The organism is Sarcina sp. DSM 11001, assembly GCF_900101015.1.
Taxonomy (GTDB): Bacteria; Bacillota; Clostridia; order Lachnospirales; family Lachnospiraceae; genus CAG-791.
Window position 1 is genome coordinate 1 of record NZ_FNFZ01000013.1, and the last position, 112,447, is coordinate 112,447.

Annotated in this window: 88 protein-coding genes, 2 tRNA genes and 1 riboswitch; of the genes, 61 read left to right on the forward strand and 29 right to left on the reverse strand. The window is 51.6% G+C overall.

All coding sequences use genetic code 11. The features are described 5' to 3' along the window. Positions 1–349 precede the first annotated feature (349 nt). From BLT02_RS08295 to BLT02_RS08310, 4 genes are all read left to right on the forward strand, one after another. Positions 350–1,570 carry a hypothetical protein gene (locus tag BLT02_RS08295; RefSeq protein ID WP_092993654.1) on the forward strand — a complete coding sequence of 407 codons (1,221 nt, stop codon included), beginning with the start codon at positions 350–352 and terminating at the stop codon, positions 1,568–1,570. Between the two features lie 116 nt (positions 1,571–1,686). Further along, entirely contained in the window at positions 1,687–2,856 is a 1,170-nt protein-coding gene (locus BLT02_RS08300) for a Gfo/Idh/MocA family protein (RefSeq protein WP_092993657.1), read from the forward strand. Between the two features lie 228 nt (positions 2,857–3,084). Then, a complete protein-coding gene (locus tag BLT02_RS08305; protein WP_092993660.1) occupies positions 3,085–4,011 on the forward strand; it encodes an alpha/beta hydrolase family protein in 927 nt (308 codons plus the stop codon). A 156-nt stretch (positions 4,012–4,167) separates the two neighbouring features. Next, positions 4,168–4,959, forward strand: a complete 792-nt coding sequence (locus BLT02_RS08310) for a class I SAM-dependent methyltransferase (protein ID WP_092993663.1) — start codon at positions 4,168–4,170, stop codon at positions 4,957–4,959. A 463-nt stretch (positions 4,960–5,422) separates the two neighbouring features. Here BLT02_RS08310 and BLT02_RS17135 read toward each other — a convergent pair whose 3' ends face one another. Together BLT02_RS17135 and BLT02_RS08325 are read right to left on the reverse strand one after the other, a co-directional pair. Further along, complete coding sequence (locus BLT02_RS17135) at positions 5,423–6,529, reverse strand: hypothetical protein (RefSeq protein WP_175453751.1); 1,107 nt, start codon at positions 6,527–6,529, stop codon at positions 5,423–5,425. Between the two features lie 176 nt (positions 6,530–6,705). Continuing rightward, complete coding sequence (locus tag BLT02_RS08325; RefSeq protein WP_092993672.1) at positions 6,706–7,761, reverse strand: tetratricopeptide repeat protein; 1,056 nt, start codon at positions 7,759–7,761, stop codon at positions 6,706–6,708. Positions 7,762–8,124: 363 nt separating this feature from the next. Between BLT02_RS08325 and BLT02_RS08330 the strand changes: the two genes are divergently transcribed. After that, the gene (locus BLT02_RS08330) at positions 8,125–8,670 is read left to right on the forward strand and encodes an AAA family ATPase (protein WP_092993675.1); all 546 of its coding nucleotides are present in this window, start codon (positions 8,125–8,127) and stop codon (positions 8,668–8,670) included. Between the two features lie 308 nt (positions 8,671–8,978). Here BLT02_RS08330 and BLT02_RS08340 read toward each other — a convergent pair whose 3' ends face one another. Further along, the gene (locus tag BLT02_RS08340) at positions 8,979–12,305 is read right to left on the reverse strand and encodes an insulinase family protein (protein ID WP_175453752.1); all 3,327 of its coding nucleotides are present in this window, start codon (positions 12,303–12,305) and stop codon (positions 8,979–8,981) included. A gap of 493 nt (positions 12,306–12,798) precedes the next feature. On the opposite strand from BLT02_RS08340, the gene BLT02_RS08345 reads away from it, so the two are divergent. The 5 genes from BLT02_RS08345 to BLT02_RS08365 all read left to right on the forward strand — a co-directional run bounded on the left by BLT02_RS08345 (position 12,799) and on the right by BLT02_RS08365 (position 16,732). Then, the gene (locus BLT02_RS08345) at positions 12,799–13,590 is read left to right on the forward strand and encodes a DUF1295 domain-containing protein (RefSeq protein WP_092993684.1); all 792 of its coding nucleotides are present in this window, start codon (positions 12,799–12,801) and stop codon (positions 13,588–13,590) included. 155 nt (positions 13,591–13,745) lie between these two features. Then, complete coding sequence (locus tag BLT02_RS08350) at positions 13,746–14,225, forward strand: hypothetical protein (RefSeq protein ID WP_092993687.1); 480 nt, start codon at positions 13,746–13,748, stop codon at positions 14,223–14,225. A gap of 163 nt (positions 14,226–14,388) precedes the next feature. After that, entirely contained in the window at positions 14,389–15,378 is a 990-nt protein-coding gene (locus BLT02_RS17140) for a YpsA SLOG family protein (protein WP_175453753.1), read from the forward strand. 89 nt (positions 15,379–15,467) lie between these two features. Next, the gene (locus BLT02_RS08360; protein WP_092993690.1) at positions 15,468–15,668 is read left to right on the forward strand and encodes a hypothetical protein; all 201 of its coding nucleotides are present in this window, start codon (positions 15,468–15,470) and stop codon (positions 15,666–15,668) included. A gap of 53 nt (positions 15,669–15,721) precedes the next feature. Further along, positions 15,722–16,732, forward strand: coding sequence for an asparaginase (locus BLT02_RS08365; protein ID WP_092993887.1), 1,011 nt, complete (start codon positions 15,722–15,724; stop codon positions 16,730–16,732). Between the two features lie 263 nt (positions 16,733–16,995). Here BLT02_RS08365 and BLT02_RS08370 read toward each other — a convergent pair whose 3' ends face one another. Together BLT02_RS08370 and BLT02_RS08375 are read right to left on the reverse strand one after the other, a co-directional pair. Then, positions 16,996–18,204: a midas domain-containing protein gene (locus BLT02_RS08370; protein WP_139187491.1), complete on the reverse strand. Its 1,209-nt coding sequence runs from the start codon at positions 18,202–18,204 to the stop codon at positions 16,996–16,998. Between the two features lie 125 nt (positions 18,205–18,329). After that, positions 18,330–21,224, reverse strand: coding sequence for a glycoside hydrolase family 88 protein (locus tag BLT02_RS08375; protein ID WP_092993696.1), 2,895 nt, complete (start codon positions 21,222–21,224; stop codon positions 18,330–18,332). Positions 21,225–21,706: 482 nt separating this feature from the next. Between BLT02_RS08375 and BLT02_RS08380 the strand changes: the two genes are divergently transcribed. The 3 genes from BLT02_RS08380 to BLT02_RS08390 all read left to right on the forward strand — a co-directional run bounded on the left by BLT02_RS08380 (position 21,707) and on the right by BLT02_RS08390 (position 26,171). After that, positions 21,707–22,999, forward strand: coding sequence for a CaiB/BaiF CoA transferase family protein (locus tag BLT02_RS08380; protein ID WP_175453754.1), 1,293 nt, complete (start codon positions 21,707–21,709; stop codon positions 22,997–22,999). Positions 23,000–23,176: 177 nt separating this feature from the next. Next, positions 23,177–24,289 (forward strand): P1 family peptidase, encoded by a 1,113-nt coding sequence (locus BLT02_RS08385; RefSeq protein WP_092993890.1) that lies wholly within the window; start codon positions 23,177–23,179, stop codon positions 24,287–24,289. Between the two features lie 61 nt (positions 24,290–24,350). Beyond that, the gene (locus tag BLT02_RS08390) at positions 24,351–26,171 is read left to right on the forward strand and encodes a glycoside hydrolase family 13 protein (protein ID WP_207649394.1); all 1,821 of its coding nucleotides are present in this window, start codon (positions 24,351–24,353) and stop codon (positions 26,169–26,171) included. A gap of 152 nt (positions 26,172–26,323) precedes the next feature. Here BLT02_RS08390 and BLT02_RS08395 read toward each other — a convergent pair whose 3' ends face one another. Both BLT02_RS08395 and BLT02_RS08400 read right to left on the reverse strand, forming a co-directional pair. Continuing rightward, the gene (locus BLT02_RS08395) at positions 26,324–28,243 is read right to left on the reverse strand and encodes a PP2C family protein-serine/threonine phosphatase (RefSeq protein WP_092993702.1); all 1,920 of its coding nucleotides are present in this window, start codon (positions 28,241–28,243) and stop codon (positions 26,324–26,326) included. After that, positions 28,240–29,934, reverse strand: a complete 1,695-nt coding sequence (locus tag BLT02_RS08400; RefSeq protein ID WP_139187493.1) for a type 2 periplasmic-binding domain-containing protein — start codon at positions 29,932–29,934, stop codon at positions 28,240–28,242. Before BLT02_RS08400 ends, BLT02_RS08395 begins: the two co-directional genes overlap by 4 nt. Before the next feature lie 127 nt (positions 29,935–30,061). Between BLT02_RS08400 and BLT02_RS16795 the strand changes: the two genes are divergently transcribed. The 6 genes from BLT02_RS16795 to BLT02_RS08425 all read left to right on the forward strand — a co-directional run bounded on the left by BLT02_RS16795 (position 30,062) and on the right by BLT02_RS08425 (position 34,442). Then, positions 30,062–30,358 carry a hypothetical protein gene (locus BLT02_RS16795; protein ID WP_139187495.1) on the forward strand — a complete coding sequence of 99 codons (297 nt, stop codon included), beginning with the start codon at positions 30,062–30,064 and terminating at the stop codon, positions 30,356–30,358. A 217-nt stretch (positions 30,359–30,575) separates the two neighbouring features. Next, complete coding sequence (locus tag BLT02_RS08405; protein ID WP_139187497.1) at positions 30,576–31,010, forward strand: hypothetical protein; 435 nt, start codon at positions 30,576–30,578, stop codon at positions 31,008–31,010. Positions 31,011–31,082: 72 nt separating this feature from the next. Next, entirely contained in the window at positions 31,083–31,589 is a 507-nt protein-coding gene (locus BLT02_RS08410; protein ID WP_092993712.1) for a leucine-rich repeat domain-containing protein, read from the forward strand. Between the two features lie 98 nt (positions 31,590–31,687). Beyond that, positions 31,688–32,539 carry a class II fructose-bisphosphate aldolase gene (locus tag BLT02_RS08415; protein WP_092993715.1) on the forward strand — a complete coding sequence of 284 codons (852 nt, stop codon included), beginning with the start codon at positions 31,688–31,690 and terminating at the stop codon, positions 32,537–32,539. 1 nt (position 32,540) lies between these two features. After that, complete coding sequence (locus tag BLT02_RS08420) at positions 32,541–33,587, forward strand: PHP domain-containing protein (protein WP_092993718.1); 1,047 nt, start codon at positions 32,541–32,543, stop codon at positions 33,585–33,587. A gap of 228 nt (positions 33,588–33,815) precedes the next feature. After that, a complete protein-coding gene (locus BLT02_RS08425) occupies positions 33,816–34,442 on the forward strand; it encodes an MBL fold metallo-hydrolase (protein ID WP_092993721.1) in 627 nt (208 codons plus the stop codon). Between the two features lie 726 nt (positions 34,443–35,168). Here the strand turns inward: BLT02_RS08425 and BLT02_RS08435 are convergent. Further along, complete coding sequence (locus BLT02_RS08435) at positions 35,169–35,453, reverse strand: putative quinol monooxygenase (protein WP_092993727.1); 285 nt, start codon at positions 35,451–35,453, stop codon at positions 35,169–35,171. A 200-nt stretch (positions 35,454–35,653) separates the two neighbouring features. Beyond that, positions 35,654–35,920 carry a hypothetical protein gene (locus BLT02_RS08445; protein ID WP_092993733.1) on the reverse strand — a complete coding sequence of 89 codons (267 nt, stop codon included), beginning with the start codon at positions 35,918–35,920 and terminating at the stop codon, positions 35,654–35,656. 246 nt (positions 35,921–36,166) lie between these two features. Between BLT02_RS08445 and BLT02_RS18225 the strand changes: the two genes are divergently transcribed. From BLT02_RS18225 to BLT02_RS08465, 4 genes are all read left to right on the forward strand, one after another. After that, positions 36,167–37,489 carry an ATP-binding cassette domain-containing protein gene (locus BLT02_RS18225; RefSeq protein ID WP_092993736.1) on the forward strand — a complete coding sequence of 441 codons (1,323 nt, stop codon included), beginning with the start codon at positions 36,167–36,169 and terminating at the stop codon, positions 37,487–37,489. A 107-nt stretch (positions 37,490–37,596) separates the two neighbouring features. Then, a complete protein-coding gene (locus BLT02_RS08455) occupies positions 37,597–38,064 on the forward strand; it encodes a 2-thiouracil desulfurase family protein (protein ID WP_347474922.1) in 468 nt (155 codons plus the stop codon). Between the two features lie 542 nt (positions 38,065–38,606). Continuing rightward, positions 38,607–40,004: a radical SAM/SPASM domain-containing protein gene (locus BLT02_RS08460; protein ID WP_242869743.1), complete on the forward strand. Its 1,398-nt coding sequence runs from the start codon at positions 38,607–38,609 to the stop codon at positions 40,002–40,004. Further along, a complete protein-coding gene (locus tag BLT02_RS08465; RefSeq protein WP_092993739.1) occupies positions 40,004–41,404 on the forward strand; it encodes a hypothetical protein in 1,401 nt (466 codons plus the stop codon). The genes BLT02_RS08460 and BLT02_RS08465 overlap by 1 nt, the downstream gene beginning before the upstream one ends. Before the next feature lie 59 nt (positions 41,405–41,463). Here BLT02_RS08465 and BLT02_RS08470 read toward each other — a convergent pair whose 3' ends face one another. Together BLT02_RS08470 and BLT02_RS08475 are read right to left on the reverse strand one after the other, a co-directional pair. Continuing rightward, positions 41,464–41,901: a MarR family winged helix-turn-helix transcriptional regulator gene (locus BLT02_RS08470; protein ID WP_092993742.1), complete on the reverse strand. Its 438-nt coding sequence runs from the start codon at positions 41,899–41,901 to the stop codon at positions 41,464–41,466. Between the two features lie 18 nt (positions 41,902–41,919). Beyond that, on the reverse strand, positions 41,920–42,759 hold the full coding sequence (locus tag BLT02_RS08475) for a DegV family protein (RefSeq protein WP_092993745.1): 840 nt from the start codon (positions 42,757–42,759) through the stop codon (positions 41,920–41,922). Between the two features lie 310 nt (positions 42,760–43,069). On the opposite strand from BLT02_RS08475, the gene BLT02_RS08480 reads away from it, so the two are divergent. Further along, on the forward strand, positions 43,070–43,450 hold the full coding sequence (locus tag BLT02_RS08480) for a DUF4298 domain-containing protein (protein ID WP_139187499.1): 381 nt from the start codon (positions 43,070–43,072) through the stop codon (positions 43,448–43,450). 287 nt (positions 43,451–43,737) lie between these two features. On the opposite strand, the gene BLT02_RS08485 is transcribed toward BLT02_RS08480, so the two are convergent. Next, positions 43,738–44,325, reverse strand: a complete 588-nt coding sequence (locus BLT02_RS08485; protein WP_092993748.1) for a biotin transporter BioY — start codon at positions 44,323–44,325, stop codon at positions 43,738–43,740. 602 nt (positions 44,326–44,927) lie between these two features. Here BLT02_RS08485 and BLT02_RS08490 point away from each other — a divergent pair. The 3 genes from BLT02_RS08490 (at position 44,928) to BLT02_RS08500 (ending at position 48,266) form a co-directional block, all read left to right on the forward strand. Next, positions 44,928–45,938 carry a dipeptidase gene (locus BLT02_RS08490; RefSeq protein WP_242869744.1) on the forward strand — a complete coding sequence of 337 codons (1,011 nt, stop codon included), beginning with the start codon at positions 44,928–44,930 and terminating at the stop codon, positions 45,936–45,938. Between the two features lie 31 nt (positions 45,939–45,969). Beyond that, positions 45,970–46,617, forward strand: coding sequence for a YoaK family protein (locus tag BLT02_RS08495; RefSeq protein WP_092993751.1), 648 nt, complete (start codon positions 45,970–45,972; stop codon positions 46,615–46,617). 434 nt (positions 46,618–47,051) lie between these two features. Next, positions 47,052–48,266 carry an MFS transporter gene (locus tag BLT02_RS08500; protein WP_092993754.1) on the forward strand — a complete coding sequence of 405 codons (1,215 nt, stop codon included), beginning with the start codon at positions 47,052–47,054 and terminating at the stop codon, positions 48,264–48,266. A gap of 191 nt (positions 48,267–48,457) precedes the next feature. Here the strand turns inward: BLT02_RS08500 and BLT02_RS08505 are convergent, their stop codons facing one another. Then, on the reverse strand, positions 48,458–49,675 hold the full coding sequence (locus BLT02_RS08505) for an ATP-grasp domain-containing protein (protein ID WP_092993757.1): 1,218 nt from the start codon (positions 49,673–49,675) through the stop codon (positions 48,458–48,460). Positions 49,676–50,297: 622 nt separating this feature from the next. Between BLT02_RS08505 and BLT02_RS08510 the strand changes: the two genes are divergently transcribed. Further along, positions 50,298–51,065, forward strand: coding sequence for a zinc ribbon domain-containing protein (locus BLT02_RS08510; RefSeq protein ID WP_092993760.1), 768 nt, complete (start codon positions 50,298–50,300; stop codon positions 51,063–51,065). A gap of 306 nt (positions 51,066–51,371) precedes the next feature. After that, positions 51,372–52,214 carry a ketose-bisphosphate aldolase gene (locus BLT02_RS08515; RefSeq protein WP_092993763.1) on the forward strand — a complete coding sequence of 281 codons (843 nt, stop codon included), beginning with the start codon at positions 51,372–51,374 and terminating at the stop codon, positions 52,212–52,214. A 149-nt stretch (positions 52,215–52,363) separates the two neighbouring features. Here the strand turns inward: BLT02_RS08515 and BLT02_RS08520 are convergent, their stop codons facing one another. Both BLT02_RS08520 and BLT02_RS08525 read right to left on the reverse strand, forming a co-directional pair. Then, complete coding sequence (locus tag BLT02_RS08520; RefSeq protein WP_092993766.1) at positions 52,364–53,905, reverse strand: L-lactate permease; 1,542 nt, start codon at positions 53,903–53,905, stop codon at positions 52,364–52,366. A gap of 183 nt (positions 53,906–54,088) precedes the next feature. Then, positions 54,089–55,048, reverse strand: coding sequence for an L-lactate dehydrogenase (locus BLT02_RS08525; protein ID WP_092993769.1), 960 nt, complete (start codon positions 55,046–55,048; stop codon positions 54,089–54,091). A 549-nt stretch (positions 55,049–55,597) separates the two neighbouring features. Between BLT02_RS08525 and BLT02_RS08530 the strand changes: the two genes are divergently transcribed. After that, positions 55,598–56,332: a sulfite exporter TauE/SafE family protein gene (locus tag BLT02_RS08530; RefSeq protein WP_092993772.1), complete on the forward strand. Its 735-nt coding sequence runs from the start codon at positions 55,598–55,600 to the stop codon at positions 56,330–56,332. 70 nt (positions 56,333–56,402) lie between these two features. On the opposite strand, the gene BLT02_RS08535 is transcribed toward BLT02_RS08530, so the two are convergent. From BLT02_RS08535 to BLT02_RS08555, 5 genes are all read right to left on the reverse strand, one after another. Then, positions 56,403–57,179 (reverse strand): LamB/YcsF family protein, encoded by a 777-nt coding sequence (locus BLT02_RS08535; protein WP_092993775.1) that lies wholly within the window; start codon positions 57,177–57,179, stop codon positions 56,403–56,405. Positions 57,180–57,233: 54 nt separating this feature from the next. Then, on the reverse strand, positions 57,234–58,025 hold the full coding sequence (locus BLT02_RS08540) for a putative hydro-lyase (protein ID WP_092993778.1): 792 nt from the start codon (positions 58,023–58,025) through the stop codon (positions 57,234–57,236). Next, positions 58,022–59,155: a 5-oxoprolinase subunit C family protein gene (locus tag BLT02_RS08545; RefSeq protein ID WP_092993781.1), complete on the reverse strand. Its 1,134-nt coding sequence runs from the start codon at positions 59,153–59,155 to the stop codon at positions 58,022–58,024. Before BLT02_RS08545 ends, BLT02_RS08540 begins: the two co-directional genes overlap by 4 nt. A gap of 8 nt (positions 59,156–59,163) precedes the next feature. Further along, entirely contained in the window at positions 59,164–59,889 is a 726-nt protein-coding gene (pxpB, locus tag BLT02_RS08550) for a 5-oxoprolinase subunit PxpB (protein WP_092993784.1), read from the reverse strand. A gap of 63 nt (positions 59,890–59,952) precedes the next feature. Continuing rightward, a complete protein-coding gene (locus BLT02_RS08555) occupies positions 59,953–61,221 on the reverse strand; it encodes an Nramp family divalent metal transporter (protein WP_092993787.1) in 1,269 nt (422 codons plus the stop codon). A 380-nt stretch (positions 61,222–61,601) separates the two neighbouring features. On the opposite strand from BLT02_RS08555, the gene BLT02_RS08560 reads away from it, so the two are divergent. After that, entirely contained in the window at positions 61,602–62,846 is a 1,245-nt protein-coding gene (locus BLT02_RS08560; RefSeq protein ID WP_207649395.1) for a M20 metallopeptidase family protein, read from the forward strand. 30 nt (positions 62,847–62,876) lie between these two features. On the opposite strand, the gene BLT02_RS16800 is transcribed toward BLT02_RS08560, so the two are convergent. Then, a complete protein-coding gene (locus BLT02_RS16800; RefSeq protein WP_139187501.1) occupies positions 62,877–63,137 on the reverse strand; it encodes a hypothetical protein in 261 nt (86 codons plus the stop codon). Between the two features lie 167 nt (positions 63,138–63,304). Between BLT02_RS16800 and BLT02_RS08565 the strand changes: the two genes are divergently transcribed. The 5 genes from BLT02_RS08565 (at position 63,305) to BLT02_RS08585 (ending at position 68,268) form a co-directional block, all read left to right on the forward strand. Beyond that, complete coding sequence (locus BLT02_RS08565) at positions 63,305–63,883, forward strand: DJ-1/PfpI family protein (protein ID WP_092993790.1); 579 nt, start codon at positions 63,305–63,307, stop codon at positions 63,881–63,883. A 241-nt stretch (positions 63,884–64,124) separates the two neighbouring features. Beyond that, positions 64,125–65,051: a DMT family transporter gene (locus BLT02_RS08570; protein ID WP_092993793.1), complete on the forward strand. Its 927-nt coding sequence runs from the start codon at positions 64,125–64,127 to the stop codon at positions 65,049–65,051. 80 nt (positions 65,052–65,131) lie between these two features. Next, positions 65,132–65,605: a GAF domain-containing protein gene (locus tag BLT02_RS08575; RefSeq protein ID WP_092993796.1), complete on the forward strand. Its 474-nt coding sequence runs from the start codon at positions 65,132–65,134 to the stop codon at positions 65,603–65,605. 138 nt (positions 65,606–65,743) lie between these two features. Continuing rightward, positions 65,744–66,379, forward strand: coding sequence for an HdeD family acid-resistance protein (locus BLT02_RS08580; protein WP_092993799.1), 636 nt, complete (start codon positions 65,744–65,746; stop codon positions 66,377–66,379). Between the two features lie 599 nt (positions 66,380–66,978). Continuing rightward, positions 66,979–68,268 carry a MaoC family dehydratase gene (locus tag BLT02_RS08585; RefSeq protein ID WP_175453755.1) on the forward strand — a complete coding sequence of 430 codons (1,290 nt, stop codon included), beginning with the start codon at positions 66,979–66,981 and terminating at the stop codon, positions 68,266–68,268. 197 nt (positions 68,269–68,465) lie between these two features. Here the strand turns inward: BLT02_RS08585 and BLT02_RS08590 are convergent, their stop codons facing one another. Further along, complete coding sequence (locus tag BLT02_RS08590; RefSeq protein ID WP_092993805.1) at positions 68,466–69,575, reverse strand: VWA domain-containing protein; 1,110 nt, start codon at positions 69,573–69,575, stop codon at positions 68,466–68,468. 259 nt (positions 69,576–69,834) lie between these two features. Beyond that, complete coding sequence (locus tag BLT02_RS08595; protein WP_092993808.1) at positions 69,835–70,650, reverse strand: AAA family ATPase; 816 nt, start codon at positions 70,648–70,650, stop codon at positions 69,835–69,837. 520 nt (positions 70,651–71,170) lie between these two features. Between BLT02_RS08595 and nrdG the strand changes: the two genes are divergently transcribed. Further along, complete coding sequence (gene nrdG, locus BLT02_RS18230) at positions 71,171–72,862, forward strand: anaerobic ribonucleoside-triphosphate reductase activating protein (RefSeq protein ID WP_139187505.1); 1,692 nt, start codon at positions 71,171–71,173, stop codon at positions 72,860–72,862. Between the two features lie 367 nt (positions 72,863–73,229). After that, on the forward strand, positions 73,230–75,716 hold the full coding sequence (locus BLT02_RS08620; protein WP_092993915.1) for a ribonucleoside triphosphate reductase: 2,487 nt from the start codon (positions 73,230–73,232) through the stop codon (positions 75,714–75,716). Positions 75,717–76,021: 305 nt separating this feature from the next. Here BLT02_RS08620 and BLT02_RS08625 read toward each other — a convergent pair whose 3' ends face one another. Next, a complete protein-coding gene (locus BLT02_RS08625; protein WP_092993814.1) occupies positions 76,022–76,831 on the reverse strand; it encodes an HAD family hydrolase in 810 nt (269 codons plus the stop codon). 243 nt (positions 76,832–77,074) lie between these two features. Then, positions 77,075–78,043 carry a hypothetical protein gene (locus BLT02_RS08630; RefSeq protein ID WP_092993817.1) on the reverse strand — a complete coding sequence of 323 codons (969 nt, stop codon included), beginning with the start codon at positions 78,041–78,043 and terminating at the stop codon, positions 77,075–77,077. Between the two features lie 725 nt (positions 78,044–78,768). Between BLT02_RS08630 and BLT02_RS08635 the strand changes: the two genes are divergently transcribed. The 8 genes from BLT02_RS08635 to BLT02_RS08670 all read left to right on the forward strand — a co-directional run bounded on the left by BLT02_RS08635 (position 78,769) and on the right by BLT02_RS08670 (position 88,245). Next, entirely contained in the window at positions 78,769–79,317 is a 549-nt protein-coding gene (locus BLT02_RS08635) for a LutC/YkgG family protein (protein WP_092993820.1), read from the forward strand. 97 nt (positions 79,318–79,414) lie between these two features. After that, positions 79,415–81,571, forward strand: a complete 2,157-nt coding sequence (gene ldhH, locus BLT02_RS08640; RefSeq protein WP_092993823.1) for an L-lactate dehydrogenase (quinone) large subunit LdhH — start codon at positions 79,415–79,417, stop codon at positions 81,569–81,571. A gap of 91 nt (positions 81,572–81,662) precedes the next feature. Continuing rightward, on the forward strand, positions 81,663–82,670 hold the full coding sequence (locus BLT02_RS08645; protein ID WP_207649396.1) for a prenyltransferase: 1,008 nt from the start codon (positions 81,663–81,665) through the stop codon (positions 82,668–82,670). 55 nt (positions 82,671–82,725) lie between these two features. Continuing rightward, the gene (locus BLT02_RS08650) at positions 82,726–83,436 is read left to right on the forward strand and encodes a ubiquinone/menaquinone biosynthesis methyltransferase (RefSeq protein ID WP_092993825.1); all 711 of its coding nucleotides are present in this window, start codon (positions 82,726–82,728) and stop codon (positions 83,434–83,436) included. A 75-nt stretch (positions 83,437–83,511) separates the two neighbouring features. Further along, a complete protein-coding gene (locus tag BLT02_RS08655) occupies positions 83,512–84,807 on the forward strand; it encodes an FAD-dependent oxidoreductase (protein WP_092993828.1) in 1,296 nt (431 codons plus the stop codon). A gap of 68 nt (positions 84,808–84,875) precedes the next feature. Next, positions 84,876–85,160, forward strand: a complete 285-nt coding sequence (locus tag BLT02_RS08660) for a ferredoxin family protein (RefSeq protein ID WP_092993831.1) — start codon at positions 84,876–84,878, stop codon at positions 85,158–85,160. A 445-nt stretch (positions 85,161–85,605) separates the two neighbouring features. Beyond that, positions 85,606–86,781, forward strand: coding sequence for an ArsA family ATPase (locus tag BLT02_RS08665; protein ID WP_092993834.1), 1,176 nt, complete (start codon positions 85,606–85,608; stop codon positions 86,779–86,781). Between the two features lie 282 nt (positions 86,782–87,063). Further along, the gene (locus BLT02_RS08670; protein WP_092993838.1) at positions 87,064–88,245 is read left to right on the forward strand and encodes an ArsA family ATPase; all 1,182 of its coding nucleotides are present in this window, start codon (positions 87,064–87,066) and stop codon (positions 88,243–88,245) included. Positions 88,246–88,538: 293 nt separating this feature from the next. On the opposite strand, the gene BLT02_RS08675 is transcribed toward BLT02_RS08670, so the two are convergent. After that, a complete protein-coding gene (locus tag BLT02_RS08675) occupies positions 88,539–90,080 on the reverse strand; it encodes a sodium:solute symporter family transporter (RefSeq protein WP_092993841.1) in 1,542 nt (513 codons plus the stop codon). A 426-nt stretch (positions 90,081–90,506) separates the two neighbouring features. Here BLT02_RS08675 and BLT02_RS08680 point away from each other — a divergent pair, with 426 nt between their 5' ends. The 6 genes from BLT02_RS08680 (at position 90,507) to scfB (ending at position 97,225) form a co-directional block, all read left to right on the forward strand. Further along, a complete protein-coding gene (locus tag BLT02_RS08680; RefSeq protein ID WP_092993844.1) occupies positions 90,507–91,976 on the forward strand; it encodes an LCP family protein in 1,470 nt (489 codons plus the stop codon). A gap of 276 nt (positions 91,977–92,252) precedes the next feature. Further along, positions 92,253–92,612 carry an Hpt domain-containing protein gene (locus BLT02_RS08685; protein WP_092993847.1) on the forward strand — a complete coding sequence of 120 codons (360 nt, stop codon included), beginning with the start codon at positions 92,253–92,255 and terminating at the stop codon, positions 92,610–92,612. Positions 92,613–92,845: 233 nt separating this feature from the next. Beyond that, the gene (gene mscL / locus BLT02_RS08690) at positions 92,846–93,316 is read left to right on the forward strand and encodes a large conductance mechanosensitive channel protein MscL (RefSeq protein WP_092993921.1); all 471 of its coding nucleotides are present in this window, start codon (positions 92,846–92,848) and stop codon (positions 93,314–93,316) included. A 331-nt stretch (positions 93,317–93,647) separates the two neighbouring features. Beyond that, positions 93,648–95,288: an aminotransferase class I/II-fold pyridoxal phosphate-dependent enzyme gene (locus BLT02_RS08700; protein ID WP_092993852.1), complete on the forward strand. Its 1,641-nt coding sequence runs from the start codon at positions 93,648–93,650 to the stop codon at positions 95,286–95,288. A gap of 250 nt (positions 95,289–95,538) precedes the next feature. After that, positions 95,539–95,688 (forward strand): six-cysteine ranthipeptide SCIFF, encoded by a 150-nt coding sequence (scfA, locus tag BLT02_RS08705; protein WP_092993855.1) that lies wholly within the window; start codon positions 95,539–95,541, stop codon positions 95,686–95,688. Between the two features lie 142 nt (positions 95,689–95,830). Beyond that, positions 95,831–97,225, forward strand: coding sequence for a thioether cross-link-forming SCIFF peptide maturase (scfB, locus tag BLT02_RS08710; protein WP_092993858.1), 1,395 nt, complete (start codon positions 95,831–95,833; stop codon positions 97,223–97,225). Positions 97,226–97,428: 203 nt separating this feature from the next. Here scfB and BLT02_RS08715 read toward each other — a convergent pair whose 3' ends face one another. Continuing rightward, positions 97,429–97,689, reverse strand: coding sequence for a helix-turn-helix domain-containing protein (locus tag BLT02_RS08715; protein WP_092993861.1), 261 nt, complete (start codon positions 97,687–97,689; stop codon positions 97,429–97,431). Between the two features lie 167 nt (positions 97,690–97,856). Here BLT02_RS08715 and BLT02_RS08720 point away from each other — a divergent pair, with 167 nt between their 5' ends. From BLT02_RS08720 to BLT02_RS08745, 6 genes are all read left to right on the forward strand, one after another. Then, positions 97,857–98,645, forward strand: coding sequence for a YlmH/Sll1252 family protein (locus BLT02_RS08720; protein ID WP_092993864.1), 789 nt, complete (start codon positions 97,857–97,859; stop codon positions 98,643–98,645). A gap of 154 nt (positions 98,646–98,799) precedes the next feature. Continuing rightward, a complete protein-coding gene (locus BLT02_RS08725; RefSeq protein WP_092993867.1) occupies positions 98,800–100,029 on the forward strand; it encodes a UTP--glucose-1-phosphate uridylyltransferase in 1,230 nt (409 codons plus the stop codon). Positions 100,030–100,293: 264 nt separating this feature from the next. Further along, positions 100,294–100,572 (forward strand): hypothetical protein, encoded by a 279-nt coding sequence (locus BLT02_RS08730; RefSeq protein WP_092993869.1) that lies wholly within the window; start codon positions 100,294–100,296, stop codon positions 100,570–100,572. Positions 100,573–100,693: 121 nt separating this feature from the next. Beyond that, positions 100,694–102,778 (forward strand): S1C family serine protease, encoded by a 2,085-nt coding sequence (locus tag BLT02_RS08735; RefSeq protein ID WP_092993872.1) that lies wholly within the window; start codon positions 100,694–100,696, stop codon positions 102,776–102,778. Between the two features lie 361 nt (positions 102,779–103,139). Continuing rightward, the gene (gene clpX, locus BLT02_RS08740) at positions 103,140–104,891 is read left to right on the forward strand and encodes an ATP-dependent Clp protease ATP-binding subunit ClpX (RefSeq protein WP_242869745.1); all 1,752 of its coding nucleotides are present in this window, start codon (positions 103,140–103,142) and stop codon (positions 104,889–104,891) included. After that, entirely contained in the window at positions 104,869–108,144 is a 3,276-nt protein-coding gene (locus tag BLT02_RS08745) for a S8 family serine peptidase (protein ID WP_175453756.1), read from the forward strand. Before clpX ends, BLT02_RS08745 begins: the two co-directional genes overlap by 23 nt. Before the next feature lie 28 nt (positions 108,145–108,172). Here BLT02_RS08745 and BLT02_RS08750 read toward each other — a convergent pair whose 3' ends face one another. Together BLT02_RS08750 and BLT02_RS08755 are read right to left on the reverse strand one after the other, a co-directional pair. Further along, positions 108,173–108,892 carry a DUF975 family protein gene (locus BLT02_RS08750; RefSeq protein WP_092993878.1) on the reverse strand — a complete coding sequence of 240 codons (720 nt, stop codon included), beginning with the start codon at positions 108,890–108,892 and terminating at the stop codon, positions 108,173–108,175. Positions 108,893–108,977: 85 nt separating this feature from the next. Next, entirely contained in the window at positions 108,978–109,361 is a 384-nt protein-coding gene (locus tag BLT02_RS08755; RefSeq protein ID WP_139187507.1) for a hypothetical protein, read from the reverse strand. A 460-nt stretch (positions 109,362–109,821) separates the two neighbouring features. Next, positions 109,822–109,957: riboswitch (SAM riboswitch) on the forward strand. 342 nt (positions 109,958–110,299) lie between these two features. Here BLT02_RS08755 and metK point away from each other — a divergent pair. The 3 genes from metK (at position 110,300) to BLT02_RS08770 (ending at position 112,146) form a co-directional block, all read left to right on the forward strand. Beyond that, positions 110,300–111,484, forward strand: a complete 1,185-nt coding sequence (gene metK, locus BLT02_RS08760) for a methionine adenosyltransferase (RefSeq protein ID WP_092993884.1) — start codon at positions 110,300–110,302, stop codon at positions 111,482–111,484. Positions 111,485–111,913: 429 nt separating this feature from the next. Beyond that, positions 111,914–111,999, forward strand: a tRNA-Ser gene (locus BLT02_RS08765). Between the two features lie 58 nt (positions 112,000–112,057). Then, positions 112,058–112,146: transfer RNA gene (locus BLT02_RS08770), tRNA-Ser, on the forward strand. Positions 112,147–112,447: the final 301 nt, after the last annotated feature.

A 112,447-nucleotide genomic window follows, 5' to 3' on the forward strand; every position in this document is an offset into this window, starting at 1 on the left:
TACAATGGGATAGAGGGTGCGCGTTACACCCGGCTGTGGTAAATGTGGTGTGATCTCCATTGAACAGTGAAGGATACATATTATATTAAAATATTTGTATATAGTTTAATGATTTATATGTATTTCATGACGTAGTTAGTATCATTAGAAAAGATCCTTGGTGTTATCCCTTTCGAATGAACAAGGGGACGGAAACAAAAGGACCGTCCCCATGTTTGTGCCATGTTTCATTGAGCAAGTGGACAGATACAAAAGGACCGTCCCCATGTTTGACCCCCATGTTTGAGGCTGCATTGTACTTCAGGGGAAATGTCAGGAAATAAACTATTTTTGAAGGAAAAAGGTGGATATGGGTAAAACAATAAAGGTGAAAAGACTGACTGCTGCGCAATTTCGAAAAGAACTGCGAAGTTATACGAGAGAAGATCTCTCATCCCTTCTGGAGGGTGTGTATACTACTTCCCCGGAAGCTGCCAATTATTTCAATATCCGAATAAAAGGCACAGACTTTGAATCAGCCCTTCTGAAAGAAGTAAAAGAGAACCTTCGAGATTGCTTCTACACAAAAAGGGGGAAAGCAAAGTTGAACCTGCCGCGCGCAAAAGAAGTGATCAGTGATTTTGAAAAGGCTGGACCGAGTTTACAGGGCATTATAGATCTGAGGCTCTGCTGCCTGGAATATGGGATAGATATCATCAACAATTACACCCGCCTTCCCAGCTCTTTGTTCAGTAGTACCGACCGCATGCTCCAATCTATTGGCAAAGTTTTCCAGAATATTGATGATTCTGAGGAAGGAACCCTGCTTGCGGATCAGTTCCGCGGCCGTTTGGAAAATGCAGTGAAAGGCTATAATCTGGAAGAGCAATGGTTTTTTGACCAGCTGGAAAAAGAATTGAGGGAAATGCGCTGGCTTTCTGCATCTTCTGCCGGTAGTGAAGAGGCTGTTTCCTCTTCTGTGAAAGAATATGCGGATAGTGTACTGGCGCCTCTGACCGATTCTGCGCCAGTTCTGCCGGAGGAGGACGTCACACTCTATTATGATCTGTGGTTTCCCCTGCTTGATTTTGTAAATGAAAGATGTCATATTAACGAGCTCCGTGATCTGCACCAGCAGCCGGAACTGGATCCTGCAGAGGTTAAGGATATTGCCGATGCACTCTGGGCTGATGTCACTCTCATTGATGAGTATCTGGCAGGTCCCGGTGCGGGACTTTCCCCGGAACACAAGAGTATTGTTTCCGGATGGAAGAACTGCGTCTCCGGGCGATTTGTTCTTGAAAGACACCTGAAAAAGGGATCGATCCTGATTTCCATTGAAGATAATACCGTTTATCAGGTTCGAGGCATCAAGTCCAGCTGGGAAGAAATGTTCTTCTACATGCAGCCCCCTATCATGATTGTTGCCACACTCCTGCCCTATCGAGGGATCATCATTTCCGACGGGCTGGTCTCGTCAATGCCGCTTTCGTTTGGAGGCGGTATCAAAAAAACGTTCAGGGATCAATATAATTCGGCAAAAACGCGAAAACAGATCATCACTTCCCTTCCATCTGCAGCAGGGTGTTGAAGAACTGCCATAAGACCGCTGGAGATGTGACTGCACCTGCGGCGGTGTGAACGGCTATGGCGAGGCTGGCAGCAAGACAGCTATTAACTTAAAAGTAGAGAGAGGAAATATTACTGATGAAAGCATTGCGAATCGGAGTGATCGGTCTGGGAGATATTGCCCACGCTTATTTATCAAACCTGCAGAAGTATCCGGACGCCGTGGAGTTGTACGCCTGTGCCTGCCGCACGCCGGCGAAGGCACAGGCCAAAAAGGAAGAGTACGGCTTCCGAAAAGCTTATGCGACCGGTGACGAACTCCTGCAGGATCCTGAGGTGGATCTCGTATTGAATCTCACGACTCCGGCGGCGCATTATTCCTACAATATTACCGCCCTGCGCGCCGGAAAGCATGTTTATTCTGAGAAGCCGCTCGCCGCGACGTTTGCGGAAGGGCAGGAGATCATGAAAGCAGCAGCGGAAAAGGGCTTGTATGTGGGCTGTGCGCCGGACACTTTTATGGGTGCCCGCCTGCAGACCTTCCGCAGACTGATGGATGAAGGCGTCACCGGCCAGATCGTTGCGGGAACTGCTAACTGTGTTTCGCATGGCTGGGAGTGGTATCACCCGAGCCCGGCCTTCTTTTATCAGAAGGGTGCCGGTCCTGTGCTGGATATCGGCCCTTATTATATGACAGCCCTTCTCTCCCTGCTGGGGCCGGTCGAATCTGTCTGTGCCATGGGCGTCCAGCCGCAAAGGGAGCGTATGATCTATTCCGAGCCCATGAAAGGACAGATGCTGCAGGTGGATCAGGATATTATGACCTCCCTGTCCGCAGTCCTGAAATTCAGGAGCGGCGCGGTCATCAGCTATAATATGATCTGGGATGCCTGGGATTCGGTCATGCCGCGCCTGGAGCTCTATGGTACAAAGGCAACGCTGGTCATGGCTGACGAGGACCCTAACCAGGGCCCCAATATTTTCGGCGGAGATACTCTGGTAAAGAATGCGGAGACCTACCGCTGGAAAAACATGCCGCGGCATGAAGGCGACGAGGACATTCCCTGGGAGATCGCCGAGGTAAAGCATGACTTTGCTGCGACCAGCTTCGTTACAAATGACCGCGGGATCGGTCTGATCGACATCGTGCATGCGATCGAGGAGGGCCGTCCCTGCCGCGCGAGCGGAGCCATGGCCCTGCACATGCTCGAGGTCAGCGAAGCTATCCTGATCTCAGCAAAGGAAAAACGGTACGTACAAGTGAATACTACATTTGAACGCCCCGAGGCAATGCCGCAGAGAGACTGACCTCCCTGAAAACAAGGTGAAAACAAGGGACGGTCCTTTTGTTTCTGTCCCCATGTTTCCGCATCGAGGAAGTACTCGTCAGCCCTTGACATTTGCGGGTGTAGGAAAAACTGTAATAGATGTCTTTGATTACAAGCGTTTCAAACAGGCGAATAAGTTAGGCCAGACTTTTTTATTATGAAGGGGAAGCATCTGACAGGAATTCCGGAAGTCATCTGGAGGTGATCGATGTATAGTGAAAAAATAACCGTCGGGGCGGGAACAGACTATCCCCTGAAAGGCCTTCTGACGCTTCCGGATGATCTTTCAGGGCCGGTGCCGGCTGTCGTAATGGTTCATGGTTCCGGTGCCAGCAACATGGACGAAAAGGTGATGAAGCTGAAACCCTTTAAGGATCTTGCGGAAGGTCTCGCGGGGCACGGTGTCGCTTCCCTCCGCTACGATAAGCGCACCTATGCGCATGGGTTCAAACTGATCCGTCAGAAAAACTTCACGGTCACAGTAAAGGAAGAGACGATTGAAGATGCGCTTCTGGCCATTAATATGTTAAAGAACGACCCCAGGATCGACTGCAATCGTATTTTCATTCTCGGCCACAGCATGGGCGCCATGCTGGCACCCAGGATCGACGCGGAGGGCGCGGACGTAAAGGGCCTTATCATGATTGCCGGGACACCTTATCGTCTGGAAGATATTGTGCTCAGGCAGCTGAAACAGGCCGGGCGCGGAAGATCGATCCTGAAACGGATCATCAGGATGGAATACAGGTTTTACCGCAAAAAATTCCGGGGACTCTACGAGTTGAGCGACGAAGAGGCAAAGAAAAAGAAGTTCGCGGGAAATCTGACACTCTATTATTTCAAGGAGATGGGCCAGAGAACAGCAGCCGATTATCTTCTGGCAAGTGAAAAGCCGGCCTTAATCCTGCAGGGTGGAAAGGATTTCCAGGTGCTCGCCGGGCGGGACTACCGGATGTTCAAAAAACTCCTGGCCGGCAGGGCCAATACTCGATTCAAACTGTATCCTGCCCTGAACCATCTTTTCGTCAAGGGAATCTACGATGATATCCTGAAAGCCTCCAAAGAGTACAAGGTCGAGCGGCATATCCCGGAAGAGGTGATCGGAGATATTGCCGCCTTTATCAGGGGCGCGTGAACGCAGGACAGGGGACGTACCCTGACGGTAATATGGAGAATACCAGAGGGTGCATTGTACTTCAGGAAAAATGTCAGGAAAGTAAAAAGATAGCAACATATTCTTTCGCTTAACTGATAAATGTGATTTATGAACAGTCAGCCATGGAGAGGAAGCATGTTAATAACAGACAGCAGGATCGATGCCGGAAAAGCTTTTGACTGGGGAAGAACTTCCGGGGATTATGCAAAGTACAGAGACATCTATCCGGATGTGTTTTACAAGAAGATCGTTGACAGAGGTCTCTGTGTAGAGGGACAGGAGGTCCTGGACCTGGGAACAGGTACCGGTGTTCTTCCCCGCAATATGTATCGGTATGGAGCGCACTGGACAGGAACAGATATTTCTCCGGAACAGATCGAAGCAGCAAGGCGTTTGGCAGAAGCAGGGAATATGAAGATTGATTTCATGGCGATTCCTGCAGAGCAGATTGATTTCCCAAAGGAGTGTTTTGATGTGATCACTGCCTGCCAGTGTTTCTGGTACTTTGATCATGAAAAGGTAGTGCCAAAACTCGCAGAGATATTAAAACCGGAGGGCAGGCTGTTGATCCTGTATATGGCCTGGTTGCCATTTGAAGATGAAATCGCCGGGAAAAGCGAGAAGCTTGTATTAAAATACAGCCCTGACTGGTCAGGTGCCGGAGAGACAAGGCACCCTATCCGGATCCCCAATATTACTTATGAGTACTTCGAAATGGCTGATCATGAGGAATATGACATAATGGTACAATTCACTAAGGAATCCTGGCATGGACGGATGAAAGCGTGCAGGGGAGTGGGTGCATCTTTAGATGAGGAAGAACTGGAAAAATGGGATGAAGAGCACAGGGCGTTGCTGGATAAGATTGCGCCGGAAGAGTTTGAAGTGCTGCATTATGCAGCATTGACAGTACTTCGAAAAAAGTGAGAGAGATTTGGGATGTTGTTGACATTCCAATGAAAACAATTCATTTAAGCCTTGACTATGGAAACAGATCCTGAATTGAAAGAACAGAAACAGGAATCCAGAATTAATATACAAATATCAGTGATTTTGAGACAAGGGAGATGATTATGTCATCACAATCAGGCACAGGTAAAGCAAAAACAAAGGCTGCTTCTAAATAGAAGCAGCCGGAACTGGATATTAATAAGCTGATCAATATTGCATAAGCATGTTGATAACAGACAGCAGGATCGATGCCGGAAAAGCTTTTGACTGGGGAAGAACTTCCGGGGATTATGCAAAGTACAGAGACATCTATCCGGATGTGTTTACAAGCAGATCTTTGACAGAGGACTCTGTTTGGAGGGGCAGGAGGCAGATTGATTTCCCAAAGAAGAGTTTTGATGTGATCATTGCCTGTCCGCACCAGATCATCTCTAATGCGCTAATTCATGGCGGAGTCCAGATAGGCATCCTGGATCTCCTGGGCGATATCGGAGTAATTATCCATGAGCTTGCCGGCCCAGCCTTCATATGTGCTGTAGGAGTCTCCTCTGGAGTTCATGAGTTCTGCCATTTTTCCGACGCCCTCGTTGCATATCTCGGCAAGTTTTCCGACTTTGTCGTTGCATATTTCAGCAAGTTTTCCGATATCGGAAACGCCGGAGGCTTCGGAGCGGTATTGGCTTACCAGACCCGGTACTGCCTTTTCCATCTTTTCAGTATATGTATCAAGGATAGACTGGTAGGAACTGTTGTCTCCGTCAGTGCTGCTGCGGTCATTGTTGTCGAGGTCAGTGTTGTTGCCGGCGCTGTTCGCACCGCTTACGTTTCTGCTGTCGGTGCTGTTTGCACTGTTTGCACTGTTTCCGCTGATATGGGCAATCTCTGTTTTGTGATTCTGGATGTAGGGGCTTTCTTCCTGCGATTTCACAAAAAATAAGGGGATCTCATTCGCTTTTGCTCTTCCGGTCATAGGATCAAATTCAACGAATTCAAAGGTATTATCATCCAGGATGTAGATAATGTAGGGCTTTTTTGTTCCGGATTCTATTTCGACGAGTTTATTCTTATCGGCATCATATTGATAGATTGTGTCTGTTTTCAGCAGGAAACAGTCGTATTCATCGTCCGTTTCATACGGCGCATAAGTACCGCCTTTGGGGATCGTGTCCAGGTAGATGAAGCGTCCGTCGGAGCCAAAGCTCAGATAAGTTGCGCGATAGAAGCTCTCGAGGTCTTTGTTATCGTGGACGTCAACGACTTTGTTCCTGACAAGCACGCCGCTGACTTCCCACAGCTGTCCGCCCAGAATGTCATATCCTTCAGCGCCTTTCTGATCATCCGGATCTGTCTGCGCATCCTGCGAATTCTCTGAAAATGATGTATTTGATGTATTTTTGCCAATGCCTTCTGCTTCAATGTTTGGTGAATCTGCAGTAGGCCTGCCGGAGGAAGCTGTGTTTTTACCTGTCGTACTGTTTCCGCATGCCGTCAGGAGGAATATGATCACAGCACAAAGGGATAATAGTTTGAGTGCCTTCCTTTTCATCTTCTCTTTTCTCCTCATTTTTACAAAGAGCATTTTTACAAAGAGCATTTTTTTAAAGAGTTTTTTTCAAAGAACATTTTTTAAAGAGTTTTTTTCAAAGAGCTTTCTTGCAATGAGCCTTTACAATAAGCCTTTTTAATAAGCCCTTAACATTATGCCCTGTATAAAACATGTTCTTAGAAGTTGTATCCGTTTTCTCCGGGCAAGTGATCATAAGGAGAACAGACTTTGTCATAGTGCAGAGTTGCCACTTTTCCGTCGATTATGTTGAAAAACCAATTGTTACCGTGACGCATTTCTGTGTTAATGCCGCCGAAGTTAAGCGTATAGCTGCCTGTCTCGGGGCCAAAGTAGTTGTACTCGCCGGGGGCTCCTCCTGTGGCTCCAGTAGCACTTTCGGATATTACTTTACCATCGTTAAAATAGATGGTGTGCTCACTGGACGAATTCTTCCCTAACAAGTCTCTGAATGTTGATCGAACATTCCAGTAGCCCTGAATCCCCTCATCGATTTCCTCAATGGTGAAATACTTGTCTTTTTCAAGTTTGATCGAGTCCCCCTCCAGTGTGTAAGGGATCTCCATCTCAGAACCGTCAGCCATGGTGATGAGGATTTTTTTGTCATCGACAGTAAAGGCGAAGGTGTTGCTTCCGTTGTCATGCTTTCCGTTTCCGTCATAAGAAACCTGGGCAATTTCAGCTTCCTCGTCTGTAAAGCTGATTTTGTTCAGAATCGTATTGGAACCTCCATTGAAAAGCCAAGTCTTTCCATTGAGTGCCTGCAGCACAGGGCCATATTTCTGGATCATCAGCTCCTTATTGGCAGAACGGATCTTTTCCTGAGAATCTTTAAAATCGGGGATTGACTCGAAAATAGCAATTGCGCCCTCATAATCGCCTGCTTCGAGCAATGAGGATGCCGTATTATAATCACATTCGCTCACGTAATTTGCGCTGTTTTCATAATCACCCAGCTCTGCAAAGGCTTTTTTTGCCTCCTCATACTTACCGGCATCAAACAAAGTCCTGGCCGCTTCATACCTGCAGGTCATGACCATGTCCTGACTGTTTTCGTAGTCTCCCAGCTCTGTGAACTTTTCGGCAGCCTCTTCGAACTGGCCGTTCTCATACATGGACATGGCCTTCTTGTAATCCCCGCCTTTTCCGCAGCCGGTTAAAATCACAGCAGCTATCAGCAGCATACACAGGGATGCACATATTCTTTTTTTCATAATTTGTTTTTCCTCCCATGATGAATATTTAGAAAAGAGATTCTATACGGATATAATAAAAACATTCAGGATCTAATTGGTGGGCTGAGAGCCCACTCTCGGGGACGGTTTTTTATTTCCGTCCCATTTTTCTGCGTGGGGATTTTTGTCTGAATTCAGCGGGCTGACATACCCCGCCTTCAGGCGGAAACACAACAACGCTCCTGAGGGGCTTAATCAAACCACCAGCATTTGATAAGATACTGTTTTATGATAAGATTCAAATAAAAAATACAGGCTGTCCATGTGCCTGCGTGATGCTGCCCATTGTGTATCAGGAGAAAAAAACCTTGAAAAAAAGGGGAACTGAAGGAGACGTCGATAATGGGGAGAAAACTTCCGCTTGGAATCCAGGGGTTTCAGAAACTCAGAGAAGAAAATTTCCTGTATGTAGATAAAACAGAATATATTTTTCGGCTGGTCCACGATAATGTACCTTTTTTCCTGAGCAGGCCCAGAAGGTTTGGAAAGAGTCTTCTTTTGAACACATTGAAAGCATATTGGGAAGGAAAGAAAGATCTGTTTTCGGGGCTTGCCATTGAAAAACTGGAAGAAGGAAATGCAGATGCCTGGAAAGCTCATCCGGTATTCTATTTTGATTTTAACGGAGTAAATTATCAGGAAAAAGGATCCCTGGAGCGTGCTTTGGAGTTTCAGCTTCAGAGATGGGAAGAGAAGTTTGCATCTGTTAATGATCACAATACTCCTGGAGAAAGATTTCAAAAGCTTTTAATAACAGCCCGGGAGAAAACCGGACTTCGCTGTGTGATTCTTGTAGATGAATATGATAAGCCGCTTTTGGCTGTTGTGGAAAAACCGGAGCTGCAGGAACATAACAAGGAGGTTTTTACAGGGTTTTCAGTATACTGAAGAGCTACGATGAATATATACAGTTTATTTTTATCACTGGAGTCTCAAAGTTCCATAAAGTCAGTATTTTCAGTGATCTGAACCAGTTGACGGACATTTCCCTTTCAAAGCAGTATGCGGGGTTATGCGGTATAACCGATACCGAACTAAAACAATATTTTGAAAAAGAAATTGCGGATCTTGCCGGAGACCGGGGGAACAGGGGGACAGGACTGAAAGGACCGTCCCCCTAAAACGTCTAGTTGGAGACCGGGGGGAACAGGGGGACAGAACCGAAAGGACCGTCCCCCTGTTTCCCCTGTTTTGCCCTAAAACGGGTTTAAAATCTTGTCGTACCTGCCCGCTTCGGCGTTAATGGCAGCAGCGCCGCCAGCGGTGCGGACTGCTCCGGTTTCGGAGAACTTCTCAAGCAGCCCTGTATAATCAGCCAGCTTCTCAAGGTTAAGCTGTTTGAGCTGGCGCATACTGGTTACTGATTCATCCTGAGGTCTGCCCTTCAGCACTGCCTCCGCCGCGTTGACCGCGCCGGAGAGTTCGCCTTGCGGCATGGCATAATAGGCATAAGACTTGAGGATATAACCGTCCAGGGTTTCCTGGTCGATCCCGCTGCCGGCGATCATTTCGGGTAAACCGTCAAGTACCCGGAATGTCTCAGCGATATTCGGATCCCGATAGGTATAAATGAACATGCCCCCGTCATCAGAGATGTAAACCGTGCAATTGGGTGAATACACGCCATACTGGTCGCGCAGCAACGGAGTCAGAATGACATCCGTCACCAGGCCGGCCAGGACGTCCATTCCGCCCTCGTGGCCATTCTGCCCTAAAGCTCTGTAACTGGCAGACAGCATGTTGTACTGCACGCTGCTGTCGATTACCAGAGCCTCATTCATTTCGGGCAGCGGCAGATCGTATTCGGCCTGCTCGATCTTACGCGCATCCAGAGAAGCAAGGAAACTGTCCGCCAGCTGCCGGTTCAGAGCGATGCTGTTCTCGTTTCCCGCAAACATGGCCACGGCATTTGTCCTGTTGTTAAGCCTGTTCTGGATCTCCTTCAGCTTCGTTGTCACGGCTTCGGGCTCGTCCTGAAGCTGTTTTTGCGTGCGGCCGAGAAACTCATAATATTCCAGACCCTGTGCGAAGGAGTTGTAGCGCATGCGCTGTGAATCGCGGGCGAATGCGCGGTTAAGCATCAGTTCTTCAGGGTCGTCGGCAATGTCGCTCTTCATGCCCGCCCTGATAGCCCGGACCTGCTCCAGAATCTTTACGGGGTCGTCGAACCTGGTCCCAAAGAGGATCTCCCTCATAAGGTCATAGCCCTCTTCCAGGTCATCATCCATCGAAATCCAGGAAAGCTGCAGCCAGGGATGAACGCCGTCTTTGCCGTCCTGCCAGGCGGATGCGAGGATTCTGTAATTATATAAGTACCGGCTGATCATCCCCGCCAGATCCCCTTTCGAATGGGAATCTGTCTCCAATGCAGTGACCAGGTCGGTGTACAGGGTCAGCCAGTGGATGTCCTCCCGGCCAAAACCAGAGGTATCCAGGAGCAGGTTGACTTTCCCGATGTCCTCTATGTTTGCCGCAGCGTCAATATGGCGGATCCCATCCTCGCCGGTCTCGTCGCTGACTTCATAAAGCTTCCAGTCTTCCGGCAGGGACTCCACCGTTACAGCCTGCAGGCCGGCGACCATGTCGCTGGTATCCTCCGTCTCGGGAGCTGCGTTGGAAGAAGCCACGATTTCGGCGATCTCTTCCTCAGTCATTCCTTCTTTGACAGCCGCCAGTTTTTCAGCTGACTCTGCGTCTTTGATTTCCCTGGAACCCGGCTCGGGCCAGGTTGTTACCAGGGCAGTTGTCCGGCTGTCAGCCAGCCAGTCGCAGACAGCTTTTTTATACAGTCCCTGCGCATTCCACTTATCCATCTGGAACAGACCGTCCTGGTAATCCAGGTAATTCCAGGGATCTCCGGAATAGACTTTGTATTCGATGATCGGCAGGATCTTATCTTCAACAAGGTCGCCGGACTCCCGGGTCAGCAGAGCCGATGTTTCTAAAGAGGCCATCACGGCGTCCACCTGATCGGCGGGAAATCCGTTTTCAGCCACATCGGCAATCGCTTTGTCCACAATTTCCCGGAATACTTCCGCATCTTCGGGATTGACATTTTTGGCAATGAAAGTAACAGCATCCTCCGGTCCCATTGTCACAATGTGAGATTCAAGAGTCCCGTAGGGCAGAGCATCACGGAAGGACTGCTGGAGGCCGGACGCGCCGTCGGCAAAAAGATCTGTCATTGTGTTTATGACCAGCTCCTGTTCCAGGTCATTTCTGAGGCCCGGACAAACAAAACCATAGATGATGACAGAGGCATTCTCGGTATTGCTTCCCTGTTCCAGGGGGAAGGGGAGCGACAGGACGACCGGTTCGGTGATGGGGTCATAGCTGCTGTCTGTAAAAGAGAATTCCTTCTTTTCATAGGCGGAAAAATAACCGTCAAGGAGCTCCAGGAACGCGGCATAGTCCTCAAACCGGCCATACAGGTAAGCGGCGCAGTTGGAGGGGTGGTAATATCTGGCATGGTAATCCTTGAGCATCTCCCAGGTCATATCGGGGATGAAATCCGGGTCGCCTCCTTGTTCATTGCACGTCTTTGAACCGGGGAACATTGCCCGCACGGCATTGTTAAAGGCATTTGTCTCCAGTGTCCGCATTCCAAGCATCTCGGTGTACACAGTACCCTCGATCGTAAGCGGGGCATCCGCGTTATCCAGGCGATAGCGCCAGGCCTCGGTACGGAATATCTTTTCGTTTTTCAATATAATCGGATGGAAGCAGCTGTCGACGTAAAAATCCGCATATTTTAAAAGCTGTGCCTCTGACAGGCTCGCCACCGGATAGGTGGTATAACCCGAGTAGGTGAGAGCGTTCATGTAGGTGTTGTAAGTCTGGTGCTTCAGATTGAAAAACAGCTGCGTGGATGGATACTTCTCGGAACCAGACAGGACGGCATGCTCAAAAACATGCGGAAGGCCTGTCTTATCAAGGGTTTCTGTAAAGAACGTCAGATCAAATACCCGGTTCGTATCGTCGTTGGCGATGTAGTATAGCTCCGCCCCTGTCTTTTGGTGCACAAATCGTACGGCTGTGGCGTCCATCAGAGGATAGTCTCGTGTTTCCACTGCTTCAAACCCCTTTACCACCTGTCCGACCTGCGGGAGGCTGGCAGTGTCCTCCCCGGCAGCGGTTTCAGACGCCGCATTGCCGTCAGGCGTTTCCGTGGCTGCGGTATCAGACGCCGCATTGCCGTCAGGTGTTTCGGCGGCCGCGGGCAAAGCCCCGGGAACAGATCCCGACAGCAGCGCCAGCACCAGCAGCATGGGGAATAAACGTTTTTTCAGATCGAGTTTATTATTGAGTTTATTATTGAGTTTGTTATTGAGTTTATTATTGAGTTTGTTATTGAGTTTATTATTGAGTTTGTTATTGAGTTTATTATTGGGTTTATTATTCTGAAGCATAGGCTCGTCCCTTCCATTAACCTGCTTATAATGCAGTCCCTGTATCATGGATATGACACCGCTTGTTGTATAGCTGTCTGCCTGCTCCGCCGCAGGCATGCTGCCTGTCTTCAAGCTGCCCTCTATGTCATATCATTTCCCTATCGCATCTATTTAAAATTATACATCCGGAAAGCAGTAATTCAAGATGAACGGGAATGAATAACCAATTGTCAGCCCCTTGACATCAGCTATAATATGATCTGGGATGCCTGGGATTCGGTCATGCCGCCCCTGCCGCGCGAGCGGGGCCATGGCCCTGTACATGCATAGCCAGACATACCCATAGGAAAAGGTGTTACAGTGACACGTAGAAAAGTCAAAAGGGGATATTTGGAGATATGCTGCGATTAACTCCTTTGAGATTGTATCACCTTTGAGATCGTATCATATAAAAGAGATGACATGATGTTGGATACGAACCATTTTTCACACAGCACACTTACTATTAGTATATAATTAGGTATGATAACATTGACAACTGCTGGTGTGGGTAAAACCGTGATGATCTGAGTTGATAAATCGTACAGACTGGGTGAAAAGTTGACAGAAAGGAGAATTCATCGTGATGCAGTATCTCATTATTCTTTTGACAGCTATCATTTTTAGTGCCTGCGGATTCTACATGTATATCTATTTTTTTTCATTGGGATACGGCTTTTCGATTGCCGCGATTGGTGCAGTCATGCTCTTCCTGTTCAGGGAATCACTTACCTGGGGAACAGCGCTGCAGTGTCTGCTCTTTATGGTCTACGGCATCCGTCTGGGCGGCTATCTGCTCATCCGTGAGATGAAAAGTCAGGCCTATAAAAAAGTCCTCAATCCTGAGATGACCCGCAGCCGGCAGATGGGTATGGTACCCAAGGTGTCTATCTGGATCAGCTGCGCTCTGCTCTATACCCTGGAGGTCTCACCGGTCTTTTTCCGTCTGAAAAACGGGGACGGCACAAGCGGCACTGTTATCGCGGGGCTGATCATCATGGCCTTCGGCATTTGCCTGGAAATGGCTGCTGACATGCAAAAATCCGCTGCCAAGAAAAAGAATCCATATCGCTTTGTGGACACCGGTCTTTACCGGATCGTGCGCTGCCCCAATTATCTGGGAGAACTGATTCTCTGGGCTGGTGTTCTGGTCTCCGGGATCGGCTCTCTGCACGGGACCCTTCAGTGGGCTGTTTCCGTTTTGGGCTTTATTCTGATTGTCTATATCATGTTCAGTGGTACCCGCCGCCTGGAAATCCGCCAGGACCGTAACTACGCACTGGATTCTGAGTATCTGAAATATATTAAAACGGTTCCGATCCTTCTTCCCTTTGTTCCGCTCTACAGCGTGAAGAAATATACTTTCCTTGTAGCGTAATTCTGTTACTTAACGACTAATTTATCCATTGGAATTCAAGAGGGATGATGCGGTTCAGATAACAAGTGCAGCAGCCTGTTGACCTGTATGCTACAGAATATACAGGTTTGGCTTTAATATCAGTTGATCAGAAATGACATTTAAAGGAGACCAGAATGATCAGACTGCGGGTAGAAAAGGAATCCGATTTTTATAATTCACTGGATCCATCCAATATGAGAATAAGCGAAGATGTATATGCTTATCTGAAGACATTTTGCATTGAAATCGAGGCCCAGCCTGAGCTCCATGATACGATTCAGATTCTCTGCAGCGAACCCTTCGATGCGGAAAGAGCAAAACAGTCACTTGTTGATGCCGTGGACAGAGAACAGAAAAGAATTGATTATCAGATTATGACAAACCGCAGGAGAATGCGCGTTGCTTATCTCATCGGCGCAGCACTCAGTGTTTTAGGGTTTTGGCTGGCTAAACTGCTGGATATAGTGGTACTGCAGATGATCTCGTTTCTGGGCACAATAGCTGCCAGGGATGCTTTCACGATACAGATGAAAATCAACCCGGATCTTGAGCGCTTGAAAAGGTATACGGAGCCTTTCCGCCGGATGAAACTGGAAGTGATCCGGGAAAAATAAGCATTTGTCGATCTTAGTTGATTTCAGACGTTACATATCCACTCCTTCGAGAGGGTGTGGAATGTAACAGCAACGGTTACAAAGGGGACGGTTCTGAATATACGAAGGGGACGGTTCTGCAGTGGTTCACATGATCAAATCGAATAAAAGGACAACACGAAAGATGAAGAAAGTTGACAGCTTCCTCCACATGAACTGCATTGTTGTTTTCAATAAGACAAAGGACAAGGTCCTTTTCTGCAGACGCAGGAAAGATCCTTTTGCCGGGCGTCTTAATTTTGTCGGCGGCAAGGTGGAAGAGGGAGAAGCATCCGAAGACGCGGCTTACCGCGAACTGGAGGAGGAAACAGGAATCTCTCAAAAGGAGATTCGACTGTTCCGCTTGATGGATATCACCTATTATCATCAGGCTTTTATACTGGAAATGTTTGTGGGAAAACTGGAGAATGACGTTGAGTTGAGAGAAGAAAAGAATCCACTGCTCTGGCTTCCGCTTACAGAGGATTTTACCAATCGGGAGCGCTTTGCCGGAGAACAGAACATCGCCCACATCATCAATATTGCCATGTTATTTCCTGTTCCGGAAAGATTATCTATTCAGGAAAGTTTTCCTGTTCCGGAAAGATTATCTGTTCAGGAAAGAGATGCAGCGTATAATAGTATAGTGAATAAGATCAAATGCATCCGCAGCGGCGGGCAGACCGGAGCTGACAGGGCTGCTCTTGATATGGCAGGGAAATATGGAATCAGGATCTGCGGCTGGTGTCCTCTGGGAGGCTGGGCAGAGGATTTTCCTTCCCCGCCGGGGCTTTTAGAGAAATATCCGGAGCTCAGGGAAACTCCTTCCTCCGAGACCTCTCAGAGGACCAAATGGAATATACGGTATACAGATGCCATTCTGACGATTATACCGAAAGGCTCAGGTGAGTCCATAGGAACCGAGGTCGGGATACAGGAGGGGATTCTGTTGAAGAAGCCCATGTTTACTGCCCAGGGATTGGAAGATGTGCCGGAGATTGTTGCATGGCTGAACACATTGCCGGATAACCTTGATCTTTGTGTGGGAGGCCCCAGAGCAAGCGAATGTCCGGAGGTATATCAGATAACGACAGAAATACTGTCCCGGGTTCTGGATTCATTGCAGCATCGTTAGCAGCATTTCTTGAAAGCTGTTACAAAAATCGATTTTCGATTTTCAATGACAACTATCTTGACACACAGGGGTTCCCGGGAGGAATATCAATGGTTAATGCACCTGATATTGCATTTTCAACTGTCGAAGAGCGGAGAGAATATATAAGAAAGAGATACCCCTGTATTGCGGACTGCGATATGTGCGGACTGTGCAAGGTTTTTCATGGTCATGATGCAGAGTACGCCTTTGAGGACTATATTTCAGGAAAACGTCAATTTATGGATGTCGCAGCAGATTATAAGAGATAGGGAGCGGATCAAGGAGGAGAAGACGTGCTGCAAGAAAGAGGGTTGTGATTGTCGTGAATAAAAAAGTCTTGATTATCAATACAGGAGGTACGCTGTCTTCGGTCGCAAAGGAGCATGGACTGACTCCGGGGCTTACGACGGACTCCATGCTGCGTGAGCTCCACGTGGTGGCAGGAGAAGCGGAACTGATCACACAGGAGTTCTCTTCACTGGACAGTGCCAATATTTTTCCGGAGGACTGGGTGCGGCTTGCACAGGTGATCAGCCAGCAGCGGGATAACTATGACGGGATGGTTGTAATTCACGGCACTGACACCCTGGCGTATACGTCATCCATGCTGTCCTTTATGCTCCAGAATATCCGCATTCCGATCGTGATCACCGGCAGTCAGCTGTCGATCTCCAACCCGGTAGCGGATGCGATGGAGAACCTGCGATGCGCAATCTACATGGCGCAGAGCGGATGCCCGGGAGTATTTGTGGCCTTTAACAGAAAAGTGATGCTGGGATGCAGGACATCCAAGGTGCGTTCCCTGAGTTTTGATGCTTTTGACAGTATTAACTGTGATAATGTCGCGGAGATCAGTTCCATCGGGATGAAGATCAATACCCATATGCTGCCGAAGAAAAACGGCATTTTCCGCCTGCAGGACCGCTACTGTCCGGATGTGGCGGTGATCAAGCTGTTTCCGGGCATTCACAGGGAAGTACTCCAGATGTATGCTGAAAACGGCTACCGAGCCTTTTTTATAGAAGCATTCGGATTGGGAGGCATGCCTTTTCTGCGACATGACTTCATCAGCGGGATCAGCAGACTGACAGAACAGGGCTGCACCGTCCTCGTCGGTACACAATGCCGATTCGAGGGGAGCAGCCTCGAAGTATACGAGACCGGCCGGCTCGCGCTTGAGGCAGGAGCACTGCAGGCATATGATATGACGTCTGAGGCGGCAGTGACCAAGCTGATGTGGGTGCTGGGACAGACAGATAATCCTCTGGAAATAAGGGAATACTTCCTGCTGAACCTGTGCGGCGAAGTCTCTATCCCTCCCAGAAATGTGTAGACTGCTACAAAACTGGAGGGAATCGCAGCTACCAGAGAGCGGGATGCCAGCAACTGTTGCCATCCCTTTTCCGGTCTGCTCTGTTTCCTCAAAACCGGTTGCTGCAGCCGCAGTCTGCTCAACGGCAGAATCCCCAACAGTCACTGCGAAAACACTCTTAATACAGGGGACTGCTGAAGTGTGTCAGGCAAAAACCGACATACTTCAGCAGTCCCCTTGTGTTGCATTTACGATATTTACGGTATTTACGGTATTTGCGGTATTTACGGTATTTCCGGTATTTCCGGAAGGAAGGTACCATTATATTTGTTCGGATATGAGGTATTATCTCCGTCAGATTCCGACGGCTGTTCTATACTTCCATTGTCGGAAGGATCCTGTGAGGGATCCTGGTCTGATCCGCCGGGAGTCTCCTCATAGGGATCATCCGCAAAGCTTACTGAAGGATCTTCCGAGGAATCCTGGTCTGTGCTGAATTCCGTGTCTGCGCCGGGATCTGTCTGATCATCCCCGGAGGGATCCTGTGAGAACTGCTGATCCTCATCGGATGGAAGGTCCGGCCACAGGGATGGATCGGAATCCTGCGAATCGTTTCCCTGTCCTCCCTCATCCCATGCGTCCTCTCCCGGATCAGGGAGATTCTGAGACTGATTTGAAGAATCACTGCCGTCCGGCGTGTCTTCTATCTGACCGGCGCCGCTTTGTGCTTCCGGAGCGTTTGTGTCGTCCTGTCCATTCTCTGTGTCCCTGCGGAGCCAGGGAATCGGAATTTCGATATCCGGGAGCTCCAGATCAGCCAGCAGCTCCTCCCACGTTGAGAAATGTGGCCTGGTGTCATTATTATTGATGTTGTCTGACCATTCGATGTCACTATTGTTTTCGGGGGGGGCCTGTGGTTCCCCTTCTATATCATCACTTTGTGGATCATCCGCCTGTTCCGGTTCTTCAGGAACATTAACAGGATCTTGATACCGGGCTGTCTGTGGCATTTCGTAATATTCGGAAATGTCTTCATCCGTAGATGGGCTTTCTTCATCGCTGTCGGGATCGTTCTGCCCTTCCATCTGTTCGACTCCGCCTGTTCCGGCATCACTTAGGGCTGCTTCCTGTTCTTTGGTCTGTTCTGCTCCGCCGGTTATGGCATTGTCCTGTCCTCCGGCCTGATCCGCTCCGTGATCCGCTCCGTCTGTTCCGGCATTACTCTGTTCACCAGTCTGTTCCGCTCTGCTGGTTTCGGGAACGCCCCCATCTGGACCACTCGCTGCGAGGTGGTCTGCAGCCTGCACCGGGCCGCCCTGCTCTGAAGGTTCGATTTTTTCATTTCCGGCAGCCCGGGATCCGGCCTGGTTCGCACCAGCGGATATTGCAGGTTCCGTTTCTGGCACTGCCTTTGCTGTTTCAGAAATGTCCCTGCGAATGAGGAAACCCAGAAGGATAAAGACGAAGAGAACTGCTGCCAGATATATGAGCAAACATATTTTTTTTCGGGTCAGTTTCCGCCTGTTTATGGAAACTCTGTGTTTTCTGCTTTTCACAGGACTTTTTTACCTTCCGCTTAGTGTTTTGGTGTATAGAGACAATTATAAATCTTTAGATGTTAATGCGTGGAGTTTTGAAGAAAATCCCTGTATTTTTTAACGTCTTCACAGTATTTAATAATCGAAAGCATGGCAAATTTCATATCATTCGGATAACTGTCTTTGCTTAAAACATCAAATGCATAGGAAACAGCTCTTAAATGAAGTTCGACCAGATCACCGCCGATTGTTATTGAAAATCCATCATCAAGCAAGTGTGCAGGGATGTTCCTGACAGAGATCAGGTATCTGCCGTCGGACAGCTTCTCTGCAGTATCGGAGAAATCCTGTGGTTCGAAGTTTTCCCCATGAAAAGAATAGGAAAGATAGTCTTCATTTTCATCGTTCAGGCGATAATAGATGTTGACTGTTGTGTCGGAGTCAAGCACAAGAGAGTAGGATAATCCGGCAAGGGCTTCAACGTTCTTTCCCGGTTCCACGGTGCATAAGCGATCTTCTTTTCCATTCAGGGCAGTATCTAGATCATTCTGATTATAGGGAGCATAGCCCAACTCTGGTATTTCTGTGTATTTACCGCCTTCGCCCAAAGAAAAACCATGTATCCGGGAGAGATACTGCTGCGCAAAATAACCATATTCTTTTAGCGCACTTGCAGCTTGTGCCGCTTCCTGTGGAAATGAAGTCTCATCCTCCGCGTATAAATCGTTCGCCATATTTAGATACTCCAGTACCGAGTAGGTATCCTCCACTGTCTTAGCATTGTCTTCCCCGTAGTGGAAAACAGCAGTGATCTCTTCAGCCATCTGAAGTGTATTGACGTAACAGGTAAAAATATACCATCCGGAGTCATTCATATAGTCTGGATTCAGAGGAACAGGATCCGCATCCAGCCCGGTGCAGCTGAACGTCATGTAGCTGTCCTCATAATAAGCCGGATCTCCAGGCAGGTTCATATAGAAATTGACGCCGATCTCACCGGTCAGGACCAGGGAATGGCTTTCGAATCTTGCGAATCTTTCGAATGTGGGCTGAGGCAGTTCGAAGGTCACATTGATCGTCCCGTATTCTATGCCGTTATAAGACACAGTCACTGTATAGGTGCCGGGCTCTGCAGGATCATAATCTTCACTTTCTTCAAAGATGAGTTCGTCCTTTGTGATCAGGCGATCTGATCCATTATCAAAATGAAGGGAAAGCTCAACATTTGAAAAGTCGGGCACTTCATTCAGCAGAAGAGTCTTGTCCTCTGTCCCGGAGAGCGTATAACTTTCAGGGTTATTGTGGATCCGGGCGGCTTCTTCGGCATAGGTTGAGGCCATAATCAGAGGACCGACGCCCTTGGCTTCATTATCCACATAAGGTTTTTTCAGATATCCTTCCGGACTTGTTTCCACACCGGAGGATTGATACACATTATGAAGGAAATACTCACCGCCGCTTATTTCCAGATCGTTCATTACGACACCGTTGAAGGCGCGGAGACCGGCTTCACCATACTCATCGCCGACATAACCTTCGACATAGGACTTCATCATGGCATAGGCCATCAGCGCGGAACCGGAGGTCTCGAGCCTGTTTTTGTTGCCGGTGCTGCCTGTCAGCTCCCGACCGAAGTTGATGACGTTGTACCACATTCCTGTGTCAGAATCCTGATACTTCATCATGCCGTCAAAGAGCTTTTTTTCGTTTTCGATGAGCGAATTTTTATACGAATGGAGCTCTTCGTTACTTCCGTCATCTTCGCCATCAGGCATCATGCTTATGATATCCGCCAGCGCGGCAGCGTACCAGCCAACGGCACGGAGCCAGTACTGCTGATTCGGTCCAGCTTGCGGCCCCCAGCCATGGTAGTAGAGGCAACTGTACGAGTCGTAAAGATTTTCTCCTACCCATAACATGCGCTCGGCGACTTCTTTGTAGATTTGATTCTGGTCAGGAGGATTAGGAGGGGAGCTGTTCACAAAGTCCCCGGACTGAAAATTACCGTTGTCCAGGGCGTTTGCAACCTCCATAAAAAACGGCAGAGCCATATAAAGACCATCCAGGGCGAACTGGTAAGTTTCCCAGTTTTCGTTTCCCATTTTATGTTTAAAGTTGTTTCCTGCGTCCGGTATTGTCTCGAATTTACGCATGATATTGTAAATATTGATGATCAGCTTCTTATATTTTTGGTCGCAATCAGGCGGGAGCTCTCCCTCTTTATTACGGAGCAGGTCAAAAAGAGCCCGTGCGGGCGGGATGGAATCAAGTTCGTCTTCTCTGTAAGAGTTTTCCAGGGCATCAGTAGAATCCACCTGCCCCGATTCGGTTATGTTGTATTGATAGAAATTGTTCACATCTTCAAAATAGGTATCGAAATCCAGCATCAGGAAGGCATCCATCATGATACCGTTATAATAGGTCCAACTCCTTTGTTTTTGCTCTGAATCCCACGGAAATCCACCATTTCTCGCAGATTTATCTACTGTAGTATTCATAAGATAACTGGCCAGAGAAGCAACATGCCCGGCATTTTCAGCTGTAACGTCGGACGCGGTACTGGTGGTACCTTCACCACTGCCATTTCCCGCATCTTTTGCGGATTCGAAGACGGACTCATCAGAAACATCCTCTTCTGATCCGCCAGAGAACTCATTGATGTTTTCATCCCCGGATTCAGCAGAGAAAACATCGCTGTTCTCATCCCCGGATTCAACAGAGAAAACATCACCGTTTTCATCCCCGGATCCAACAGAGAAAACATCGCCGTTTTCATCCCCGGATCCTTCGGAAAACTCATAATCAAATCCTTCAGGGAATCCGCCCTCCGATCCATCTGAGATTTCATCAGCGAAAACAGACAGCGAAAAAGCCCCGGACAGTAATGAAGCCGGCAGCACGATCAGCAGCATCAGAATGATCACTCTGGTAAAAAGAGGTCTTGCGAGGATAGTAAAGAGATTTTTTTTATACATGGGACACCTTCCTGACTTTCCTGGTTAAAACCAAACGGCGCTTTTAAAAACCATACATTCTGCACTGAAAGTCTTCTGTCAGCGCCTGATCCTGTGTGTAACGTTTCTTACTCTTACTGGTTTAGAGTTCCTCAACAAAATTATACAGAAACCCTGCAGGACTCGCAAGCGAAGAATACCCGCAGGAATATTGAAAATGACTATGAAATTCATTATTATTTTATCATCATAATTATTGTATCATCATCCATCGTCGGCTGACAGTGATGTTGAACTTTCATTCAGGACCCGCGGTATGAAACTATTTTAATAATCTTTTATAAAGGAGAAAAATATCACTATGGAGAATTACAATAAGACGGATCCGGCAGAGGTACGCCTGGATGCGCTGTTTATTCATACTTTCACACATGTGCAGTGGAAAACGTACACGGATCAAAGAAAAAGTAAATGCATGGCGGAAGACGGAAAGGAGATTTTTTATGGGCGCTTTAGACGGCTTCAAAATACTTGATTTTACGACCCTTCTTCCCGGGCCTTATGCCACGATGACGCTGGCAGATCTGGGGGCGGAGGTTCTCAAGGTGAGCGGGCGGGATAAATATGATCTGGTGGTCAACTGGCCGCCTGTGATCGAAAGCGCTCAGGTGACCGGCGCGCAGGCCTGGCTGGGCCGCAACAAGAAGACTATATTCCTGAATTTAAAAAAACCTGCGGCTGTGGAGGCGGTCAAAAAACTGGTCATGGAATATGACATTGTCGTCGAGCAGTTCCGGCCCGGCGTTATGGATAAGCTCGGTGTTGGCTATGAAGAGCTGCGCAAAGTCAATCCCCGTCTGATCTACTGTGCGATCACAGGCTATGGACAAAGCGGCCCCTTTGCGATGAAGGCAGGCCACGACATCAACTACCTGTCCCGGTCAGGCATCGCATGGGCTGCCGGAAGGAAGGCAGGCGGCCCCGGTCTCTATAACTTCCAGATCGCGGACGTGGCCGGCGGCTCCATGAACGCAGTTTCCGGTATTCTCGCGGCCATCATTTATCGCGAACGCACAGGTGAAGGACAGTTTATCGATGTCTCCATGCAGGACAGTGTTATTCCTTTTAACTCCATGGACGGTGCGAGTTATTTCGCGGGCGGCCCCATGCCCATGCGGGAAAGCGGTATGCTGAACGGCGGCGGCATCTATGATTTTTACGAGACCTCTGACGGCAGGTTTATGGGAGTCGGCTCCCTGGAACCCAAATTTTTCGCAGCTCTTTGTGTCGGACTTGGGCATCCGGAGTGGAAGGATGGGAAAATTCTGAAAACAGACACCGGGATGGTCAAAAAGACTTTCCGCGAGGTTTTTAAAACAAAGACACGGGACGAGTGGACAGCAGTTTTCGAGGACCTCGATGCCTGTGTTGAACCCGTCATGGATCTGGAGGAAGTCTCAAAGGATGAACACCTGGTGCAGCGCGGCATGTGGCCGTCTGTTGAGGTTCCGGTCTCAGGCTCCTCTGCCTCATCCGGTGCCAATGATAGTTCCTGTTCAGGCGATGCCTCATCCAGTGCCAGCGATAGTTCCTGTTCAGGCGGTGCCTCCAATGCTTCTGATGGATCCGGTTCAGGTGAAGCGGGCGGGATCCGTATCACACAAATGGGGTGTCCCATGAATCTTTCAGCCTGTCCTCCCCGCTACGACCATGCGGGATATCCGGAAGGTTATCACACGGAGCAGATCCTGCAGTCGCTTGGTTACAGCCCTGAAGAGATTGCCGAAATGACCTGATTTTATGGGAACGCAGTCTTTACTTTTACGGGGCCGCAGGCTTCAATTTTGCGGGGCTGCAGGCTTCACAGGAGACTGTTGAAATGATGGGATCTCCCTTTAGGAGCTGCATGGTTTTTTTAATAAGGCAAAGACCAGGGTATGTTTTTTAACAATAACGGAAGGGAGGATGTCACGATGAAAAGAGCAATCGCAATTGGATTAGTGTTAACATTGCTGTTGTCTACTGAGACATTCGGGGCAAGTCAGAGCAGCACCGGAAGCGAATCTGCAGTCATAGAGACCACTGCTGCGGCTGAAGAGGAGCGCACTCCGGTGGCAGGTGTGGAGATTCCGATCACGGATCTTGAACCTCTTATGATCGGGCAGATGGAAGATAAGGAAGCAGGGACGGGATGCACCGTACTGGTCTGCAGGGATGGAATGAGAGCAGGTCTGGATATCCGCGGCGGAGGGCCCGCATCGCGCGAAAGCCAGCTGCTTGATCCCCTCACTTCAGCGCAGTTTATTCATGCGATTGTGTTGTCGGGGGGCAGTGCTTATGGCCTCGGGACGGCAAACGGTGTCATGTCCTATCTTGAGGAACATGGAATTGGATATGATACGGGTGTCGCGCTCGTACCTCTTGTGGCCCAGTCCGATATCTTTGATCTGTCTGTAGGAGACGGGGCAGTCCGTCCTGACGCGGATATGGGATATCAGGCAGCCAAATATGCTTTCGAAGCGCCAAACTATCAGGACGGAAACTACGGTGTTGGATGCGGGGCTTCTGTCGGAAAGATAGCAGGAATGGACTACGCCATGAAGACGGGCATCGGAAGCTATGCCGTGCAGATCGGAGATCTGAAAATCGGAGCCATCGTAGTAGTGAATGCGCTTGGAGATATTTACGACTGGAGGACAGGCCAACAGGTCGCCGGTCTTTTGACAGAGGATAAAACAGGCCTGCGCAGTACCATGGATTACATGAGTGCTTCCATTGAGGCCAGGGAGAACAAATTTACAGGGAATACGACGCTGGCGGTCGTAGTTACGAACGCAGAGTTTTCCAAGCCTCAGCTCTGCAAGATCGCCGGACTGGCCCACAACGGATATGCAAGGTCCATTAATCCGGTCCACACGTCTGCGGACGGAGACAGCATTTACGCGGTTTCTGTCGGAAACGTCAATGCCGACCAGGATCTTGTAGGTTCACTGGCGGCTGAAGTGGTCAGCGAAGCCCTGCTCCGCTCAGTGTATAATTCGGAGAGTGCTTACGGACTGCCGGCGGCTTCCGATCTGGGACAATGATCCGGAAGAGTGATTCGGGAACAAGGAAGACCGGCAATTTGAACAGGAGGGAAAAGAATTGTTGAGGAAAAGAATAACAGCGCTTCTGCTGGCCGTTATCCTTGCTGTGCCTGTGTTCGTCCGCGGAGCGGAGGTAAACGAAACGGGCCAGACGTCAGGTACGGAAAGGGATGAAATGGGCCAGGTGTCAGATACGGATGGGAAGGAAATGGCATGGTGGCAGAAGGTCAATGCTTATGAGGTTTATGTCAATAGTTTTCAGGATTCGGATGGGGATGGTTATGGTGATCTGAACGGGATCCGTCAGAGGCTGGATCATCTGGAGAAGCTGGGCGTGGGTGCTGTATGGCTTACGCCGGTTTATGAATCCCCTATGGTGGACAATGGTTATGATGTGGCGGATTATTATAAGATCAATCCGCGCTATGGAAGTATGGAGGATATGGATCGTCTGATCAGTGAAGCGGGTGAAAAGGGGGTCCGTATTGTCATGGATCTGGTCTTCAATCATACTTCTGATCAGTGCGAGTGGTTTAAGGAGTCCGCAAAGGGGAAGGAGAATGACTACAGCGACTGGTATATCTGGCGTGATGGGAAGCCGGATGGCAGTGAGCCGAATAACTGGAGGAGTATCTTCGGCGGGTCTGCCTGGACCTGGTGCGAAGCCCGGCAGCAGTATTATCTGCATACCTTTGCGTCGGCGCAGCCGGACCTGAACTGGGAAAATCCAAAGGTGAGACAGGCGCTCTATGATGTGGCCAATTTCTGGCTGGACAAGGGTGTCGGCGGTTTCCGCATGGATGCTATTCCCTACATCAAGAAGCCGGCAGATTTCTCCGATGGTACGCCTGACGATAAGGACGGCAGGGTGAGTATCCACGATATGACCGCGAATACGGACGGGATCCTGGATTATCTGCATGAATTCAAGGAGAAGGTGGCCGAGGGGAAAGATATCTTCACCGTAGGCGAGGCCAACGGGGTAGCTGCGGATCAGTTGTCGAAATGGGTCGGTGAAAACGGCGTGTTTGACATGATCTTTGAATTCAGCCACGTGAATCTGGAGTTTTCGGGAGCTGAGGTCTGGTGCAAGGCAAAAGACTGGTCGCTTTCTGATCTGAAGAAGGCGCTGACCGACAGTCAGGAGGCCACAAAAAACAACGGATGGTATCCTGTATTCTTCGAAAATCATGATAAGCCCCGTTCCATAGATCATTATTTCCCGGAAGATGCGGATCCGGTTCTCGCAGGAAAGGCCATGGGAACGGTCTTAATGACGCTCAGAGGGACCCCTTTTATCTATCAGGGCCAGGAGCTGGGCATGAGGAATGTGGATTGGGATACCATTGAACAGTACAATGACCTGAATTCCTATTCCCAGTATCAGACAGCTCTGGCCGAGGGATATTCTGAGAAAGAGGCAATGGAATTTGTCCATCGCTTCAGCCGGGACAATGCCAGGACGCCTATGCAGTGGAGCAGCAGTGAGCAGGCAGGCTTCACTACCGGGACTCCCTGGCTGCCGGTCCATGAGAACTATGAGAAGGTGAACGCGGAAACAGAGCAGGAAGATCCCGGTTCTGTTCTGTCCTGGTACCGGAAGCTCGCTGAGCTTCGGGCAGACACCCCCGCGCTGATTGAAGGCGCCTATGAAGAACTGTTCAGGGACAGCAAAGAGATTTATGCGTTTACGCGTGAAGATGGCGCGGACAAACTCCTGATCGCCGTAAACTTCACCGGACAAAATGTGACTTTTGATCAGGTACAGGCCGGACTGTCGGATAATACATCTCCTGAGATCCTCATGAGCAGTTATGAAGATTCAGAAGCTGCCGCGGGAACGCTTCGCCCTTATGAAGCGCAGGTAATTAAAGTGAACTGAGAAGTCTGCGGGGGAGACTGCGGGGACGGTCCTTTTGTGTCCGTCCCCTTGTTTACGTTAGTGGATAAACAGGGGGACAGACCCAAAAGGACCGTCCCTCAATTTCGAGTGGATAAACAGGGGGACAGACCCAAAAGGACCGTCCCTCTGTTTCAAGGCCCCTTATATTCCAGGCACATCATAGTCAGGTCGTCAAACTGTTCGGCATCCCCGACGAAAGAATCCACGGCGCTTTTCACTCCCTGGAGGATTTCTTCGGGGGTGTTGTCTGTGCAGGATCTCAATGCCGTGATCATGTGGTCCGTGCCGAACATTTCGCCGCTGCCGTCAGTTGCTTCCGGGACACCGTCTGTGTAGACAAAGAGTTTGTCTCCCGGGTTTAACTGGAGATCATAACCTTTGTAATGAACACCCTCCATTCCGCCTACGACGAAACCGTGTGTATCTTTGTAAAGCTCGAACGAACCGCCTTTTTCACAAATAGCCGGGAATTCGTGGCCCGCGTTTGCGGCAGTCAGTTTTCCGGTGGATATTTCCAGAATGCCCAGCCAGACGGTCACGAACATTTCTGCCTGATTGTTATCGCAGAGCAGGTCGTTGGCTTTTTCCAGGATAGTGGACGGGGTGCGTTCCTGTCTTGCCAGATCTTCGAGGATCCTTTTGGAAAGCATCATGAACAGGGCTGCCGGGATGCCCTTTCCGCTTACATCTGCTATGACCAGACATAAATGGTCTTCGTCGATAAAGTAGAAGTCGTAAAAATCCCCGCCTACGTCCTTTGCCGGATCCATGGTCGCAAACAGGTCGATCTCCGCCCGATCCGGGAAGGGCGGGAAAATATGGGGCAGGACACTTTTCTGGATCTGCCTGGCTGTGCTCAGCTCCTTGACGATTCGTTCCTGTTCCTTGATCATATTTTCCTGTTCCATCTGCTCCCGCTCCATCCGGCGGATAGTATCCATCTGCTGGTTCAGAGCCAGGCTGGTCCGGTCGATCTCCTGCTGCATTGTTTCGAATTCCTGGATCGTGTAGGGGACAGACGCCATGGGTTCCAGCTCGCCCTCTCCCATACGGATGATTCCTTTCAGCAGCAGGTTAAACTGACGCATGAACCCTTTCAGCCACAGGCGGTAGATCGCCAGGGCGATCAACAATACTACGATGGCTATGAGGCAGATCGCGCCGCGGACGCGGCGGATCACTTGCTCGTAGTTTTCCATGGGAACTTCCCTGACCAGGGTCCAGGCGGGGGATTTCATTGTCATGGAAAATGCACTTACAGGATTCCCGTTCTCATCGTTGAAGACCGTTTCGCTGTTACTTTCACTGATGAGCCGCTCCGGATTCGAGCATGCATCCTGACCCGTGTGATAGATTTCTGTCTGTTCTGCCGTAAAAAGATGCCAGGTACTTTTTCCGTCCTGCATTGTCTCAAACAGTTTTTCAAAAATGGTCTCGTCCATCAGTACCATCACGTAGCACTCGCCGTAATTCACATCCACGGATTTCCAGGCGGCGATCATGATGTTCTGCGGAGTTTTAGCATTTTCAAATCCGTACAGGGCAGCTCCCGGAACAGGACCTGCCCAGATCATCTGGCCGCGGGGGGCATTCAGGATCTGGGCTTTCATGTCCTCCGAAAGCGGGTTTTCTTCCGGATCGTCCAGAAAGAAGTTTCCTTCCGGAAGTGCCCCGAAAATGCTTCCGTCTTTCCGCATGAAAAGCAGGCCGAAGATTCCTTCATGCCGGGCAATTTCTGTTCGAAGATAATCCCGGCAGCTGATTCTCGCATGGATCAGGTTCACTTCCGAGGTATACTGCAGTCTTGCGTAGTCCGACACCCGGCTGTCCGACAGTATGTTCCGGACTTCACCGATGGATGAAGCGATGAGCGGTGTGATCGAACGGGAAATTGTGTCAAAGCTGGCAGCATTGACTTCCTGCTCCTGCTGCAGGATCATGCTGATGTAGGCGCGGGAAAACAGCGTGGTCAGCATTGTGACAATGAACAGGGTCATGACGACCACCGGCAGCAGCATATGAATCTGGAGTGATTTCAGCTTTTGCTTCATGGCTCTTGCACCTCCGATCCAGCCCCGGAATCTTTAGCATCATCCTCTATTATCAAGAGTTTCTGCTTTGCCCCGTTTCCGTAATCTGCGTATTGTTCAGGGGTATAGGGATCCACACCGTTTTTGATCTGTATCTCCCGGACCATGGGAACGATGACAGCAGCCGCTTCATCCCATTTTTTCTGATACGCTTTAAACACTGCCGGCTCGTCCATCTCGACCAGCTTTCGGACTGTATCGTCCCGGACCGCTTCCCATTTTTCGTCGGTTTCTGCAAGGATCAGATCCACCATGACGTCCTCAAGGAGCGCATCCGCTTCTGAGAGGATGCGGAGCTGATTCCGGTTGAGGCTGCTCAGACAGGACGAGATCGCCTCTCCGCAGTCATTGCGGAAATCCAACCCGCCGGCGTTATAGAAAGCATCGGTAGGCAGTTTTACTCCATAATGCTCACAGATGTCCCGGGCTATGTTATTAGTCATGGTAGCTGCTTCGTATTCACGGGTGATCGTGGCAAAATCCAGTGAATATCCGTCCGGGTGGGTCAGATTATCGCGCAGGAGGGGCCAATTGCTGGGCATTACATCAAAGCTTCCCCATTGTTGATAAAAATTGTCCGGATCAGTACTGCCTGCCTTGTAGGCATCCAGCTGCTGCTGGCCGTATTCGTTCATCCGGGGAACGCCGTCCTTATCGTAGTCCCAGGTCTCTCCCTGCCGGCCCAGAGTAAGCTCCCGCACGCAATCGGGATCGCACATGTAATTGAAGAGCTTCAGGGCTTCTTCCTTGTGCGGGCTGTTGGCTGAAATGAACCACATATAGCCGGGGCCGTTGCCCAGCAGCTGATAGACGTTGGTATAATAAGTGGTGGCAGCAGTCGGAACGATATTATATCCGGTAAGCGTGTCCGGATCCTTTTTGACGCTTTCACTGTATAACCCCCTGTAGACGCTGTGCCGTCCCATATACTGGCCGCGGGCACATTTGGCGTCGAATTGCTCCTGAGTCTGGGTGAAGAGATCCAAATCGTAAGAGCCGTCTGCCTTGCCTGCCCGGTAGAGTTTGTTATGCCATTCCATGCATGCCCACCACATGGAATGTGCCGGATCAGTATAGCCGTCATAGACTTCGTTTGTGAACATATTGTTCTGATACCTATACGGCGCCCAATAATCAAGGCTCAGTTCGGAGCGGAAAGCGGTATCATAACCGGTGAAATTGTCTGTGCCGTACAGATAGGTGGGATACCCCTCCTCCGTGAAAGGGTGATTCTCGTGCATCTGCTGGAGCACCTTCAGATAATCATCCTCATTGTTGATGGGCGGGTAACCCAGCTCTTTGTAATAGTCCCAGCGGACAACATAACCGCGGGTGCTGGTTTCTTTGGAAAATCCGACTCCGTTGTAGCCGATTTTAGCCGGGAAGAAGTAGAATCCGTCCTCTTCATCTCCCAGCTGTTTGAACACATCATAAGTCAGCCGCGCCTCCCCCTGGAGGAAATTCGGACAATACTCCTCCAGATAGGGATCGACATTCAGAGCTACGCCGTTTTCCAGAATCCTGGACAGATTTTTGCTGGTGGCGACAATGTCCGGCAGATCGCCGCTGGCCAATCCCGCATCGTACTCCTCATCTGTCATATAAGAATACCGGATTTCCACACCCACCAGATCCGCCATATACTGCCACATGCCAAGTTTCTCATAATAACGGGACCCGGAACGTGTGGCGTTGTCGCCGATCGTCAGGACAATGCGGTTCTCAGCGGAGGCAGATTCTCCAGTTGGGGCAGATTTCCCAGCGGAGGCAGATTTCTTAGTGGAGGCAGATTTCTTAGTGGAAGCAGATTTCTTAGTGGAAGCAGATTTCTTAGTGGAAGCAGATCTCTCAGCGGAGGCAGGCTTCTCAGCAAAGGCAGGAAGGGGCAGGAGCAGAAATATCAATACTGCAGATAAGACTAACGACAGGGTTCTTTTCACAGCGCCACATCCTTTCTTCGCTTCGGAGATACCTGGACCACTACTAAATTTATTACAAATAGCGTTACAAAAAACGTTACTTCATTATAACTTAATAATATGGATTACTCCAGATTGTTCCTGTATAATTGTCTGAGTTGAATTATTGTTGAATTGTTGTTTCAAAATCAGAGACGATCCCGAAGGGGAATGATTCTGAAAAAAAACTAATGGGACGATTCCGAAGGGGAACGATTCTGATGGGAAACAATCCTGACGGGACGATCCCGTAGGAAATCAATTCTGATAGACAATCCCAACGGAAAATCATTTTGATGGAAAACAGTCCTGATAAGATAAAAGGAGGAAACTGTATGGATACGGTAACAAATGAGAAATTAGAGGAAAGGACAGCAATAACGGATTCCGGCTTCGATTTTTCTGATATCGAGAAAAAACTGTTGGATGAGGATGCTCTGAAAAAAACAACCTGGCAGGACCTGCTCAAGGAGTATGAGCCCTGGATCGTCAGGGAATACGCCGCGCATGCCAGAGAGTGCACGCCGGAGCAGCGGACCCGGTGGGAGAAGGCGATCAACCTCTGCCATCAGAAGATATTGAGGAAGACGAGGATATTTACTCTTTTGTTCGCGGTTTTGGCAATCGCCATATTCGCGGAGTCCCTGTTAGTGAAAGAGCTGACATTCCCGATCCGTATCCTCATGCTGGTTCTGGCTGTCTATTGCAGCGTGAACTGCTGGTCTCACTGGCTGCTCAACAGGAAATATTCTCAGGCGGAGGAATTATAAAAGGAGCATGATGGATCTGATCGTGATGGCCTGGGAGTAGTTTTTGATATTGGTCATAAAGGGGGAGACCTAATGCAGACTTACACATTCAAACCCAATGATGACGGGCTTTCGATGGCAGTCATGTCTTATGAAGGCGATGAAGCTCATGTTGTGATACCGGAGCAGTATTGCGCAAAACCGATCTCGGTCCTCTACGACAAGCTGTTTGCCGGACACAAGGAAATTGTGGACATCCGTTTCCCGGATACAGTTACGGATCTGGGGGAGTTTGTCTTTGACGGATGTACCGCATTGAAGCATATAGAACTGCCGGCCTCTCTGAAGTATCTCTGGGGGCAGACATTCGCGAGATGTGAGGTGGAGGAGATCTTCCTTCCGGAGAATATCTTTTCAATACCACCCCATGCATTTAAGGATTGCAGGAACCTCCGCAAGGTGGTCTGTGGATCCGGCTTGAAAAAGATTTATGCAGGTGCCTTCAGCGGCTGCACCAACCTGACTGAGCTGATTGTCGGGAAAGAGGTTGAGATCAGTGATGATGCCATGATCCCTCCGGAGGCGGTGAAAAGAGTGTAAGTTGGTGAACAGGGTTTAAGAAAAAGGGTATATCTTGAAAATATGCTGCGAAATAAGGAAAGACCAGAAAAGGGGAGACAGACAGGGGGATCAATTAGATGAAGAAGAAAACATTTCTGGAGGAGCTTCTGGAGGCAAAAGCACATCGATATGCGGTGGGCGCCTTTAATATTTTCAACCACCTGTCCGCAAGGGCGGTTGTACAGGCGGCAGCGGACCTTGATATTCCGGTCATCCTGCAGACATCCGTGGTAACTGTGAAAGAGTTCGGACCGGTGGGGCTTGGCGCGATGCTGCGGCAGATCGCGGAGGAGGCTCCTGTGAACGTGCTCATCCATCTGGACCACTGCCAGGACGTGGAACTGGCAAAAGCCTGTGTCGACGCGGGCTGGGACTCGGTCATGTATGACGGGTCCAGACTGTCGATGGAGGACAATATCGCCGGCTGCCGGGAGGTGGTCGCCTACGCCCACAGAAAAGGCGTCCAGGTAGAAGGCGAGCTCGGCAGGATCGTCGGTGTCGAGGATGCAGTGAAGGTCTCCGCGGATGACGCCTCGCTCGCCGGCCTGGAGGATTCCATCTATTTTGTCAGGGAATCCGGGATCGATGCCTATGCTCCTGCGATCGGAACAGCGCACGGTGTTTACAAGGGAACACCTAAGATCAATTTTGATCTCGCGGCTCAGCTGAAGGAGGCTGTCGACACACCTGTTGTGATTCACGGAGGAACAGGACTGTCCGAAGAAACCTTCCGACGCCTGATCTGCAGCGGTGGCGCCAAGGTCAACGTCTCCACGGCGATCAAACACGCCTATCTGGATACCGCCAGGGAATACTTCGGGGAATTTCCGGAAAAAATAGATCCCATCGATTTTGACCGGCATCTGAGCAGCGCGATCCGGGAGACTGCAAAAGAGCACATGACAGTTTTTACAAAGGACAGGATCTGATATGGAAAAAAACGTCATTAAATCCGAACAAGTAAGGATTGATTTCTGTTGCCGTCCACCTTATCTGGTGGATCTTCATACCCATTCGACCCGTTCGGACGGCGCGGACACTCCGAAACAGCTGATCGACAACGCTGCCGCGCGCGGCATGAAAGTGCTGGCGATCACGGACCACGATATCCGGCCTCCGGAAAAAATCCAGATAGATCAGATTCAGGAAGATCAAAGCCGGAAAGATTCCGTTCCGGTCATGATGGATGCCGTGGAATATGCCATGTTTAAGGGGCTGTACTTGATCCGGGGGATAGAGATCTCCTGCGAGACTACGGCGGAAGACTGCCACATTGTCTGTCTGGGATGCGACTGGAAGGATCCTTTTTTTGACGGGCTCGAAAAATCTGTGGTGGAATCCAAAGTCGGCAGTTACCGGGAACTGGTAAAACGTCTGAATGCGGACGGCATGAAGATGACATGGGAGGAAGTCCTGGACAATGGCGGAAACCCTGTGCAGGAGGATCAGATCCAGAAAAAGATGATCTTTGAACTGATCGCAAGAAAAGGATACCAGAAGGACTGGAGCGCCGCGAAGCTCATGGTCAAGAATACCCCCGCCTATCAGATCCTCCGTGAGAAGCCGGATTCGGTTGAAGTGATCCGCCAGGTCCACAGGTGCGGAGGGATTGCTATCATGGCCCATCCCTATCTGGTGAACGAACCGGTCCTGCTTCCGGCAGGAAGGATGGACAGGGCAGCTTATATCGACCGCCTCATCGCGGCAGGCTTGGATGGAATTGAGGCCTGCTACCCCTATGCAAAGACCAGCTATGGAGGGAACCTGACGCAGGGCCAGATCGAGCGGGAAGTCCGGGAGCGCTATACTGACCGCGTCGCTGTCATTTCCGGAGGTTCCGATTACCATGCTGATTTTAAAAAAGGAGTGGACCCGGCAAAAGCGAGAAACATTGGCGAATGCGGCATTACGATGGAATATTTTCAGCAGAATGAGGTTCTGCAGGCACTTTTGTCCCGTACTGTGAAAAGCCTTTAATGAAGAGAAAACTTTGACGAAGAAAATTCTTTTGCGAAGAAAATCCTTTTGCGAAGAAAAACCTTTTGCGAAGAAAAACCTTTTGCGAAAACAGTTCATATACGGAAATATTCTTTCCACAAAGATTAATCTTTCCGTGAAAGTAATCCGCTGACGAAGATCATCCTTCCATAAATAAACCCTCCTGCCAGGATAATAAAGCGTAAGATTATTTCAGGAGAATACTCCATGTTACAGACAGTAGTTTCCGTAGATCCTCTCACAGAGAGCAATTGCTATATCCTCGTGGAAAACGACAGGTGCCTGGTGATCGATCCCGGCGAACACGTAAAGCTGCTGAGTAAATTGAAAGACTGTGGATGGGAGCCGGAACTGATCCTGTTGACCCATGAACACTGTGACCATATGGCAGGACTGGACGCCCTGCGGGATCAATACCCGCAGGCGTGTTTTGCAGCGACTGCGGTCTGTAATGCAGGCATTCAGAGCCTGCGCCTGAATTTGTCACGGATCATGGAAGTATATATGTATTTTCGTGGAAAACCCGGGATCCATTATGAACCGTTTTTCTGCAGGCCTGCAGATGAGATCATTGCCGGGGATGCGCAGCTGGAATGGCGCGGCCACTTGCTTCGTCTGGTGCCTTTGCCAGGCCACACACCGGGGAGCGGGGGAATCTTTCTGGATGAAGACGTGTTCTTCAGCGGAGATTATCTGATTCCGGATGAGGAGCCGCTGCTGCGCTTTCCGGGCGGAGACGCGGAAAGCTATGAAAAGATCACGAAGCCCTTCCTGCGTTCGCTCCCGGCAGGTATCCGCATCTGCCCCGGTCACGGGGAGCCATACAATTTGTAGGTATTCATGAGGCGCCCGTAAAGATAATCTCCAGTTCTCTGGCGCTGTGCCTTGTCGTTTCTATCATTTCTTTCATCCAGGGGCCGTAGTTGTAATTCCATAAAGCCTGTATCATCAGGCTGTAAGAAGCATCGTCTTTCAATTCCTGTGCATGATCCCCAAGCGATCCGCTGTTATAGTACAGGAAATACCGGTCTATGAGATTCAGTACCTTTTCCTTTTTTGCCCCTTTCAGATTTTCCTGGTCCAGAAGCGGATCCGGCTATAGCCTGAGCCTGACCATTACTGCTTCCACCGGCTGCTGGATCAGTCCCGGAAGCTGGATTTGTCTGCTTATCCGCCGCGCTGCAGGCCGCAGACAGAAACAGGCACAGAAGGATGGAAAACAGGAAGAAGATTTTTTTCATAATCGCACCAGTACTTTCGGAAGGAGACAAGGAGCCGTCCCTTGTCTCCCGATGGTTACCCGCTGTTTCTGCAATCGTGGAGAATACAAACTGACCCACGAAAATATCAACCCTGGAGAATAGTAATAGTATGGTTAAGCCAAAAGGCCGGACAGAGAGGGACCTCTGTCCGGCTGTGAATGTTCGTCCGGTCGTTGTTTTCTTGTCAGTTCGATCTTTTGACAATTGAAACCGTTTGTCTGCCCGGTCTTATCAGAGCTTATCAGAGTTTATTAGAGCTCATAAGAACTCAGCTGAGTTCACTGGAGTTCATCAGAGCTTAGAGCTCATTGAAAAGTTCAGCTCCATAGGCCTTCTCGCAGAGACTGCCCAGCTGCGGTACGATTCCGGTAAAATGCGGGGTTGCATTGTGGAAGTCGATCGCGGCCTGGTCTTTCCAGCACTCGATGAAGGCGAAGATGCAGTTATTTTCCACGCTCTGATTGATGGAATAGAAAACATTTCCTTCCTCAGCTCGGGACTTTTCCACAAGTTCTTTTGCCAGCTCAATAAATTTGTCAATGCACTCTTCCTTCACAAGCATCTTTGCAAAAATCTTGATCATACCTGGCTCCTTTCTTTCCTTTGAGCGGTGCTTCTCTGCACCGGGCTGCAGATGTTCATTACAGTCATTATAGCAGACCCGGGTTTGATTAAAAATGTATAGATGGACATAGATTGTTGATTGTTGTGTGAAGTGCTGTCTGAATTGCTGCCAAAAGTGTACGTAAAAAAGAGACACAGAACCATCCCCTTCTCCTGAGTTTATGTGATTCCGAAGCGCTTTCTCAGAGCCGGTCTGGTCCCGTTTTCCATAGTATAATAGGCAAAATGGAATGCTTCCTCCATGGAAACAGTGTCGGAGTCTAACAGCTGCAGGAGCATTTCTATATACCCGCTCATGACACTGTCCAGAATGATATATTCCCTGCTGCCCTCTGTGTAGACAGGAAAATTCCCATCGCTTTTAAGTGCATCCTTGAGCATCTGGCGGTATGCGCGGGAGAAGGTGCTGCTGTGATAGTCGATCACGAACTCGAATTCTATGAGAGCATCAAGTGATGTACCCCTGGACGACGATCTTCGCCGGCCGGGGGGTTACGCACTGATTCGATGATCACTTACTGGATCACTTACTGGTAACAGGGCAGACTGCCACAAAACCTGTTTACCATCCCCTGTCTCCAAAGAACTGTCCCCGGTCTCCGATTCCTTTTTTCCGACAGGACAAGTAACGGAGTACTGCCGGACAGGATATCATCTGGATAGGATATCGATATGAATCATTCATTTGAAAAAGAAAGTACTTCCGTAGGGCCGGCAATTGAGTACCGCAATGTGTACAAGCGCTTCGAACGCATGGGTGCCCAGGCTCTCCGCGGACGTCATGCCCGTATGAGCGGAGGCAGGATAAAGGAAAGAGAAGTTTTTCCCTCAGGCGGTGGATTAAAGGAAGAAGCCGGTTTTTACGCGGTCAAGGATTTGAGCGCCTCTGTCAGGGAGGGAGAGCTGATCACGATCCTAGGCTCCTCCGGATGCGGCAAGACGACTTTGCTGAAAATGACCAACAGGCTGTATGAACCGGACGGGGGAACGATCCTTTTGTTCGGAGAGGACATTCAAAAGCAGGATCCAGTGCAGCTGCGCAGGAGGATGGGGTATGTAATCCAACAGGCGGGTCTTTTTCCGCATATGACGGTAGAGGACAATATCAGCGTGATCCCGCGTCTGCTCAAATGGGAGCCTGAGCGCTGCCGGGAACGTGTCACACAACTGCTGGATCTGGTCGGCCTAGAGCCGAAGCAATACCGGAACCGCTACCCTTCCCAGCTCTCCGGCGGCCAGCAGCAGCGGGTCGGCCTGGCCCGCGCGCTTGCAGCGAAACCTCGGGTAATAAAGACAGTGGAGAAGGGCGGGCGGCTCGTCTATCTGTTTTCTGTAGGAACTACTTGTTACTACAGCTTTGTTTACACGGATGGCCCCGCACCGGATTTTTCCTTTACCGGGATGGAGTTCCTGCCGTTTTCTTTTGGAAACAAACCGGTCCCGAAAAATGTCTATTTTGGCGCGGAGACCGCTTTTCAGCTTTCTTCCTGGTATAACGGAAACCGCCACTGCGGCCGCTGCGGCGGTCGTATGAGCGTCCATCCCAAAACCCGCTGCATCCGGTGTACTTCCTGCGGGAACATAGATTACCCTCGCGTTATGCCGGCCGTGACCATTGCGGTGATCAACGGGGACAAGCTCCTGATGATCCGCTACAGGCCGCGGGAGGAAGATGGATATGCCGGCACTTCCCTGATCGCAGGTTTTATCGAGGTTGGTGAGACCATTGAAGATGCCGTTTGCCGCGAGGTCATGGAGGAGGCCGGCCTGAAGGTCTCCAATATCCGCTATTACAAGTCCCAGCCCTGGGGTTTTGCCTCCAACCTGATGATCGGAGTCATCTGCGACCTCGATGGAAGCGATGAGACCGCTGTGCATGATACTGACGAAGTGGCGGAAGCTGTCTGGATTCCCCGGGATGAGATCCGGGTGTACGACAACGGCGTTTCCCTCACCTTCGAGATGATTGACCGGTTTAAAAAGGGTGAAATATAAAAAAGGGAGTCTTAAAAAAGAAGCTTGTAAAAAAGAAGCTTGTAAAAAAGAAGCTTGTAAAAAAGGAGCTTGTAAAAAGGAGCTGCAGAAGCTGCAGGCTCCCACAGATGAAAAAAGATAAAAAGAGAAAAATGAAAATCATGGTCAGTGCCTGTCTGGCAGGCGAAAACTGTAAATATAACGGTGGGAACAATCGAAATGAAATAGTTCTGAAGCTGATGGCAGACAATGAGGTGATCACGGTCTGCCCGGAACAGATGGGCGGACTTCCTACGCCGCGTGTCCCTTCGGAGGTCAGGGATGGCCTGGTCATTACAAAAGACGGGAGAATCGTAGATGCGGAATTCCGCTCAGGCGCAGCAAAGTGTCTCCAGCTTGCAAAACGCCTGCAGCCGGATCTGATTATTTTGCAGTCCCGCAGTCCCAGCTGTGGAGTAAAGCAGCGGTACGACGGCACATTTACCGGAACACTGGTGGATCAGGCTGGTGTTACCGCACAGCTTCTGATGGAAAACGGTTTTCGCTGCCTTGATGTGGAGGATCTGGTCACAGTCCAAAGAGGTTTTAAAAGATAGAATGCTCACAGAGGTTAACTCCGTGAACATTCTTTCTTTCTGCTCCTGATATACCGGTTAATACCCAATAGAAAAATTCGCTTTGCTATACGCGGGCACACTTGCCATGCAAGTGTGCCCGCGTCGTTCCTCCAGGGTTTTTGCGCTGAATACCACGTAAAAACGCCTGTTATCCCGGGTTTTACAACGAAAATCCCATCGCGAAGCGATAACAAAGCTTCGCATTGTTGGAATGGGATTTTCGTACGTTACTACTATTCACGCCCTCGACTGGGCGTGTATAGTAACCGAATTGCCTCGTGGGAACTACCGGAAAGATGTGCTGATTGTATGCTGTTTTTTCCTATGCTAAAATGTATTTACAGAGACAGTAATGATATGTTTCCTTTATCGGATCGGTCGTGAACCTATACATTACTAAATCGTTATTAAATTGGTCGCAAAACCATACGAGAAAAGCAGAAGATAAAAACAGAAGAGCAAAACAGAGTAGAAAATACTGGAAATCGCATAAACCGGCAGGACCGGACAGAGAGGACAGAATGGCAAAAATTCCTTTTATTTTTCGAAAGACAAAGACAGTGCGCAATCTGAAGTCCTACATGGACACTGCCTTCAGTGAAGTTCTGCACACTACTTTAAATCCGAATGGCCCCGGTGCTATCCGGATCCACCTGATCCCTCCGAAGGAGGAGGAAAATTCTTTTAATCCCAGCATTGCTATTATTAACGGGACCGATATTCTGCCGGTCAATTTCGCCTGGGCGGTCATTCTGGCGGAAATGATCCGGGAGACCAACCACTATGACGGAAAAGAGATCGGAGAGCCGGAAATACAGAGTATTCTGGACCGCACCACTGAAAACGTGCGGAAGATCCTTCCGGTTTTTTCCCGTAAACGTATTCAGGCGGACATGCAGACCATCTACACGACGATCCGGCAGATCGCCTACCGTGAGCAGGTGACCACGGATGTTCATTTCATGAGTATAGGCGATTACGCGCCGTTTATGCAGGCACCCCACCGCATGGATCTGATGGTCAGCGCCATGACGAAGGAGGGAAACTGGCACTGTAACCAGAAGTGCGTCCACTGTTATGCCGCCGGCCAGCCCCTGTCCGATGAGAGGGAGCTTTCCACGGAAGACTGGAAAAAGGTTCTGGACATCTGCCGCAGGGTCGGTATCCCTCAGGTGACCTTCACGGGAGGTGAGCCCACCATGAGGGAGGACCTTTTTGACCTCATCAAATATGCCCGCTGGTTTATCTCACGACTTAACACCAATGGGATCCGGCTGACTCCGGAATACTGCAGACAGCTCCGTGAAGCGGAGCTGGACAGCGTGCAGATCACGTTCTATTCCGCGGACCCGGAGATTCACAACCGCCTGGTCGGCGCCGCCCGGTATGAGGAGACGCTGGCGGGAATCAAAAATGCCCTGGAACAGGGACTGTCGGTGAGCATCAATACGCCCCTGTGTACGCTCAACCGGGAGTATGAAAAAACACTGGAGCTCCTGCATGAACTCGGAGTCATTTATGTGACCTGCTCCGGGCTGATCACCACAGGAAGCGCAGCGGGAGCCCTGTCGGAGTCTCTGCAGCTGGGGAGTGAAGAACTGGAAGAGATCCTGCGTCAGGCTGTTTCCTATTGCCACCAGAACGGCATGGAGATCGCCTTCACTTCCCCCGGATGGCTGGATGAGAAGGTCTTTGAGGAACTTTGCATTCCGTCGCCGTCCTGCGGAGCCTGCCTCTCCAATATGGCCATTACCCCGGGCGGAAACGTGGTACCCTGTCAGAGCTGGCTTTCCGGCCAGCCGCTGGGAAACATGCTCACCGATGACTGGAAGGACATCTGGGACAGCGGGCCCTGCCAGACCCGCCGGGATTTTTCTGCCCGGCTGACCGGCGAATGTCCCCTGAGGAGGTACTGCTGATGAAATACAGACTTAAGGTGCTTTTGATAAGCCACAGACTAAAAAGAGTTGAAAAAAAGCCCGCAGAGCGAGCTTCGTATTCAGGACAGAGAGGTCTCGCCCTTCTTATGACGGCTTTTCTGGTCGTGTTTTTCCTGACTTTCTCCGCGCCTTTTTCACAGGTCGCGGAAGCAGCCACTCCTACCGATGAGATCGAGCATTTCCTGATCACTGTGGACGTGCAGGAGGACGCCTCCCTGCAGATGACCTATCACATAGACTGGAAGGTGCTGGACGATGAGACCTACGGCCCTCTGGACTGGGTGGATATCGGTCTTCCCAACAGCCACCATTCCGGGATCACTGCTCTGGGAGACAACATCAGCAACATAGAGGACAATGGCTCTTCTGCAGCCGTCTATCTGGACCGCAGCTATTACAAGGACGAGGTGGCAAGCTTTGAGTTCTCCTTTGTCCAGGACAATATGTACCAGATCGGCCGCTACGTCGAGGGAGAGACGGTATTTGCCTACACGCCTGCCTGGTTTGACGAGATTGAAGTGAAAGATCTGACCATTCGGTGGAACGCGGACAAGGCCGGCGCCTGGCAGCCGGACTGTCTGCAGGACGACGGTTACCTGGTCTTTTCTTCTGCACTTTCGCCGGGTGAACATTACTCCATTACCGTGGCCTACCCCAATGACGCCTTTGCCTTTTCCAGTGACCGTCAGGCGGGGAGCGATGATACGGAGTCAGAGTGGAGCAGCACAGACGATGACTATGATTATAACTATGAGAGCAGTACAGGCGGCGATGATCTGGTATCGATCATAGGCGGACTGATCGTATTATTCGTTTTCTTCGTAATGCCCCTCATGATGGTCGTCAGGTTCTTCCGCTGGATCGCCGGCGGCGCAGGATTCGGCAGTTCTTCCTCCGACGGCGTTTCCTACCAGAAAAAGATCACCCGCACCAAGATCGAGTATTATGAGACCTGTCCCGGCTGCGGAGCCGCCCACGAGGAAGGCAGGGACGACTGTCCATACTGCGGCCGCAGTATGATCAAAAGCAGGGAGGTCGTTGAGGAAAAAGACCTGGATAAACCGGAAAACTACAGCAGAACCGGTACCTACAGATACGGGAACTCCCCCAATACCTTCATTCACGTGAATGTGATCAATGTGCCTGTTGTCCGCCCCTCCGGCCGCCGCAGCACGGGGGGCAGCTCCAGAAGCTCCAGGCCCTGGTCTTCCTGTGCCTCTTCCTGCGCCTCCTCCTGTGCTTCCAGCTGCGCCTGCGCGTCAAGCTGTGCATGTGCCTGCGCCTGTGCTTCATCCGGCCGGGCCGGCTGTTCGGCCAAGGAATTTTTCACGGAAAGGATCCACAGCGGCAGAGTCAGGGTGAAGGGATATCAGTCCTGAACTGAAGGAGGATCACTTGTTACTCCACGCCCTCGATAGGGCGTGTATAGGAGTAACGATCACTTTTCGTCGCAGATCCGGCTCATATTCTGTGCGATGGTGTCCAGGCAGAGATACATATTTTTTCGCATTTCCTCTGAGATCCCTTTTCCGGCCTGTTCCAGAACTTCATCGGCACGGAGGCTGACCTGGGCAGCCAGCCGTTTCCCATCCTCTGTCAGCCGCAGGGCAGCACGATAGCGCGATTCTCCGTAGGGTTCGAGGATCCCTTTTTTCTGAAAGGCGCTGATGGCGCGGGAAACATCCGCCTTGTCCCGCTGGCACAGGTCCGCCAGCTTTGCGGCGGTGATATTTCCCTCGTTGGTGGCGATCATGACCAGATACAGGGCATAAGCCCCCCGGAATCCGTGCTTTTTCATTTCAACTGTTGCCAGCCGGTTCCAGGATCTGGAGATGCTGAAAATAGACATTGTAAAGTGTTCAAACCGCTCGATCATAAGAACCTACCCTGCGTTTTATTTTTTTCGGAAGAAGGCTACCGCTACACCGCCCGGACCGGCATGTGTTCCGATCACGCTGCAGAGCTGGGTCTGTTCCAGATGATCGACATTTCCTTCCCAGATCGTCCTGCTGTCAGAGATATAATTCTGCAGCAGTTCATCGGATACTCCGGTGTATCCCAGCAGGATGGGCCTGGAAAAATCGACGCCGTTCTTTTGGATCGACTCGATCAGCAGATTATTCGCCTTTTTGGAGCCCCTTGCCTTGCCGAGCATGACCAGTTCCCCGTCCTTTGTAGAAATGACAGGCTTGATGTTGAGCATACCACCTGCAAAAGCTGCGGTTTTGGAAATCCTTCCGCCTTTCTGCAGATATTCCAGGGTCTCGAGGCGGGCCAGCAGACAGATGTCGTTGCGTTTCTGGATCAGGTGCTCTGTGAGTTCATCCAGCTGCATCCCCTGCTCTGCGCATTGCAGAGCATACTCTGCGAGCACGCCGGACCCGATGGAGACATTCCGGCTGTCGACAACACGCACATTCGGAAAGTCCTCCGCCGCGATCCGGGCACTCTGGTAGGTGCCTGACAGCTTAGAGGTGACGGTGATCACGACCGCTTCTTCCCCTCTGGCCTCCAGATCGCGGAATACCTTTACAAATGAATCCGGCGTCGCCTGGCTCGTCCTGGGAAGCACCGGACTCTCTTCCAGCTTCTGATAAAACTCCGTTTTGTCCAGCGTAACACCGTCGATGAATTCAGTCTCTCCGAAAGTGACGGTAAGCGGAACGACAATAAATCTGTCACTATACTGATTTCCCACATCGACGGTGGAATCAGTGATGATACGAATTGCCATTGTATTAAAACCTCCATAATGAATGATTGTCTTGAAAATAATCTTATTTAAAGTCTTGTATAATAGTCCTGATTAATTTCCGTGATCTGCAAAACGTTCTGCAGCGGCAGGATCGTTTTGATTGTTGATTTGTCAACGAACACGGACTATAGCATCTGTTCGTTGATATGTCAACAACTTTGTTTGAAGGTACGAAAAAGGATACAGGGAACGGCTTTGTCTCCTTTTCGAATAACAAAAATGCTGAGGGATACAGGGGGCGGTACTTTGTCCCCTTTTCAGATAACATAATGCTGAGGGAGAAATAACTGTGACTGACACGAAAGACACGAACGGCAGAAGAGACAGAAGAAACAAAAGAGACAGAAAAGACACGAGGAGCGGGACCGGCGGAGACAGAATAAGCCGGGTCAGAGAGATGGAGGCCCGTCTGAACAGGATCAAAGCCTGGCTTGACGGCTATGTTACACAGGACATAGTGGAGGATGTCCGACTCCTGTCCGAGTACTATCAGGGACCCCTGTGGCGGTCTGATTTTGAAGCAGATGAGGCCGGGGAGTTTCCTGCTGATCTCCTGCGAGGGGTCCTTTCGGAGGATGGAATTTACAATGTCCTGACGGAATATGAAAAACTCCTTGAAAAAGAGCCCGGAAAAGAAGAAACAGGGGATAACGAAGGTAAAAGGGAATAGAGAAACAGAAAATAACGAGAAGATAATAATGAAACAGAAAATAACGAGAAGATAATAATGAAACAGGAAATGATATAACCTGGGGATGATAAAGATATAACCGGGAGATAATGAAGATATAATCAGGAGAAAATGAAATAGAAGATATACAAAAGACCTGCCCGGCAATCCTCTGCCGCGGCAGGTCTTTTCAGGAGAAAGCCTTTCTGCGCTTATAGACTTAATATGCAGCTTTGCTGCGTTAAATTCGTTGGTCTGATACGGGCGCTCAATGAATTAGTGCGCTGTTACACAGCGGGTTCATTTGCATATGCTGTTCTGCGGATCGCGTTTTCCACGGGAAGACCTATGATTATGACTGCAGCCATTTTGATGATGTTGCCGGGGATGAAAGGGATCACACAGGCTGCAAGCGATGCTTCGAGAGTCATTTCTGTGATGAACATGAACCATGCCGTTCCAATGACGTAGAGCACGATATTACCGGCTGTCATACCAAGAATCATGAACAGGATCTTCACAGGTTTTTTGGCGGTTTTGCCATACTTTTTATAGATGAGTCCTGTGAGCCATGCGCAGGGGATATAACCGATAATATAGCCCCCTGTCATACCCAGCACAATTCCGAGTCCGCCGGTCCAGCCTGCCAATACGGGAAGTCCAACCGCCGCCAGAAGAACATAGATCAGCTGGCTTAGTGCACCCAGAGGACCGCCTAAAAGGACACCTGACAACATAACGGCAAAGGTTGCCAGCGAAACCGGCACTCCGCCTGCCAGCGGAATGGACAGAGGCGCCAGTATACAGGTGATCGCTGCACACATAGCGCACAGTACCAGGTTTCTTGTATTAGAAAGAGAATTGCGACTGATCATTGGATGCCTTCTTTCTACTTCATTGTCCTGACAACTACTTTACTGTTTCAAAAAAAGAATGCTGTCAGCATGTGGATGTTAAATGGTCAAATAGACACAAAGGAGACACTGCATGAAGTGTTGGGTAGAAAAGACTGACTTACTGCAGTGCTCCTCGTGTTTCTAAATGATGACTTAAGGATACATTATAAAAAATGAATTGTCAACTTAAAAATCAATCTCGGGTTAACAAATGGTTAACAATATGACTTTCGAGCCGTCTGGTAAACCTTTTCAGCTGCCGGCAGGCCTTTCATGATGCCACAGACCTCCAGTTCTGCCGGACAGGCCTCTGCAGCTCTGCCGGACAAGCCTCTCCGGCTGCCGGCAGGCCTTTCATGTTGTCTTGATTAAAAATAGTAATGATGATAAAACATAATAAAACAGCTAAACAGAATGATAAAAATGTTGAAAAGGCATTTCTTTCTTTCTCACTTGCATTGCGCCCCTCTCATGGATGCGGGAATCGAAGAAATCTATAAAGCGAAGCAGCAGAGTACCACATCCATAGGAGCTGCTGCACCGCATGGGGGCGGAGGTTCATGCCAACAGGAGGAAAACCAATGATCCCGGTCATTGATATGCATTGTGACACTATTTCCGCAATCTATAAACGTCGTTGGAGAAACGTAGAAGCCTGCCTGCGGGACAACACCCTGCATCTGGATCTGAAGAGAATGAAGGAGGCGGGGTATATGGGGCAGTGCTTTGCCCTGTTTACATATATGCCTTCGATACAGGAAGAAGGGGAGGATCCGTTTGAATATGCGAAAACACTTTCTGAAACGCTGGACGCAGAACTTGCCGCGAACGCTGATCTGATCAGGCCGGCGTATTCGGCAGATGATATCCGACAGAATTTCCGCGGCGGATTCCAGTCCGCGATCAGGACGATCGAAGAGGGTGCTGTATATGAAGGGGATCCCGAAAAGATCCGCTGGTTTTATGACCACGGTGTCAGAATGTCGACTTTGACATGGAACTTTGAGAACGAGCTGGCTTATCCGAACCGGTATATCCAGTCTCCCGGGACCGGTCTGTTTCAGGCGATCCCGGAGACAGAGCGCGGGCTGAAGGCGGCGGGGCGTGACGCTGTGCAGCTCATGGAGGAACTCGGCATGCTCATCGATGTCAGTCATCTCGGCGATGCCGGCATCCTGGAAATCCTGGATCTTGTTGACGCGCATACTCCGGTGATCGCTAGCCATTCCAACGCCCGGACCGTCACTCCCCACCCCCGCAATCTGACTGACGCTATGCTCCGGAGCATAGCGGAACACGGCGGTGTGACCGGCATCAATTTTTGCGCAGATTTTTTGACTGAGGATAAAAAAGGCAGGAGCCGGATCAGCGATATGATCACTCACATCCATTATATCCGCAATATTGCCGGTATTGATGCCATCGGCCTCGGGTCGGATTTTGACGGGATCGGGGACGAACTGGAACTGAACGGAGCAGGAGATATGCAGAAGCTGGCCGACGCTTTGTCCGCAGCAGGATTTACCACCGGGGAGATTGAGAAGATTTTCTGGAAAAATGTGATGCGGGTGTTTGAAGAGGTGCTTGGCTGAGCTGTGTAGAGATTCAAGGAGAAGAGTTGAGATGCAGACTTCGGAAAGCTTTAGGCTGAGTGCGATCCTGTCCTTTTCTGGTGGATTACAGGACGCATATACTTACAACGTAAGGGATCACGTATTCGCAAATGCGCAGACGGGCAATGTAGTACTCATGAGCCAGAACCTGATGTTGGGAAATTTCAGGACAGGAATGCACTATCTGTTTCCTTTGTTGTCCTTCGCTGCGGGAATCATGGTTGCGGAACAGATTGAATACAAATACAAGCAGAGCAGAGGAGTCCATTGGAGACAGATGACACTCATCCTGGAAGTTATCATACTGGGCCTTGTCGGATTCATGCCTCCGGGGCTTAATATGATCGCGAATATGGCGGTCTCTTTTGCCTGCGCCATGCAGGTGCAGACCTTCAGGAAGGTGCATGGGTACGGATACGCGAGCACAATGTGTATCGGCAATCTCAGGAGCGGAACGGAGAGTCTGTCCCACTATCTGAGAAACAGGGACGGGACTTCCTCCACCAAAGCCCTGCTCTATTTCGGGATCATCCTGGTCTTCGCCCTTGGTGCCGGAGTCGGCGGTGTTCTGTCGCATAAATGGGGGATCAGAACCATATGGATCTCCCCGCTTCTTCTCGCCATTGTTGCAGTGATGATGAGAAGAGAAAGTGAATGAATATTGGAATTGTCCGGACGGAGTTTCTGAATAAAATGGTCTATATTGTTATACTATTTGACTTAATCAAGCGGAAAATACCGGTTTCAGGAAGTTTTGATCCATGAAAAGGTTAAACAGTTTGGCCATTTCTTTATAATTTCTGTCCTTAATCATTCTTATTTTTGACTGATCTGAAGGGTATTATCTGTTCAGCTCAGGGACAAGATTTAAAAAGACCTGCTGCAGGTCTTTTTTGCTGTCCAGGGTAATAATACTATTCAAGACTTAATTTAAGACTCTCTTGAAGAGATCTGCTGTCTGATCAGAAATAAAATCGGATCAGAAATAAATAGGTGTGATGGCACATTAAAATATACTGTGGGAATGTTATTGATGCAGCGATGGAGCCTGTGAACACATCATAATAAAACGTTACAGCAAAGGGGGTACTTGTGGAAAAGAAAGGATTTTTCGTATCGCTGGGGAAAAGAAAACTGGGTGTGGTCCTGAATTTGTTCTATGCCTATATGTCGCTGGGACTGGTCCTGATCATGCTGGGAGCGATCCTGCCGGACCTCAAGGCGGATTACGCCCTTTCCTATCAGGTGGGCGGAGCGCTTCTGTCGGTCCAGTCTGTGGGATATGTCCTGGCCGGTCTTCTGGCAGGCTATCTGCCGCTGCTGCTGGGAATCAAGGTGTCCTATATCCTGATCCAGCTGTCGGTGACCCTGGGCTTTATCATGCTGCTGATCAGCGGCAATCCTGTCTGGCTTCTGATCGCAATGCTCCTGATCGGCGTTGGAAAAGGCGGCATCACAAATTACAATAATCTCCTGATGAATATTTACAGCGAGGGGAATGCCGGTCCTCTGAATATACTGCATGCCTGCTTTGCCGCAGGCGCTGTCATTGCGCCTCTGATCGCTCTGGCTGTGTCCGGCTGGCGGATGGCAGTGATCATTGGATGTGTCTGCTGTGTGGCCTCTCTTGTGTTCCTGGTGCTGGCCGGTTTTTCAGACGCGGATCTCGAGAATGCTGATTCTGCTGATGCTGCAGCTGCCGGGACAGAAGAGGGCAGGAAGAAGAAAGTGGACTACGGCTTTTTAAAAGAAAAACTGTTCTGGGTCACGGTCCTGATCTGCTTTTTCTATCAGGCTGTGGAAGCCTCCTTTATGGGATGGATGACCAGTTTTCTGATCGATACGGGGGTCATGGAGGCCTCTCTTGCCCAGTTTACCACCTCCGTTCTCTGGCTGGCCCTGATGGCAGGCAGGCTCCTCTGCTCCGTTGCCGCCAGAAAATTCAGACCCCTTCACATGATCCTGGCCCTGACGCTCATTACAACCGTGTTTATGATCCTTCTTCTGCTGAACCGGTCTCCGGCCGGGCTGATCATAGCGACTGCAGGGATCGGTCTCGGCATGTCAGGCATGTTTGGAACCTCTGTCTCTAACGCGGGAGATATTTTTTCAAGGTATCCGGTCTGTATGGGATTCTTTGTGTTTCTTGCCAGCATGGGTGCCATTGTGGCTCCCGCGATCATCGGGGTCGTCGCCAATAAAGCGGGGATGCATACCGGTATGTCCACACTTCTGGTTTTTGCGGCCTGTATGGTCGCGGCAGCGGTCGTGAATCTGCTTATGCAGAGACGGGAGAAACAGGCCTGACAAATCAAAATCCCCTGTGAGGTACTGAACGCCGTGCAGACTGATGCAGGAATGATCAGAGCATGAATAAATGACATGGACAGATGATATGAAATCCCCTGTGAGGTACTGCGCGTGATAGCGATCAATGCAGTGCTTCACAGGGGATTTTCTTTTGCTTTTTGGGAAAAAATACAAAACAGGAAGACAGTTCAGGATTCCTCCACAGGCGGGATCTGCTTCTGCGGGACAAAGGCATAGCGGACAAAGCTGTTGACCTGGCGCATTGTGTCAAAACATGCGATGCAGACCTGATTCCCCATTGTGCCGGCAAGCGCGTCAGGCATGCGGGTCATCATGGCGAGATTGGCGCCGTATTCGGTTCCGATCTCTTCGAGGGAATGGGTGTAGGGGATCTCGTCCCTGCGGCCGCAGTAGACACAGAAACGTTTGGGACCTGAATAGGTGGTGCGGCTTTCATCAAAAGCGATCATATCCGCCCAGATCCTGAAGACATCCACGCTCTGGGAGTAATTGAGCATATCGGGTGTAAAACCGCCGGCCGGGCGCATGTTCACTTCGAGACCGACGACATCTCCCACATTTCCGATGCCTTCCTTGTCCTTTGTCAGGCGGAAGAATTCCAGATGGAAGAAACGGCTCCGCACATCGAAGGCCTTGAGGACGCGTTTTCCGGCATCTTCGATATCCGGTGCGACCTGTTTGTTCACATAGTAATACACGGGTACGCCTTCATTGACCATGTCCATGATCGAATTTGGAGAAATGTGGCTCGCGGCAAAGAGCACTTCTCCTTTTGAGTTGATGACACCGTCATAGGTTTCCACCACACCGGTGATATATTCCTCCATGACATAGGGCAGTTCAGGAATCTGGTGGAAAAACTCCCGCAGGTCATCATCATTTTCCAGACGCCAGGTGGCGAGGGCACCGACACCCCGGTCGGGCTTTACGATCACGGGATATCCCACCTCGTCAATGAAATGCTTTGCAGTCTCCAGATCGACGACCTGCGAATAGCGGGCAGCGGGGACACCGGCTTTTTTATAATATTTTTTCATGGCCGTTTTGGACCGGTACCGCATGATCTGGTCGGATTTGAGTCCGGTCGTGATGTTGAAGTCCGTCCGGAGTGCGGCATCCAGTTCCATCCAGTACTCGTTATTGGACTCGACCCAGTCGATCTTTCCGTATTGGCCGGTGAAATAACCCATCGCCCGGATCATATGGTCATAATTCCTCATGTCCTCTACTCTGTAGTACTCGGTCAGAGCATTTTTCAGCCTGTCGCTAAGGCTGTCGTAGGAAGCATCCCCGATTCCGAGTACATTGACTCCATTGTCATGGAGCCCTTCACAGAATCGTTCGTAGGCAGTCGGAAAATTAGGTGAAATAAAAACAAAATTCATGGCGTACCTCTTATGAAGAAATCCCCGGGATGATCCCCGGCGCGCAAGACTCGCGAGCGAGTCTTGAATGTTCATTCGTCGACCAGTAACGGCAGGAGCATTTCCAGTATAGCACTCACAACGGGGACATGACAATCAATGGATGAATAATCGAATACCCGACGAATACCGGATTGAGTCTTCCCTGTGCGATTTCCCCGTACGATTTTCCTGTGAGTTTACCTGTATGGTTTTGCGGTAAGTTTTTCAGTAAGTTTTTCCGCAACAGCGGGTTGCTTGTCAATTCTGTATCTGCGTTTCATAATAAGTATGAATAAACAACGAGTCAAGCGGCTGCAAATGCCATGCTCGCATGAGCATTTGCAGACATTTGACGAGCGTCCAAACATGAGGAAGAAGCCGTTTTGCGCGCGTTTTTCGTGCAAAACGAGCGGATTCCGAATGGTTGGAGCGATGCGAGAGCGCCCGTGGCGTGGAGCAGCGCGTAGTTTATTCATACATGTTTGCGGGCACTTGCCCATGGCCGCAAGCAGGAATAAAAAGACAAGTGCGGCCAGCTGGAGCTGGCCGGTATATGAATTTACACACGAAAAAACGTGCTTGTACGAGGAGGTGCAGTTCCATGACAGTGCAGAATATAATCAGAAATTTACGTGAAAAGCACGGCCTTTCACAGGATCAGCTGGCGGGGCGTGTGATGGTGACCCGGCAGGCGGTGAGCCGCTGGGAGACAGGAGAAACACAGCCGAATACAGATACTCTCAAGCTCCTGTCAAAAGAATTTGATGTGTCGATCAACACACTTCTGGGCAGCCCGCGGAAGCTGATCTGCCAGTGCTGTGGCATGCCCCTGTCGGAAGACGGTATGATCAGCAAAGAAGCGGATGGAAGCTTTAATGAAGATTACTGTAAATGGTGCTACGCGGACGGGACCTATACCTACAGCGACATGGATGATCTGATCGATGTATGCGTCGGACACATGGCAAATGAAAACTTTTCTGAAGAACAGGCCCGTTCCTATATGAAACAGATGCTGCCCAAACTGGATTACTGGAAAAGATATGATGAACTGAGTGACGGCGGGCAGTTTGAGGCATTTAAAAAGCAGTTGATCGAAGAGATCAATGCCCTGCATATCGAAGGGATGCCAAAAGTGGAGAAGCTGAACGCTCTTGTCGGAAAGTATGTCAATCTGGCCTACCGGCTTCCGGGTGGAGCCAGTGTCAAATTCCTGGATGACAATACAACTTATCTGGGGAATCAGCTGGAACCGGAGTTTGGCGGGGGTCGGTGCTTCGGCGTTCTCGCCAACATGGATTTCATCCTGGTCTCCACTTATGGAAAGGATGGTGCTGATCCGGAACTGGTCCTTTACAAAAAAAGGTGATCTGCCCCGGGACGACGCCCGGAGCAGGCCGGGAGTTATGCGCCCGGTATCGATAAACAGCTGACGAGCTCTGTAAGAGCGGCTGTAAACCTATGCTGTAAATTTATGCTGTAAATCTATGCCGTAAACCTGTACTGTAAACCAGTCGTTCAGCAGCCGTTACAGCCGGGTACAGCAGGTTTTCATATGTTGTCAATTTCCTGTGATTTGATATAATAAATCATGACGGATTCAAAATATCCTCAAATTATTCAAAATACACACATTTAGAACTCTTATAAGCCTGTAAATGAGAGGAGAAGAGGTATGATCGTCACTCTTAAAGAATTGCTGGAAATTGCCAAAGCGGAAAACAAGGCTATTGGTTCTTTTACCTGCCCTAATATGGAAATCGTGATGGGAACGATCCGTGCGGCAGAAGAGAGCCAGTCGCCTATTATCATCCAGATCGCTGAGGGGCGCTTAAAACATACGCCGCTCAATATGATCGGCCCCTTGATGGTGCAGGCCGCAAAGGACGCATCTGTAAAGATCGCAGTGCATCTGGATCACGGCCTTACTATCGGCAAAGCCAGGGAAGCTCTGGGATATGGTTTTACCTCCGTCATGTTCGACGGTTCCCATTATTCCCTGCAGGAAAATATCGATAAAACCAATGAGATCGCGAAGCTTGCCCGGCAGACGGGGGCTTCCGTCGAAGCGGAACTTGGCACCATCGGCGGCAAAGAAGCTACTGAGCGCGACGAGGTTTCCAAGTATACGGACGTGGGGGAAGCAAGAATGTTTGCGGAAAATGCCGACATCGACGCCCTGGCGGTGGCTATCGGCAACGCGCACGGTCATTACAAAGGAAAACCCGAGCTGAATTTTGAACGTCTGGCAGAATTGCAGAAAGCAGTGAATGTTCCGCTGGTACTTCACGGGGGTTCCGGAATCTCCGATGAGGATTTCCGCCACTGTATCGATCTGGGAGTCCGCAAGATCAACATTGCGACCGCCAGCATGGACGCGGCGATCACATTTGCGGGGCGCTACATGGCAGAGCCCGGCGAGCACGACTACTACCACTTTAACGAAAACATGGTGCAGGGCGTCTATGAAAATGTGAAACACTGCATCAAGGTCTTTAACAATAAAGAGCCGCTGTGATCAGACAGCATTATTAAGAATCCGGCCTGAAAAAAAACAGGGGATGGTTCTGTGCTTCCTCCCTCCCTGGAGGAGACACAGAACCATCCCCTGTCTGTCTCTTTCTGGTCCCGTCTACATCCTGGTCCAGCGTCCCTGTGGGGATCGTCTTACAGTCCGAAAGTCGGGAAGATCACATAGGTGTAGAGCATGGCGATGATCATATATTCTACCAGGATCACGAAGAATGCTTTGAAGGTGATGCGGAGTACATCGCCCTCCCGGCCGATCTGGTTGACGGTCGCGCAGGCGGCGACGACGTTGTTCGGGCAGATGAGGTTGCCCAGGGATCCTGCGGCATTCTGGCCGGCGAAGACAGTGATCGGGTTGATGTTAAGGAGCTGGGCAGCCTCCATGTGCATGCCGGCAAACATGATATTGGATCCCAGTCCGGTGCCGGTGATGAAGGAGCCGAAGGCACCGATGACAACGGCTGCGGCCGGATAGGCAGTGCCGGCGATCCCTGCGATCGTCTTTGCTGCTGTGGACATCATGCCGGTCGTTTCGGACTGCATGATGTAGGAGAGGCAGAGCAGGCTTCCCATGGTGATCATGACCGGAGCCAGAGACTTGATGGTCTCTTTGATGACTTTTTTCATTCCCTTCCAGTTCATGCCGAGAGTGATCATGCCGAGCAGGGAGCAGAACAGAATGACGACGTCCACCCATACGATATAGCCGAGGATACACATTGTCGCGAAGCCGTTTTCCGGGAAGAGGGCAGGTACGCCGTAGCGGACCAGCGGGATCAGGACCAGCATGTAGATGTAAGGGGAGAGCGCTTGAAACGCACTGTATTTCCTCTTGATATTTCCCTGAGATACGTATTTGAATTCCTTTGGGGTATTAATGGGGACCAGCTTCAGGAAGAAGATGGATAGGATGATTCCGATGATACCGGTACCCAGGGAAGTGATCTCCGGGCCGATGAAGTTGGAAAGAGCGAACATCACCAGTCCGCCGGAGACGCCGGCGAAGACCAGATAGTGAATGATGCCGCGGAATCCCTTTGGCCCGAACGCGATGAGTACGGCTATGAAGGGAACGATGAGCAGGCCGAGGGAGTTGATCCTTCCGACCATAGCGGAGTTGAGGGCGGTGGTTGAGACGCCGGCATTTACCAGCGCGGCGCCGCCGTTGATGGTGGTAAGGCCCGCGCCGCCCCATGAGGTACAGGTACAGTCACCCAGCAGGGAAACCGCGATCGCAATGATGGGGTCGAATCCCAGGGCGGTCAAAAATGGCGCAGTCAGGGCAGCCGGAGCACCGGCTCCTGCCGCTCCTTCCAGAAAGATTGGGAAAAAGATACCGATGATGATCAGCTGGACCCGGCGGTCATTGCCGGAGACCTGCGTGATCGCCGCTTTCACGTCTTCCATGGCGCCGGTGTCCTTGAGCGCGTTCAGGATCGTAAAGGCGCCAAAGACCATGACGACGATCTTGAAGCCTTCCTTAATGCCCTTCCAGACATTGGCGTCGAGTACAACGATGTTTTCCCTCAGGGTGAGCCCCGTGATATTAAAATAGGTCAGAGCCAGAAACATGCCCCATATAAGAGCGATGGGTGCGATCTTGTATGCCGACATCCGGAATGCCATGATGCCGACGAGTACGATCACGATTGGGCTGATTGCGAGAATAAAACTTAACATACGAATCCCCCGTTATAGTTAATAATGAGTACTGATAACAATGAGTACTGAGAATGCTGTATACAGCCTGAGTAATGCTGTATACAGCCTGAGTAATGCTGTATACAGGTAATGGTGAACATTGATAGTGACGAGTACAGGTGCTTTTTCTAAAAAATCGTGTCTGTTTCCCCGGCAGTTTTCTTACTGCAGGATCATCGGGTGCAGCTTCATATTTTCGCGGACATCGTCACAGCAGGCGTGGAAGGCTGCCTTCTCATCTTCAGGCAGGTCATATTCAATGATCTGTTCGACACCGTCTGCTCCGATGACAGCAGGAACGCCCACGAAAACACCGTGCTCGCCGTATTCACCGTCCAGCAGTGTGCTGACGGGGATGATCGCCTTCTCGTCGTGGAGGATCGCCGCGACCAGACGGCAGAGGGTGGTGCAGATTCCGTATTCGGTGCAGCCCTTGCCGTCGACAGTCACCCATGCATTGGCGACCGCCTGCTTTTTGACGGCGTCATTGTCAAAAACGAACCGGCTGTCTTTTTTTGCGAGATCAGCGAGTGGCTGGCCGCCAAAGGAGATCTGGGACCAGGGGATCATGATCGAATTGCCGTGTTCGCCCATCATGCAGCCGGAAATGGAATTATGAGCGACACCTGTCTGCTGGTAGAGGATATTTTTGAGGCGAGCAGTGTCAAGGCCGGTGCCTGTGCCGAAAACATGATTTCTGGGCAGTCCGGAGAGCCGTGCGATCTGGCCGGTCACTACATCGCAGGGGTTGGTGATATTGATCCAGAGTCCGTTGAAACCGCCCGCGATCACCTTAGGCACATAATCAGTCACCTGCGGGATCGTGAAATTCATCTCATCCAGCCTGTCATGGTTGGGAGTAGCCAGAAGCTCGATCTTACCGATGGCATTTACAATGATATCGACATCCGCAAGGTCCTCGTAGTTTGCAGAGTGTACGGAAACTGTGTGGGGACAGTTGGAAATGGCGTCGCGTATATCCTGCACTTCACTGCGCAGCTTTGCCTCTTTGTTGTCTACAAAAACAAGCTCGTCCACAAGCCCGCTTAGAGCCAGCGCGTAAGCGCAGTGTGTTCCGACGTGGCCAAGACCGATGATGGCAATTTTTCTCTTCTTTAACATATTGACCTTTCCTTTCCTCGGGGACTGCCCACAGATGACCTCCGAAAGCTGCAGCCGGATAAAAGCATGGCAGTGCAGCAGTATAAAAGATGCCCTGGAGTTGTAGTCATCCGCAGTTATTAAGCGGCAGTTCCTTAATTCTGCGTGTGTTACCGGATCTTGAAACGGAAAAATGAATCAATTGCGGTAAGTTACAACAAAAAACCGTTTACCAGTTTATCATATTAAAGTACTAAAATTCAATTTTTTTTTTGGAATTCTGTGTTCTGTTTTCTGGCTTTTCTTTATCTCAGCGCTTAATCCCGGCATCTAGGCACTTAATCCCGGCTTTTATTCTTCATCGCGCAATACTTGTCTCCTGTCTTCCTTCAGGTTTTTTATTGGGAACCACGTAAAAAAAGCCCCGGGTTTCGAGGCGGTCTGAACTGTGATCGTGAGATGAAAGATGAAATGAAACAATGCTGAAACAATGCGTTCTTTGCGTTGTAAAGGGTGGATGAATGAAGTAATATAGAAAAGATACAAGAAAATGAAGACAAGGAGACCGTAATGAGTTTATCTGTTCTTTTGCCGGTCATGCTGATCATCCTGACAGGGGCCTGTGTCCAGAGTGCCCTGGGGTTCGGGGCTACGATGGTCACAATGGGATTTCTGCCGCTGCTCATGGATTACGGCAAAGCCCTGGGGCTTTCGATCGCCCTGGTCACCATCAGCACAGCTTATATTTCTGTGAAGTACAGGAAACAGATCCAATGGAAGATTATGCTGCCGTTCCTGATCCCCACCGCTGTGATCTGCGGGATCGTCAATTTCCTCTCGGCGAAGGTCAGTTCCGATGTGATGTATTTCCTTCTGGGCATTATGTTTGTAGCTGTGTCGATCTTCTTTTTTGTGTTTTCAAATAAAATACGGATACGCCCTACAATCACCTCCGGGACGATCCTTGGAACGATCTGCGGCATTTCCTACGGTCTGTTCGGCTCCGGGGGACCTATGGCGGCGCTGTATCTGCTGCCTGCCACAAAAGATAAAACAGAATACCTGGCGACCATCCAGGCCTTCCTGTTTGTAAACAATACTATGATCGTGATCATCAGTCTGGTCCTGGGCCGTCTGGATATGGGGGATGTGCCCATGGTCGGCGCAGGGGTGGTCGCTCTGCTGGCAGGGACTCTCCTGGGACTCAGGATCCATGACCAGATCCCTTCCGAAATCTTTGGAAAGGTCATCTATTCTTTCGTCGGGATCGGAGGGATCTGGATCATTGTCAGCCGCCTTCTGTAGGCGGCACCCGCAGGTATGGGTTATTCTTATTTTTGTGGTTTCTTATTCTATAATTGACGTGAGGGGCGCATTACCTGTCCCTGAGGACCTCTGAGAGGGGGGTGACAGCGGCGCCCTCTGCTTCGAGCGCGCTGCGGATCTGTGTCACAAACGCAAGTGCCTTCACATTGTCCCCGTGGACGCAGATGGAATCCGGCACGATCTCTATGTCTTTTCCGTCACAGGCGGTGACTTTGTGCTCCTTTACCATGCGGATCACCCGGCGGATAGCCTCGTCCTCGTCGTGAATGACAGCGCCTTCCTGATTCCGGGGCATCAGGCTTCCGTCCGGCATATAGGCCCTGTCCGCGAATACCTCCCTGGCCGCGGGAAGACCGATGTCTTCTGCTGCCCGGATGCTCTCACTCCCGTAGAGGCCGAGAAGGATCAGCGAAGGGTCAAAGGCCTGCACAGCTTTGGCAATCGCAAGAGCAAGCGCATAGTCCTTGCCCGCCATGTTGTAGAATGCGCCGTGAGGTTTGACATGGCTGATGCGGACGCCGGCGGCTTTTGCGAAAGCATGCAGCGCTCCGAGCTGGTAGGTGATGTACGCGCCTGCCTCTGCCGGGGATACGTTCAGGTTTCTCCGGCCAAAGCCCATCAGGTCAGGATATCCCGGATGTGCGCCGATCCCGATCCCGGCATCGCGCGCCATTGCCACTGTTTTCTGCATGACCAGAGGATCGGAGGCGTGGTATCCGCAGGCGATGTTGCAGGAGGAGATCAGAGGGATCACCTTTTCATCCATTCCGATAGTATAAGCGCCGAAGCTTTCTCCCAGATCACAGTTCAGATCAACCTTTACCATATCTTTTTTCTCCTTCTCTTTTCTTGTTCCCTTTTCCGCTGTCCCCCGGTCAACTCAGTCTTTCAGATCGACATTTTTTACGTCGAGCAGCAGCATATGCCCAGGGGCGTGGGTGATCGCGAAATCCGGCTTGACGTTCATGACCACCGACTGGGGGGTCACACCACAGGGCCAGAACATGGTCACTTCGTCTTCATGAATATCAACGGGATCGCCGAATTCCGGATGGTTGATGTCTTTGATCCCGATGATGGAAGGGTCGCCGATGTGGATCGGGCTTCCGTGCACCTTGGGGAGCTGGGCTGTGACAGTCACGGCCTTCACGACCTGTTCCGGAGGGACAGGCCGCATGGAGACGACCATCTTTCCGGAAAAAACACCGGCGGGAACAGTATCGATCCCCGTGATGTACATGGGGACATTGCGGCCCATGGTGTTGTGCCGCATTTCGATGCCTGCCTCGATCATTTCCGATTCAAAACTAAAAGAACAGCCGATCAGAAAGCTCACGAGATCATCGCTCCAGAACTGTTCGACATCTGTGTATTCCCCGGTGCAGACGCCTTTTTCATAGATCCTGTATCTGGGGAAATCTTTTGCGATATCGCAGTCCTCAGCGACGAACTTTGTGAACCGGCTTCCGGTGTCCAGGACCTCCAGCACAGGGCAGGCTTTGGGGTTGCGCTGTGCGAAGAGAAGGAAATCATAGGCATGCTCTTTGCGGAGCACGATGAGATTTGCCTGCGCGTAACCGGGACACAGGCCGCTGGTGGGCTCCGTAAAACGGCCTTCGCGGATGATGTGTCTCATTTCGACAGGGGTTAAGCCTTTATAGTCGCTGATCATCTTCTTCCTCCCTTCCTGCTGTTGTTCCACTGACCCCGTCTCCAGCCGGTCCTCCGGCTTCCGTTGTCTGCAGAACGAAGTTTCTGTACTGTGATACTTTGCAGCCCGGCTGCCGGGACCCCGCTGCCCTGAGATGCCGTGTCAGATGCCTCCGCGAGGTTCCGTGACGGTCCGCCTTCCTTGAGCAATCTGCAGTGCTCCTTCCAGGCCTTGTCCGCCTCCCTCATCAGGCGCTGGGCTTCCTTTACTGTACATTTTACAAACTGCACCTTCCGGCCCGGACGGAGCTGGGCGAAGAGGGGGATGTCCACATCGATGAGTGAAGCGATCTTCGCGTAGCCTCCGGTAGTCTGCCGGTCTGCCATCATTACGATAGGTTCTCCCGTGCCGGAGATCTGAACACTGCCGTTGACGATCCCGTCCGAGAGAATATCGTAACCGTTCTTTGAGGCCACTGCCGGACCGCTCAGGCGGAATCCCATGCGGTCGCTGTGGCTGCTGATCTCATAGGCGCTCTCATAAAAAGTTCGGATCCCCTCCTCAGTAAACATTTCCTCCTGCGGGCCGGGGACCACGCGCACTTTCGTTATTCCCGAATCAGTGGAAGCACTGAGCTGCCGTTCCGGAACCCAGCGCCAGGACAGGTCTTGCTGTCCTTTTTCCGGGTGCCTCAGTCCAATGACATCTCCGGCACGGAGAGCTCTTCCTTCAAATCCGCCGATGCCGCAGCGCAGGTTGGTGCTCCTGCTGCCCATCACCTCCGGGATATCGAGCCCGCCCGCCACCGCGAGGGATCCGTAAGTGCCGGCATTTCCCGTAGTGATCCTGACAGTTGCGCCTGCAGGCACATGTACTGCCTTGTCTGCGGGGTAGACCTTTCCGCCGACATCGATGCCGAAATCTCCGCCGCAGACCGCGAGATTGACTTCCTCGTCAAATTCAAGGATCGGTCCTATGAGGCAGAATTCGAGGACGGCTTCATCATCCTGATTGTCCACCAGCACGTTCGCCATCCTGGAAGCGACCTTGTCAATAAATCCTCCCGGCGCAAACCCGCTGTTCTGATATCCGAGTCTTCCCTTGTCCTGAACCGTGGTGCGGGGGCCGGGAAAGATCACATGCATTGCCATGTTCTGCGTCACTCCTCTCTGATCCACTCATATTGATAGGTCCTGTCCTCGACCTGCTGTCTGATCTCACGGAACCGCCTCTCTGTGATCGGTACAAAGTGAATGTATTCTCCTGCCTCGTAAAGGATCGGCTTTTCGCGTTCATGATCATACAGCTCCAGTGGTGTACGTCCGATGATCTGCCATCCTCCCGGGGAAACCAGGGGATAAATACCTGTCTGGTCCGCCGCGATCCCTACAGAACCCTTCTCGAGACGCTCCCTGGGATTTTTCAGGCGCGGAGTGCTGAGCGCCCGGTCCATACCGCCCAGATAGACGAACCCGGGCATAAAGCCGAGCATGTAGATCAGATAATCCACACGGGTATGCCGGCGGATCACCTCTTCTTCCGAAAATCCCGAATGTGCGCAGACTGCCGGCAGGTCCGGACCATATTCCCCTCCGTAGCAGACCGGGATCAGGATCGTCCTTTTCTGACCGGCTTCTCCGTCTGTATCCATCAGGGAAAGCTCTTCCCTCAGGCGGTCCGCCAGTTCATCATACCCGATGACGAGGGCATTGTAATGCACCATAAGCGTGGCATAGGTCTGTACGTATTCCGAGACCCCTTCAATTATTTTGCTGCTGAGATATTTCCTGGCGATGCGCACGATCCTGCTGATCTCCGGGTCGATCTCATTTCCAAAGACGATGGTCAGGGCGGAATCCCCCACCGGCAGTATTCTGTAATCCATAAATAATCCTTTGAAATGATGAAAGGTACACTGACAGCCGTTTTTTTGACCTGACTATGCGGATCAGGCGGAAAGCAGTGCCTGAAGTCCTGTGATAAATGCGCGCATGTTTCTCGCGGCAATGAAGATAAAGACTGCGATCACGATGACGACAAGGACATTGAACCATGTCTTGTTTTTGTATTCCTTCATGATGGCGGTGTCGTTTGCGACGATCAGAAGAAGGATGCCTGTGATGGGCAGAAGCAGCGCGTTCGCGGCCTGTGCGAACAGAATGATCTGTGTGGGGCTGGCGCCCAGTGTGCAGGTGGCAAAAATACCAAATGCGAGGACGATGATCCAGAATACCTTGAAGCGGGCTTCCTTCATGTCTTCACCCCAGCCGAGAATACCGGAGGAGGCGAACGCTGCAGCCAGCGGAGCGGTGAGCGCGCTGGAGATGCCTGCTGCAAAGAGGCCGATCCCGAAGATCACAGTCGCCCAGCTGCCCAGAAGGGGAGTCAGGGCTTTGGCCATATCGGCACCGGACGCGATCGTGCCGCCGGTGGCGTGGATCGTAGCGGCGGCGCATATGATGATCGACATGGAAATGATGCCCCCGAGTCCGATGGAAATGACAGAATCAAATCTGGAATTGCCCAGTGCGTCCTCTTTGTCGCCGGTCTTTCCCCACTTGGTGGAAGCGGAAGCGGCATGGAGATAAATATTATAAGGCACAACGGTCGTTCCCATCAGGGCTGCGACCGTCATCCAGTCGCCTCCGTCCGGGACCCTGAAACCGAACAGACCGCTGAAAACAGCGCCCCAGTCCGGTTTGGCAGCAAACGCACAGATCAGGAAGATCACTCCCATCAGCACGACAAGCGCCGTGAGGAAGTTTTCCACCCGTTGATAGCTGCCGGAGAAAAGCAGGAAAAAAGCGATGATCCCCAGGATAAGCGCAAGAATGATCTTGGCGGTCTGATTGTTCGCCGCAGGGATCGCAGCCTGGATACCGAGGATCGATCCGGTAAGGTTGCCTGTCTCATAGGCAATGTTGCCGACAAAGACTGCCGCAATGACAAGAATGGAGATCAGGACACGCGCTCCGACACCTGTGAACTTTGCACGCAGAGCTTCACCCAGTCCCATCCCGGAAACAATACCGAGCCGCGCAGCCATGGACTGCATGACAATGACGGAGATGACGGACAGAAGCATTGCCCAGAGCAGTGTGTAGCCTGCCGTGGCTCCGGAAATGGAGCACGATGTGACAGTGCCGGGCCCTATAAATGCCGCTGCGACCAGAGCGCCGGGTCCCACATTCTTAATCCTTGTAGCCAGTTTACTCATACAAATACCTCCTCTATGTTATTTAATGATCCGCGCACTGATTGAAAAAACGCACGTGAATCTTCAACATTCTACTATGGAAAAACGACAGGCGCAATAAATGATGGCCATGTTACTCTCAGACCGGCACGAAATTCGAGGCGTTTTTCGCGTGTTTTTCGCCAAAAACCGGAGTTTTAACCGGGACATCGCGGGATAGAATTGACCGTAAGGTATTGATTTACCCTGCGGTATACGGCAGTATATTCTGTAAAAGTTTTTACAGATCGCGGGGCGCAAGACTCGCGGGCGGGTCTTGAATCTTCATCGCGCAATACCCGTGGCTTCAGACGTCTTTGGATACGTGTGTATGAACAGATACAAAAAGGATGGACAGATCGATGACTAATCTAAAAAAGTATATAGAAATGAACCTGACTGAATCTGAGGAAAAAAGACTGATCGAGTTTAAGAGGGACATGCATATGCATCCGGAGCTGTCTCATCAGGAATTTCGGACAACGGAAAAAATCAGGGATTTTCTCCGGACGATTCCCGGAGTGGAAATCCTGGATCTGCACAGAGATCTGACTGGTGTGGCGGCGAGGATCCGGGGGACGAAGATATCTGATGCTTCGGATATATCTGCTGCTTCGGATACAGGGAGACCAGAACCTGCGGTCAGTGAGATCGGTCTGCGCGCCGATATCGATGCCATCAGGCAGAAGGAGTGTTACGAGAGTCCCTGGAAGTCGAGGACAGAGGGTGTCATGCATGCCTGCGGCCACGATTTCCATACAGCTTCCCTCCTGGGAGCTGCGATGCTCCTCTCAAAATGCAGGGACAAGTGGCAGGGCACGGTGGATCTTTTGTTCCAGGAGGCGGAAGAGACGACTGACGGCGCAAAGGAAATGATCGATGCGGGATTGTTTGAGGTGATCCATCCGCAGATGTTTTTCGGATTTCACAACCGGCCGGAGGTGGAAGCCGGGAAGGTCGTCTGCCACAGGGGCGCCCTGATGGCAGCGAAGACAAACTTTCATATTACGGTGAAGGGGGTAGGAGGCCATGGCGGAAACCCCCATCTCTGCACGGATCCTATCGTCTGCGCGGCAGCGATGATCCAGGCTCTGCAGACTATTGTCAGCCGCAACACCGACCCTCTGCAGAGCGTCGTCATGACGATCGGCTCGATCCACGGCGGGAGCGTTGAGAATCTGATCTCGGATGAGGTGAAGATGACTGCCAGCATCCGTGCTCTGGAACCAGAGGCAAAGGAAAAAGCCGTCCTTCGGGCTGAGGAGATCATTTACGGGACAGCGCGCACCTACGGCTGTGAAGCGAAGATCACTTACCGGGAGATCCTTCCGCCCGTTTTGAATACCGATGAGATGTATGAACTGGCCAGAAAGGCGGCGGTGACTGCCGTCGGGGAAGCTGATGTCATAGATGCGCGGCCGACCATGGCAAGTGAGGATTTTTCCCTCATCATGGACAGGATACCCTCCTTTTTTTACTGGATCGGGAGCGGCACACCAGGGGAGGTCCCGCATGCATGGCACAGTGAAGCCTTCCATACCGACAACAGGGGGATCAGGATCGCGGCAGTGACCATGGCCTGTGCGGCGGCAGAGGTGCTGGGGTAAAAAGTCCCTGATGATCAACTGGTGAAAAAATCAACTGACGAAAAAACCAACTGACAAAAAATCTCCTGAAAAAAACTCCTGAGAAACTCCTGAGAAAAATCTTCTGAAAAAATCACCTGGGAAAAAACCTGAAAATATGATTTGAGAAAAATCTTCTGGTAAAAAGTCTTCTGAAGAAACGATCAATACCTCCGCACCTGATTTTTTTCGAGTGAAGGCAGAATGAAACAGAATTATATGATAAAATAAGAGAGCAGACAAAGACCGCGCGGGGATAAATGCGTACTTCATACATGTTTGCGGGCACTCGCCCATGCCACAAGTATGTCAAATTGATCCTGCGGGTATAAATGTATATTCCCGGCAGATGACTGAAGCAGGTGCAGCTTATGTACAGTTATCCCGCGTCGGCAACTTATTTTTATAATCTTTTTTAAAGTAACAGGAGGGTTTTTGAAATGGCAAAAAAGGTTTTACTCTTGTGCGGCGATTTTACTGAAGATTACGAGACAATGGTTCCTTTCCAGGCCCTTGGGGTCCTGGGCTATCAGGTCGATGCAGTCTGCCCGGATAAGAAGGCAGGAGAAACTGTCGCGACTGCTGTCCATGATTTCCTCGGAGAGCAGACTTATACGGAACTGAGGGGTCACAATTTTGCCCTCACAGCAGATTTTGACGCGGTTAAGACAGAAGACTATGAGGGTCTCTTCATCACCGGAGGACGTGCTCCGGAATACATCCGGCTGAACGCCCGCGTGCTGGAGATCGTGCGTGAATTCTTTGCGGCCAATAAACCGGTCGCAGCGATCTGCCACGGTCCTCAGGTGCTCGCTGCAGCGGGTGTGCTGAAGGGCTATAAGGCAACCGCCTATCCCGCAGTCGGTCCTGATGTCACACTGGCAGGCGGAAACTATGTAGAAGTTCCTGTGGACCAGGCTGTTGTTGACAGGAATCTTGTCACTGCTCCCGCATGGCCCGGAGATACTGCTATTGTCCGTGCGTTTGCCGAGCTGATGGGAGCAAAGATTACGATCTGACCGGAAACTGGATAACAGGGTCCCGGCATTATATGCTGCGGCAGAAACCGTTTACTGATGGATATTCATTGATGCATAACTGATAGGAACGGATAGACTGATAATCACTGATAGAAATGTCCTGCGGTTGCAGAGCTGCAGGACATTTCTATCGAGTCTTCACCACGAATGGTTTTTAGCGCACATGATGTACCATTCATTACATGAAGCGCGAAAACACTGAACAGGGGACATTATCGTCATGGACACACAGGGAGAAAAACTGATCAGCTCTGAGAGGTATCCGCAGAAAGCCCGCGGGATGCTGATGATGGCCATCGCCTCGACATGTTTTTCCCTGGGGGGACTTCTGATCAAGATGATCCCCTGGAATCCTCTGACGATCAACGGAGTGAGAAATCTGATCGCAGCCTGTGTGATCGGCGGATTTATCCGCCTGACACAACATCCTCTCAAATGGAACTTTACAGTGTTGACAGGAGCGGTCTGCATGGCCGGTGTCACGACCTTTTTTACCATCGCAAATAAGCTGACGACGGCAGGGAACGCGATCGTTCTGCAGTATTCGGCACCTGTCTGGATCATCCTGCTGAGTTTTCTGTTTTTCAGGGACAAGCCTGACAGGTCCCAGGGAATCACGATCGGATTTGTCCTGGCCGGGATTCTGTGTTTCTTTTTTGACAGTCTGTCCGCCGGCAAGATCCTGGGAGACCTTCTGGCGCTTTTGTCCGGCTTGTTTTATGCAGGAATGTTCATGTTGAACCGGTTTGAAAAAGGGGATGCCCTGTCCTCCATGTTTTTCGGACAGCTTCTTTGCGGCATTTTCCTGTCCCCCTTCCTGATCCGGGAGACGGTGTTTACTCCCGGCGTCCTGACAGCAGTATTCGTGCTCGGTGCGGTCCAGGTCGGCCTGGCCTATATCTTTTTTTCCATCGGGACCCGGCTGACGGATCCGGTCTCGGCGTCTATCATCAATGCTGTCGAGCCGATCCTCAATCCTATCCTGGTGGCTGTTTTTTACGGAGAACTGCCCGCGCTCCTCTCCCTGTTCGGCGCGGCCGTTGTCATTGGAAGCATCCTGTTCTACAACCTGCGGTCCCTCTCCCGGGCCCCGGCCTGGTGCGTATCCAACCGCTCAGGAGCCAGCCGGGAGTGCCGCCCCGATTAATTCAGGACTAAAAGGATACAGATGTCCCGGGTGATCAGGGACTTTCGCTGAATACTATAGTTGTATAGTTGGAGGAAAGTATGGAATCTACAGATTACAGGCTTATGTATGAACAGGCGGCGGAGATCATCAGGACAGAGCCGCATTATGTATCGGCCTTGTCCAATCTTTCAGCACTCCTTTTTCAGTCAATGGAGGGGATCAACTGGGCGGGATTTTATCTGATGGACAGAGGAAGCCTGGTTGTAGGACCTTTTCAGGGAAAAACAGCCTGTATACGGATCGAGATCGGAAAAGGGGTGTGCGGGACAGCTGTCCGGCAGCAGAGAGTCGTGCGCGTGGCGGATGTCCATGCCTTTCCCGGCCATATTGCCTGTGACGCTTACTCCCGGTCGGAAATCGTTCTGCCAATCTGGAATAAAGGCCGGATCGCCGGTGTTCTGGATATTGACAGTCCCCTGCCGGACAGGTTTGCAGCGGAAGATGAAGAGGGACTTTCCGACATCGTGCAGCTGATCGGGCAGGAAGTGGATTTTGGCGGGTTGAGAGAATAAGGCTGAAAGTATAAGTCTGAGAGCATAAGGCAGAAAGCATAAGGTTTAGAATATAAGCTTGAGATTATCTGAAGTCACGAGAATGCGCCGGTATTATTTCAAAGCGCCCGGCTCCTGCCGTGCCATGGAGGGTTTTCTATGAAAAATATTTCCGGAAGTAAAAAAATATATGCGTTTGGTTCTCTGATACTGGGGATCCTGTTGCTGCTGTGGCCGGGAAGCGCTCTCAGGGCTGTCTCCTACGTGGCGGGCGTCATTGTCATGGCGGGCGGGATCACATCGATCCTTGCCCATTTCAGGAGCAGAAACATGGGCGGAGGTTCGGCCATTAACCTGATCGTCGGAATCATTGTGACTCTTGCAGGCGGATGGATCTTTCTCCATCCGGAGGATTTTGCGGCGATCATCCCTACAGCCATCGGGTATCTGATCGTCCTGAGCGGGATCACCAACCTGCTGCAGACTTTCACCCTCTCCCGCGCTCATTACCGCAAATGGTGGCTTTCGCTCCTGGCTGCTGTACTGACCATCTTTATGGGGATGTTTCTGGTGAACCACGCGATCGGGATCGCGGCGACCATGGTGCGTCTGGCAGGCGCCTTTCTTCTTTTTAACGGAATTTCCGACCTGTGGATCGGCCGCCGGGTTGATCAGTATGTCTTTTACGGCAAAAGGAGGAACGGCAGTAGACGTGAAAACCAGGCCGGCGGAGGAATGCGCCGCGACACATCGGATCCGGATATTATCGATGCGGAGGATTACCGGGAGCTCTGAGTATGAATAAACAGCGAGGAAAAGCCGAGGGAGCGTCGTGAGCAAACTGCGCAGCAGTTTGCTGCCGAACGCTCAAGAGGCCTTGACGAGCGTCCAAACATGAGCACAGAGCAACGCAAGGCCGCCAGTGCGGCCGAAGCGGGGTGAGGTGCGAATGTTTGGAGCGATGCGAGAGCGCCCGTGGCGCGGAGCAGCGCGTAGTTTATTCATACATGTTTGCGGTCACGAGACCATAGGCACAAGTATGGGCAAACAGCGAGGAAAAGCCGAGGGAGCGTCGTGAGCAAACTGCGCAGCAGTTTGCTGCCGAACGCTCAAGAGGCCTTGACGCAGACCGCTTGCGGTCTGTTGCGTCCGCAAACATGAGCACAGAGCAACGCAAGGCCGCCAGTGCGGCCGAAGCGGGGTGAGGTGCGAATGTTTGGAGCGATGCGAGAGCGCCCGTGGCGCGGAGCAGCGCGTAGTTTATTCATACATGTTTGCGGTCACGAGACCATAGGCACAAGTATCGGCAAACAGCGAGGAAAAGCCGAGGGAGCGTCGTGCCCGCCAAAAAGAAGCCGGAAAGCGGCCGGTAAGTGATTGGCAAGCAGCCGGAAGTGATTGGAAAAATTATGGACATCAGGGAATGGAATGAACGGATCGATTCTTTTATAAAGGAAGAGAACAGCGTTATCGGCCGGACCGTACCGGTGTATCGGATCTATTGTCAGGACGGGACAGACCGGTCCGGAGGCGGCTTTTATAATGAAATGGTGACTGCGGATACCATCGGGAGGTTTGCGAGAGCACTGGGCGATTCCAATCCCCTGTATTCGGATCCCATGTATGCAAAAGAGGGAATCTATGGTGGTATTGTTGCTCCCCCGCTCCTGGAATGCTGTATCTGCTCGACTTTTATCGGCGGCAGGATGCCCCGGGTCAGAGGGATCAGTGTTTATGACGGGGGTACAAAATGGGAGAGGTTTGTACCGATCCGCCCGGGAGATTTTTTTACTGCACAGACAGAATACCTTGGTGTCGGGGAAGTGAAAAGAGAGGAGGCCGGCAGCAGGCTGCTGCTTCGGAGTCATGAAATCCGGCTCACAAATCAGACAGGGGCACTGGTTTCAAGGCTGACAGCGAGGTCTCTGATCACCTGTGCTTCTCCTGAAAAAACAGGGGATGTCGGCTCTGCCGTGAAAAAGCCCGCACCGGAAAGCTCTGCCGGGAAAAAGCATGAAACGACAGGTTCTGTCATCGGAAATAATGCCGGACCCGTCCCTCACTTGTTTTCAACCCGCCCCCATTATTCACAGGAACAGCTGGAAGCAGTCGGCAGAAATCTGGACGCCCAGCTCCGCGGGGATTTCCGCCGCGGAAGTGATCCGAGATACTGGGAGGATGTACAGGCCGGGGAGGCGCTTCCGGAGGAGGTTGTGGGTCCCTATGATGAGTCGGACGGCTCTGCCCTGATGGCTGCCATCGGTGCGGCCAATGCTTTTGCGACGAAATGGGCAGCGGTAAGGTATCGGAAGGGCAGCGGGCTCATCGACCCGGAGACAGGAGCCCGCCGTCATCCCATCGACAGACACATGAGCGATGCAGCGGCGAGGGCTCAGGGACTGCCCCGGGCAGTCGTCTCCGGCGTGCACAGTCAGGCTCTGTTGGCAAAGCTGGCGGGAGACTGGATGGGGGACGCGGGTTTCCTCTGTTCTCTGGACTGCCGCTGCCGCAGACCCCTCTATTTCGGAGACCTCTCGACCCAGCGCGGGTATGTGACCGGCAAAAGCAGAAATGAAAAAACCGGAGACTGCTATGTCAATCTCCGGCTTGAAGGGGTGCGGCAGGACGGTATTGTGCACACGGAGGCCGAGGCGGTAGTCAGGCTGCCGTCCCGGACGGAATGAACCTGCAGGCTTCCGCGCGATCTGAGAGAGCACGAAAATACGAAGGAATTCTGGAATAATGACCCTGCCGGCTTTCGCGCGATCTGAGAGAGCACGAAAGTACGAATGTATTCAGAAAGTACGAATGAATTCAGAATAAAAACAGGCTGTTCCCGCCGCAAACCGCGGGGTCAGCCTGTCTGTTTTTTTCTGAAGTTTTATTTTTTCCCGGAAAGCAGAAAGCGGAATCCCTTCTCCAGACCGTCCAGAGTGAGGTCAAACATATCCACGAGCTCCGCGATGGCGAGGTGCGACTCGGTCTGGGGACTGCCGTAATCGGGAAGCGGGACCGGGTTCAGCCAGATCATATGGGGGAAATGGCGCTTGAGGCGCTTTAGCATTTCCGTGCCCGGGATGCCTGCCTTATTGTCATAAAAATTGTATTCCGTCCCTTCCAGTTCATAGAGATGCATTTCCGCATCCCCCACAATGATCACGCGGTAACGCTCATCACATTCCTCCATGAGGTGGTCGGCGGAAATGTAGTTCCCGTCCCGCAGTTCCATTGTCGGATCCATAAAAAGGAGGGAGTAGATGAGATTGTGAAAATAATAGGTGCGCAGTTCCCTCAGATGACGGGCTGCTGTCGCCGCCTGGAAGAGCTCGGAGCAGAGTCTGGCAAAGGAACTCATGGAGCCTCCGCTGTCCATGAGGAGGATGACGCGGATCGTGTTTTTGCGCGGCTTGCGGTATTCGACCTGTAGAAGGCCGCTGCGCCGGCAGGTCGAGTCAATGGTCCGGTCGATGTCGAGCTCCTGCTCATTGGTCTCGATCTGGGTGGAGAGATTGCGCAGGACGCGGAAGGCCATCTGGAACTGACGGGTGTCGAGGGTGTTGTCTTTGCGGAAGTCCCTGAAGCGCCGGCTGCCCGGAGCGAAGATGGAAGTCCTTCCGCCGCCGGAGCCCGACCCCGGGCCCGGAGCATTTTTTCCGGCGCCGGGAGCGCCTGCCATTCCTTCCTGGACAAAGACCTGATCCCTGCGCCCGGGGGTCCCGGCCAGCTTGGGGTCGATCCGCTCCAGGACCTCCCGCACCTCTTTCGGCAGAGGCTTTGCCGCGAACCTGTTCCGGAAGAATTCATCAAAGGCCACGTCAAAGGGGTCGAATTCGGACTCATCCCGCAGGAGGACGACCCTGCAGAGATGACGGAATCCCTCCAGAGTGGATTCATGCAGGCCTTTTTCCATTCCTTCCATAAGGACCATCCATTCCCCGATGGAGATCTTCAGCCCTTTATTTCTCAGATAGTAAAAAAAATCAATCAGCATTTCGCATACCTGTATCCCGGAACCGGGAGTGATGAGGAGAAATTCTCAGGGACTGTCCGCCAAATAACTTAGGAAAGATGCACAGGATTTTTTTCGAGTACAAGGAGAATTTTTCGAGTACAAGGAGAAAACGCAGACGATGCGGGCATCGTCGAAGTTTTTCGACAAAGTAACCGGAAAAAGAGATGTAGATCTTTCTGATCTATTTTCCCTGAGTTTTTTTCTGAATTCTTTTCCTGAGTTATTAAGAAACAGTTCCTTAGTGCATAGACTTTTTCATAAGAGCGATATCCTTGTCCTTTTTGAGGAGAACGCCTGAATAGGGAATGTCCTTGGCAATGCGGTCCGGGTCCACGCCGTCGGCCGACAGGGCCTGAAGCCAGTCGAGCAGCTCCGAAGTACTGGGCTTTTTGGCCAGGTTCGGCACACGCCGGATATTGTAAAAGGTCAGAACAGCCTGCCTCATGAGCTCCTCATCGATATCTCCGAAATGGGCATGGACGATCTCTTTCATCTGGGCAAATTCCGGGAATTCAATGTAATGGAAGATGCAGCGGCGCAGGAAGGCATCGGGAAGTTCTTTTTCCGCATTGGAAGTAATGATGACGATGGGGCGGTGCTTCGCCTTTACAGTCTCTTTTGTCTCCTGCACATAAAACTCCATCTGGTCCATCTCCCAGAGCAGGTCATTGGGAAACTCCAGATCCGCCTTGTCGATCTCGTCGATCAGCAGGATGACCTGTTCCTCGGAGAGAAAGGCTTCCCCGATCTTTCCATATTTGATATACTGGCTGACATCGGCCACCTCACCGCCGAACTGGCTGTCGTACAGGCGCTGGACCACATCATAGGTGTAGAGGCCGTCCTGGGCCTTTGTGGTGGATTTGATGTTCCAGGTCAGGAGCTTTTTTCCCAGAGCGTCTGCGATCGCCTGCGCCAGCATGGTCTTGCCGGTGCCCGGCTCCCCCTTGACCAGGAGGGGCTTTTTGAGTGTCATGGCGATATTGACGGTCTTCATCAGATCTTCAGAGGCAATGTATGTCTTGCTGGTTTCCAAATGAGCATTCTGCAGCATTTTCTTCTCCTTAAATAAATATTAATGAATGCATAAATATCAATGATCAAAAAAATCAATGATAAAATCTGAAATGTAATGACTATAAAATGATGATTTATAGACGGTTTAAAATGGTGATGATCAAAACTTAAAAAGGTGATGATCAAAATAATACTGATAAAAAACGGTGGGTTAATAATACAGCGGTTAAGATGATCAGTTTTTAGTGATCAAATTTTAAAAAACAGCTGTGACTAAAGAAACAGCTGAGACTAAAGACCATTATCCACATATCCAGCCTGAAAATCAAGGGTGTCGCATCGGCAGAGTGTCCGGTATAATAGGCGGTAGGTCTCTTGTTCATGATAAAAAACAAATAAACGCTCCGACACACCGAAGGTGTGTTGGATGCACCACGCGCGCAATGTGGAAGCTGTTTCCTTGTCTTTAAAAGACAAAGACAAGGAAACCCGCGCGCGGGGCGCAAGACTCGCGAGCGAGTCTTGTAATACAGAGCAGGTTATTGAGGAAGTCAGTTATGGAATATGTATTTTACGGACACGAAAATGCGGATGTCCCCGCGCAGTCAAAGCGGTATCCCGGGATCGGGACCCCTAAGGATCTCTACGACATTCTGTCGGGGGTCTGGTGTGCCTATACATGTGCGCCCAGGATGCGCAGCGAATGGAGCCCGGAGAACAGGACGCTGGGGCAGTGTTCGATCACGGCTTTTCTGGCGCAGGATATTTTTGGCGGGAAGGTGTACGGTGTCCCGCGCCCCGGCGGGAGTTTTCACTGCTACAATGTTGTGGACGGTCATGTTTTTGATCTGACCAGTGAGCAGTTCGGGGAAGAGAAGCTCAGCTATGAGAACAATCCCGAACAGTTCCGGGAGGTGCATTTTGCCAGAGAGGAAAAGCGCCTGCGCTATGAGTATCTGTGCAGAGCCCTGCGCAGGGCGTGCGGTGTCCGGCCGGACTATCGCTATCTCTTTTTTGACCTGGACGGGACGCTCACAAAATCAGAATACGGCATTGTGGATTCCGTGGTCTATGCCCTGGGGAAATTCGGGATCAATAATGAAGACCGTGAAGACCTGAAAAAATTTATCGGTCCGGCTCTTTTTGACTCCTTCAGGAAGTTTTATGACATGGAACCGGAGCAGGCCGATCAGGCTGTCGTCTTCTACAGGGAGGCTTATGAGAGCAAAGGGATCTATAACGCACCTCTGTATGATGGAGTGAAAGAGATGCTCGAAGAGCTGACAAAAGAGGGAAAGACCCTCTTTGTGGTCACAGCAAAGCCCCAGGAGATGGCAATAAAGGTCCTCAGGCACAATGGGATCGACGGATATTTTGCCGCCGTGATCGGCCCGGACAGGAAGGAACGGCACACGGACAAGGCGGCTCTCGTCCGCAGGGCGCTCCGTGTCCTGGGCGGAGACCAGCGGACAGAGGGTGATCATCCGGACGACTATCCCGGCGCCGGTGTAAAGATCGCAGAGCATGGAGCCGCGGCAGGCGCGGAAGACACGATCGCGGAGCATGCGCTTATGGTGGGCGACAGAGAATATGACGCGGTGGGCGCGGCGCGAGAGGGCGTGGACACGATTGGGGTCCTCTACGGATATGGAAGTCCGGAGGAACTGCGCGATGCCGGAGCGGCCTATCTGGCGCGGACGCCGGAGGAAGCTGCAGCGATCGCCTGCGGCAGGGATGAACTTGCTCCCGGCACTGCCAGGATCGCCGGGACGGTCCGGCATTCCAGCGTGGACGGCCCGGGAGTCCGGTATGTCGTCTTTTTTCAGGGCTGCCCCCATCACTGCCCTGAATGCCAGAATCCCGAGACCTGGGATCCCGAAGGCGGAGAGGAGGTCTTGTTGGAGGGCCTGACGGAGGAACTGCGCGCCACACGGTATCTGGACGGGGTCACACTCTCGGGGGGAGATCCCTTCCTGCAGCCGGAGGCGGCCATGGCGGTCGCGGATGCCGGGCGGGAGATGGGCCTGAATGTCTGGGCCTATACCGGATGGACTTTTGAAGCACTGCTGGACGGCGCTGCCGGACAAAAGGCCCGGGAGCTGCTCGGACATCTTGACGTCGTGGTGGACGGACCCTTCCGCCGGGAACTCTTATCCAAGGAATGCCTTTTCCGCGGCAGCAGCAACCAGCGCCTGATCGACGTTCCCGCCAGCCTCGCCGCCGGAAAGGCTGTTGAGGCAAGACTGTAGGAGCGAGTCTTGAATAAAAAACATTTTTGAAAATTGTGCAGTATATTTCTGTTTTTAGAAACATGTTACAGGAATATACTGTTTTTTTAATCACAAGATATTGTAAAAAGTGCTTGAATTTTACACTAAATATGGGTATATTGGTAATACACGCGCGACAGCAGGCAGATATGGGTCCCTGTTCAGCCGCGGTGAGGAACGATCCGGGACAGCACGGTGCATACATATGGCAAAGCGAAAAAGGCAGAGCGATAACAGCATGGATGCCGGCTGATCATGAGAGGCAAAAAAGAAAAAAGTCTGAATATAGAAAGAATATAGAAAGACTGAACAGAGACTTACTTAAAGGGGGATTGCTGTTATGAGCATCACAACTATCAGGAAGCGCGACGGGCGCATGGTGGGATTTGATATTACAAAGATAGAGAATGCGATCGCGAAGGCCTTTATCGCATCGGGAGAGATCGACGCGAGAGACGTTTCGGCGGTGTCGCGTGCGATCGGGCTCTTGATGATGAGCGGAATGCCGGACGGCGATGTGGTTCCTGAGGTGGAATGTATCCAGGACCGCGTCGAGAGCGCGCTGATGAAGGCGGGTTATCCCAAGACGGCCAAGAGCTACATCCTGTACCGCAGTCAGCACCAGAAGGTGCGTGAGACCAAGCAGACCCTGCTGGACTACAAGAAGCTGGTGGACGGCTATATCGGCGCTGAGAAGGACTGGCGTGTGAAGGAGAATTCCACGGTCACCCTCAGTGTCGGCGGCCTGATCCTGTCCAATTCCGGCGCGATCACGGCTAACTACTGGCTGACCGAGGTTTATGATGAGGAGATTGCGCAGGCTCATAGAAACTGCTTTATCCACCTGCACGACCTGTCCATGCTGACCGGCTACTGCGCGGGCTGGAGCCTGAAGCAGCTGATCCAGGAAGGCCTGGGCGGAGTGCCGGGACGCATCACTTCCGCTCCCGCCAAGCACCTCTCCACCCTCTGCAACCAGATGGTCAATTTCCTGGGCATCATGCAGAACGAGTGGGCAGGCGCGCAGGCATTCTCTTCTTTCGATACTTATCTGGCTCCCTTTGTCAAGGTGGACAACCTGTCCTACGGCGAGGTCATGCAGTGCGTGCAGTCCTTTATCTACGGCGTGAACACGCCCTCCAGATGGGGCACCCAGGCGCCCTTTACCAATGTCACCCTTGACTGGACTGTCCCCAATGATATGAAGGACATGCCCGCCATTGTCGGCGGCAAGCCCCAGGATTTCACCTACGGCGACTGCAAGAAGGAAATGGACATGGTCAACAAGGCCTTCATCGAGATCATGATCCAGGGCGACGCCAACGGCCGCGGCTTCCAGTACCCGATCCCGACCTATTCCATCACCAAGGACTTTGACTGGAGCGAGACCGAGAACAACCGCCTGCTTTTTGAGATGACCGCAAAATACGGCACACCGTATTTCTCCAACTATGTCAACTCCGACATGGAGCCCTCGGATGTACGTTCCATGTGCTGCCGTCTCCGCCTCGACCTGCGTGAGCTGCGCAAGAAGGGCGGCGGATATTTCGGCTCCGGTGAGAGCACCGGCTCCATCGGCGTCGTGACCCTGAACCTTCCCCGCATGGCCTACATCGCAAAGAACGCCGATGAGTTCTACGCCATGCTCGACCGCTACATGGACATCGCGGCCAGATCCCTGCGCGTCAAGCGTCAGGTCATCACGCGCCTCATGAACGAGGGACTGTATCCCTACACCAGACGTTACCTGGGGACCTTCTCGAACCACTTCTCGACCATCGGTATCGTCGGCATGAACGAAGCCATCGAGAACGCGGCCTGGGTGCCCGGCGACATCACCGGCCGTCAGGGTCATCAGTTTGCCATGGATGTCCTGCAGCACATGCGCGACCGCCTCTCTGATTATCAGGAGCGCTACGGCGACCTCTACAACCTCGAGGCGACCCCCGCGGAGTCCACGACCTACCGCTTCGCCAAGCACGACACCGAGGAGTTCCCGAAGATCATCACCGCGGAAAAGAACGGCGGCGCGCCTTATTACACCAACAGCACACACCTGCCCGTTGGCTACACGGACGATATCTTCGATGCCCTGGAGATGGAGGACGACATGCAGACCATGTATACCTCCGGCACCGTCTTCCACGGTTTCCTCGGCCAGGAGCTTCCGGACTGGAGGGCGGCGAGCGCGCTGGTCAAAAAGATCGCCGAGAACTTCCGCCTGCCTTACTACACCCTGTCCCCGACCTATTCGGTCTGCGTGGATCACGGTTATATCTCCGGCAAGCACTTCACCTGCCCTTACTGCAAAAAGGACGCGGAGGTCTACTCCCGCATTACCGGCTACTATCGTCCTGTCCGCAACTGGAATGACGGTAAGGTCTCCGAGTTCAAAAACCGCAGGACCTACGCCGAGAAAAAGATGGGGAAGCCTGTCCGCGGCCTGGCCGGCAGGGGCGGTCTCGCGGGACAGTCCTGGGCAGCCCAGGAGAGACAGATGGCAAAGGCCATGAACGCGGCTCCCGTGATCGGGTCCGATGCAGCGCAGGAAGTCCTCAGGACAGCCGGAAATGTTTCCCCGGAGGCAGTCCTGGTCGCAACAAAGACCTGCCCCAACTGCGGTGCGGCGAAGAAGATGCTGGAAAAAGCAGGGATCGCCTACCATGTCGTCTATGCTGATGACGCGGCGGGAGCGGCCTTTGCGGAGCGCAATAACATCATACAGGCCCCGACCCTCCTTGTTCCCGGAGAAGAAAAGGACAGCTACACGAAGTATACCAACATCAACGAGATCGCGGCTTTTGTGAAAAAGATCCCGGTTGTGACAATCTGACCCGGGCCAGTATGAAACCCCGGCAAAAAACCAGATTATAAAAACCAGATTATAAAAACCGGATTATAAAAAATCGGATGATAAAACCGGATCACAAGACTGGATCATAAACCCGGATGATAAAACCAGGATCATAAAAAACGGATCATAAAAACGTCCCGTCCCCTGAGCTGTAAATGGGGACGGGACGTTTTTTAACACGGTCTGTGTAATGTGTTTTGGCGCAAGATCGTATTCTGCAGGATCGTATTCTGCGGGATCATATCCTGTGGAATCTTATTCTTTCGGATTATATTCTCTGAGTTTTATTCTGTGAGAACCGGAGCAAAGATCCTCTGCAGTTCTTTCAACACCCCAAGATTCTCGTAGGAATCGCCGACAAAATCTGCTGCCTCGCGGACCTCCCTGCGGGCATTGGAGACTGTACCTTTGAGCCCGGCCTGGGCAAAGGCGGAGAGATCGTTGATGTTGTCGCCAAAATATAGCGTTTCTTCTTTTTTGATGCCGAGATGATCCTGCAGGAAGGAAAGGGCATTTCCCTTGCTGGCATGTCTGGGACAAATGTCGAGCCAGACGACTCCGGAAGGCTCCAGAGCCAGATCTTCTGCCCAGTGGGAACTGGTCAGGGGGAGAAGTCCTTTTTCAGCTCTCTCATGATAGACGGAGAGTTTGAGAACTTCCCCGGACGGGATCGTAGTCAGATCCGGAATATTTTCCAGCATGTAGCTGTATCCTTCTTTCAGGAAACGGTAGACTTCGCTGTCCTCTCCGGCTTCGACGCGGGCGATCCGGGGCGAACAGACCACTGCGGCGGCGCCGTCGATTTTCCGGATATCCCTGATCAGGGGGATGTAGTAGTCCGGATCGATCGGCCAGGTCTGCAGGATCTTTTCTTCTGTCCTGACCAGGGTGCCGTTTTCCGCAAGGAAAAAGAGCTCTCCGGCAACCGGTGCGAAGAGGTGGTGGATGCTGTGGTACTGCCTTCCGCTGCACACACATACATAGACACCCTTTCGGCGGAGGCGGCGGATCATATCAAAATAAGCGGGGTCGAGGACGTGGGAGCCGTCCTTTACAAGTGTGCCGTCCACATCGGTTGTAACCAGTCTGATCATGGAGTCCTCCTGTTACCTGTTTAAGCGCTCGTTCAGGGTTATTAACATCTAAAAGATTTTTATCTTATAAATCCTGTATGACTCTTATCTGAAAAATTCTTCAAAATTTTCATCTTGAAACTTTTTGAAACCACCAAAAATCTTTTCTGATAAAAATCCTATGAAAATCATGTGAAAAATCATATGGAAATACGATAAAAAAATGAAAGAACGCAGGTCCGGATCTGCTCTTCGGGATGAGGCTTACAGCTCTGTCTCGCTCCAGTCGTCGTGCAGTTCCAGCTGTGCCCAGTGGACATTTTTGTCGGCAGCCCGCTGCCTGTGGAGTTCTCCAACCATATGGCGGATGACCGTTTCCCGGTCCTGGGTATGGAAGCGCTTTAAATAAGGGGTGTCTCCGGCGACATCGGTGAAATAATAGATGACGTCTTCACGCTGGACGGAGGAATAGACGGCCAGCTTGCCCATCAGCTGCTCCTTCTGGTAAATGTGATATCCCCGCAGGAGCTCGCCAGCGTCCGCCTGCAGCATGATCTCCGCGTCCCTGCCCTCGTAATCGGGGGCGGTGGTGTTCATGCGGTCGAGAGAGTCGTTGAGACTGCCGGCGATGAGGGACTGGATGTCCGTCCTGCCTCCGGCGAACGCGATGATCCCGTGGAGGACCAGGCGTTTTCCATCCCTGCGGCACAGGATCCGGCGGATGGACGAGGGATCGACACTCAATTCTTCGGCGGCCAGCGCCAGACAGTAGCCCAGCAGATATTCGTCCCGTTCTGACTGCACCAGATTGAAGAGCGTGCCGCCCGGTTTGAGGTGCCTGCCAGGCAGATGGGCCTGTTCCTCATAGTATTCCATGAGGAGAGAGGCCTTCCGCAGGTAGAATGTGCCGCGTTCCCACCGGGGAAAGCTGTCTGCGGGATGTTCCGGCAGGAGCGGAGCGTCACTGCAGGCAATGACTGTGTCGAAGCTGCCTCCGTCATAGGAGGAAGCATCTTTTTCGATCAGAAGCGGCTCCCGCAGGCTGTTTTCTCCGCTGCTTTCATATTTGGAATCTGTCAGGCACACGACCTGTGAAGACGGGAACAGGCGGGCAAGGTGGCGGGCGGGTTCGACCCCGGTCCCGATGCAGAGGATCTTCTGCCCGGGCAGAGTCCGGTTTTTGTCTATCCATCCAATGATCTTTTCTTCGTAATTATTGTCGGGATTGTGCATATTTTATCCTTTCCATCGTTTCGGTCTGCGAAACAGAAAAACATCCCGGGTCTGGAGGCGCAGCGGTTTGAACTCATCGACGACTGATGACAAAGCAGCGGGGGCAGCACAGCTCGCGGTGTCCGGGATAGCGGTTTCAGTTCTGAATCAGGTCGAATCAGTACTGATCAATTCAGAATAGTTCTGATCAGTTCTCATTTTACCTCTCGATTTACTCGCATTTTACTTCTCACTTCAGGTCTCAATATGATGAAGATGATCAAGATGATTGAGATGATTGAGATGATTGAGACGGTACGCTGATGACCAGCCTTCACTATAGCACACCATTTAAAAGCTGTCACGCCGCGCGGGCAGACACGAACCCCGAAAAAGGCTCAGGGATGACCAAAGACCTGGTCATGAACGCCCTAACCTGTTTTCACTGCCTTATTTCCCTGTCTTATGATGAGAAAAAAGAAACCGGACGTTCATTTATGGGAAAATATAGAAAATGCTTAAAAAGGCTCTGAAAAAGGTAAAATGTCGCAAATAAAAGATGAATAAATTGAATTTTCAAATGCATGCAATAGGGCAAATATACACAAAAAGAATGTGTTTTGGATTGAAACATTTGTGTATTTATTATACAATTCTGTTAGATGTTATTGTGAGGTGTTTGGGGGAGGCCCGCTGTTTCCAATAGGTCATGGACCTTTCCTGCAAGGTAGAAAGGAGTGAGATGTATGAGTACAACAGATGTGTTGTATGAACGTTTTAAGAAAAACCTCGAAGCGGCTGACGGAGAATGTTCAGCAGCATCCAAGGCGGACGCGGCGAAGGTGGTTGCAGAGCTCTTTAGGGATAAGGGAGTAAAGCAGACCTGTGTTGCGGAATCGGATTTCCTGCGTGAACTGGGAATCGTTCCTGCCCTGCGCGAAGCGGGAATCGAGGTCTTTACCGATCATATCCGCAAGAATATTGAGACTGTACAGGGAGGCATTTCGGAGGTTCAGTACGGGATCGCGGATCTCGGAACCGTGATGCAGGTCGGAGATGAGATCGATTCCAGGATCTGTGCGACAGCAGCTTCCGATTATCTCGCTATCGTCAAAGAGTCGAACCTCGTCGACGATTATGATGCTATGTTTGATCTACTCTGCGGCCTTCCCGAACTTCCCAATTTTGTAGGGTTTGTCACCGGGCCCAGCAGAACGGCGGATATCGAGTGCGTCACTACCGTCGGCGTGCATGGACCGCTCAGGCTGTACGCTGTTGTTGTGCAGGATGCATGACGGACAGGATGCCTGATGATTGCAGAGAGCAGTAAGCACGAAAAAGCATACTCAAGTACTGCAGCCGTGATCTGTTGATTGAAAGGAGAGAACCAACATGGCCAGTCTGGAACTGAAAAGAGAAATACAGGAAGCCCTGAAGAATACGACGCTCAGCAGGACGCTGGGCAACTTCTGTGCGGCCTATCCTGCCAAGAGGGCAAAATCCTATGAAGGCGTGGACTTTGAAGGCACAAGAGAGAAGATCAGGGAAGTCAAGGACTATGCAGCTGATCACATCGATGAGATGATCGAGAAGTTCACCAAGAACTGCACCGCACGCGGCGGACATGTCTACCATGCCACCAGCGCCGAAGACGCGATGGAGTATATCCGTGGACTCGTAAAGGAAAAGGGCGTCAAGACAATCGTCAAGTCCAAATCCATGTGCTCTGAAGAGATCCATATGAATAAGATTCTCGGCGCGGACGGCATAGAGGTACAGGAGACCGACCTGGGCGAGTTCATCATCGCTCTGGAAGGAAACACACCTGTCCATATGGTTATGCCTGCCCTTCACCTGAATAAAGAGCAGGTCGCCGATTACTTTACAGAATATACGAAAAAGAAAAACGAGCCCATCATCGCGGAAGAAGTCAAGACCGCGAGAGGGATCATGCGTGAGAAATTCATGCACGCTGACATGGGTGTTTCCGGCGCCAACGTCGCGGTAGCCGAGACCGGCACGGTCTTTACCATGTCCAACGAAGGCAACGGCCGTATGGTCGGAACGATCCCGAAGATGCATCTGTATGTCTTCGGTATTGAGAAATTCGTAAATAAGCTCACAGATGCGCGCCACATTTTCAGGGCCCTGCCCCGCAATGGCACAGGCCAGCGCATTACATCTTATATTTCCATGTACACGGGCGCTTCGGAAGTCACTCTGGATAAAGAGACCGACGAGAAGGGCAAGAAGGATTTCTACGCGGTCATCGTGGACGATCCCGGACGCCGCGCGATCCTGGCTGATCCCGATTTCCGTGAGATGTTCGACTGCATCCGCTGCGGCGCATGTCTGGACGTATGTCCCGCATTCTCCCTGCTGGGCGGCCACGTGTATGGCTCCAAGGTCTACACCGGCGGTATCGGAACTCTTCTGACCCACTTCCTTGTTTCCGAGGAAAGAGCGGACGAGATCCAGAACATCTGCCTGCAGTGCGGACGCTGCAAAGAAGTCTGCGGCGGCGGCCTGCACATTCCGGAGATGATCATGAAGCTGCGTGAGCGCAGCTATGCGTCAAATCCGAACCCTGTTTACAAGTTCGCCCTGGATGCGGTCAGCGACAGGAAGCTCTTCCACTCCATGCTGCGTATCGCTTCCGTGGCACAGGCACCGTTCACCAAGGGCACCAACTTCATCCGTCATCTGCCCATGTTCCTGTCCGGCATGACGGAGGGCAGAAGCCTGATGAGCATCGCGCCTGTACCTTTCCGCGATATCTTCCCGACCATTCAGCAGAATGTCGAGAATCCGAAGGGCAAGATCGCGATCTTTACCGGATGTCTGCTTGACTTCGCTTATATCGACATCGCCAAGGCGGTCATTGCCGACCTCAACTCGATCGGCTATGTGGTCGATATGCCTATGGGCCAGTCCTGCTGCGGCGCGCCGGCAACCTACATGGGCGACCGTGAGAACGCGAAGAAGACTGCGGAGCTCAATATCGAGGCTATGCAGGCGGATAAGTACGACTACGTCGTATCGGCATGTCCGACCTGCACACACCAGCTGCGTGAATACAAGCAGTTCTTTGAGGAAGGCTCCGATATGTACAAGAAGGCTGTGGAGCTCGGCGAGAAGTGCTTCGACTTCTGCAAGCTCTTCTATGATCTCGGCGGCCTGGCGGAGACCGGCGACAATACGCCGATCACCATCACCTATCATGATTCCTGCCACCTCAGGAGAGAACTGGGCGTCTTCAAGGAGCAGAGAGAACTTCTCACCAAGACCAACGGCATCAATCTGGTCGAGATGGTCGACTCCGATGTCTGCTGCGGATTCGGCGGAACCTACAGCATCAAGCTTCCTGAGGTCGCTGCACCGATCCTGGCCAGGAAGATCGAGCACATCAAGGATACCGGCGCTTCGCTCGTCGCTGTGGACTGCCCTGGATGCCTCATGCAGATTAGAGGCGGCATGGATGCTCATGACCTCCCGATCGAGGTCAAGCACACAGCCGTTATCCTGGCTGAGAAGCGCGGCCTGATCTGAGAACCGGCGGCAGAAGACCATCCTGCGGTCTGAGAGGACAGAGGGCACAGGTCTTCAAATCGCACAGGTTTTCATATTATAGATAGTACAGATGAATACTTCGACAAATACAAATACGGATACCGGGCAGGCAGGCACAGCGTTTCCTTCCGGAGCGCAGCCTGTGCCGTACAGGAGGATGACCGTTCTTGCGGCCTTCCGCCTGGCGGCGGTCCACACCTGGCCTGCCGCCATCTGTCCGGCCATGTTCGGTATCTTCTGGTGCCTGCACAGAGGGATCCCCATTACACTCGCCCAGTGTATCCTGCTGACAGCAGCCTGCCTGCTGTCCCAGTCGGCGGTCAACACACTCAACGACTATGCCGACTTCGTCAGCGGGGCGGACAGCGAGGAGGATAATGTGGAGGCCAGCGATTCTGTCCTGGTCTATAACCACATTGATCCGAAACATGCGCTCATCCTGGGCATCGGGTATCTCCTCAGCGCTGCAGCGTGCGGTGTAGCCGCCTCCTGGCATTCCGGTCCGGCGCCGTTTCTCGTCGGTCTGGCAGGTGCCCTGACGGTCATCGGCTACAGTGCAGGTCCCCTGCCGATCGCTTCCCTTCCTTTGGGAGAAGCCGTCTCCGGCTTTGTCATGGGCGGTCTGATCCCGCTGGGAACTGCAGCGGCGGCGGACGGAAGGTTCCACTGGGAGATCCTCCCGGAATGCCTGCCCCTGATCCTGGGAATCGCGCTGATCATGCTCAGCAACAACGGCAGCGATATTGAAAAGGATATCCGGTCCGGAAGGATCACGCTTCCGGCAGTTCTGGGACGTCCCCGCGCCCTGGGTCTGTACAGGGTCATGCTGGGGACCTGGATCGCGCTTCTGTGCATCCAGCCGCTCCTGCATCTGGGAGGTACAGGGGTCATCAGTATCCTGCTCACAGTGTCAGTCGGACACCGGCCCTTCTGGTTCCTGATCCGCGCGGGGCTCCGCCCTGAGGACAGGATCCGGCAGATGAAGAGCGTTGCCGGAGCCAACCTGATCGGAAATGGTTTTCTGGCAGCAGCCTATGCCCTGGCCTGGATCCGGATCATTGTCTCACAGGCAGGATGACCTTCCGGAATAAAACCCGGAGAACCAAAAGAGCTTCATTAAAGCAGATTTTGAAATGATAAACAGGGAAAAGAAAGAGCGCGTCTACAGTGTGTTCGAAACCATTGCGCAGCGCTATGACAGCGCGAATAACCGCATAAGCTTTGGAATGCAGAAGCGCTGGAAAAAGCTCCTGATCAGGAGAGTGCTGAAGACGGCAGGACCGGGGATGAAGGTCCTGGATGTCTGCTGCGGCACCGGCGATATTGCCATTGCCCTGGCAGGCAGAAGGCCTGACCTCGAGGTCACCGGCCTGGACTTTTCACCCGCCATGCTGGAGGTGGCACAGAATAAAGGCGAAGGGCTTGAAAACCTGCACTGGGTGCAGGGAGATGCTCTTGAGCTTCCTTTTCCCGATGGAATGTTTGCGGCGGCCTGTATCTCCTTCGGACTTCGCAACACAGCCGGATACGGTCGTGTTCTGGAGGAAATGTACAGAGTCACGGCGCCGGGAGGCAGAGTGTTCTGCCTGGACTCCTTTGTGCCGGATCACCCGCTGGTCGTACCTGCCTACAAGCTTTACTTCCGGCATCTGATGCCAATCCTTGGCGGCGGCCGCAGATACAGAAAACAATATGAATGGCTCTATGAGTCTACTCAGCAGTTTCCCGGGCGGAAAAAGATCATGAAGCTTTTTTCGCGGACCGGCATGGAAGAGGTGCAGAGCCGCAGCAGAATGCTCGGTGCCTGTGTGCTGATCGAGGGAAAAAAGCCGAAAGCAACTTAAGACCGAAACAGCAGCCGGCTATTGAGCTGGTTCAGGAAACATAGCAGCCTGTAGTTTAAAGAATGGAGAAAAAGAATGAGCGAAGAAAAATTTGACGCCATAATCGTAGGAGGCGGAATGGCGGGCGCAACCGCTGCGTATATTCTGGCAAACGCCGGGATGGAGGTCCTTCTGGCGGACCGCGGTGATTACTGTGGTGCCAAAAACGTGACGGGCGGACGTCTCTATGCCCACAGCATGGAGAAGGTTTTCCCCGGCTTTGCAAAGGAAGCTCCTGTGGAGCGTCTGGTCACGAAGGAAAAGGTTTCGCTGATGACAGAAAAGGGCTCGCTGGATATCGGCTACAGCTCCACTGATCTCGGTGCGGATCCGGACGGCGCGTCCTATACCGTCCTTCGTTCCAAATTTGACCAGTGGATGGCCGAGAAATGCGAAGAGGCGGGCGTTATGCTTGTCCCCGGAATCCGTGTTGACAGCTGTGTTGTCGAGGACGGCAAGGTAGTCGGTATTGATGCCGGCGGTGAGATCATGTATTCGGATGTTGTCATTCTGGCAGACGGCGTCAATTCCCTGCTGGCCCAGAGACTGGGCATGAAACAGGAGCTGACCCCCAAACAGGTGGCAGTAGGCGTCAAGGAAGTCATCCAGCTGGGCGAGGAGACCATCAACCAGCGTTTCGGCCTTCGCGGCGACGAGGGTATGGCCTGGCTGTCTGCGGGCGATGCCACCAACGGCGCTTTCGGCGGCGGCTTCCTTTATACCAACAAGGATACAGTGTCCATCGGTATCGTCGCGACTCTGGCGGACATCGGTTACCACAATATCTCTATACCGGAACTGCTTGACCGCTACAAAGAGCATCCGGCCATCGCGCCTTACCTCGAGGGCGGTGAGTCTATTGAGTACAGCGCCCACCTCGTTCCCGAGGAAGGAATCCACATGGTTCCCGAGCTCGTCCGCGACGGTGTCCTGCTGGCCGGCGATGCCGCAGGCTTCGTAGTGAACCTGGGCATGACCGTCCGCGGCATGGACTTCGCAGTAGAGTCCGGCCGCCTGGCCGCAGAGGCTGTTATCCGCGCCAAGGAAGCGGGCGACTTCAGCAAGGAAAGCCTGTCCTCTTATGTCGACGCGCTGGAAGAGAGCTTCGTCATGAAGGATATGAAGGCTCTCAAGGGCTTCCCGACCATCCTCTCCCGCAGAGAGGTCTTCAAGGACCTGCCCGAGATGGCGGACGATATCTGCAAGAAACTCTTCACTGTCGACGGCAAGCCCAGCATGGATTTCATCATGTACGTGATCAATTCTGTCACTGCCCACACCAGCGTAGAGCAGCTCACCAGCTTCGTTTCGGATATCATGGACGCAATGTGACAGGCGGACCCGCGGCAGCATCTTAGAAAATAGCTGCAGCCAGTGAGCTGCATGGAGGTATAGAAAAGATGGCAAGAATGAGTGTAGATGATAAGCTGGCGCTCAGCGTGTTCCACACGGATGAGGCCAATCCCCATATCGTCATAAATGAGGATTATGACAACGAAGAAGAGATCCGCAAGGTCGTTCTGGCCTGCCCTGCGGCCCTCTACCACTATGACAACGGAAAAGTGACGTTCAGCCATGAAGGATGTCTGGAATGCGGCACCTGCCGTGTCCTCTCCATCGGCAAAGTCGTCAAGAGCTGGGACCACCCCAACAGCACCTGCGGTGTCCAGTTCCGCCAGGGCTGACCGGCCTGCCATGGGCAGAGCCCGCCTGATCTGCCGGAGGTTTCTTAACGGATGACCGGTAAAAGACAGGAGGGATGTGACCGGGAATGACCGGGACCATGTAAATGAATCAAAGGCGGGTGATCTGTGCAGTCCGCAGGGACAGGCACAGGTCACCCGCCTTTAAGAACGGCCAATAAAATTTAAGAACAGTCTGGAAACCTTCAAAAACGTTCTGTAAACTATAAGAACGGATTGAAAGACCCTGAGAACGTTCTGTAAACTGTAAGAACGGACTGAAAAACCCTGAGAACGTTCTGTAAACTATAAGAACGGACTGAAAAACCAAAAACGTTCTGTAAATTATAAAAAAGACCTGTAAAAAGAAACTTTTAATAAGAAACTTTTGAAAAGAAGCTTTTGAAAAGAAATTTTCTCAGGAGAGAGAACACTGGCAGAGAATTTTATGGGAAAAATCTTTATTATCACAGGAAAGGGCGGAGTGGGCAAGACAAGTGTGGCCGCCGCCCATGCAGTGCGGTCCGCGGATGAGGGGATCAATACCCTTCTGATCAGCGCTGATATGGCCCATAATCTGGGAGACATTTTTCAGGTAGAAGCGGGAGGCAGCGTGAAGCAGATCGCCCCCTGTCTCTCCCTGCTGGAACTGGATCCCTACCTTCTGATGAAGGAGGAATATCCCGATGTCAACAAGGCGCTGGCGAATCTCTCCGGCAGCAGCGGCGCTGCGCTTTCGGAGGTCGCGGACAGCTATATGATCCCGGGGTTTGAGAACCTGTTTTCCCTTTTGAAGATACGGGACCTGTACAGGAGCGGAGAGTACGGCCGCATTATCGTGGACTGCGCTCCCACAGGGGAGACTCTGACCCTGCTCAAGCTCCCGGAGCTCCTCTCCTGGTATGTGGAAAAATTCTCCCCCGTAGGCCGCATGATCACCCGGATCCTGACACCGGTCGCAAAGCTCCGGTACCGCATGGACCTGCCGGATGGCAGAGCCATGGATGAACTGGGCAGGCTGTTCCGGGATCTGGTGAGCCTCCAGGAAATCCTGAAGGATCCGGAGATCTGCAGGGTCCGGCTGGTCTCGATCCCTGAGCGCATGGTGGTGGAGGAGACCCGCCGCAGCTATATGTATCTCAATCTCTACAACTACCCCGTGGATACTCTTTTTATCAACCGTATCCTGCCTGAAAACACGGGAAGCGACTTTATGGAGCACTGGAGGACAATCCAGACCAGGTATATCAAAGAGCTTGAGAGTGTGTTTACGGAGCTTCCTGTCTGCAGGATTCCCTGGTTTCCGATGGAGATCCGCGGCATGGAGGCGGTAAAGCACCTGTGTGCTTCAGCCCTGGGGGATGAAGACCTCTTTGACAGGTCTGTGCGCACTGACAATGAAGTCTATGAAAAGCTGGAAGGAGGAATCTGCAGCCTGACAGTCCGTATCCCGGGCGGGGAGAGAGAAGACGTACAGATTTTTGTCAGAGACATGGATGTGGATATCCGCATCCGCAATTTTATGCGCAGCATACCGCTGCCGGGCATTCTGCGCGGGGCCAGGATGACTTCCCATCAGATCAGGGACGGAGTCCTGACAATTTATCTCGCTCCGAAGCAGTAAAATCGAAGCCGGGTATCTGCAGAACCAGTGTCAGCGATCGCCAAGGCAGTCTATCACGCAGATATTTACGGAATCAATCGCAGATATTTGCGGAATCAATCGCAGATATTTACGAAATCGATTGCAGATATTTACGAAATCGATTGCAGACATTTGCGAAAGCAGTCACACAGGCGATTGCGAAAATAAATTACAAAGATAAGAAAACTACAACGATAAATACAAAGGAAATCATTCAGGCAGCCACAAGGGCATTCATCAGGAAGGAATGGATGGAGACGGATGAGGATCCTGATCTATACGGGAAAAGGCGGGGTCGGTAAGACGAGCATCGCCGCCGCGACCGCTGTGCGGATCGCGCAGGAAGGAAAAAAGGTTCTGATCATGAGTACGGACCAGGCGCACAGCCTGGGCGATTCGCTGTGCGCGGAGCTTGATACGGAAGCAAGGGAGATCTTCCCCGGCCTGGATGCCGTGGAGATCGATCCCGCCATGGAAAGCAGACGCGCCTGGGGAACTCTCCAGGAATATCTGCGGCAGCTCATTGCCCAGAAGGCCAATGGAGGGATCGAGGCGGATGAAGTCCTCCTGTTTCCCGGCCTTGAGGAGCTCTGTTCCCTGATCCGTATTCTGGAGGTTTACGAGGAAGGCCTCTACGACGTCCTGATCGTGGACTGTGCCCCTACAGGGGAGACGCTCTCCCTCCTGCGCTACCCGGAGCAGCTTTCCGTGCTCGCCGACCGCCTGCTGCCCATGGTGCGGGGCTTCACCAGTGTCCTGGGCGGGCTGATCTCCCGCAGGACCACTGTCCCGAAGCCGAGGGATCTGGTCTTTGCCGAATTTGACGCGCTCGTCAAGAGGCTCAATGCCCTGCAGAAGATCCTCCGCGACAGGGAAGTGACCAGCATGCGGATCGTGACGACTCCCGAGAGGATCGTCCTTCAGGAAGCGAGAAGGAGCTTCACTTGGATCTGCGAGTACGATTTTGGAGTGGACGCTGTCTGTATCAACAAGATCTATCCGGAAGAAGCCATGAAAGGCTGTTTTGACGGATGGAACCGCATGCAGGCTGAAAACCTCCAGCTGGCAGCAGAGAGCTTTCCGGGCCGCAGACATTTTTCCCTGCTCCTTCAGCCGGAGGAGATCCGGGGAGTGGAGCTGCTGGCCGAAGCCGCCCGGCAGCTTTACAAAGAGGAAGATCCGTCCCGGATCTTCTGTCGGGAGGAGGCTTTCCGCCTGACTTACGATACCGATACAGGCATCCGGCAGATGATCATCTCCCTTCCTTATGCCGATGAAAAGGAGATCCGGGCAGAAAAAGAGGGGGATGACCTCATCCTCTACGTGCGCAACGAGGTCAGGCGCCTGCGCCTTCCGGACCTTCTGTGCCGCAGGGAGCTGACTGAATACAGATTCGGACAGGGGGAGCTGACCCTGAGCTTTGGCTACGGATATCATAAATAAAAACCTGGAATCATAATTACTTCGTGTAAAAAACCGGGATCATATTACTTCGTGTAAAAAAAGCGGGATCATATCACTTCGCTTAAAAAACCGGGATCATAATTACTTTGCGTAAAGTTAAGAACGCATTCAGGAATAAACCTGAATGCGTTCTGCCTGTCTTTTATGGATTTCCGGTCTTCAGACTTTTTAGGTCTTCAGACTTTTTTGATTTTCAGACTTTTTTTGGTCTTCAGACCGGGAGGAGCCGTGAGGCTGTATTCTGCCAGATGTACTTCAGACAGTGCTGCAGATCAGTCTTCGTCTTCCAGAGAGTGCATCTTTTTGACCAGGACTCTCTGCTCATAGGAGGAGAAGATCTCATTGATGAATTTCCTGTCCGGAGCAGAGGTGAAAAGACTGACAACGGGTACGACGACGAGTCCGACCAGCATGGCTGCGGCGCCCGCATTAATGGGGGACTTGATGAAGTGCAGGAACATGTTGGAGACAGTGAGTCCGACACCAGTGATGTAGCTGGCCCAGACAGCCGCTCCGGTGATCCTTCTGGAGTACAGGCCGTACATGAAGGGAGCCAGGAAGGCACCGGCCAGAGCGCCCCATGAGATACCCATCAGCTGGGCGATAAAGGTGGGCGGGTTGAGGGCGATGACGACGGAAAGGATGATGAAGAAAGCGACCAGCACCCGCATGACGACGAGCTGGGTCTTTTCCGACATATCCTTGACGAAGGTCTCCTTCAGGAAGTCCAGCGTCAGCGTGGAGCTCGAGGTGAGGACCAGCGAGGACAGGGTGGACATGGAGGCGGAGAGCACCAGGACGATGACGATGCCGATCAGGAGATCAGGCAGGGTCGAGAGCATCTGGGGGACGATGGAGTCATAGGCGATGGTCCCGTCCGCCTTGTAGATGGCGGGGCAGTCAAAGAGGCGCCCGAAGCCGCCCAGGAAGTAGCAGCCGCCTGCGACGATCACGGCAAAGAAGGTGGAGACGATGGTTCCGGTCTGGACAGCTTTTTCATCGCGGATCGCATAGAATTTGTGTACCATCTGAGGCAGACCCCAGGTACCCAGGGAAGTCAGGACGACAACACCGAGCAGGTTCAGGGGATCAGGCCCGAAAAAGCTTGCCAGCAGACCCTGGCTGCCCTGCAGGGCGGGAACGGCCACATCGTCCGCGGGGATCAGGGAGAGCTCATGGATGGCATTGAGGAAACCGCCGTTCGTGTTGAGGACAGCGAGGATGACGGCACAGATGCCGAACAGCATGATGATGCCCTGGATGAAATCATTGAGCGCGGTAGCCATGTAACCGCCGACGATGACATAGACGCCGGTCAGGACTGCCATGACCAGAAGGCAGACGCTGTAGGGAATATTAAACGCCATCCCGAACAGGCGGGACAGACCGTTGTAGATAGAAGCGGTGTAAGGGATCAGGAAAATAAAGGCGATCGTACTGCCTGCGATCTGCAGGGACTTGGACTGAAAACGCTTGCCAAAGAAATCAGGCATGGTTCTGGAGTCCAGCTTCTGGGTCATGACGCGCGTGCGGCGGCCCAGAATGAGCCAGGCCAGGAGCGAGCCGATGAAGGCGTTGCCAAGACCGATCCAGGTGGAGGAGAGACCATATTTCCATCCGAACTGCCCCGCGTAACCGACGAACACGACCGATGAGAAATAGGAAGTGCCGTAGGCGAACGCCGTGATCCAGGGACCGACCTCGCGGCCGCCCAGCACGTAATCCGTGACATTACCGGCTTTACTGCGGCTATAGAAACCGACGCCGACCATGACACTGAAAAAGATCAGGAGCAGCAGGATTTTTAAAAACATGACAATTTTTCCCTCCGTTACGTTAAGATAAGGTTGATGTGCAAGGGACCGCAGGCGCCGGATGCTTTCGCACTTAAACGCTTAGACGCTTTAAAGTCCTGAAGCGTATTATATCTGTGCCCCACCCTCTTGTCAACAGATAATTGGATTATTTTCCGGCAGACTATTGGAACTAAAGACTGATAATTTACAAAGAAATTCAGCATCCTGGCCTGTTTTCGGTATATTTTTCTGTACGGTTCAGTTTATTTCATTAAGGACTTGAGAAAAAAACTCTGTCCCGTTATAATCCTTTCACCGAACTTTCACTGCAGTTCACTTTCACTGCATGATATATGTGGTTTTATTATTTTTTATTATTTTTAAGTAGTTTTATTTCAGATACGATCCCGCATCCTGCGGGTACAAATAAATGGAGAGAATATCATGGCTGTTTACAGCAGAGACAACAGTGACCGCGAAAATGATGAAAGACGCCGCAGAGGCGCTGGCTCCCCGTGGTATACGGGAAACAGCGGAGGGGCAGGAAGCCGCAGGCCGCAGGAACCCATGGAAATGTCTCTTGAGGATGAAGAGGACTACGAGGAGTATGTCCGTTCCAGAGAGAAAAGATACGGTTCCCGAAGCAGTGCTGTAGAGAGGGCGAGGGCAGCGAATTCAGCCCGCCGCATGGCGGACAGTTCTTCATCAGGCGGACCTTCGTCCGGCAGCCGCAGCGGGGACAATCGTATGGACCGCTCAGACGGCCGGGGCAGGTCCCGGCAGGAGCCGGTCATGGACCAGGGGCCTGAAAACGGCAGGAATGATCAGGGCGGTCACGGTCAGAATGATCAGGGGAGACAGAAAAAAAGAAAAGGCCCGGGTATTTTTCTGCGGATCTTATTTGTCCTGCTTCTGCTCGTATGCATAGTGGGAGGCTTTTTCTTTTTCAAAATGCGGAAAGTCCTGAATCTGCAGAGAGTAAATTCTGTGGATCTGGAGGAAACCTTAAAGCTGGGGATCTCACCGCAGGTCAAAAACAACGAAAAGATGAAGGGTTATAAAAATATCGCCCTGTTTGGCGTGGATTCCCGTTCGGGAGACCTGCTGGAAGGAGATAACCGCAGCGACAGCATGATGGTATGCTCTATCCATGAGGAGACAGGGGAAATCCGCCTCGTCTCTGTTTACCGCGATACGATCCTGGAAGTCGGCGACGGATATTATACCAAGGCGAACTCCGCCTATGCCCTGGGCGGTCCGGCACAGGCGATCAACATGCTCAATCAGAATTTTGACCTGAACATCGTCGATTTCGTGACCGTGGGATTCGAAGGACTCGCCCACACGATCGATGCCCTGGGCGGCATCGAGATCCAGATCGATGAGGAGGAGAGGGAATACCTCAACCAGTATGTCCATGACATGCATCTGGAGCTGGGGACAGAGGATACACCGGTCGAAGAGTCCGGCGCTGTTCTTATGAACGGGATCCAGGCCACCGCTTACAGCAGGATCCGCTACACGGCGGGAGATGATTTTAAGCGTGCCGAGAGGCAGAGGACAGTCCTGCAGAAGACGCTCGACAAGGCCAGGGAGTCAGGACCCACCGCCCTGGTGGCTGTCGCCAATAATGTTGTGGGGGACATGGCCACCTCTCTCTCCACGGCCGAACTGCTGAACCTGATCATGAAGGCGTCCAACCTGGAGCTTGCAGGCACCGGAGGCCTGCCCCAGGAAGAGTACCGGGGCTTTGGCAGCACCTACGAAGACGGCGAGTTCATCCTTCCGCTGGATCTGGAGGAAAACATCTGCTGGCTGCATTCCTTCCTGTTTGGAGAGGAAAATTACATTATTTCCGAAGAGGCGGCTGAGAGGAATGAATACATCCGGAACAACTTCCAGCCGTACTATTGAGTTTTTATTCTTTCAAAATACAGATCCAAATCATTTATGGAGAATAGATATTAGAAATTTGGAGTACAGATTCGGGAGCCTGGAGAACAGATTCAGGAGCCTGGATATCAGGTTTAGAAGCCTGGATAAAGAGCTGGCTGGACGAGATAAATGAGGTATCCAAATAAGATATAGAAGCTACAAATAAGATATAGAAGCTATAAGAAGCAAGAGAAGCGCCGTAAAGTATTTGATGCTTCCTCTGCCGCAGACAATAAAAAAGGATAGGGCCGGAATATGGGATTGACGATCAGTGAGTTTTACAGCAGGACGGGAGGAAACTATCAGGAGGTGATCAGCCATCTGGCTGATGAGAAACGGGTGGCCCGGTTTTTAAAGATGTTCCTGTCAGACCCGAGTTTTGAAAGTCTGGAGGAAGCTCTGGAACAGGGAAATGTACAGGAGGCCTTCCGCGCAGTGCATACTCTCAAGGGAGTATGTCTGAATATGGGATTTTCCGGACTGTATAAAGAGTGCAACAAAGTGACTGAGGATCTTAGGTCCGGAAATCTGGAGGCGGGAATGCAGAACATGCCTGCTCTGCGGCAGAGATACAGGAGTATTGTGGAGAGCATTGGGCAGCTTGATCAAGTTTGATCAGAAGCAGATGTTTATTAAAAATATATAAAAATTATATATTGTGGTTTTGAAATAATCTGCTACAATAGATTGCTGTAAGCTGAAGAGATGCTCCGGATCGTTTCTAACCTGTGTACATAAGCGGAGCAGGATCAGCTGCAGGTGTTTTATTGAAGCGGTATCCGCATCTGCTTCAGGCGGAGACCGCGGAGCAGGGCACCGTAGGTGCCGGCAGAGAAAGAGGTGTAAGTATGAAGGATTTTATGAATGAGTTCAAGGAATTCATCAGCCGCGGCAATGTCATGGATATGGCTGTTGGTATCATGATCGGCGGAGCTTTCACCGCGATCGTTACCTCCCTTGTCGAAGACATTATCAGCCCTATCCTGGGTGTTTTCGGCGGATTGAATTTTGACCAGCTCAAGCTCAGCCTGGGTGGTGAGGTCACACTCGCTTATGGTAAGTTTATCACAGCAGTGATCAATTTCCTGATCATGGCCTTTATCCTGTTCTCAATCATCAAGGCGCTGAACGCTGCGGCTTCCAAGGTGAAAAAGCCTGAAGAAGAGGCGGCTCCCACGACCAAGATGTGCCCTTACTGCAAGAGCGAAGACGTCGCAATGGGTGCGACAAAGTGCCCTCACTGCGCTTCTACACTGGAACTGTCCGAGGAAGAGATCCAGATGATCAAGGAAGCCGAGGAAGCAGCTGCTCAGGCGTGATCATTGTCCTGAGAACAGCTTTTTGAACCTGTTCCCAGAGTCTTGTGAAGACCTGCAGGACAGGACGGAAAAAACAGAAACGGGGATGACTGCTGCCATGCAGGCCGGCGGACATCCCCGTTCATTTTTATTATTCTATATTCTGGATTCTGGAAATTTATTATTCTATACTATTCTATACTCTGAAAACCCGGGCAAAAAAATATCCACAAGAACCAGACAGGATAAGAGCATCCGGGAAGGAACCAGACAGAAGAGGAACCAGACAGGATAAGAGCATCCGGGAAGGAACCGGACAGAAAAGGAACCAGACAGAAGAGGAACCAGACAGATGGGTAGTGAAGAGATCTGCACCGAAGGTGCTGAAGAAACCTGCATCCTGCAGAAACAGCTGGAGAAATATGCCTCACAGGACCTGTATCCCCTGCACATGCCCGGCCATAAGCGGCGCGTGCAGCCGGCCCCCGGACTGCCGTATGACTGGGATGTGACCGAGGTGCCCGGCACGGACGACCTCCATGATGCGCACGGGATCCTGGAGGAGGCCATGAAAAGAACGGCCGCCCTGTACGGGGCGGACAGGACCTGGTATCTGGTGGGCGGGAGCACCTGCGGCCTGCTGGCGGGGATCCGGGCTCTGACCGGCCGCGGGAGCGAAGTCCTCTGTGCCAGAAACTGCCATAAAGCCGTATTCCACGCGCTGGAGCTGTCCGGATACCGGGTGCACTGGATCATGCCGCCTATGGATCCGGAATGGGAGATCTGCGGCGGGATCCGCGCGGATCAGGTCCGCGCAATGCTCGCCAAACACCCTTCTGCCAGAGCTGTGATCCTGACCAGTCCGACCTACGAGGGCGTTTTGTCCGAAATAGAGGAGATCTGCAGTATCTGCCATGAAAAAAATATCCCTGTTCTGGTGGATGAGGCCCACGGTGCCCATCTGCTTCCCCAGTCCTGTCAGGCCGGCTTCCCTAAAGGAGCAGTCGCCTGCGGCGCGGATCTCGTGATCCAGAGCCCGCACAAGACTCTCCCGAGCCTGACGCAGACCGCTCTGCTCCATCTCAATGGAAAACTGGTCGACCCCGACCGCATTGAAAGAGAACTGGATATTTTTGAGACCAGTTCTCCTTCTTATCCCCTGTTGGCTTCTCTGGACGGATGTACCGGTATCCTGAGAAAGGAGGGCGCAGAACTCTTCGAAAAATGGAAGGAGAGACTTGCCCGCTTTGACGAAGCCGTCCATTCCCTTCAAAAGATCAGGATTCTGGGACATGGGAGTCAGTCCGCGGCTGTTAATGACCCTGGCAAGATCCTGATCAACACCCGCGGCGCAGGGATGACCGGACAGGAGGCTGCAGGTCTCCTGAGAGATCAGTTCCGCCTGGAGACCGAATATGCCCGCGGCTTCCACGTACTGGCAATGAGCAGCCCCTGCGACAGCGAGGATGCCCTTGACCGCCTTGCCGCAGCCCTTCTGGATCTGGATATGAAAGCCGCCGCGCCCGTTTCTGTTGAAAAAAACAGGACAGAAGGAACGCTCCCTGACATGCCTGCTGACAGAACAGAAGTTACACTGCCAGATATACTCGATGACGGGGCAGAAGATACGCCGCCTGGTATACTCGATGACGGGGCAGAAGATACGCTGCCTGATACTCCTGCCAACAGATTAGACAGTACAGACAGTACAGATGCCCTGTCGGTTCAGGAACTGCTCATGATCCGGCCTGTAACCGCCTGCACCATCGCCTGCGCGGCGGAGCAGGAAGCGGAGGAGGTTCCTATAACAGAGGCATCCGGCAGAATCTGTGCGGAATACCTGTATGATTATCCCCCGGGGATCCCCTTTCTCATCCCCGGAGAGTTCATCACCCGTAAGATCATGGAGATCCTGGAAAAAGAAACGGAGAACGGCAGAGCTTTTTATGGACATAGGGGGAGAGAGGGAGTCATCCTCTGCCTGCGCGAGTAAAGGCAGGCTGCTGTTGGTTTCCGGCGCACCCTGACCAATAACCTGCGCAGAGCCATGCTGCGTCAGTTCCGCTGATGGACTGCACACCGTGTAACAGATTTATTTCGAACTGGTCTGTGTATAAGAACATCCCGGCGACAGCGGCCACGGCAACAGTAGACCACAAGACGTTGACTTTTAGCGGGGTTATCCATATAATAATTCCAGTAAAGCATACATTTTATTCTTAATACATAGAGAGGAACCTGATATGAAGCATATCGTGACATTGGATACCCGTGATATGGCAAAGAGCGCTGTCAGCGGCGGCTGCGGCGAGTGCCAGACTTCCTGCCAGAGCGCCTGCAAAACCAGCTGCGGTGTTGCAAATCAGCCCTGTGAGAACAAGGACGCCGAGTAAGGAACTGTAGGATGGCAGACCCTGGAGAGGGTCTTTATCTGGAGACGCATATTATGCATACTATGGGCCATGCACTCGATGAGGGCATGGCTCATTGCGCGTCAGAGACAAAAATATTTCAGAAACAAAGATTTAGGAAACTATGATTCATCAGTATACACTTAACGGCTACAATATTATCCTCGATGTCAACAGCGGCAGTATCCACGTGACGGATGATCTGGCCTTCGAGGCGGTCCGGCTGACGGACGAAGGATGGCCGCAGGACAGGATCATCAAGGAGCTTTCAGAGCGCTTTTCCGGGCGCGGGGTGACGGCTCAGGATGTCCGGGACAGTCTGGACGACATTGAGGAACTGCGCGCGGCGGGAAAGCTTTTTTCCACTGAGACTTTTGAAGACAAGGCATTTGACCTCAAAAAACGCAGTACCGTCATCAAAGCCCTGTGCCTTCTGGTGGCGCATACCTGCAACCTCAACTGCAGCTACTGTTTTGCCGCACAGGGGAATTTCAAGGGTCAGCACGGACTGATGTCCTTTGAGACAGGAAAACGCGCCCTGGATTTCCTCGTGGAAAATTCGGGCCTGCGCAGGAATCTGGAGGTCGACTTCTTCGGCGGCGAACCCCTCATGAATTTTGAGGTCTGCAAGGAACTCGTCGCCTATGCACGCTCGATCGAGAAGGAAAAAAAGAAGAATTTCCGTTTCACACTGACCACCAACGGGATCGGCATCACGGATGAAGTCATTGAGTGGGCCAACCGGGAGTGCCACAATGTGGTCCTGAGCCTTGACGGACGAAAAGAAGTCAATGACCGTTTCCGCAAGGATTATACCGGCAGGGGAAGCTATGACCGGATCGTCCCTAAATTTCAGAGATTTGTTGAAAAAAGAGGTGGAAAAGGGTATTACATGCGTGGAACCTTCACCCGTTTCAACACGGATTTCACCAGGGACATCTTCCATATGGCCGATGACCTCGGCTTCTCGGAGCTGTCCATGGAACCTGTGGTCGCGGATCCCGACAGTCCCTCGGCTCTGAGGCCGGAAGATCTGCCGGTCATCTTTGACCAGTACGAGATTCTGGCGAAGGATATGATCAGGCGGGAGGAAGAGGGAAAGCCGATCACTTTTTACCACTTTATGATCGATCTTGAACACGGTCCCTGCATCTACAAACGGATCTCAGGCTGCGGTTCCGGAACAGAATACCTGGCTGTGACAGCTTCGGGCGATCTCTATCCCTGCCATCAGTTTGTCAATGATCCCGAATACAAAATGGGGGACATCTGGAGCGGCGTCACGAATCTGCAGCTGCGGGATTCCTTTAAACTCTGCAATGTCTATTCCCGCCCTGAATGTGCCGACTGCTGGGCAAGGCTCTACTGCGCGGGAGGCTGCGCGGCCAATGCCTACCATGCGACAGGAGACATTCACGGGACCTACAGGACCGGCTGTGAGATTTTCAAAAAGAGAATCGAATGTGCCCTGATGATCAAAGCAGCCCAGGCTATGAAGAAAAAACCGGCGCAGGGATAATGCCACCGGGGCAGTGACTCTGGTGAAAAAACTCTATCCCTGGTATCCATTGTTTTTCAGAACAAAGGATGAGATGATGTTGCGGGGATAATGATCCTGGCGCAAAACCATCCTTCTCTTCTGGAAAAGCTCACATGCCAAAGGTTCACAGCTCTGCAGACCGGCTGACAGGGTTCATGCCTCTGCAGTTCAGCCGACCGGATTTACGGATTTACAGACCGGCTGACCAGGTTGGTAAGGCCCAGAATATAATCAACAGTTGTGCCATACAAAAGGGCCAGGCTGACGAATATATCTATATGGATAGCCCGGAGTCCGCGTTCGTACTGGGAATAAGCCTGCTGGGTGATCCCGAGTCTTTCTGCTACCTGCTTCTGGGTGAAGCCGTGCAGTTTCCTCAGGCGTATGACCCGTTCGAGAATGCGGGGAGGACAGCGAAGATCTCTTCCGGCTGAATCTTTCATTTAGCGCTTTTCCTTTCTGTTCTTCTTTCTGGTCTTCATTACAGGTACCGCGGGGTGACAGTTTTTCCCAGTTTATCAGAGGACGGCCTCCGGATATGAATCAGACAAAGGTCAATCGCAAAAAAAGGCCGCAAAAAGCCTGTCTTAAAACCTGAAAACGTAAAAACATGAAAAAAAGAGAAAAAGACATGCTCTCCCCGGGAAGGGTGCGGGATCTGGCGGACCAGGCCATGAGAAATGATTATGTCACCCACACGGGATTCCTGTCCCTGTCCGAGCAGTCCATGGCTGTTCCGGAGACCGAAAAAGCGGGTGTCAGGGCCTGTTTTTACGGAGGGCATGAGGAAGCGGACAGGAAAGTCCTTTATTTCCTTCCGTCCTATATGGATGAAGAGACGCTGACCCGGCAGGAAGACAGCGGGGAAGGCTTCATCGCCTGCCTGCGGATCAGGGTGCGCGGCGCCCGGTTTACTAAGGAGATCGGACACAGGGACTGTCTCGGAGCCCTGATGCACCTGGGGATCGGCAGGGACCAGATAGGAGATATTCTTCTGACCCGGGAGGGGGACTGCGCCTTTGTCTACGTGCTCGCCCCGGTCGCGGAGCATATCATCCGGGATCTTGTCACCGTGGGCAGGGCCCATGTGGATATAGACAGGGTGCCGCCCGATGCCTGCACTGTCCGCCCGGTGATGACTCCGGTGAGCGGGAGTATTGCCTCCGTCCGGATCGACAGCCTTGTCGCGATGGTCTTTCATATTTCGAGGTCCGCCGCCCAGGACCTGGTGGCTTCCGAAGAGGTCTTTGCCGACGGCAGGACCATCACATCAGCTTCCTATGTACCTGCGCAGGGATGCAGGATCTCCGTCCGCGGTCATGGCAAATTTATATTTGAGGGAGAAGAAAAAAAGACCAGAAAGGGCAGAATCTTTGTACGCACCAGCGTTTTTTCCTGAGAATACCTGTTTTGAAAACTGAAAATACAGCAAATGCGGAAAACAAGAAAAACACGAAAAACACGGAAAACACACGAAAAAAGCACTGATAAAAGCACAGATAAAGATATAAAGCGGGATAAAACAGTATTCGAAAATAATGAAGGAGAAGATCATGACTTACGAGGAAGCATACCGGAAACTGGAAAAATATGGACAGCTTCATGTCCTGAAATATTATGATGAGCTCGATGAGGGACAGAAAGCGGAGCTCCTTCAGCAGGTGGAGGAGACGGATTTTTCCATCCTTCAGTATATGGATCACAAGAACGCAGCGGCAGAGGAGAAAAATATTTCCCCGATCGCCGCGATGGAACTTGATGAGGTCACAAGACGCAGGGAAGAGTTCAAAAAGATCGGTCTGGAGGCAGTGCGGCAGGGAAAAGTCGCCGCTGTTCTTCTGGCCGGAGGCATGGGAACCCGTCTTGGATCTGATGACCCCAAATGCATGTATGACATCGGACTCACCCACCCCGTCTATATCATGGAGCGCCTTGTCTCCAACCTCATGGATGTCGTCAACGAGGCCGGCGGGATCTTTGTCCCGTTCTTTATCATGACGAGTGACAAGAACCACGACAAGACCGTCAGTTTTATGAAAAAAATGAATTATTTCGGCTATGATCCCTCCATGGTCTTTTTCTTTAAACAGGAAATGGCCCCGGCGGCGGATTATAACGGCAAGGTCTACATGGAGACAAAAAGCAGGATCTCCACCTCCCCCAACGGCAATGGCGGGTGGTTCCTCTCTATGAAGCGCGCAGGCCTGATCGACAAGGTACATGAGCTGGGTATTGAGTGGCTCAATACCTTCGCGGTCGACAATGTGCTGCAACGGATCGCGGACCCGGTATTTGTCGGAGCTACGATCGCCTCCGGAAGCGCCTGCGGCGCAAAGACCGTCCGCAAGGCCGCGCCCGATGAAAAGGTCGGCGTCATGTGCCTCCAAAACGGCAGACCCTCGATCATTGAATATTATGAGATGACTCCTGAACTGATGGAGACAAAGAATGAAAACGGCGACCCCGCCTATAATTTCGGTGTCATCATGAACTACTTGTTCCGTGAAAAGGATCTCGAGAGGATCGTGGACGAGGTCCTGCCTGTCCACATTGTGGAAAAGAAGATTCCCTGCCTCGATGAGAACGGAAATCCTGTTTCCCCGGCGGAACCCAACGGCTACAAGTTTGAACAGCTCGTCCTCGACATGGTCCGTGAACTGGACAGTTGCCTGCCGGTGGAGGTTGAACGCACCCGCGAGTTTGCACCGATCAAAAACAAGACCGGAATTGACTCCGTCGAAAGCGCCAGAGAGCTCTGCCTCAAGAACGGCATCGAACTCTGATCGAATTCAAGAATCACCTGCGGGTCTTGTGCACCGGATGCGGGATGACATGGCTCGTTTTTCAAAGACATGTCAATATCTTTCGCACATGTCTGGCATGAGCTGCCGCTTCCGTGCGTCATCCGGCAAACCTTCGGTTCGCCGGAGTGAAAGAACTTCGAGGCTGGTCAGCAGGTGACCAGTAACAAATCACCTTTTCAGGACGGGCCCCGGATTTGACGCTGACTGCAAAGCGGACAGGCCGGGCCCTCGCAGAGGATGGATATGTTCAGACTATGGGTTAGACAATGGCGGGACAACCACCTTGTCAGAGACACGGTGATCGAGGATCCCTCTGATGATACCAGGACACATAAAGTGTTCCGGGCGCTGGAACAGGCCTGCACAGAGTTTGACCTGGCGGTGCCTGTCTGGCTTGATGCAGTCGTCCGGGATTTCCAGAGACATTCCAGGGCGCGCTTTACAAAAGACGCCTTTATGGAGGAGATCAATTTCGATTACCTGGAGATCTATGTGATCGAAGAGGACGATTTCATTTTGTGAAAAAATAATGTTGTTTTCTTTTTTCTGATTATTACACACAAAAACAACACAATTCCCTTCTAAACTGAAGTTCATAATAAAAGAACATTAACAGCGTTTAGCTGGAAGAAAGGTGATTGCCATGTCAGAGGAAAGATTTGAAAATGGAGAAAACAGAACAGAGCCCGGTGTAAATCCCGAGCCCGGTGTATATTCCGGCAATATGTCAGATACTCCGGAAGTTCCGGCAGTCCCGGATATGCCTGAGGCTGAGGACAGCGCTCCTGTCAGCCGGAATACGGAAGCTGCGGACAGTACTTTTTACAGCCGGAATACAGAGGCCGCGGACAGCATTTCTTACAGCCGGAATACAGAGGCCGCGGACAGCATTTCTTACAGCCGGAATACAGAGACTTCGGACGGCTCTTCATACAGCGGGGATACCCGGACTCCGGAAGTGCCGGTAGTTCCCGATATGAATTCTTCCGAAACCTCTTCTGAAAGCGCCTCCGGAAGCACTTTCGAAAACACCTTCAGAAGTGAGACGTCAGCGTACGGAAGCGAAACCTCTGCTTCAGGCCCTGATCTGATCGCAGGAACAGGCTCTGGTTCGAGAGCCTATGCCGGCGGGAATTCCCCGTCCGGTACTTCCGGAGCATCTGAAAGCGCATATGCGGAGACCGGCAGGGACGCGGGCTCGCAGGAAGAAGGAAACCGCAGCCGATATTACAGCTACCAGCGCGGTCCGTCCCGCCCGTCCCACCCGGGAAAAACCAGGAAACCTGAACAGAAAAAGGGAAAAGCCCTGGCGTTTGTGCTTGCTGTCATTCTTGTCTTTATCCTTGGTGCGGGAGCGGGCGCTTATGCATCCGGTAAGTCTGCAAAAGCCTCCCTTCAGGGACAGGACCGGATCACAATGGGCAAATCAGAGAACAGTGCGGAGACAAAGAAGAAAAATGAGTCTGCACAGGAAGAGGGTTCTCCGGCTGGTGGGGATGATGTCATCGAGGAGGATCTCCCTGAGGAGAATACTTCTGAGGAGAAAAAGGACACTGCCGCTGGAAAGAGCACTATTTCCAGGGTCCAGAGCTCAGATACAAGTGAGGAAGATGTCGGCAGCGGCGTAGCGGACGTCGCGGAAAAGGTCATGCCCTCCATCGTCTCCGTCTATAATAAATTCACCCAGGAGGCTCAGTTCTTCGGAAGGCCCTATACCCAGGAGGGACAGTCCACGGGATCCGGCATCATCATAGATCAGACGGATGATGAGCTCCTGATCGTGACTAACAACCATGTGGTCGAGGGCGCGGACAGCCTCAGTGTCCAGTTCATCAATGAAGAGAACTGCGAGGCTTTGCTCAAGGGAACTGACCCGGGTTCTGACCTCGCGGTCATCTCAGTCCCCCTGAGTGAGCTTAATGCTGAAACCAGAGAGTCGATCGCCATCGCCGAACTCGGATCTTCAGAGGATCTGCGCATCGGTGAGAGCGCAATTGCGATCGGAAACGCTCTGGGTTATGGACAGTCTTTGACCGTCGGCTATATCAGTGCATTGAACCGTGAAATGACAGCGGAAGACGGGATCACAGGTACCTTTATCCAGACCGACGCAGCGATCAACCCCGGCAATTCCGGCGGAGCCCTGCTCAATTCCGCCGGCCAGGTCATCGGTATCAATTCCAACAAGATCGGCGGGAGCGCGATCGAGGGTATGGGTTTTGCCATCCCGATCTCAAAGGCGATCCCAATCATTGAAGAACTCAAAGTCCAGGAGAGCAAGACCAGGGTCTCTGAGGAGGAACAGGGTGCTCTCGGCATCCTCGGCATCACAGTGACATCAGATGTGGCCAGTGCCTATGGCCTTCCGGTCGGTGCCTATGTTGAAGAGATCATTGAGGGAAGCGCAGCCCAGCAGAGCGACCTGAGCCAGGGAGACATCATCACCGGGATCAACGGCCAGACGATCAATGGAATGGAAGCGCTCCAGGAGCAGCTCTCTTTCTATAAAGCGGGAGAGGAAGTGACCCTGACAGTCCAGCATCCCATGGAGGGAGGCTCATACAAGGAGAGAGAAATCACCCTTACACTGTCAAAGAGAAGTGATATTCAGTCCTCCGACTCTCAGGACAGCGGAAACCAGAACCGCAGGCAGCAGGAAATCCCCTATGAGGAAGAAGGCGGTGAAGACCTGTTTGACATGTTCCCTTTTGGATCCTTCGGTTTCTGATCCCGCATCCGGTAAAACACCGGTCAATGCATTTGTTATCCTGAATGCGTCAGATGATCACCGGCCGCAGCGATTTTGATTATACACAGACTGCAGTACAGCCGGAAAACGGCGGCAGGATCGATATTTTTGCAGACAGATTTCAGAAATTGCCCAAGGATGGATGCTCTGACGTCCATTGACACAGGCGCTGTACACTTTGTATACTGATAGAAAATTAACGTAGCCCCGGACCGCGCAAAGCGGGACGGGGCAAATCGTGTATTTCGGAATCATACACAGACGGACGCCAAAATGCTGAACCGGCAAAGAAGGTGTTCAAACCCGATAAAAAGCAAAAGCGTTTTAACAGGAATGATCTATGGCAAATCAAAATGACCGTGAAAATGATAATAAGCATGTGACAGAATACTGTCTGATGTGCAGAAGACCGGATACTTCCGCAGGAAAAATGATCCACCTTCCCGGAGGTATGTGTGTCTGCGGAGACTGTATGCAGAAAATGATGGACTTTGCGGGGCATATGGATCTGTCCGGCCTGATGGGAAATCCTCTGCAGGGCCAGGACTTTTTCCGTATGTTCAGTAATCCGGTCAATCCAAAGCAGGACAGGAAAGAGAGCACTTCTCCTCCCGGAGCGGGGAAAAATAACGAAGACAAAAAAGACTCCGTGGATTCCGTCGCGGATCAGGAAGTCCTGTCTTCCGGATCCGGCTCAGAGGAAGAGAATGTCCCTGTTGAGATCGAGATCCGCATTCCTGCACAGGACGACACCCTTTCCGGGTCGACACCGGAAGTCATCTTTTCCGGAGGGGATGAGGAACCTGATGAATCCGGTCAGGAGGAGCACAAAGAAGAGGCTCAGAGAGGACCTTCCATCCGATTCCTTAATCTGGGAGACATCTTTGGAAACGGCGGCGGTTTCGGACAGACCGGTCCCAAAGTGAAAAAAAAGAAAAAGAGGCTGCACAAGCCGGTCTTTTCCATTGATGATATTCCCGCCCCTCACAGGATCAAGGAGGAACTGGACAAGTACGTCATCGGCCAGGAAAAGGCAAAGAAGTTTATTTCTGTCGCGGCTTACAACCATTACAAACGCGTCCGGACCGGGACGATGGATGAGATCGAGATTGAAAAATCCAATATCCTGCTGATCGGACCGACCGGCTGCGGCAAGACCTATCTTGTCAGGACCCTGGCTGAGCTCCTCGACGTCCCGCTGGCCATCTCCGACGCCACGGCCCTCACCGAGGCGGGCTATATCGGAGATGATATCGAGAGCGTGATCTCCAAACTGCTCGCCGCGGCGGACAATGATATCGAGCAGGCCGAAAAGGGCATCGTATTTATCGATGAGATCGACAAGATCGCCAAAAAACGCAATACCAATTCCCGCGATGTCAGCGGAGAATCTGTCCAGCAGGGCCTTTTGAAGATCCTCGAGGGAGCCGAGATCGAGGTCCCCGTCGGCGCAGGCAGCAAAAACGCCATGGTGCCGCTGGCCACAGTGAACACCCGCAATATCCTCTTTATCTGCGGAGGAGCATTCCCCAATCTCGAAACCATTATCCGTGAACGTCTGAGAAAACAGACCTCTTTCGGCTTCGGGGCACAGCTCAGGGACGCTTTTGACAACGACAAAAACATCCTCGACAAGGTGACCAACGAAGATCTTCGGCGGTTCGGGATGATTCCCGAGTTCATCGGCCGTCTCCCCATCCTCTGTACCCTTCAGGGGCTGGATACCGAGATGCTGGTCAGGATCCTGAAGGAGCCCAGAAATGCTATCCTCAAACAGTACCAGAAACTCCTCGCCCTGGACGAAGTAGACCTCCGGTTCGAGGACGACGCCCTGGAAGCGATCGCCGCGAAGGCTCTGGAGCGGGATACCGGCGCCCGCGCCCTTCGCTCTGTGATCGAAGATTTTATGATGGACATCATGTATGAGATCCCCAAGGACGACAATATCGGAACAGTAACCATCACCCGCGCATTTGTGGAAGGAAAGGGCGGTCCCGTGATCAGTATACGAACGGAACACCCCAGACAGATCGCAATGAACCTTTCCGGGAATGAAGAAAGGCGGCAAAATGAGCAAAACGAATCGGAATAAAAACAACAAGAAGGATGATTTCAGCAATCAAAGGGCAGAGAAAATCACTTCAGGAATACCAGCCCGGTCTGCGGGGCTTTTGCTGTGTCTCTTTTTCTCGCTGGCCGCCGCCTTCTCCCTGACCGGCCCGCTCCGCGCCCAGGCCGGGACAGGCAGTTCCAAAACCAAGGTCATCAAGACTACTACAGATGAATCCTTTGCTTTACAAAGCGCGAAGCTTGCAAAAAAGAACCCGGGGCTGACCGTAAAGACCACCGGGAAAGCCCGTCCCTATTCTTCGGCGAGACTGATCGTCGGATTAAAGAGCGGGAAAAAGGTGGATTTTTCCAAGTACAAAGCCGCCACTGTTGTGGAGAGCAGCTTCGGAGTGAGTATCGTCCAGTTCTCTTCTGAGAGCGCTGCGAAAAAGGCGGCCGCCTCCCTCAAAAAGCTCTCCTCAGTCAGATATGTGGATGCGGACGACTGTACACTGGACCTGGGCGATTATGAAGTCAAAAAGATCTACTATGATGAGAGCAGCTATGAGAAGGACATGGGAACGTCTTCCTTGAGCAAGGAAGCGGCGGATGCCGATACCTATGACAAATCAGAGCTGAATAACCTCGACTATATCTATGACGCCACATTGAAGAAGAACGTTGTGACAACTTCCTCAACTTCCATGTCCTGGGGAGTTTCCGCGCTGCAGGCGGATAAATACGCCGCTTACGTAAAGAGCTATACGGCAAGATCGGTCAAGGTGGCCATTGTGGACAGCGGCGTGTCCTACCATAAGAAAATGGACGGAAGAATACTTTCCGGAATCGATCTGGTCGATGATGATTATACTCCTTCGGATCAGAACGGCCACGGGACTCATGTCGCCGGAACTGTCGTGGACTGCACACCCGGGATTAAAGTTTATATCCTGCCTGTCCGTGTCATGAACGCCTCCGGCGAGGGCAGTCCCTCCGTAGTCGGCAACGGGATCCGGTATGCTGTCAGCAAGGGCGCAAAGGTGATCAACCTCAGTCTCGGCGGCTACTCTCATTACCAGTATCTGGAAGATTGTATTAATTACGCCCACAATAGCGGCGTCACAGTTGTGATCGCTTCGGGCAACGAAAATGAGAATACCAAAAAAATCTGCCCGGCACATATGACGAATCCCATCGTTGTGGGAGCCATCAACTCTGACTATAAGCGCTGCTCATTTTCCAATTACGGATCTTCTGTTGATCTGGCAGCACCCGGTGACAATATCATCAGCTGCTGGGTGGGAGGCGGATACGCACTTGCGAGCGGCACTTCCATGGCCGCTCCCCATATTTCCGGAGCGGCGGCAATGTACCGCCTCATGTATCCCAACTACGGATCCTCAAAAACAGCAATACTTCTGCGCAGCTTTGTGCAGGATCTCGGGGCATCAGGCCAGGATGATTATTATGGAAAAGGCCTTCCGAAAATGACGGGCCCCATCAAACCTCTCAGGGTGACTCTCAATAAAAGCACAGCGAAGATCGAAATCAAAAAGACCCTGACCCTTAAAGCCACCCTCACACCCTCTTATGCCGGCCAGAAAGCGCTGACCTGGTCCTCGAGCAATACGGCTGTCGCGACTGTTTCTTCCAGCGGGAAAGTGACAGCAAAAAAGAAGGGGACAGCCACCATCACCGCAGAGGGTGTAGGCGGCAAGAAAGGCTCCTGCAAGGTGACTGTGATCGGGGTCCAGCCCACTGGTGTTACGCTTAACCTCAGCACAAAAACCCTTCATGTAGGCTCATCCTACACGCTCAAAGCTACAGTAAGTCCGTCGAACGCCGAAAACAAGACGCTGACATGGAAGACCGGATCCAATTCCGTCGCCACAGTCCACGAAGGAACTGTCAAGGCGAGAGGAGAGGGAACCATAACCATCACAGCGATCACTGCCAACGGTAAAAAGGCGGCCTGTAAAGTAACCGTTCTTCCCAAAGCGACAGTGACAGCCAGCGCCAAGTCACAGCCGGTTGTTTTGGCTGATGACGAAGCTCTTTCCCTGATGCCAGCCGCGGCAGCACAGGAAATCGCGGCAGAAGAGAATATTGATGTCCTTCCGGCCCAGTCCGCGGCAGCGCAAGAAGAATATGCATATGCCGCACCAGTTCAGTCTGCAGCGGCAGAGGAAGAGAATACATATGCCCCTCCGGCCCAGTCTGCAGCGACAGAGGAAGAGAATACATATATTTCTCCGGGTCAGTCTGCAGAAGCAGAGGAAGAGAATATATATGCCCCTCCGGTTCAGATTGCAGCGGCAGAGGAGGATATGCAGGAAGATATCCCTGCTCCATCCGACCAGTCCCCGGAGGAAGAGGAGAATACATTTTCCGAAGCGGAGCAGACAGCTGAAGAAAAGAATCTGTTTGCCGAAGCGGAGCAGACAGCCGAAGAAGAGGAGAACCCCATTGCCCCTGAAACCGGGATTATTATTGACCCGGAAGCAGAGAATTCCACTGCCCCCGAAACTGGGAACTTCATTGCCCCTGAAACCGGGAACAATGTTGATCCTGAAGCGGATAACCTCTATGATCCGGCAGCTGAGCAGCAGGAGAACAGATCTCTGTCTCTATTTTTAGAAAAAGAAGTCTATACGGCAGGTTCAGGCGACCGGTCTGTGGATCTTCTTGCTGATATCCGCCTGCCTGGACAAGGAGACCCGGCACTGAACGGACAGACAGATCAGTTTCCGGATCAGTTTCCGGTCGATGACGGAGAGATCCCTGATGCCACAGCGCAGAATAGAGACATATATTATATCCTCGCGATGCTGCGCGAAGAAGAGGACGGGACGAAGACACTCCTGGGTGCAGTAGATCTCATTCCCGGCCCGGATGAAGACCCGGATGAAGACAAAACGTATTTCTCTGCAGGAATCCTCTCGCGTACCGGTGCCGTAAAAAATGAAGATACCTGGGCGCTCTCCCTGAGAGCAGACCTCTCTCCCTGGACAGAAAAAACAGCTCCCGGAGAACAGGAGCTGGATCAGGAACAGGATCAATTTGAAACGGAGCAAGGGTGGGAATCTCCGGAAGAATATTCTTCAGAGAGTATTGAAGGATACGGCCCTGCCTCATACTCAGACAGGATGATCACCTGGAACTGCGTTCTGGCGGTTTATGACAGACATAGCTTCGAAGAAAGGGAATACGCGTCTTCTATCCCGGATCCTGAATCCTGCAGCCTGATCGATGCAGAGGCGCTATGTTCCTGTCCTTTTACTCTGAATATAAACTGAACATAAAATGAACATAAATGCAAAGAACTTATTTTTGTGCCTGTGTCATCATGTCCTTATAAAAGGCGGCGACACAGGCATATTGTATACAGCCGGCATACAGATTTGCCAGCCCGAAAGAAAAGATCCCCAGAAGATGAAGGGGGAGTGAACGGAGGATCAGCAGAAAGAGACGGATCCGGTTCCCTGCCATTATTTGCCGGGAAGCGCGGAGGATCCGGGATGGCTCCATTTCAGGAAAGTCCAGAAACAGATAATTTGCCAGTGAAAAAGTGAGCGTCCATAGCTCATAGAGAAGAAAACAGACTGCTCCGACCGGCAGGATCAGGGGTAATCTGGCAAGAGTCTGCCCCTCTTTTGTAAAATATATAAGGATCTGAACGGGCAGCAGACAAAGCATCTCACCGGCCGTAAGAAAAGCGCGCATCCGGACCGATTTATCTGCATTTTCAGAAAAGCAGTAAAACAGATTCCTGACCGCAGCGGGCTGCCCATACTGAAGATTCAGAAAAACCGACGCGAGCCCGATCCCGAAAAGACTGCCGAAAGTGGAGGTGACAAATCGAACTACCAGGGATATGACCAGATCGACCTCTTTGTTTCCTATTGAGATGTTGGTGAAAATCTGATTCATGGACATACTTATACCCATAAAGAGTACAAGGCTCCATACAGCTGTACTCAGGTGCCCCAGAAGAGAGCGCCGGGCATCGGCTGCAAGCTCCGCGTTGGATTTGTGATGGGCCATTGTATTACCTCCGGATCGTCCTGACAGACGGCAAAATCCTTCTAAAACTTGTGATCATTCACTTCTTTCTGACATTCACTTCTTTCTAATTTGAAAAAATATTGAAAAAAGGAACATTTTTCAATTCGGGCAGCAGTTCTTCCAGAGTCACACCATACTGCCGGTACAGCATGTCATCGATCTGCTGCCTCCCGGCAGGATCAGCCAACAAGGTCCGCACAGTCTTAAATGCAAAGGCGACATAGACAATATTTATGATGATCGCAGTCACTCCGAGAATAACTGCCCTCTTTCCCCGCTTTGAAAAACCTGTATTTCCCCCTTTTGAAAGGACCGCAAAGACGATCGCCATAGACCCCAGGAAAAAAGGCGCTACAGCCGGAAGGAAAAAAGTGGCGGGGATGGAAGCCGCGCCTGATATAAAAGCCAGCCTTTCCAGGCGGTACATATAATATTCTTCCTGATTCATAATTCACCCTATTACATTTTTTAACTATAGGCAGTTGACTGCAGACAGGTGTCCGTACACGCCGCACATTGACCGAACTGTCCTTTGTAAGCACAAGTACTGCACAGATTTGATACCCGTTTTTTTTCGCCTCTTCCAGAAGAAGAAGATTCCGCTCTGTCGACAGAACTGCTTCAAATGTAAAATCCTGTCTCGTCTCCAGGAGCACACGACGGATCATTTCGGCCTTCTGTGCCGCCTCCAGTCTGACTGGAAAAAGAAATTATAGCACATGCCTCAGGCACCTTCAACACAATTGATGTCAGATGTGTTACATTCGCGATTGCCCATGTTCAGAAAGGCTGGATGAGGCCTGAACTGTAATAAATGCTGTAAAAAGGAGATGAAACAAAATAAAATCCTTGACATGAAGATGTGGGTGACTTAATATAAACGAACCAATTAAATAACGTATGCTTTTCTCTTATTCAGAGTGGTGGAGGTACATAGGACCTGTGAAGCCACGGCAACCCCTTTGTGTAATATTCGCCTGTGCATATTACACGGGAAGGTGCCTGCCTGAGCGGAAGCCGGATCGGTGTTTCGAACAATAAGGGGGATGAAGCTTTTTTTCCTCCCACATGTTCCCCGTGTGGGAGTTCGTTTTTTTGCCCGAAGTAATAAATCGTGCAAATAAATAGTACAAATAAGCCGTTCACGGCATATTAACTCATTGCGTACCCGTTAGTCAGCCAAAGCACAGATACATTACCATTGAACGCATTTTCATTAGACGCATTATCATTAGACGCATTATCATTACACGTATTACCACTAAAGGCTTTGCCACAAAACGCTTTACTATTAAAGACTTACCATTAAAAGTTAAATACTTATCATTAAAAGGTAAATACTTACCATTAAAGAAAGGTTAAAAAAGAGAGGTTAATACAGAAAATATGGGAAGGTACATTTTTACTTCAGAATCAGTGACAGAAGGTCATCCTGACAAAGTGTGCGACGCAATCTCGGACGCCATTCTGGATGCCTGCATCGAGCAGGATCCCATGAGCCGTGTGGCCTGTGAAACCATGGCGTCTACAGGTTTTGTCATCATTTGCGGAGAGATTACCTCCAAAGCTCTGGTCGATTTCCAGGAAGTCGCCCGCAGGACGATCCGGGAGATCGGATACACAAGTTCCGACATCGGCTTTGATGCCGGCACCTGTGCGGTCATGGTCGCCCTTGACCGCCAGTCTCCTGATATCGCCATGGGCGTCAATAATGCGCTGGAGAATCGCTCGGATGAAGATGCCATGGAGACCGGTGCAGGAGATCAGGGCATGATGTTCGGCTTTGCTTCCAATGAAACGGAAGACTACATGCCGATGCCCATCTACCTCGCGCATGCTCTTACCCGCAGGCTTGCCCAGGTCCGCAAAGATGGTACGCTTCCTTATCTTCGCCCGGACGGCAAGGCACAGGTTTCTGTTGAGTACGATGAAAACGGAAAGGCTGCCCGTATTGAGGCTGTTGTCCTCTCCACGCAGCACGATCCGGAGATCACGCAGGAACAGATCCATGAGGATATGCGGAAATATGTGATCGACAAAATTATCCCTGAGGGGATGGCAGACCAGAATACAAAATACTACATCAACCCCACCGGCCGATTTGTCGTCGGCGGCCCTAACGGAGATGCCGGCCTTACCGGCCGCAAGATCATTGTTGATACTTACGGCGGCTATGCCCGCCATGGCGGCGGTGCTTTCTCCGGAAAAGACTGCACAAAAGTTGACCGAAGTGCAGCTTACGCCGCCCGGTATGTTGCCAAGAACCTTGTCGCTGCAGGTTTTGCGGACAAGATGGAGATCGAGCTCTCCTATGCGATCGGTGTCGCCCGTCCCATGGCCATCCTGGTTGATACCTTCGGGACAGGCAGGATCCCGGATGAAAGAATAGCAGAGATCATCACCGAAGAATTTGACCTTCGTCCCGACGGCATCATCAGGATGCTCGACCTCCGCAGACCGATCTACAGACAGACTTCTGCCTACGGACACTTTGGAAGGTCTGATCTCGACCTGCCCTGGGAGAGACTTGACCGTGTCGATCACCTTCGTGCCCGGCTCGCGGACCAGTAATGAATGCACAGGAACAGGTCGGTGAACCGGGTGTGCCCTGCCGCTATTCATTGTATTTACCGTTTTGTCTCCGGTTGATGACGGATTCAGACGACTTATAAGATTCACAATTCAGGCAATCCCATTCCGGCGGGTTTTATCCCGCCGGACTTTTTCTCACCGGAATAGGGAACCATCGGAATAGGAAACAGGATAGAAGAGCACATCGGAAAAGCGAAGGTGGAGAAAGACGTAAAAAAGCGGAAAAAGGTGGAAATGGCGTTGAGAAATGGCGCTGAACAAGTACACTGAAAAGTGGCTGAAAAATGGGGCTGAAAAATGGTTGGAAAAATTTTAAAAAAGCCATTGACACATAGTACCCTTTTTGGTAATATATCATTTGTTCGCGCGAGATATTAAAATCAAAACGCCGGACAGAAAAACCGATCCGGAGAGGTATCGAAGCGGTCATAACGAGGCGGTCTTGAAAACCGTTTGTCCTAACGGGCACATGGGTTCGAATCCCATCCTCTCCGCTAAAGAACTTCTTTGTGTTGTAATAATTTAATATACCACATTGGTAGGTATCTTTTTGGAGAAATACCCAAGAGGCCGAAGGGGCTCCCCTGGAAAGGGAGTAGGTCGGGAGAACCGGCGCGAGGGTTCAAATCCCTCTTTCTCCGCTCAAAAAGATGAAATGAACCGACGTGATCTCTAGATGGTTCGTTTCATTTTTTTGTTCCCTAAATCACAGCCGCTCAGCTGCGAAAACAAGTTTTTTTAAAAAAAATTAAAAAAGTAGTTGACAGAATCGAAAAGCTGTGATAGGTTATAGAAGTTGTCGCGCAAGACAAAAGCACGGCAGCGAAACAAAAACGGGGACCTGCCCTGCAGGCTCCGGAACACATTTCCAACCTTATATGAGAACAAGACAGAAATGCAACCCTGAATATATTCCTTATATTTAGAAGGTCATTAACGACC

Excerpts from the sequence above, each read along its gene's own strand:
- BLT02_RS08295 (WP_092993654.1), top strand. The coding sequence starts at position 350 with ATGGGTAAAACAATAAAGGTGAAAAGACTGACTGCTGCGCAATTTCGA.
- BLT02_RS08300 (WP_092993657.1), top strand. The coding sequence starts at position 1,687 with ATGAAAGCATTGCGAATCGGAGTGATCGGTCTGGGAGATATTGCCCAC.
- BLT02_RS08305 (WP_092993660.1), top strand. The coding sequence starts at position 3,085 with ATGTATAGTGAAAAAATAACCGTCGGGGCGGGAACAGACTATCCCCTG.
- BLT02_RS08310 (WP_092993663.1), top strand. The coding sequence starts at position 4,168 with ATGTTAATAACAGACAGCAGGATCGATGCCGGAAAAGCTTTTGACTGG.
- BLT02_RS17135 (WP_175453751.1), bottom strand. The coding sequence starts at position 6,529 with ATGAAAAGGAAGGCACTCAAACTATTATCCCTTTGTGCTGTGATCATA.
- BLT02_RS08325 (WP_092993672.1), bottom strand. The coding sequence starts at position 7,761 with ATGAAAAAAAGAATATGTGCATCCCTGTGTATGCTGCTGATAGCTGCT.
- BLT02_RS08330 (WP_092993675.1), top strand. The coding sequence starts at position 8,125 with ATGGGGAGAAAACTTCCGCTTGGAATCCAGGGGTTTCAGAAACTCAGA.
- BLT02_RS08345 (WP_092993684.1), top strand. The coding sequence starts at position 12,799 with ATGCAGTATCTCATTATTCTTTTGACAGCTATCATTTTTAGTGCCTGC.
- BLT02_RS08350 (WP_092993687.1), top strand. The coding sequence starts at position 13,746 with ATGATCAGACTGCGGGTAGAAAAGGAATCCGATTTTTATAATTCACTG.
- BLT02_RS17140 (WP_175453753.1), top strand. The coding sequence starts at position 14,389 with ATGAAGAAAGTTGACAGCTTCCTCCACATGAACTGCATTGTTGTTTTC.
- BLT02_RS08360 (WP_092993690.1), top strand. The coding sequence starts at position 15,468 with ATGGTTAATGCACCTGATATTGCATTTTCAACTGTCGAAGAGCGGAGA.
- BLT02_RS08375 (WP_092993696.1), bottom strand. The coding sequence starts at position 21,224 with ATGTATAAAAAAAATCTCTTTACTATCCTCGCAAGACCTCTTTTTACC.
- BLT02_RS08380 (WP_175453754.1), top strand. The coding sequence starts at position 21,707 with ATGGGCGCTTTAGACGGCTTCAAAATACTTGATTTTACGACCCTTCTT.
- BLT02_RS08385 (WP_092993890.1), top strand. The coding sequence starts at position 23,177 with ATGAAAAGAGCAATCGCAATTGGATTAGTGTTAACATTGCTGTTGTCT.
- BLT02_RS08395 (WP_092993702.1), bottom strand. The coding sequence starts at position 28,243 with ATGAAGCAAAAGCTGAAATCACTCCAGATTCATATGCTGCTGCCGGTG.
- BLT02_RS08400 (WP_139187493.1), bottom strand. The coding sequence starts at position 29,934 with ATGTGGCAGTATATGGCGGATCTGGTGGGTGTGGAAATCCGGTATTCT.
- BLT02_RS08405 (WP_139187497.1), top strand. The coding sequence starts at position 30,576 with ATGGATACGGTAACAAATGAGAAATTAGAGGAAAGGACAGCAATAACG.
- BLT02_RS08410 (WP_092993712.1), top strand. The coding sequence starts at position 31,083 with ATGCAGACTTACACATTCAAACCCAATGATGACGGGCTTTCGATGGCA.
- BLT02_RS08415 (WP_092993715.1), top strand. The coding sequence starts at position 31,688 with ATGAAGAAGAAAACATTTCTGGAGGAGCTTCTGGAGGCAAAAGCACAT.
- BLT02_RS08420 (WP_092993718.1), top strand. The coding sequence starts at position 32,541 with ATGGAAAAAAACGTCATTAAATCCGAACAAGTAAGGATTGATTTCTGT.
- BLT02_RS08425 (WP_092993721.1), top strand. The coding sequence starts at position 33,816 with ATGTTACAGACAGTAGTTTCCGTAGATCCTCTCACAGAGAGCAATTGC.
- BLT02_RS08435 (WP_092993727.1), bottom strand. The coding sequence starts at position 35,453 with ATGATCAAGATTTTTGCAAAGATGCTTGTGAAGGAAGAGTGCATTGAC.
- BLT02_RS18225 (WP_092993736.1), top strand. The coding sequence starts at position 36,167 with ATGAATCATTCATTTGAAAAAGAAAGTACTTCCGTAGGGCCGGCAATT.
- BLT02_RS08455 (WP_347474922.1), top strand. The coding sequence starts at position 37,597 with ATGAAAAAAGATAAAAAGAGAAAAATGAAAATCATGGTCAGTGCCTGT.
- BLT02_RS08460 (WP_242869743.1), top strand. The coding sequence starts at position 38,607 with ATGGCAAAAATTCCTTTTATTTTTCGAAAGACAAAGACAGTGCGCAAT.
- BLT02_RS08465 (WP_092993739.1), top strand. The coding sequence starts at position 40,004 with ATGAAATACAGACTTAAGGTGCTTTTGATAAGCCACAGACTAAAAAGA.
- BLT02_RS08470 (WP_092993742.1), bottom strand. The coding sequence starts at position 41,901 with ATGATCGAGCGGTTTGAACACTTTACAATGTCTATTTTCAGCATCTCC.
- BLT02_RS08475 (WP_092993745.1), bottom strand. The coding sequence starts at position 42,759 with ATGGCAATTCGTATCATCACTGATTCCACCGTCGATGTGGGAAATCAG.
- BLT02_RS08485 (WP_092993748.1), bottom strand. The coding sequence starts at position 44,325 with ATGATCAGTCGCAATTCTCTTTCTAATACAAGAAACCTGGTACTGTGC.
- BLT02_RS08490 (WP_242869744.1), top strand. The coding sequence starts at position 44,928 with ATGATCCCGGTCATTGATATGCATTGTGACACTATTTCCGCAATCTAT.
- BLT02_RS08495 (WP_092993751.1), top strand. The coding sequence starts at position 45,970 with ATGCAGACTTCGGAAAGCTTTAGGCTGAGTGCGATCCTGTCCTTTTCT.
- BLT02_RS08505 (WP_092993757.1), bottom strand. The coding sequence starts at position 49,675 with ATGAATTTTGTTTTTATTTCACCTAATTTTCCGACTGCCTACGAACGA.
- BLT02_RS08510 (WP_092993760.1), top strand. The coding sequence starts at position 50,298 with ATGACAGTGCAGAATATAATCAGAAATTTACGTGAAAAGCACGGCCTT.
- BLT02_RS08515 (WP_092993763.1), top strand. The coding sequence starts at position 51,372 with ATGATCGTCACTCTTAAAGAATTGCTGGAAATTGCCAAAGCGGAAAAC.
- BLT02_RS08520 (WP_092993766.1), bottom strand. The coding sequence starts at position 53,905 with ATGTTAAGTTTTATTCTCGCAATCAGCCCAATCGTGATCGTACTCGTC.
- BLT02_RS08525 (WP_092993769.1), bottom strand. The coding sequence starts at position 55,048 with ATGTTAAAGAAGAGAAAAATTGCCATCATCGGTCTTGGCCACGTCGGA.
- BLT02_RS08530 (WP_092993772.1), top strand. The coding sequence starts at position 55,598 with ATGAGTTTATCTGTTCTTTTGCCGGTCATGCTGATCATCCTGACAGGG.
- BLT02_RS08535 (WP_092993775.1), bottom strand. The coding sequence starts at position 57,179 with ATGGTAAAGGTTGATCTGAACTGTGATCTGGGAGAAAGCTTCGGCGCT.
- BLT02_RS08540 (WP_092993778.1), bottom strand. The coding sequence starts at position 58,025 with ATGATCAGCGACTATAAAGGCTTAACCCCTGTCGAAATGAGACACATC.
- BLT02_RS08545 (WP_092993781.1), bottom strand. The coding sequence starts at position 59,155 with ATGGCAATGCATGTGATCTTTCCCGGCCCCCGCACCACGGTTCAGGAC.
- pxpB (WP_092993784.1), bottom strand. The coding sequence starts at position 59,889 with ATGGATTACAGAATACTGCCGGTGGGGGATTCCGCCCTGACCATCGTC.
- BLT02_RS08555 (WP_092993787.1), bottom strand. The coding sequence starts at position 61,221 with ATGAGTAAACTGGCTACAAGGATTAAGAATGTGGGACCCGGCGCTCTG.
- BLT02_RS08560 (WP_207649395.1), top strand. The coding sequence starts at position 61,602 with ATGACTAATCTAAAAAAGTATATAGAAATGAACCTGACTGAATCTGAG.
- BLT02_RS16800 (WP_139187501.1), bottom strand. The coding sequence starts at position 63,137 with ATGAAGTACGCATTTATCCCCGCGCGGTCTTTGTCTGCTCTCTTATTT.
- BLT02_RS08565 (WP_092993790.1), top strand. The coding sequence starts at position 63,305 with ATGGCAAAAAAGGTTTTACTCTTGTGCGGCGATTTTACTGAAGATTAC.
- BLT02_RS08570 (WP_092993793.1), top strand. The coding sequence starts at position 64,125 with ATGGACACACAGGGAGAAAAACTGATCAGCTCTGAGAGGTATCCGCAG.
- BLT02_RS08575 (WP_092993796.1), top strand. The coding sequence starts at position 65,132 with ATGGAATCTACAGATTACAGGCTTATGTATGAACAGGCGGCGGAGATC.
- BLT02_RS08580 (WP_092993799.1), top strand. The coding sequence starts at position 65,744 with ATGAAAAATATTTCCGGAAGTAAAAAAATATATGCGTTTGGTTCTCTG.
- BLT02_RS08590 (WP_092993805.1), bottom strand. The coding sequence starts at position 69,575 with ATGCTGATTGATTTTTTTTACTATCTGAGAAATAAAGGGCTGAAGATC.
- BLT02_RS08595 (WP_092993808.1), bottom strand. The coding sequence starts at position 70,650 with ATGCTGCAGAATGCTCATTTGGAAACCAGCAAGACATACATTGCCTCT.
- nrdG (WP_139187505.1), top strand. The coding sequence starts at position 71,171 with ATGGAATATGTATTTTACGGACACGAAAATGCGGATGTCCCCGCGCAG.
- BLT02_RS08625 (WP_092993814.1), bottom strand. The coding sequence starts at position 76,831 with ATGATCAGACTGGTTACAACCGATGTGGACGGCACACTTGTAAAGGAC.
- BLT02_RS08630 (WP_092993817.1), bottom strand. The coding sequence starts at position 78,043 with ATGCACAATCCCGACAATAATTACGAAGAAAAGATCATTGGATGGATA.
- BLT02_RS08635 (WP_092993820.1), top strand. The coding sequence starts at position 78,769 with ATGAGTACAACAGATGTGTTGTATGAACGTTTTAAGAAAAACCTCGAA.
- ldhH (WP_092993823.1), top strand. The coding sequence starts at position 79,415 with ATGGCCAGTCTGGAACTGAAAAGAGAAATACAGGAAGCCCTGAAGAAT.
- BLT02_RS08645 (WP_207649396.1), top strand. The coding sequence starts at position 81,663 with ATGAATACTTCGACAAATACAAATACGGATACCGGGCAGGCAGGCACA.
- BLT02_RS08650 (WP_092993825.1), top strand. The coding sequence starts at position 82,726 with ATGATAAACAGGGAAAAGAAAGAGCGCGTCTACAGTGTGTTCGAAACC.
- BLT02_RS08655 (WP_092993828.1), top strand. The coding sequence starts at position 83,512 with ATGAGCGAAGAAAAATTTGACGCCATAATCGTAGGAGGCGGAATGGCG.
- BLT02_RS08660 (WP_092993831.1), top strand. The coding sequence starts at position 84,876 with ATGGCAAGAATGAGTGTAGATGATAAGCTGGCGCTCAGCGTGTTCCAC.
- BLT02_RS08665 (WP_092993834.1), top strand. The coding sequence starts at position 85,606 with ATGGGAAAAATCTTTATTATCACAGGAAAGGGCGGAGTGGGCAAGACA.
- BLT02_RS08670 (WP_092993838.1), top strand. The coding sequence starts at position 87,064 with ATGAGGATCCTGATCTATACGGGAAAAGGCGGGGTCGGTAAGACGAGC.
- BLT02_RS08675 (WP_092993841.1), bottom strand. The coding sequence starts at position 90,080 with ATGTTTTTAAAAATCCTGCTGCTCCTGATCTTTTTCAGTGTCATGGTC.
- BLT02_RS08680 (WP_092993844.1), top strand. The coding sequence starts at position 90,507 with ATGGCTGTTTACAGCAGAGACAACAGTGACCGCGAAAATGATGAAAGA.
- BLT02_RS08685 (WP_092993847.1), top strand. The coding sequence starts at position 92,253 with ATGGGATTGACGATCAGTGAGTTTTACAGCAGGACGGGAGGAAACTAT.
- mscL (WP_092993921.1), top strand. The coding sequence starts at position 92,846 with ATGAAGGATTTTATGAATGAGTTCAAGGAATTCATCAGCCGCGGCAAT.
- BLT02_RS08700 (WP_092993852.1), top strand. The coding sequence starts at position 93,648 with ATGGGTAGTGAAGAGATCTGCACCGAAGGTGCTGAAGAAACCTGCATC.
- scfA (WP_092993855.1), top strand. The coding sequence starts at position 95,539 with ATGAAGCATATCGTGACATTGGATACCCGTGATATGGCAAAGAGCGCT.
- scfB (WP_092993858.1), top strand. The coding sequence starts at position 95,831 with ATGATTCATCAGTATACACTTAACGGCTACAATATTATCCTCGATGTC.
- BLT02_RS08715 (WP_092993861.1), bottom strand. The coding sequence starts at position 97,689 with ATGAAAGATTCAGCCGGAAGAGATCTTCGCTGTCCTCCCCGCATTCTC.
- BLT02_RS08720 (WP_092993864.1), top strand. The coding sequence starts at position 97,857 with ATGAAAAAAAGAGAAAAAGACATGCTCTCCCCGGGAAGGGTGCGGGAT.
- BLT02_RS08725 (WP_092993867.1), top strand. The coding sequence starts at position 98,800 with ATGACTTACGAGGAAGCATACCGGAAACTGGAAAAATATGGACAGCTT.
- BLT02_RS08730 (WP_092993869.1), top strand. The coding sequence starts at position 100,294 with ATGTTCAGACTATGGGTTAGACAATGGCGGGACAACCACCTTGTCAGA.
- BLT02_RS08735 (WP_092993872.1), top strand. The coding sequence starts at position 100,694 with ATGTCAGAGGAAAGATTTGAAAATGGAGAAAACAGAACAGAGCCCGGT.
- clpX (WP_242869745.1), top strand. The coding sequence starts at position 103,140 with ATGGCAAATCAAAATGACCGTGAAAATGATAATAAGCATGTGACAGAA.
- BLT02_RS08745 (WP_175453756.1), top strand. The coding sequence starts at position 104,869 with ATGAGCAAAACGAATCGGAATAAAAACAACAAGAAGGATGATTTCAGC.
- BLT02_RS08750 (WP_092993878.1), bottom strand. The coding sequence starts at position 108,892 with ATGGCCCATCACAAATCCAACGCGGAGCTTGCAGCCGATGCCCGGCGC.
- BLT02_RS08755 (WP_139187507.1), bottom strand. The coding sequence starts at position 109,361 with ATGAATCAGGAAGAATATTATATGTACCGCCTGGAAAGGCTGGCTTTT.
- metK (WP_092993884.1), top strand. The coding sequence starts at position 110,300 with ATGGGAAGGTACATTTTTACTTCAGAATCAGTGACAGAAGGTCATCCT.